The 94,784-nt window shown below is 66.8% G+C and carries 89 protein-coding genes and 3 pseudogenes (1 of these 92 only partly in view); 64 read left to right on the top strand and 28 right to left on the bottom strand.

Annotated features, from left to right (window positions below):
- Positions 1–327 (top strand): MmpS family transport accessory protein (locus tag EJK91_RS01890; RefSeq protein WP_241178603.1); only part of this gene is annotated, 327 nt, incomplete at its 5' end.
- Between the two features lie 11 nt (positions 328–338).
- Complete coding sequence (locus EJK91_RS01885; protein WP_046301631.1) at positions 339–965, top strand: DUF2561 family protein; 627 nt, start codon at positions 339–341, stop codon at positions 963–965.
- Positions 966–1,000: 35 nt separating this feature from the next.
- Here the strand turns inward: EJK91_RS01885 and EJK91_RS01880 are convergent, their stop codons facing one another.
- From EJK91_RS01880 to ctaE, 5 genes are all read right to left on the bottom strand, one after another.
- Positions 1,001–1,633: a pyridoxal 5'-phosphate synthase gene (locus EJK91_RS01880; RefSeq protein ID WP_082105767.1), complete on the bottom strand. Its 633-nt coding sequence runs from the start codon at positions 1,631–1,633 to the stop codon at positions 1,001–1,003.
- Positions 1,634–1,748: 115 nt separating this feature from the next.
- Positions 1,749–3,374: a cytochrome bc1 complex cytochrome b subunit gene (gene qcrB, locus EJK91_RS01875; RefSeq protein ID WP_024440516.1), complete on the bottom strand. Its 1,626-nt coding sequence runs from the start codon at positions 3,372–3,374 to the stop codon at positions 1,749–1,751.
- A complete protein-coding gene (gene qcrA / locus EJK91_RS01870; RefSeq protein ID WP_024440515.1) occupies positions 3,371–4,540 on the bottom strand; it encodes a cytochrome bc1 complex Rieske iron-sulfur subunit in 1,170 nt (389 codons plus the stop codon). Before qcrA ends, qcrB begins: the two co-directional genes overlap by 4 nt.
- Positions 4,537–5,412: a cytochrome bc1 complex diheme cytochrome c subunit gene (gene qcrC, locus EJK91_RS01865; RefSeq protein WP_231383962.1), complete on the bottom strand. Its 876-nt coding sequence runs from the start codon at positions 5,410–5,412 to the stop codon at positions 4,537–4,539. The genes qcrA and qcrC overlap by 4 nt, the downstream gene beginning before the upstream one ends.
- Complete coding sequence (ctaE, locus tag EJK91_RS01860; protein WP_024440513.1) at positions 5,409–6,020, bottom strand: aa3-type cytochrome oxidase subunit III; 612 nt, start codon at positions 6,018–6,020, stop codon at positions 5,409–5,411. The genes qcrC and ctaE overlap by 4 nt, the downstream gene beginning before the upstream one ends.
- Positions 6,021–6,191: 171 nt before the next feature.
- Between ctaE and trpD the strand changes: the two genes are divergently transcribed.
- On the top strand, positions 6,192–7,274 hold the full coding sequence (gene trpD / locus EJK91_RS22245) for an anthranilate phosphoribosyltransferase (RefSeq protein ID WP_125078104.1): 1,083 nt from the start codon (positions 6,192–6,194) through the stop codon (positions 7,272–7,274).
- On the opposite strand, the pseudogene EJK91_RS01850 reads toward trpD, so the two are convergent.
- Positions 7,212–9,068, bottom strand: a pseudogene (locus EJK91_RS01850) (DEDD exonuclease domain-containing protein); the annotation flags it as partial. The gene trpD and the pseudogene EJK91_RS01850 overlap by 63 nt on opposite strands.
- A 97-nt stretch (positions 9,069–9,165) precedes the next feature.
- Between EJK91_RS01850 and EJK91_RS01845 the strand changes: the two are divergent.
- The 4 genes from EJK91_RS01845 (at position 9,166) to EJK91_RS01830 (ending at position 12,863) form a co-directional block, all read left to right on the top strand.
- Positions 9,166–9,432: a hypothetical protein gene (locus tag EJK91_RS01845; protein WP_231383961.1), complete on the top strand. Its 267-nt coding sequence runs from the start codon at positions 9,166–9,168 to the stop codon at positions 9,430–9,432.
- Positions 9,433–9,615: 183 nt separating this feature from the next.
- On the top strand, positions 9,616–10,752 hold the full coding sequence (gene ripC, locus EJK91_RS01840) for a peptidoglycan hydrolase RipC (RefSeq protein ID WP_081654441.1): 1,137 nt from the start codon (positions 9,616–9,618) through the stop codon (positions 10,750–10,752).
- Positions 10,753–10,798: 46 nt separating this feature from the next.
- Positions 10,799–11,572 carry an eCIS core domain-containing protein gene (locus EJK91_RS01835; protein WP_369797561.1) on the top strand — a complete coding sequence of 258 codons (774 nt, stop codon included), beginning with the start codon at positions 10,799–10,801 and terminating at the stop codon, positions 11,570–11,572.
- Positions 11,573–11,720: 148 nt separating this feature from the next.
- Positions 11,721–12,863: a glycosyltransferase family 4 protein gene (locus EJK91_RS01830; RefSeq protein ID WP_125078101.1), complete on the top strand. Its 1,143-nt coding sequence runs from the start codon at positions 11,721–11,723 to the stop codon at positions 12,861–12,863.
- Positions 12,864–12,929: 66 nt separating this feature from the next.
- Here EJK91_RS01830 and EJK91_RS01825 read toward each other — a convergent pair whose 3' ends face one another.
- Positions 12,930–14,732 (bottom strand): AMP-dependent synthetase/ligase, encoded by a 1,803-nt coding sequence (locus EJK91_RS01825; protein WP_024440506.1) that lies wholly within the window; start codon positions 14,730–14,732, stop codon positions 12,930–12,932.
- Positions 14,733–14,925: 193 nt separating this feature from the next.
- Between EJK91_RS01825 and EJK91_RS01820 the strand changes: the two genes are divergently transcribed.
- The 5 genes from EJK91_RS01820 to EJK91_RS01800 all read left to right on the top strand — a co-directional run bounded on the left by EJK91_RS01820 (position 14,926) and on the right by EJK91_RS01800 (position 18,404).
- Positions 14,926–15,321, top strand: a complete 396-nt coding sequence (locus EJK91_RS01820) for a hypothetical protein (protein ID WP_024440505.1) — start codon at positions 14,926–14,928, stop codon at positions 15,319–15,321.
- Positions 15,322–15,415: 94 nt separating this feature from the next.
- Positions 15,416–15,853, top strand: coding sequence for an SRPBCC family protein (locus tag EJK91_RS01815; RefSeq protein WP_024440504.1), 438 nt, complete (start codon positions 15,416–15,418; stop codon positions 15,851–15,853).
- Positions 15,854–15,888: 35 nt separating this feature from the next.
- Entirely contained in the window at positions 15,889–17,148 is a 1,260-nt protein-coding gene (locus EJK91_RS01810) for an ArsA family ATPase (RefSeq protein ID WP_036457032.1), read from the top strand.
- Positions 17,145–17,558, top strand: a complete 414-nt coding sequence (locus EJK91_RS01805) for a hypothetical protein (RefSeq protein WP_024440502.1) — start codon at positions 17,145–17,147, stop codon at positions 17,556–17,558. Before EJK91_RS01810 ends, EJK91_RS01805 begins: the two co-directional genes overlap by 4 nt.
- Positions 17,559–17,669: 111 nt before the next feature.
- Positions 17,670–18,404: a lysophospholipid acyltransferase family protein gene (locus tag EJK91_RS01800; RefSeq protein WP_024440501.1), complete on the top strand. Its 735-nt coding sequence runs from the start codon at positions 17,670–17,672 to the stop codon at positions 18,402–18,404.
- Here the strand turns inward: EJK91_RS01800 and EJK91_RS01795 are convergent.
- Positions 18,365–19,660 (bottom strand): glycosyltransferase 87 family protein, encoded by a 1,296-nt coding sequence (locus EJK91_RS01795; protein WP_046302075.1) that lies wholly within the window; start codon positions 19,658–19,660, stop codon positions 18,365–18,367. The genes EJK91_RS01800 and EJK91_RS01795 overlap by 40 nt on opposite strands.
- 93 nt (positions 19,661–19,753) lie before the next feature.
- On the opposite strand from EJK91_RS01795, the pseudogene EJK91_RS01790 reads away from it, so the two are divergent.
- The 3 genes and pseudogenes from EJK91_RS01790 to EJK91_RS01780 form a co-directional block, all read left to right on the top strand.
- A pseudogene (locus tag EJK91_RS01790) lies at positions 19,754–20,587 on the top strand (hypothetical protein); the annotation flags it as partial.
- A gap of 188 nt (positions 20,588–20,775) precedes the next feature.
- Positions 20,776–21,264 carry a polyadenylate-specific 3'-exoribonuclease AS gene (locus EJK91_RS01785; RefSeq protein ID WP_024440498.1) on the top strand — a complete coding sequence of 163 codons (489 nt, stop codon included), beginning with the start codon at positions 20,776–20,778 and terminating at the stop codon, positions 21,262–21,264.
- 34 nt (positions 21,265–21,298) lie between these two features.
- Positions 21,299–22,684 (top strand): class II 3-deoxy-7-phosphoheptulonate synthase, encoded by a 1,386-nt coding sequence (locus EJK91_RS01780; RefSeq protein ID WP_024440497.1) that lies wholly within the window; start codon positions 21,299–21,301, stop codon positions 22,682–22,684.
- 28 nt (positions 22,685–22,712) lie between these two features.
- On the opposite strand, the gene EJK91_RS01775 is transcribed toward EJK91_RS01780, so the two are convergent.
- Positions 22,713–23,930, bottom strand: coding sequence for a protein kinase domain-containing protein (locus tag EJK91_RS01775; protein ID WP_241178602.1), 1,218 nt, complete (start codon positions 23,928–23,930; stop codon positions 22,713–22,715).
- A 52-nt stretch (positions 23,931–23,982) separates the two neighbouring features.
- On the opposite strand from EJK91_RS01775, the gene EJK91_RS01770 reads away from it, so the two are divergent.
- Positions 23,983–24,387 (top strand): Rv2175c family DNA-binding protein, encoded by a 405-nt coding sequence (locus EJK91_RS01770; RefSeq protein WP_024440495.1) that lies wholly within the window; start codon positions 23,983–23,985, stop codon positions 24,385–24,387.
- A gap of 4 nt (positions 24,388–24,391) precedes the next feature.
- Here the strand turns inward: EJK91_RS01770 and EJK91_RS01765 are convergent, their stop codons facing one another.
- Both EJK91_RS01765 and idsA2 read right to left on the bottom strand, forming a co-directional pair.
- Positions 24,392–25,972, bottom strand: coding sequence for an alpha-(1->6)-mannopyranosyltransferase A (locus EJK91_RS01765; protein ID WP_125078100.1), 1,581 nt, complete (start codon positions 25,970–25,972; stop codon positions 24,392–24,394).
- A 15-nt stretch (positions 25,973–25,987) separates the two neighbouring features.
- Complete coding sequence (idsA2, locus tag EJK91_RS01760) at positions 25,988–27,037, bottom strand: bifunctional (2E,6E)-farnesyl/geranyl diphosphate synthase (RefSeq protein WP_036457098.1); 1,050 nt, start codon at positions 27,035–27,037, stop codon at positions 25,988–25,990.
- Positions 27,038–27,260: 223 nt separating this feature from the next.
- On the opposite strand from idsA2, the gene EJK91_RS01755 reads away from it, so the two are divergent.
- Positions 27,261–28,154 (top strand): mycobacterial-type methylenetetrahydrofolate reductase, encoded by an 894-nt coding sequence (locus EJK91_RS01755; protein ID WP_024440492.1) that lies wholly within the window; start codon positions 27,261–27,263, stop codon positions 28,152–28,154.
- A gap of 3 nt (positions 28,155–28,157) precedes the next feature.
- Here EJK91_RS01755 and EJK91_RS01750 read toward each other — a convergent pair whose 3' ends face one another.
- A complete protein-coding gene (locus tag EJK91_RS01750) occupies positions 28,158–28,811 on the bottom strand; it encodes an LppM family (lipo)protein (RefSeq protein WP_036457030.1) in 654 nt (217 codons plus the stop codon).
- Between the two features lie 145 nt (positions 28,812–28,956).
- The gene (locus tag EJK91_RS01745) at positions 28,957–29,574 is read right to left on the bottom strand and encodes a GNAT family N-acetyltransferase (protein WP_164517853.1); all 618 of its coding nucleotides are present in this window, start codon (positions 29,572–29,574) and stop codon (positions 28,957–28,959) included.
- A gap of 239 nt (positions 29,575–29,813) precedes the next feature.
- Here EJK91_RS01745 and EJK91_RS01740 point away from each other — a divergent pair, with 239 nt between their 5' ends.
- From EJK91_RS01740 to EJK91_RS01655, 18 genes are all read left to right on the top strand, one after another.
- Positions 29,814–30,218 (top strand): DUF3040 domain-containing protein, encoded by a 405-nt coding sequence (locus tag EJK91_RS01740; RefSeq protein WP_024440489.1) that lies wholly within the window; start codon positions 29,814–29,816, stop codon positions 30,216–30,218.
- Between the two features lie 325 nt (positions 30,219–30,543).
- The gene (gene mraZ / locus EJK91_RS01735) at positions 30,544–30,975 is read left to right on the top strand and encodes a division/cell wall cluster transcriptional repressor MraZ (protein ID WP_024440488.1); all 432 of its coding nucleotides are present in this window, start codon (positions 30,544–30,546) and stop codon (positions 30,973–30,975) included.
- Positions 30,950–32,176, top strand: a complete 1,227-nt coding sequence (gene rsmH / locus EJK91_RS01730) for a 16S rRNA (cytosine(1402)-N(4))-methyltransferase RsmH (RefSeq protein ID WP_125078098.1) — start codon at positions 30,950–30,952, stop codon at positions 32,174–32,176. Before mraZ ends, rsmH begins: the two co-directional genes overlap by 26 nt.
- Positions 32,173–33,225, top strand: coding sequence for a hypothetical protein (locus EJK91_RS01725; protein ID WP_444850786.1), 1,053 nt, complete (start codon positions 32,173–32,175; stop codon positions 33,223–33,225). Before rsmH ends, EJK91_RS01725 begins: the two co-directional genes overlap by 4 nt.
- Entirely contained in the window at positions 33,222–35,228 is a 2,007-nt protein-coding gene (locus EJK91_RS01720) for a peptidoglycan D,D-transpeptidase FtsI family protein (RefSeq protein ID WP_125078097.1), read from the top strand. The genes EJK91_RS01725 and EJK91_RS01720 overlap by 4 nt, the downstream gene beginning before the upstream one ends.
- Positions 35,229–35,370: 142 nt before the next feature.
- On the top strand, positions 35,371–35,619 hold the full coding sequence (locus EJK91_RS01715) for a hypothetical protein (protein ID WP_125078096.1): 249 nt from the start codon (positions 35,371–35,373) through the stop codon (positions 35,617–35,619).
- A gap of 93 nt (positions 35,620–35,712) precedes the next feature.
- Positions 35,713–37,251: a UDP-N-acetylmuramoyl-L-alanyl-D-glutamate--2,6-diaminopimelate ligase gene (locus EJK91_RS01710; RefSeq protein ID WP_125078095.1), complete on the top strand. Its 1,539-nt coding sequence runs from the start codon at positions 35,713–35,715 to the stop codon at positions 37,249–37,251.
- Entirely contained in the window at positions 37,248–38,747 is a 1,500-nt protein-coding gene (locus EJK91_RS01705) for a UDP-N-acetylmuramoyl-tripeptide--D-alanyl-D-alanine ligase (RefSeq protein ID WP_046300782.1), read from the top strand. Before EJK91_RS01710 ends, EJK91_RS01705 begins: the two co-directional genes overlap by 4 nt.
- Positions 38,744–39,823 carry a phospho-N-acetylmuramoyl-pentapeptide-transferase gene (gene mraY / locus EJK91_RS01700; RefSeq protein WP_024440481.1) on the top strand — a complete coding sequence of 360 codons (1,080 nt, stop codon included), beginning with the start codon at positions 38,744–38,746 and terminating at the stop codon, positions 39,821–39,823. Before EJK91_RS01705 ends, mraY begins: the two co-directional genes overlap by 4 nt.
- A 1-nt stretch (position 39,824) precedes the next feature.
- A complete protein-coding gene (murD, locus tag EJK91_RS01695; RefSeq protein WP_231383972.1) occupies positions 39,825–41,342 on the top strand; it encodes a UDP-N-acetylmuramoyl-L-alanine--D-glutamate ligase in 1,518 nt (505 codons plus the stop codon).
- Positions 41,339–42,871 (top strand): putative lipid II flippase FtsW, encoded by a 1,533-nt coding sequence (gene ftsW, locus EJK91_RS01690; protein ID WP_024440479.1) that lies wholly within the window; start codon positions 41,339–41,341, stop codon positions 42,869–42,871. The genes murD and ftsW overlap by 4 nt, the downstream gene beginning before the upstream one ends.
- A gap of 4 nt (positions 42,872–42,875) precedes the next feature.
- Positions 42,876–44,021 (top strand): undecaprenyldiphospho-muramoylpentapeptide beta-N-acetylglucosaminyltransferase, encoded by a 1,146-nt coding sequence (gene murG, locus EJK91_RS01685; protein WP_241178600.1) that lies wholly within the window; start codon positions 42,876–42,878, stop codon positions 44,019–44,021.
- Positions 44,022–44,079: 58 nt separating this feature from the next.
- Positions 44,080–45,564 (top strand): UDP-N-acetylmuramate--L-alanine ligase, encoded by a 1,485-nt coding sequence (gene murC / locus EJK91_RS01680; RefSeq protein ID WP_024440477.1) that lies wholly within the window; start codon positions 44,080–44,082, stop codon positions 45,562–45,564.
- On the top strand, positions 45,561–46,559 hold the full coding sequence (locus EJK91_RS01675) for a cell division protein FtsQ/DivIB (RefSeq protein WP_024440476.1): 999 nt from the start codon (positions 45,561–45,563) through the stop codon (positions 46,557–46,559). Before murC ends, EJK91_RS01675 begins: the two co-directional genes overlap by 4 nt.
- 319 nt (positions 46,560–46,878) lie before the next feature.
- Positions 46,879–48,042, top strand: coding sequence for a cell division protein FtsZ (ftsZ, locus tag EJK91_RS01670; protein WP_024440475.1), 1,164 nt, complete (start codon positions 46,879–46,881; stop codon positions 48,040–48,042).
- An 18-nt stretch (positions 48,043–48,060) separates the two neighbouring features.
- Positions 48,061–48,768: a peptidoglycan editing factor PgeF gene (gene pgeF / locus EJK91_RS01665; RefSeq protein WP_125078094.1), complete on the top strand. Its 708-nt coding sequence runs from the start codon at positions 48,061–48,063 to the stop codon at positions 48,766–48,768.
- A 154-nt stretch (positions 48,769–48,922) separates the two neighbouring features.
- Positions 48,923–49,579 (top strand): cell division protein SepF, encoded by a 657-nt coding sequence (locus tag EJK91_RS01660; RefSeq protein WP_024440473.1) that lies wholly within the window; start codon positions 48,923–48,925, stop codon positions 49,577–49,579.
- 70 nt (positions 49,580–49,649) lie between these two features.
- On the top strand, positions 49,650–49,940 hold the full coding sequence (locus tag EJK91_RS01655) for a YggT family protein (protein WP_024440472.1): 291 nt from the start codon (positions 49,650–49,652) through the stop codon (positions 49,938–49,940).
- 15 nt (positions 49,941–49,955) lie between these two features.
- On the opposite strand, the gene EJK91_RS01650 is transcribed toward EJK91_RS01655, so the two are convergent.
- Complete coding sequence (locus EJK91_RS01650; RefSeq protein ID WP_046300778.1) at positions 49,956–50,753, bottom strand: DUF2249 domain-containing protein; 798 nt, start codon at positions 50,751–50,753, stop codon at positions 49,956–49,958.
- Positions 50,754–51,271: 518 nt separating this feature from the next.
- On the opposite strand from EJK91_RS01650, the gene wag31 reads away from it, so the two are divergent.
- Positions 51,272–52,075 carry a DivIVA-like cell division protein Wag31 gene (gene wag31, locus EJK91_RS01645; protein ID WP_024440470.1) on the top strand — a complete coding sequence of 268 codons (804 nt, stop codon included), beginning with the start codon at positions 51,272–51,274 and terminating at the stop codon, positions 52,073–52,075.
- 44 nt (positions 52,076–52,119) lie between these two features.
- Positions 52,120–52,488, top strand: coding sequence for a hypothetical protein (locus EJK91_RS01640; RefSeq protein WP_024440469.1), 369 nt, complete (start codon positions 52,120–52,122; stop codon positions 52,486–52,488).
- On the opposite strand, the gene EJK91_RS01635 is transcribed toward EJK91_RS01640, so the two are convergent.
- The 4 genes from EJK91_RS01635 to EJK91_RS01620 form a co-directional block, all read right to left on the bottom strand.
- A complete protein-coding gene (locus tag EJK91_RS01635) occupies positions 52,469–53,197 on the bottom strand; it encodes a phosphoribosyltransferase (protein WP_125078093.1) in 729 nt (242 codons plus the stop codon). The two genes, EJK91_RS01640 and EJK91_RS01635, sit on opposite strands and share 20 nt — an antisense overlap.
- A gap of 331 nt (positions 53,198–53,528) precedes the next feature.
- Positions 53,529–54,107: a carboxymuconolactone decarboxylase family protein gene (locus EJK91_RS01630; protein ID WP_085149371.1), complete on the bottom strand. Its 579-nt coding sequence runs from the start codon at positions 54,105–54,107 to the stop codon at positions 53,529–53,531.
- Positions 54,108–54,140: 33 nt separating this feature from the next.
- On the bottom strand, positions 54,141–55,241 hold the full coding sequence (locus tag EJK91_RS01625) for a zinc-dependent alcohol dehydrogenase (protein ID WP_113964106.1): 1,101 nt from the start codon (positions 55,239–55,241) through the stop codon (positions 54,141–54,143).
- Complete coding sequence (locus EJK91_RS01620) at positions 55,238–56,731, bottom strand: acetyl-CoA acetyltransferase (protein WP_164517852.1); 1,494 nt, start codon at positions 56,729–56,731, stop codon at positions 55,238–55,240. Before EJK91_RS01620 ends, EJK91_RS01625 begins: the two co-directional genes overlap by 4 nt.
- A 45-nt stretch (positions 56,732–56,776) precedes the next feature.
- Between EJK91_RS01620 and EJK91_RS01615 the strand changes: the two genes are divergently transcribed.
- The 4 genes from EJK91_RS01615 (at position 56,777) to EJK91_RS01600 (ending at position 59,537) form a co-directional block, all read left to right on the top strand.
- Positions 56,777–57,463, top strand: coding sequence for a TetR/AcrR family transcriptional regulator (locus tag EJK91_RS01615; protein WP_113964108.1), 687 nt, complete (start codon positions 56,777–56,779; stop codon positions 57,461–57,463).
- A gap of 53 nt (positions 57,464–57,516) precedes the next feature.
- Positions 57,517–57,954: a PaaI family thioesterase gene (locus tag EJK91_RS01610; protein WP_085149944.1), complete on the top strand. Its 438-nt coding sequence runs from the start codon at positions 57,517–57,519 to the stop codon at positions 57,952–57,954.
- Positions 57,954–58,865, top strand: coding sequence for an alpha/beta fold hydrolase (locus EJK91_RS01605; RefSeq protein WP_113964109.1), 912 nt, complete (start codon positions 57,954–57,956; stop codon positions 58,863–58,865). Before EJK91_RS01610 ends, EJK91_RS01605 begins: the two co-directional genes overlap by 1 nt.
- A gap of 90 nt (positions 58,866–58,955) precedes the next feature.
- The gene (locus EJK91_RS01600; RefSeq protein WP_181786994.1) at positions 58,956–59,537 is read left to right on the top strand and encodes a TetR/AcrR family transcriptional regulator; all 582 of its coding nucleotides are present in this window, start codon (positions 58,956–58,958) and stop codon (positions 59,535–59,537) included.
- A gap of 84 nt (positions 59,538–59,621) precedes the next feature.
- On the opposite strand, the gene EJK91_RS01595 is transcribed toward EJK91_RS01600, so the two are convergent.
- Genes EJK91_RS01595 through EJK91_RS01585 form a run of 3 tightly spaced genes read right to left on the bottom strand, consistent with a single transcriptional unit; the run spans position 59,622 to position 62,557 of the window.
- Complete coding sequence (locus EJK91_RS01595; protein WP_113964111.1) at positions 59,622–60,821, bottom strand: NAD(P)/FAD-dependent oxidoreductase; 1,200 nt, start codon at positions 60,819–60,821, stop codon at positions 59,622–59,624.
- Complete coding sequence (locus EJK91_RS01590) at positions 60,818–62,206, bottom strand: cytochrome P450 (protein WP_125078092.1); 1,389 nt, start codon at positions 62,204–62,206, stop codon at positions 60,818–60,820. The genes EJK91_RS01595 and EJK91_RS01590 overlap by 4 nt, the downstream gene beginning before the upstream one ends.
- Positions 62,207–62,236: 30 nt before the next feature.
- Complete coding sequence (locus EJK91_RS01585; protein WP_085149393.1) at positions 62,237–62,557, bottom strand: 2Fe-2S iron-sulfur cluster-binding protein; 321 nt, start codon at positions 62,555–62,557, stop codon at positions 62,237–62,239.
- A 115-nt stretch (positions 62,558–62,672) separates the two neighbouring features.
- Here EJK91_RS01585 and EJK91_RS01580 point away from each other — a divergent pair, with 115 nt between their 5' ends.
- The 11 genes and pseudogenes from EJK91_RS01580 to EJK91_RS01525 all read left to right on the top strand — a co-directional run bounded on the left by EJK91_RS01580 (position 62,673) and on the right by EJK91_RS01525 (position 71,811).
- Positions 62,673–63,677 (top strand): helix-turn-helix domain-containing protein, encoded by a 1,005-nt coding sequence (locus EJK91_RS01580; RefSeq protein WP_125078091.1) that lies wholly within the window; start codon positions 62,673–62,675, stop codon positions 63,675–63,677.
- A 281-nt stretch (positions 63,678–63,958) separates the two neighbouring features.
- A complete protein-coding gene (locus EJK91_RS01570; RefSeq protein WP_125078090.1) occupies positions 63,959–65,125 on the top strand; it encodes a thiolase family protein in 1,167 nt (388 codons plus the stop codon).
- On the top strand, positions 65,122–65,559 hold the full coding sequence (locus EJK91_RS01565) for a Zn-ribbon domain-containing OB-fold protein (protein ID WP_125078089.1): 438 nt from the start codon (positions 65,122–65,124) through the stop codon (positions 65,557–65,559). The genes EJK91_RS01570 and EJK91_RS01565 overlap by 4 nt, the downstream gene beginning before the upstream one ends.
- Positions 65,556–66,599 carry an LLM class flavin-dependent oxidoreductase gene (locus EJK91_RS01560; protein ID WP_125078088.1) on the top strand — a complete coding sequence of 348 codons (1,044 nt, stop codon included), beginning with the start codon at positions 65,556–65,558 and terminating at the stop codon, positions 66,597–66,599. Before EJK91_RS01565 ends, EJK91_RS01560 begins: the two co-directional genes overlap by 4 nt.
- Positions 66,592–67,050 (top strand): FAS1-like dehydratase domain-containing protein, encoded by a 459-nt coding sequence (locus EJK91_RS01555; RefSeq protein WP_164517851.1) that lies wholly within the window; start codon positions 66,592–66,594, stop codon positions 67,048–67,050. Before EJK91_RS01560 ends, EJK91_RS01555 begins: the two co-directional genes overlap by 8 nt.
- The gene (locus EJK91_RS01550; RefSeq protein WP_085149410.1) at positions 67,047–67,472 is read left to right on the top strand and encodes a MaoC/PaaZ C-terminal domain-containing protein; all 426 of its coding nucleotides are present in this window, start codon (positions 67,047–67,049) and stop codon (positions 67,470–67,472) included. Before EJK91_RS01555 ends, EJK91_RS01550 begins: the two co-directional genes overlap by 4 nt.
- Positions 67,473–67,504: 32 nt before the next feature.
- On the top strand, positions 67,505–67,996 hold the full coding sequence (locus EJK91_RS01545; RefSeq protein WP_206430379.1) for an FAS1-like dehydratase domain-containing protein: 492 nt from the start codon (positions 67,505–67,507) through the stop codon (positions 67,994–67,996).
- The gene (locus tag EJK91_RS01540; protein ID WP_125078086.1) at positions 67,993–68,463 is read left to right on the top strand and encodes a MaoC/PaaZ C-terminal domain-containing protein; all 471 of its coding nucleotides are present in this window, start codon (positions 67,993–67,995) and stop codon (positions 68,461–68,463) included. The genes EJK91_RS01545 and EJK91_RS01540 overlap by 4 nt, the downstream gene beginning before the upstream one ends.
- Before the next feature lie 43 nt (positions 68,464–68,506).
- Entirely contained in the window at positions 68,507–69,274 is a 768-nt protein-coding gene (locus EJK91_RS01535; RefSeq protein WP_085149416.1) for an enoyl-CoA hydratase/isomerase family protein, read from the top strand.
- Position 69,275: 1 nt separating this feature from the next.
- Positions 69,276–70,085, top strand: a complete 810-nt coding sequence (locus EJK91_RS01530; protein ID WP_125078085.1) for a TIGR03084 family metal-binding protein — start codon at positions 69,276–69,278, stop codon at positions 70,083–70,085.
- Positions 70,082–71,811 (top strand): annotated as a pseudogene (locus EJK91_RS01525) (acyclic terpene utilization AtuA family protein). The gene EJK91_RS01530 and the pseudogene EJK91_RS01525 overlap by 4 nt, the downstream one beginning before the upstream one ends.
- 130 nt (positions 71,812–71,941) lie before the next feature.
- Here the strand turns inward: EJK91_RS01525 and EJK91_RS01520 are convergent.
- From EJK91_RS01520 to EJK91_RS01490, 6 genes are all read right to left on the bottom strand, one after another.
- Positions 71,942–72,502, bottom strand: coding sequence for a TetR/AcrR family transcriptional regulator (locus tag EJK91_RS01520; RefSeq protein ID WP_125078084.1), 561 nt, complete (start codon positions 72,500–72,502; stop codon positions 71,942–71,944).
- Between the two features lie 212 nt (positions 72,503–72,714).
- Positions 72,715–74,268 (bottom strand): acyl-CoA synthetase, encoded by a 1,554-nt coding sequence (locus tag EJK91_RS01515; protein WP_125078083.1) that lies wholly within the window; start codon positions 74,266–74,268, stop codon positions 72,715–72,717.
- A 26-nt stretch (positions 74,269–74,294) separates the two neighbouring features.
- The gene (locus tag EJK91_RS01510; protein ID WP_125078082.1) at positions 74,295–75,449 is read right to left on the bottom strand and encodes an acyl-CoA dehydrogenase family protein; all 1,155 of its coding nucleotides are present in this window, start codon (positions 75,447–75,449) and stop codon (positions 74,295–74,297) included.
- 54 nt (positions 75,450–75,503) lie between these two features.
- Positions 75,504–77,537 (bottom strand): ATP-binding protein, encoded by a 2,034-nt coding sequence (locus EJK91_RS01505; RefSeq protein ID WP_206430378.1) that lies wholly within the window; start codon positions 77,535–77,537, stop codon positions 75,504–75,506.
- A 5-nt stretch (positions 77,538–77,542) separates the two neighbouring features.
- Entirely contained in the window at positions 77,543–79,144 is a 1,602-nt protein-coding gene (locus EJK91_RS01500) for an acyl-CoA carboxylase subunit beta (protein ID WP_125078080.1), read from the bottom strand.
- Positions 79,145–79,702: 558 nt separating this feature from the next.
- Complete coding sequence (locus tag EJK91_RS01490; protein WP_125078079.1) at positions 79,703–80,365, bottom strand: TetR/AcrR family transcriptional regulator; 663 nt, start codon at positions 80,363–80,365, stop codon at positions 79,703–79,705.
- 68 nt (positions 80,366–80,433) lie between these two features.
- On the opposite strand from EJK91_RS01490, the gene EJK91_RS01485 reads away from it, so the two are divergent.
- Positions 80,434–81,303, top strand: coding sequence for a metal-dependent hydrolase (locus tag EJK91_RS01485; protein WP_125078078.1), 870 nt, complete (start codon positions 80,434–80,436; stop codon positions 81,301–81,303).
- Between the two features lie 178 nt (positions 81,304–81,481).
- Here the strand turns inward: EJK91_RS01485 and EJK91_RS01480 are convergent, their stop codons facing one another.
- Complete coding sequence (locus EJK91_RS01480) at positions 81,482–82,114, bottom strand: TetR/AcrR family transcriptional regulator (protein WP_125078108.1); 633 nt, start codon at positions 82,112–82,114, stop codon at positions 81,482–81,484.
- 128 nt (positions 82,115–82,242) lie between these two features.
- On the opposite strand from EJK91_RS01480, the gene EJK91_RS01475 reads away from it, so the two are divergent.
- From EJK91_RS01475 to EJK91_RS01425, 11 genes are all read left to right on the top strand, one after another.
- Entirely contained in the window at positions 82,243–83,097 is an 855-nt protein-coding gene (locus EJK91_RS01475; RefSeq protein ID WP_125078077.1) for an SDR family NAD(P)-dependent oxidoreductase, read from the top strand.
- 12 nt (positions 83,098–83,109) lie between these two features.
- Entirely contained in the window at positions 83,110–84,033 is a 924-nt protein-coding gene (locus tag EJK91_RS01470; protein WP_125078076.1) for a ferritin-like domain-containing protein, read from the top strand.
- A complete protein-coding gene (locus EJK91_RS01465) occupies positions 84,030–85,520 on the top strand; it encodes a flavin-containing monooxygenase (protein ID WP_125078075.1) in 1,491 nt (496 codons plus the stop codon). The genes EJK91_RS01470 and EJK91_RS01465 overlap by 4 nt, the downstream gene beginning before the upstream one ends.
- A 46-nt stretch (positions 85,521–85,566) precedes the next feature.
- A complete protein-coding gene (locus EJK91_RS01460) occupies positions 85,567–87,084 on the top strand; it encodes a flavin-containing monooxygenase (RefSeq protein ID WP_125078074.1) in 1,518 nt (505 codons plus the stop codon).
- A complete protein-coding gene (locus tag EJK91_RS01455) occupies positions 87,081–88,046 on the top strand; it encodes an alpha/beta hydrolase (protein WP_125078073.1) in 966 nt (321 codons plus the stop codon). The genes EJK91_RS01460 and EJK91_RS01455 overlap by 4 nt, the downstream gene beginning before the upstream one ends.
- 61 nt (positions 88,047–88,107) lie before the next feature.
- Positions 88,108–89,670: a flavin-containing monooxygenase gene (locus EJK91_RS01450; RefSeq protein WP_125078072.1), complete on the top strand. Its 1,563-nt coding sequence runs from the start codon at positions 88,108–88,110 to the stop codon at positions 89,668–89,670.
- Between the two features lie 100 nt (positions 89,671–89,770).
- Positions 89,771–91,228: a cytochrome P450 gene (locus EJK91_RS01445; protein WP_083080103.1), complete on the top strand. Its 1,458-nt coding sequence runs from the start codon at positions 89,771–89,773 to the stop codon at positions 91,226–91,228.
- Positions 91,225–91,878, top strand: coding sequence for a transglutaminase-like domain-containing protein (locus tag EJK91_RS01440; protein WP_083080104.1), 654 nt, complete (start codon positions 91,225–91,227; stop codon positions 91,876–91,878). The genes EJK91_RS01445 and EJK91_RS01440 overlap by 4 nt, the downstream gene beginning before the upstream one ends.
- A gap of 26 nt (positions 91,879–91,904) precedes the next feature.
- A complete protein-coding gene (locus EJK91_RS01435; protein ID WP_109560643.1) occupies positions 91,905–93,524 on the top strand; it encodes a fatty acid--CoA ligase in 1,620 nt (539 codons plus the stop codon).
- A 38-nt stretch (positions 93,525–93,562) separates the two neighbouring features.
- A complete protein-coding gene (locus tag EJK91_RS01430) occupies positions 93,563–94,708 on the top strand; it encodes an acyl-CoA dehydrogenase family protein (RefSeq protein ID WP_083080107.1) in 1,146 nt (381 codons plus the stop codon).
- A gap of 46 nt (positions 94,709–94,754) precedes the next feature.
- Positions 94,755–94,784 carry the start of a BtrH N-terminal domain-containing protein gene (locus tag EJK91_RS01425; protein ID WP_083080109.1) on the top strand. The gene runs 1,029 nt beyond the window's last position, so only the first 30 of its 1,059 coding nucleotides appear in the window; it begins with the start codon at positions 94,755–94,757; the stop codon falls past the right edge of the window.

Below are 94,784 nucleotides of genomic sequence, written 5' to 3'. Positions count from 1 at the left end.
GCACCGGAGCCATCGACCACGACGCAGGAGACCACCACGACCACGCCGCCGAAGCCGCTGCAGGTGACGTACTCGGTGACCGGCACCAAAGCGCCGTTCGACCAGATCACGATCACCTACGTGGATGCCTCCGGGCAACGTCGCACCCAGCGCAACGCCTACATCCCCTGGTCGCTGACCCTGACCCCGATCTCCCAGTCGGAGATCGGCTCGGTGGAGGCGACCAGCATGCTGCGGCTGAGCAAACTCAACTGCTCGATCACCAGCAGTGACGGTAGGGTGTTGTTCTCCAACAGCAATGACGCACCGGCGACGAGCTGCGGATGACCGGCGGGAACATGGTAGATCGATTCATTCGACCGGGGCAGTCCCCGGAGGTTACTGACCGCATATTGCTGGGCGCGTGCGCCGCGACCTGGCTGACGCTGCTCGGCATGAGCGTGGCGGCCACGGTGGCGCTGGTAGATCTCGGGCGGGGTTTTCACGAGCCGACCGAGAGCTCGCACAGCGGCCTGCTCTACATCGTGATCGGCGCCTCGGCGTTGGTCATCCTGGCGGCCATCCCGGTGTTGCTGCGGGCGCGCCAGCCCGTCCCGTCGCGGCCTCCAGGATTTCCGCCCCAGGCGCCGGCCAAGCCGCCGCGCCCGACCGCCCAGGACGCTCCGCTTCAGCAGCCCGGGTTCGACGCTCCGGGCCGGCGGGCGGCCGGCACCCGCCAGGTGCTGCCTAATCAGGCTCAAGTGGACCGGGTGTTGCTGCGTGGCATCACACTGCTGGCCATCGCGGTGGGTGGTGCGTTGACCTTGGTCGCCTTGGCCACCTATCTGATGGCCGTCGGCAAGGACACCGGCTCGTGGGTCTGCTACGGGTTGGCGGGGGTCGGCGCTGCCGCCATGCCGGTCATTCCCTGGCTGTACCTACGCAGGCTGGGTGAAGTACTGGAACTGCCGTCTCGGTTCGGCTGAGCGCCCCAACGGCGCCATTGTCGCGGCGTGCTCGGCTACGGCCAGAGCAGCGTCGTTGACCAGCTCGCGTCGCCGTCCCGTTCGTACCGCAGCCTGCGGTGCCGGCGCGTGGCGTCGGCCTGCCAGAATTCGACGGCCTCGGCCCGTACCGCATACGACGTCCACTCGGCGGGCACCAGGGCGGGGGAGCGCTCAAGCTCCAGATGCGCCTTGGCGAGTGCCTCGCTGATCTCTGCCGGATCTGCGTAGGGCTCGCTCTGCCGGCCGGTGAGCACCATCGCCCGAGCGTCTTGCGAGCGGGCCAGGAAGTCATCGGCGGTCACCGCGGGCGGGTCGGGCAGCGCCATGCCGTCGACCCTGACCTGACGGCCCAGCGAGGGCCAGTAAAACGTCAGTGACACAGCGGGATTGCGGGCAAGATCGGCGCCCTTGCGACTGGCCGAGCTGACCCCGAAATGCCACCCGGCGGCATCGACGTCTTTGAGGATCAACACCCGCGCCGACGGCCGCGCCAGGCCCGTCGCGTCCACCGCACCGACCGTCGACAACGTCATCGCATGAGGTTCCGCGACGCCACTGTCGACAGCGTGCAGCAGCCATCGGACGAACAGCGCGACCGGCTCGGCCGGTGCCTGCGCCGGATCGAATTCCGGTGCGGCACCAACCAAAACGGGCAGCCCGCGCAGGAGATCGCGCAGGCTGCCCGATGGTTCGGACCCGTTGTCAGACCTAGGCGATCGCAAGCGCGGCGGAGCCGGGCGAAGCGGGTCGCCGTTGTCAGACCTAGTGGTGACCGTTGGTGTCCCCGCCCTGGTGCTCGGCCAGCGCGGTCAGCGCACGCCGCTCGCTGGCGTGTGCGGCCTCGGTGAGCGCGGCGTCTTCCTCGACCGGGTCGGCCGTCAGGAAGCTGCCACTACCGGGAGCGCCGCCCGAGCCGAGCTTGTTCATCTTCTTGGGCAGCGGCGCGCCGGCGTACTCCAGCGGAATCGGGTGGCCGTGGTCGTCGACCGGGCCCAGCGGCTGGTGCAGCTCGATGTAGGCACCGTGCGGCAGCCGCTTGATGATGCCGGTCTCGATACCGTGCTCGAGCACGTCACGGTCACTGCGCTGCAGGCCGATGCACCACCGGTAGGTGATGAAGAAGATAAACGGCGGCAGCACCACCATCCCGATACGGCCGATCCAGGTCGTCGCATTCAGCGAGATGTGGAACTTCCACGCGATGATGTCGTTCATCGCGGCCAGGGTCAGCACCATGTAGAAGCTGATCGCCATGGCGCCGATCGCGGTACGGACCGGAGCGTCCCGGGGGCGCTGCAGCAGGTTGTGGTGTGCGTAGTCGCCGGTGAACTTCTTCTCCAGGAACGGGTAGACCATCAGCAAGCCGAAGACGCCACCCATGATCAGCGCGACGCCGACCGGACCGGGAATGGTGTGACCGAAGGGGTAGAACTCCCAGGCCGGCCAGAGACGGGCCAGACCCTCGGTCCACATCATGTAGAAGTCCGGCTGGCTACCCGCCGACACCTGCGAGGGGCGGTAGGGTCCCAGGTTCCAGATCGCGTTGATCTGCAGCAACCCGCCCATCAGGCCCAGGATGCCGGTGATCATCGCGAAGAACGCGCCCGACTTGATCGCGAAGACCGGCAGCACGCGCACGCCGACGACGTTGGTCTCGGTGCGGCCCGGGCCGGGGAACTGGGTGTGCTTCTGGAACCACACCAGCGCCATGTGCACGCCGATCAGGGCCAGGATGATGCCCGGGATCAGCAGGATGTGCAGCGCGTAGAGCCGGGGGATCAGGATGGTGCCCGGGAAGTCGCCGCCGAACAGCGCCCAGTGCAGCCAGGTGCCGATCACCGGCATGCCCAGCGTGATCGAGGACAGCGCGGCGCGCAGACCGATACCGGAGAGCAGGTCGTCGGGCAGCGAGTAACCGAAGTAGCCCTCGAACATGGCCAGGATCAGCAGCAGCGACCCAATCACCCAGTTCGCCTCACGCGGCCGACGGAACGCGCCGGTGAAGAAGATGCGCGCCAGGTGCACCATGATCGACGCCGCGAACATCAGCGCGGCCCAGTGATGCAGCTGGCGGACGAATAGGCCGCCGCGGACCTCGAAGGAGATGTCCAGCGCCGATTCGTAGGCCCGCGACATCTGCACGCCGTTGAGCGGCTGGTAGACGCCGTGGTAGATGACCTCGGCCATTGACGGGTCGAAGAACAGCGTCAGGTAGACGCCGGACAGCAGCAAGATGATGAAGCTGTACAGAGCGATCTCACCGAGCAGGAACGACCAGTGCGTCGGGAAGACCTTGTTGAACTGGCGGCGCAGGGCGGCGGCCGGGTGGTACCGGGTATCGATGTCGTCTGCTTGGCGTGCGAGCAGGTCGCCGATTGCAGGGCTCATGAGGTGCGCTCCCAGAAGGCCGGTCCGACAGGTTCGATGAAGTCGCCGTTGGCGACCAGATGCCCATTGGCGTCAATGGTGATCGGCAGCTGTGCCAGGGCGCGAGCCGCCGGGCCGAAGACCGGCTTGGCGAAGTGCAGCGCGTCGAACTGCGACTGGTGGCACGGGCACAGGATCCGATAGGTCTGCTGCTCGAACAGGGAAGAGGGGCAACCCAGGTGCGAGCAGATCTTGGTGTAGGCGAAGAAGTCGCCGTAGTTGAAGCTCTCCTGGCCTTTGCGCTTGACCACCTTGGCCATGTCGTCGGGCCGGATGCGGATCAGCATCACCGGGTTCCGGACGCCCATCATGATCTCGGTGAGCTTCTCGTTCGATTCTTCGGTGGTGCCGTCACCGTCGGACTCGCGCCACGGGAACACCGTCTCCATGCCGCCGGCGTCGAGGTCCTCGGGCCGCATCTTGACGAACGGTGAGTTGGTGCTCTGACCGGTCGCGCGGGCCAGGTAGATGGTCTCGCCGGGGTACCGCGGGGTCCATCCGGAGGTCCACAGCGCGGCCTTCTTGCCTTCGGCGGTTTCGACGACCGGCTTCCAGGGGTTCTTGATCAGGCCACCGGCGCCGGCCACCAGGGTGCCCAGACCGAATGCGCCGAATCCGACGCCCAGCGACGCGCCCAGCAGCTTGCGCCTCCCGATGGTCGAACCCTCGAACGCGTCGGTCAGCTGGGCCGCCACGGTCTTCCGGTCGATCTCGGGGGAGCTGCCGTCGTGACGGTCCTGGATGGTGATCTCTTCGGGGATGAACTTCTTGACGAACAGCACCGCGCCGATCGCGATACACAGCACCGAGAGACCGAAGGTCAAGCCGTACAGCGGAGTGGCCAGCGAGTAGGCGAAGCCGTTCGGGGACTCCAGCGGTGCGTACTCCCAGGGCCAGAACAGGAAGACCAGCAGCAGGGCCAGTCCGAAGCCGCCACCCGCCAGGAACCAGGCCGCGATCCGGCGCTCGGCGCGCTTCTCGGCCCGAGTGCCCTCGACCGGCCAGCGAGTCTCCTTGAAGACGGTGTTGACGCCGTCGATCTTGCCGCCGAGAGCCAGCAGCTCGTCGTTGGTCATCGTCGCCAGTGCGGCGTCGTCAGGGAGTTCGATCTTGTCGTTGCTGCTCATGAGCGTGCCCCGATCCACATTGCCGCGGCGATGGCTGCGACCATGCCGATAATCCACATCACCATTCCCTCGGGCGCCGGGCCGAACCCGCCAAGCCCGTAGCCGCCCGGATCACGTTCCTCGGTAACGGATTTCACGTAGGCGATGATGTCCTTCTTCTCCTCCATGGAGATCTGCCGGTCGGAGAAGCGCGGCATGTTCTGCGGGCCGGACAGCATCGCGGTCAGGATCTGCTGCTCGCTGGCCGGCTCCAGGTCGGGCGCGTACTTACCCGAGGACAGGGCGCCGCCCCGGCCGGTGAAGTTGTGGCAGGAGGCGCAGTTGAGCCGGAACAGGTCGCCACCGCGGCCCAGGTCGTCGCCGCGCAGCGAAGCCTGCGCGATGCTGCCGTCGGCGTTGCGCACCACGGTGGGGCCGCCGCCGTTGGCCTGAACGTAGGCGCCCAGGGCGTCGATCTGCTTGTCGTCGAAGAACGGGTACGTGCGGGGGGCCTGCGCCTCACCGCGGACCGCGGGCATCCGGCCGCTGGAGACCTGGAAGTAGACGGCGGCTTCACCGACGCCGATCAGGCTCGGACCGCGGCCCACCTCGCCCTGCAGGTTGGCGCCGTGGCAGCTGACACACGAGGTGTCGAACAGCTGCTTCCCGGTGCGCAGCAGGGCCGAGGCCGACTCGTCGGCCACCGCAACCTGCGGGGTCGGGGTCAGCAGCGCGGCCATTCCACCGGCTAGGGCCAGGGCGATCAGCAGCAGCAGTCCGCCCGAGGCCCGACGGCGCAGGCGCCGACGGGCGACGGTGTTGTTGTTGCCAGGTCGGGCCCACTTCTTCAGTGTCTTCAACCGGACACTCCTGTTCATCGGGCGGTTGCTCATCGGATGAAGTAGATAGTGGCGAACAGTGCGATCCACACGATGTCGACGAAGTGCCAGTAGTAGGACACGACGATCGAGGCGGTGGCCTGAGCCGGGGTGAACTTGCTCATCGTGGTTCGCAGCATCAGGAAGATGAAGGCGACCAACCCACCGATGACGTGCAGGCCGTGGAAGCCGGTGGTCAGGTAGAAGACCGTGCCGTAGGCGCTCGACGGGATGGTGGTGCCGTGCGCGACCAGGTGGGAGTACTCGTAGGCCTGACCGCAGACGAAGAACAGTCCCATGAGGAAGGTCAGCAGGTACCACCGGCGCAGCCCGAACACGTCGCCACGCTCGGCGGCGAACACGCCCATCTGGCAGGTGAACGATGAGGCGATCAGCACCAGTGTCACCGGTACCGCCAGCGCAAGATTCAGCTCGGTTGGCGGCGGCGGCCAGGCGCCACCGGACTGCGCGCGAGCCGTGAAGTACATCGCGAACAGACCGGCAAAGAACATCAATTCACTGGACAGCCACACGATGGTGCCGACGCTGACCATGTTGGGCCGGTTCAGCGAATGCACACGAGAAGTAATGGCAGTACCCGAGGACCCCACAGCGCTCGTCACCCCGCAAGTATGACGCTATGTAGTTGTAGAACTCCACCCGGGGCTGGCAATTCGTGTGAACTGGTCTTGTCGCTGCTGTTACCGGGCTGTTAGCGCTCTGTCCTCCGCTTGTTTCGGGCCCGGTTTCCGGTTGGCTTTGGTGTCACGGAGGCCGCGTGCGACGATCGGCGCGTGGTCGAGCCAGGTAGTGCGGTGCAGCCGAAAGCGCAGATAGGGCAGTGGCGACAGGTCCTGGGCGGACTGACGTCCGGTAGCGACCTGCCTCGGGGCCAGGCGGCCTGGGCGATGGAGCAGGTCATGTCCGGCGCCGCGACCTCGGCACAGATTGCGGCGTTCGGGGTGGCGATGCAGATGAAGGGCCCCACCGCCGCCGAGGTGGGCGAGTTGGCCGACGTGATGTTGGCCTACGGACGCAAGGTGCCCACCGACAAGATCGGCACCGACACCGTCGACGTGGTGGGCACCGGCGGGGACGGTGCCAACACAGTGAATCTGTCCACCATGGCGGCGATCGTGGTGGCTGCCACCGGAGTGCCGGTGGTCAAACACGGCAACCGGTCGGCCAGCTCGCTGTCCGGGGGTGCGGACACCCTGGAGGCGTTGGGGGTGCGCATCGACCTGGGGCCCGACGAGGTGGCGCGCAGTGTCGCCGAGGTCGGCATCGGCTTCTGCTTCGCCCCGCAGTTTCAGCCGTCGTATCGCAACGCCTCGGTGGCGCGGCGCGAGATCGGCGTCCCGACGGTGTTCAACCTGCTGGGCCCGCTGACCAACCCGGCCCGCCCGCGGGCCGGGCTGATCGGGTGCGCATTCCGGGAGTTGGCCGAGGTGATGGCCGGTGTGTTCGCGGCGCGGCGGTCCAGCGTGCTGGTGGTGCACGGCGATGACGGCCTCGACGAACTGACCACCACCACGACCAGCACCATCTGGCGAGTGCAGGCCGGCACCATCGAACGGCTGACGTTCGACCCGGCCGGTTTCGGGTTCGCCCGGGCGGAGGTGGGCGAGCTGCTCGGCGGGGACGCGCAGGCCAATGCCGAGGAAGCCCGTTCGGTGCTCGGCGGAACCAAGGGTGCGGTGCGTGACGCCGTGGTGCTCAACGCGGCCGGCGCGATCGTGGCGCACGCAGGGCTATCCAGCAGCGCTGAGTGGTTGCCGGCCTGGGAGGACGGGTTGGCGCGCGCGGTCGAGGCGATCGACAGCGGCGCGGCGGAACAGTTGCTGGCTCGCTGGGTCCGCTTYGGCGCTCAGCTCTGAGGCCAGCTGCGCCGATCGGGCCAGCGCCGCCCACGCCATCCACGGCCCGGCCGAGCCGATCGGCGAGCTCCACCCCTCGGGTTCACCCGCCGGTTCGTCGAGCCTCGCTGAACCGCCGGCCCCGTCGACCCGCACGATGCGCACCCCGGGCGCTGCCAGCCAGCGGGCGATGAGCATGGTCTCCTCGACCAGCGCCCCGGCCAGCGGCGCCGGCTCGGGCAGCACCGTCTCGGCTCCCAATGTGATCGCGTCGACCACGGGCATCGGCGGGACACCGCGCGCAGCGCACCCCGCGGCAGCCAGCCGGCCGTGGCGGATCACCGCGAGCTGCCACCCGCCGGTGCCATCCGGCGCCGCGGCCACCAGCTCGGGAAGTGCCGCCAGGGCACGGGCGCGTTGACTGCGCCACAGCGCATCGATGGCTGCCGCGGTGCGGTCGCGTAGCCGTGCCGCACTTTCGTAGTGCCCGCGATCAGCCAGCGCGTTCACCTGCTGCACCGCGGCGCGCAGGGCGGAGTTGTCGGCGCCGTCGAGCAACGCGACCGCACGCCTGACCGCTTCGGCGTACTCGTCTGCGGTGGTGTTCGGCGTCGCCGGGCAAGGGCTGACTTCTGCCGGTGGGCAGCGGTGCCGACCGGTTCGGCTCAATCGCGTTGTGCAGGTTCGCAGTCCGGTGAACCGCGAGAACAGGGCGGCGGTCTCGGCGGCGTCAGCTCGCGAACGGAACGGACCGACGGCCCGGTCGTGGCGTGGCGAGCGCACCACGGTCAGCCGGGGGAAAGCCTCGCCGGACAGGGTGATCCACCACCACCGGCGGGGAAACTTCGATCGCCGGTTGTAGGGCGGAGCCGCCGCGGCCAGCAGTCGCAGTTCGCGCACCCCGGCCTCCAACGGATGCGCGCATTCGACATGATCGATCCGGGTGGCCAGCGCCACCATCTCGGCGATGCGGCTACGGCGTTCGGAACCGTTGAAGTACTGCGCGACCCGGCGGCGCAGGTTGGTGGAGGTGCCGATGTAGAGCACTTCGTCGGACGGGCCGCGGAACAGGTAGACCCCGGGCCGGTGCGGCAGCCCGGCGGCCAGGCTGCGCTTGCGGCGCTGAGCCGGTGTCGTGTGCGACAGGTAGGCGCGCAGGTCGACGTAGGTGTTGACCTGCTGATTCCCCAGCCGCTCGATCAGCGCGTGCAGGACGTCGACGGTGGCGCGGGCGTCGTCGAGCGCCCGGTGGGTGGGGGTGGTGCTCACCGCGAACAGTCGGGACAACTCGGCAAGCCGGACACTGGGTGCCTCGTCGCGGCTGAGCACCCGGCGTGCCAACCGCACCGTGCACAGCACCGGGGGCCGCGGCCAGGCCAGATCGCAGCGCTGCGCGGCGGCGGTCAAAAACCCCACGTCGAACCCGGCGTTGTGGGCGACCAGCACCGAGCCGCGGTCGAACCCGGCGAACTCGAGGAAGGACGGCAACACGGCGTCGATCGTGGGCGCCTCGTAGACCATGGCGGTGGTGATCCCGGTCAGCCGGACGATCTGCGGCGGAATGCCGCGCTGCGGGTTGATCAGGGTGGCGAACTCGCCCTCGACCACTCCGCCCCGTACCTTGACCGCGCCGATCTCGGTGATGGCGTCCGCTTCGTCGGCCCCTCTTGGCGAGGCCCGGCCGCCGGTGGTCTCCAGGTCCACCACCACGAACGTGGTGTCGCGCAGGGTGGCCGGGGCGGCGTCGAATTCGGCTGCGAACTGGGCTTCGAAAGGCGGGAAGCTCAGCTGCCCGGTGTCAGAGCCGGTGGTCATGGCCGAACCGTAGGCGCACGCACTGACAACAGGACGATCACCAACAGGTTGTCGGTGCCCGGAGTTAGCGTGCGGGCAACTGATGAGAGGAATCGTCATGGGACAGATCTCGGGACACTCGGATGACCGCGGCGCGCGCGGGTCGGATTCGGATCCGATGGTGATCGACTGCGATGACTGTGCGGTGCGCGGACCGGCCTGCCGGGACTGTGTGGTCAGCGTGTTGCTGGGTGTGCCCAACGAGCTCCTCGAGGACGAGCGCGCGGCGCTCGACGTGCTTGCCGAGGCGGGGATGGCGCCGCGATTGCGGTTAGTCCCGATCCGGGGCGAGCGCGGGCGGTCGCGTCGCTCGGGTGTGGCCTGACCAGGGGCGGACCCGGATAAGTGGCCTTAGAAATTTCACAATCCTGACTGTTACAGTCGGCAATTCGTGATGGACAACGACGTTGCCATTCCGTAACCTATTCGAGACCTTACGTTTCGGCGGCGGTACACCCCCTGTACCGCCCTGGGCAGTGTTAAGGATGCAATCTTGGAGCTCGAACGTATGCAGTGGCGTCTGCGTGCTTTGAGGCGCCCTGCCCTCGGCGCCGCAGCCGGTTTGGTAGTCGGTGTCACGACTCTGAGCAGCGTATTGGTCGGAAACGTCCACGCAGACCCCGCCGACGACGCCCTGGCGAAGCTCAGCGAACTGTCCCGGCAGGCCGAGCAGACCACTGAGGCCATGCACACCGCGCAGCTCAATCTCGATGAGAAGCTCGCCGCGCAGCAGGCCGCGGACAACGCACACCATGCCGACCAAGCCGCCCTGGATGCGGCCCGGGACCAGCTGTCCACCTACCGGGCGGCCGTCAACCGCTTCGCCGCCGCCACCTACATGGGTGGCCGGGTCGGCGGCGCCGACGCCATCTTGACCGCCGAGTCGCCGCAACAACTGATCGACAAGCTCGGTGTGCAGCGGGTGGTTGCCGGCGACCTGTCGGTGCAACTGGACCGTTTCCGTGTTGCCAGCGAGCAGGCCGATCAGGCTGAGCAGGCGTCCGCCCAATCGGCTGAGGACGCCCGGACGGCAGCCGAGCAGGCCGCCGCGGTGCGCGCGGAGCTGCAGGCCCGCCAAAGCCGTCTGCAGCTGCAGATCTCGGTGGTGAAGTCCCAGTACTACGCACTGACGCCCGAGCAGCGCACGGCGATGGCCGCGCCCGGCGCGGGACCCGAAGCCGTTCCGGGCGAGCCCGGCCCCGAGGGTGTGCCGCCGGCACCCGGATTCCCGGGATTCCCGATGCCCGGGTCCGACGCGCCGCCCCCGATGGATGTGGCGATGGGCGCCTCCGGTGGCGGAGCCGCCGCGACCGCCGTGCAGGCGGCGTTGACCCAGGTCGGCACGCCGTATGTCTGGGGCGGGGCCGCACCGGGCGGATTCGACTGCTCCGGATTGGTGATGTGGGCGTTCCACCAGGCCGGCATCAACCTGCCGCACTCCAGCCAGGCGCAGGCCAACGGCGGGCAGGCGGTGTCGCTGTCAGAACTGCAGCCCGGCGACGTACTGACCTTCTACTCGGACGCGTCGCACTCGGGGATCTACGTCGGCGACGGCATGATGATCCACTCGTCCACCTACGGTCAGCCGGTCCGGGTGGTCCCGATGACCTCTTCCGGCCCGATCCACAACGCCCGCCGTTACTGAGCGCCGGGGAATCCGCCGCCTGCTCGCGGCGCTGCTGATTGTCGAGTTGATCGTTGGTGTCGCGCTGCTGCGGGTAGCTGCTCGCCCGCCGGCAACCGAGCAGCTGGTCGTCGGCGATGACCGCAGCGTCGTTCTGGAGAACCTGGGCGGACAGCGCGGCGAAGAACTGCTGTCGCGAGTGGCTGCCAACATCGGAGCTGCCGTCGACGCGGTCGAAGCGTTCTGGGGCACCGACTGGTCGCATCGCATCCAGGTGACGGCCACCGGGTCGGATCGGCAGTTCGTCGAGCTGGCCGGCCACGACAGCGCGGATGTCGCGCAGTGGTCGGATGTCGCCGCTGTCGCGGTCGCCGACCGGGTGGACCCGGAGCGTCGGACAGCAGTTGGTCAGCGCATCGTCTTCGCGCCCGGCGCGGACGCGATGAGTACCCCGGCACTGCGAATTGTGTTGACCCATGAGCTGTTCCACTACGCAGCCCGCACCGACACCGCGTTCGACGCGCCGCGCTGGCTCACCGAGGGGGTAGCCGATTTCGTCGCACGACCCACCGGGGATCGGGCGATCGGGGTGGCAGGACCGGTGCTGGCATTGCCCTCGGATGCCGACCTGGATGCTCCCGGACCGCGCCGGGCGAACGCCTACGACCGGGCCTGGGAGTTCGCTCGATTCGTGGCAGAGCGCTTCGGAACGGCCAAGTTGCGCGAGCTCTATCTGACCGCGTGCGGTCCTGGCCACGTGCCGCCGCCGGTGGCGGTGCAGTTGGTGCTCGGGGTGGATCTGCCCGAGCTGCTCGCCGGGTGGCAGCAGTGGCGGGGTTGACGGCCCGCATCGTCAGCCCGCTGGGCCTGATTGCGCGCTTCCTCCCCGGGCCGCGGGCGGCCCGCATCGTCAGCCCGCTGGGCCTGATTGCGCGCTTCCTCCCCGGGCCGCGGGCGGCCCGCATCGTCAGCCCGCTAGCATCCCTGCAGTGAGCCGGGTCCTGCTGGTAACCAACGATTTTCCGCCGCGCCCCGGCGGCATCCAGTGCTACCTGGAGGAGCTGGTGCGCCGCATCTCCGCCAGCGGGCGCCATGACGTTACGGTGTACGCGCCGCAGTGGAAGGGCGCCGAGGCCTTCGACGACGCCGCGAGATCCGCCGGCTATCAGGTAGTGCGTCATCCCGGCACGCTGATGTTGCCGGGCCTGGCGGTCGACTCCCGGATGCGCCGGCTCATCGCCGACGTGGGCGCACAGACCGTCTGGTTCGGTGCGGCCGCGCCGCTGGCGCTACTGGCCAACCGGGCGCGCTCCGCCGGTGCCTCTCGGGTGGTGGCCAGCACCCACGGGCACGAGGTGGGCTGGTCGATGCTGCCGGGGGCCCGATCGGTGCTGCGCCGCATCGGCGACTCCTGCGACACCGTCACCTTCGTCAGCCACTACACCCGCAGCCGGTTCGCCTCGGCGTTCGGCCCCGATGCCGCGCTGGAGCACCTGCCGCCCGGAGTGGACACCGACCGGTTCTGGCCCGACCCCGGCGCCCGCGCCGAACTTCGTGCCCGGCATGGGCTGGGGGAGCGTCCCACCGTCGTGTGCGTCTCGCGACTGGTTCCCCGCAAGGGCCAGGACATGTTGATCAGGGCGCTACCGGCGATCCGGAAACGCGTGGGCGAGGCCACACTGGTGATCGTCGGCGGCGGCCCCTACGCCGAGACGCTGCACAAGCTCGCTGACGAGTGCGGGGTCGCTGATGCGGTCATCTTCACCGGCGGCGTGCCGGCCGACGAGCTGCCGGCCTATTACTCGCTCGGCGACGTGTTCGCGATGCCGTGCCGCACCCGGGGCGCCGGGCTTGACGTGGAAGGCCTGGGCATCGTGTTCCTGGAGGCGTCGGCGGCCGGGGTACCGGTGGTCGCGGGTAATTCCGGCGGTGCCCCCGAAACCGTCCTGCACAACCGGACTGGGCTGGTGGTCGACGGTCGGGCTGTGGAACAGATCGGTGACGCCGTCGCCGGACTGCTCGCCGACCCCGACCGGGCCACAGCGATGGGTGCCGCCGGACGCGAATGGGCGACGGGACATTGGCGCTGGAACACGCTGGCCGGACGAATGGCCGACCTGCTGCAGGCCTGAACCGCTCGGTTCATGCGGCGGTCCCAGCTTCGGCTCTCCTTCGTCGAGCCTCGCTGAACCGCTCGGTCAGCCCTTGGCGTAGATAGCCTCGATCGCGTCGGCGAACTTCTCCGCGACCACGTTGCGCTTGACCTTCATGGTGGGGGTCAGCTCGCCGGTGGCCTCGGTGAAGTCGACCGGCAGGATCTGGAACTTGCGGATCGACTCGGCGTGCGAGACAGACAGATTGGCCTGCTTGACGGCCGCGTCCACCTCGGCGATCAGGTCCGGGTCGGTGGCCAGGTCCGCCGGGGTCGCGTTGCTGGCCTTGCTGTTGCGCTGCTTCCAGCCCTCGATGGCCTCGGGGTCGATGGTGATCAGCGCGCCGATGAACGGCTTGGCGTCGCCGACAACCATCGCCTGGCTGATCAGCGGGTGCGACCGCAGCTGGTCCTCGAGCACCGCGGGGGCGACGTTCTTGCCGCCGGCGGTGACGATGATCTCCTTCTTGCGACCGGTGATCTTGAGGTAGCCCTCGTCATCGATGGCGGCCAGGTCGCCGGTGCGGAACCAGCCGTCGGTGAACGCGTCGGCCGTGGCCTGCTCGTTCTGCCAGTAGCCGCTGAATACCACGCCACCGCGCACCAGCAGCTCACCGTCCTCGGCGATGCGCATACTGTTGCCGGGCACCAGCTTTCCGACGGTCCCGACTTTCATGCCGCCGACCGGGTTGACGGTGATGGCGGCAGTGGTCTCGGTCAGCCCGTAGCCCTCATAGATGGACAGTCCGACGCCGCGGTAGAAGTGGCCCAGCCGCTCGCCCAGCGGCGCGCCACCGGAGACCGAGGCCCGGCAGTTACCGCCCAGCGCGGTACGCAGTTTGTGGTACACCAGCTTGTCGAACAGGGCGTGCTTGACGCGTAGCAACAGGCCGGGGCCGCCGCGGTCGGTGGCCTCGCTCCAGTCCACCGCGGTCTGGGCCGCCATCTCGAAGATGCGGCCCTTACCGTCGTTGGCGGCGTTCTGGGCGGCGGTGTTGTACACCTTCTCGAACACCCGCGGCACCGACACCACCACGGTCGGCTTGAACACTGAGAACATCGGCACCAGGTTCTTGATGTCGCTGGTGAATCCGACCGTGACCTTGTTGGCGAAGCCGGCGATGCTCAGGGCGCGCGCCAACACGTGCGCCAGCGGCAGGAAGACCAGCAGACGCTGACCGGAAGTCATCAGGGTCGGCAGTGCGGCCTGGGTGCCGCGGACCTCGTGGATGAGGTTGGAGTGGGTGAGCTCGCAGCCCTTGGGCCGCCCGGTGGTGCCCGAGGTGTAGATCAGCGTCGCCGGGTCGGTGGCCCGCAGTGCGTCGAGGCGCGCGGTGACCTGCGCCGGGTCCTGGCCGGCGGCGGCCTCGGCGAGTTCGTCGAGGGCCGGGGCGCCTGACCCGTCGATGGTGAACACCCGCCGCAGCGACGGCAGGTCGCCGGCGAGTTCGTTGACGATCTGGGCGTGGGCGTCGGTTTCGGCAAACGCCACCACTGCGCTGGAGTCCTGCATCACCCAGCGGACCTGCTCGGCCGACGACGTCTCATAGATCGGAACGGTCACCGCACCGATGGACAGGATCGCGTAGTCCAGGATGGCCCACTCGTAACGGGTCGCCGAGAAGATGACCACCCGGTCGCCGGCCGCCACACCCTGGCTGATCAGGCCCAGCGCGGCCGAGCGGATCTGCGCGGCGGCTTCTGCACAGGTGACGTCGGTCCAGGCCCCGTCGACCAACCGCTGGTAGATGGCGAAGTCGGGGCTGTTGCGCTCGTGCTCGAAGACGACCGCGGCGACGTTGTCGTGCTCCTCGACGGTGAACGGCGCGGGAACACTGAACTCACGCATTGCGATGACCTCTCTTGCCAACCGGGGTGTCGATCCAATCAGCCTAGTCGGCGACTGATGATGACCGTGACGGTGTTCACGTTGCGGTACGCCCACCGGGAAAGATAGTGGCCGGCGCGGCGAACCGGTTGTCGGCCCGCGGGAGAGATAGCGGGGGAAGGTTGCGCAAGCGTGTTCGATACGCTTGCGGGCCATGAACAGTATCCAGGTCGCCGACGAGACATTCGTTGCTGCGTCCGGCGAGCAGGTCGGGGCGGCTGTCGCCGATCGTTCGAGTTGGCAGCGATGGTGGCCCGACCTGCAGCTGCAGGTGGTCGAGGATCGTGCCGACAAGGGCATGCGGTGGACGGTGGGCGGGCCGCTGACCGGCACCATGGAGGTCTGGCTGGAGCCGATGCTCGACGGTGTGCTGCTGCACTACTTCCTGCACGCCGAACCCACCGGTGTGACCGGCCGGCAGCTGGCCCGGCTGAACCTGGCGAAGCTCAACCACCGTCGCCGGGTGGCCGGCAAACGGATGGCCTTCGAGATCAAGGACCGCCTCGAGCGTTCCCGGCCGGTCGGGGTCTCTCCGCTCGCTGTCAGTTGACCCGGCGCTACAGCACAGCGGCTCCGAAAAAGGACAGGTACCGTCTCTGCCGAGAGCGGTGTGGCAGGCGCTAGCGAGTTAGGGAAGTAAGTACGTGGCTGATAAAACGGCTCAGACGATCTACATCGCGGCGGATCCGGACACGGTGATGAAGGTGATCGCCGACATCGGCGCCTACCCCGACTGGGTCTCGGAGTACACCGAGGCCGAAGTGCTCGAGACCGATGCCGACGGCTACCCGAAGGTGGCGCGGTTGGTACTCGACGCGGCTGTGCTCAAGGACACCATGGTGCTGGACTACGACTGGTCGCCAGACCGTCGCTCGGTGCGTTGGTCGTTGCAGTCGAGTTCGCTACTGAAGGCGCTCAACGGCGAATATCGATTGACGCCCAAGGGATCTGGAACCGAGGTTCTTTACGAGTTGTCGGTGGATCTGATGATTCCGATGATCGGCCTGCTCAAGCGCAAGGCGGAGCGGCGGCTGACCGACACCGCGCTGAAGGACCTGAAGAAGCGAGCAGAGGCTGAGTGAAGCCGCCTGAGGCAGGAACGCCGACAGCGCTTCCCGTGCCTGCGATCAGTCTGTTCGTCGGCAAGGGCGGCGTAGGCAAGTCCACGTGTGCGGCGGCGACCGCGGTCTCGTTGGCATGCGCTGGTGACCGGGTGTTGCTGATCTCCACCGACCAGGCCCATTCGGTGGGCGACGTGCTCGGACTGCCGGTGCCCCCCGGTGACGGCCGGGACCCCATCACGGTGGACGTCGATGACGCCGGAATGGGGGGTGGCTGCCTGGACGTGTTGGCGTTGGACACGCTGGCCCTGCTCGAGCGGCAGTGGGCCGGCGTGGTCGAGGTCCTGGCCGCGCGGTTCCCCGAGTCTGACCTGGGTAGCGTTGCGCCCGAAGAGCTTTCGGCGCTTCCCGGTGTGCAGGAAGTGCTGGGTCTGCACGAGGTGGGCGAACTGGCAGACACCGGGCATTGGGACCGGGTCATCGTCGACTGTGCGTCCACCGCCGATGCGATGCGGATGCTGACGCTGCCGGCGACGGTGGCGCTCTACGCCGAGCGGTCCTGGCCGCGGCACCGTCGGCTCAGTGGAACCGAGGATCCCCGGTCGACCGCATTGGTCGATCTGATCGAGCGAATCAGCAGCGCCGCCGAGCAGCTTGCCGAGCGGCTGACCGATGAGACGACGGTCGCTGCGCACCTGGTGCTGACCGCCGAGCGCGTGGTGGCCGCCGAAGCCGTCCGGACTTTGGGGGCGCTGTCGCTGACCGGCGTCCGGGTGGCAGAGCTGATCGTCAATCAGATTTTGTTGCAGGATGATTCGTACGTCTACACCAATCTGCCGGCGCACCCGGCGTTCGACTGGTACGCCGAACGGATCAGGGAACAGAGCGGTGTCCTCGACGAGGTCGACCGCGCCATCGGTGATGTGGCGATGGTGTTGGTCCCGCATCTGGCGGGGGAGCCGATCGGTCCTAAAGCGCTGGGCGATCTACTCGCGAACAGCCGCCGCCGCGACGGATCGGCGCCACCCGGTCCGGTGCGGCCAGTGGTCGACCGGGAGTCCGGTTCCGGCTTGGGGGCGGTGTATCGACTGCGGCTAGAGTTACCCCAGGTCGATTCCGGTGCGCTGAGCCTGGGGCGATCCGGAGATGATCTGATCATCGGTGCAGGTGGCACCCGACGTCGGGTTCGGTTGGCGTCGGTGCTGCGGCGGTGCACGGTCGTGGACGCAACGCTGCGTGGCAGCGAACTGACGGTGCGCTTCCGGCCGGATCCGGCCGTGTGGCCGGTGACTGGCGATGAGGAGGTGCGACGTTGAACGCTGGCGCGCACCCCGATCTGGGCGAGCTCGGACCCGAACTGCGCAAGCTGGCCCAGGCGATCCTGGATCGACTTGACCCGGCGGTGCGCGCCGCGGCGCTGTTGGCGGCCTCCTCGGGTGACGGCCCGGGCAAATGCCAACAGGTGTGGTGCCCGGTGTGTGCGCTGGCTGCGCTGGTCACCGGGGAAGAACATCCGCTGCTCACCATCGTCGCCGAGCACAGCGTCGCGCTGTATGAGGTGATCCGCGCGGTGGTGGGCGAGCCCGACGGAGCTGGTGGGGCGCCACGTCCGCCGGACCCCGGCTCGCCCGGCGGAGGCGGTGGCGGCGACCAGCCGCCGGCCCGGCCCAACTATGAGCCGATTCCGGTCACCATTGAAACCGACACCAGAAACGCCGAAAGCTGAGGAATTCCGCGGAATTCGCGATGTGACGAATCACCGTGTGGTCCTAGCCACCCGCGGTCGGTAAAGTTGGCGCGAACACGGCCGCCTTAGTCGGGGCAGGAGGGAGGGGCCATGTGGTACTGGCTGGCCAAGTACGTCTTCTTGGGGCCTCTGCTTGCTCTGATCGGGCGGCCGAAAGTCGAGGGTCTGGAGAACATCCCCGACGACGGTGCGGCCATCCTGGCCAGCAATCACCTCGCCGTCATGGACAGCTTCTACCTGCCCTTGGTGGTGCGCCGGCGGATCACCTTTTTGGCCAAATCGGAGTACTTCACCGGCACGGGACTCAAGGGCTGGCTCACCCGCTCCTTCTACACCGCCGTCGGTCAGGTTCCCATCGACCGCAACGACTCTGACGCCGCGCAGGCCGCGCTGAACACCGCTCAGCGGATCCTGTCGCAGGGCAAGTTGCTCGGTATCTACCCCGAGGGCACCCGCTCACCCGACGGCCGGCTGTACAAGGGCAAGACCGGACTGGCGCGGCTCGCGCTGCACACCGGCGTCCCGGTGATCCCGGTCGTCATGGTCGGCACCAACGTGGTCAACCCGCCGGGCACCAAGATGCTGCGCTTCGGCAGGGTTACCGTCCGCTTCGGTGAGCCGATGGATTTCTCCCGCTTCGACGGGATGGCCGACAACCGTTTCATCGAACGCGCCGTCACCGACGAGGTGATCTACGAATTGATGCGGCTGTCCGGCCAGGAATACGTCGACATCTACGCGGCAAGCGTCAAAAACGGTGCCGCACAACAGGACGGGGCAACGGGTCAGCCGGTCGCCCGGTTTCCGGAGACCGCGGCGGGCTGATCCGGACTCGTCCGGGGGACGGGCCGCAGCGTGGCGCCGGCCGTGATGATCACGGCCAATGCCCACCACACGTAGGACGTCCCGGCCAGTTGGCGCCACCACGCCGCGCCGGCTTCGTGGTGTTCGGGCAGTAACTCGATCGGACTGCGCATCATCAGCGCCACCCCCGCTACACCGAGCATGCCGAGCACGACCGCCCGATGCCGGTAGGCCACCACCGCCGTGACCACCACGGCGGGCAGCATCCACACCCAGTGGTGTGACCACGACACCGGCGACACCACCAACCCGAACAGTGCCACGCACACCAGCGCCAGGATCGGCTCACCGGCCCGGAGCACCCGGCGGCCCGCCCACCACATCGCCGCCAGCACCGCCAGGCACCCCGCCAGCCACAGCACCGAGCGCAGCTGGTCGTTCAGCGGCAGCCGGGCCAGCGCGCCGGCCAGGTTCTGGTTGGTGTTCAGGCTCGCCCCGCCGATGCGGTCGGTATCGCTGACGGTGTGCGTCCAGTACTGCCAGGAGTCACTCCAGGCCATCACGAAGCCCACCAGTGTCGCCGCCAGGAACGACGCCACGGTGGTCACCGCGGCACGCCTGTCCCGACGTAACAGGAAGTAGAGCAGGAACACCGCCGGGGTCAGCTTCAGCGCCACCGCCACACCCAGCAGTGCGCCGCGCGGCCAATAGGTGCGCCGCGGTACACAGTCGGCGATCACCAACGTCATCAGCACCGCATTGACCTGACCGAAGTCGAAGTTCGCCCAGATCGGTTCGGCATCCAGCCAGATCGACGCCGCCACGATCGCCGTCGCCACCACGCCGCGGTGCCACCAGGCCGGCCCGCAGTCGGGGTGCGCGTCGAAGCGGACCCCCAGACCGGTGAGCACGATGGTGATCGACACCACCAGCAGCAGCGTCGAGAGGACGATCAGCGCGGCGGTCGCGGTGCCCAGCGACACCCAGGTGAGCGGAGCGAACAGCACCGCGGCGATCGGGGGATAGGTGAACGGCAGAACCGTCCCGTCGATCTGGGTTTGGAACCAGTCCTGGCCGTAGAGCGGCCGGCCTTCACGCCAGGCCTGTGCCGCCATCCGGTAGACGTCGACGTCGATGTGGTACGGCGTGCTGCCCAGCGCCCGCCACGTCGTGTAGCCCAAGGCTGCAACCGCCAGCAGCGTGAAGATCCACCAAACGGCCCAACCGCTGATGCCCCCGTGCCGACGGCCCGGGTCGGGCGGCCGCGATGTAGTCATGTCGCAGCACAGCCTATCGGGTAGCGACGTTAAACCGAGCCATCCCTGTGGCGATCCCGGCGTGGTGTGCCGCGAGGGCGTACGTTGCATTAGGTGCTGGAATGGTTGCGCGAGGACATCGTCGGCCGTGGCAGGCTGCCGTTGCTCGGCTGTTTGCTGGCCTTCCTGGTGACCTTTCTGGTAACCCGCACCGTGGTGCGCTACATCCGCAGCCAGGCCGCAAATCCTGACCCGCCGCGGTGGTGGCAGCCCCGCAATCTGCACTTCGGCTCCAAGCACATTCACCACGTCGTCTTCGGAGTCTTGTTGGTGATGGTCGCCGGAGTGACTCTGGTGGCCGCCGGGCCGAACGCGCACGAGCCGGCGTTCAGCCTGGCGGCGATAGCGTTCGGGATCGGGGCGGCGCTGGTGCTCGACGAGTACGCGCTGATCCTGCACCTGTCCGACGTGTACTGGGAGGAGGACGGGCGCGCTTCGGTCGATGCCGTGTTCGCCGCCGCCGCGGTCGCGGGGTTGTTGGTGCTGGGGTTCCACCCGCTGACGTTTTTGGTGGGGACGTGGCACGATACGTCGTCGCCGTGGATTCGCGCCGGGGTGTTCATCGGCCTGGTGACGGCGTTGCCGTTGGGCGTGATGGTGTTGTTGAAAGGCAAGGTGTGGACCGGGTTGATCGGGATGTTCTTTGTTCCGCTGCTGGTGGTGGGTGCGGTGCGGCTGTCCCGGCCGCACGCGCCCTGGGCGCGGTGGCGCTACCTGCCTGATCGGGCGCGGATGCACCGGGCGCTGGAGCGGGAGCGCCGGCTGCGCCGGCCGGTGATCGCGGCCAAGCTCTGGTTGCAGGATGCGGTCGCGGGCCGGCCGCAGGTGCCCGATGAGCGGGCCGTCGACGCCGAGCTCGATCGTGAGGTGCGGGAGGCCTCCGCCCCGACGGTGCGGTTCATGGCCCCCCGGCAGCAGGTGCCCATCGGCAGGCCGCCGGTCCGGCCGGCGCCCGCCGCGGGTGTTGCCGGTCGCTCGGGGCCCAACCGGGCGGTTTCGGAGGCTTCGGCGCCGACCCGGCCCTTCTCGGCGCCGCTGTCGTCTCCCCGGATACACCGGCCGGGCAGGCCGTGGCAGTGAGGTACTTCTACGACACCGAATTCATCGAGGACGGCCGCACCATCGAGCTGATCTCGATCGGCGTGGTCGCCGAGGACGGGCGCGAATACTATGCGGTCTCGACCGAATTCGACCCGGATCGGGCCGGGTCGTGGGTCCGTACCCATGTCCTGCCCAAGCTGCCGTCGCCGGCTTCCCAGGTGTGGCGCTCGCGTAGCCGTATCCGCGCGGATCTGGAGGAGTTCTTCGGAGTCGAGCGCGGGGATCCGATCGAGTTGTGGGCGTGGGTGGGCGCCTATGACCACGTGGTGCTGTGCCAGTTGTGGGGCACCATGCCCGATCTGCCGGCGCCGATTCCGCGCTTCACCCACGAGCTTCGGCAACTGTGGGAAGACCGGGACCGGCCGCGGCTGCCACCGCGGTCGACGGGCAGTCACGATGCGCTGGTGGACGCCCGCGACCAGTTGCGCCGTTTCCAGGTGATCACCCGGACTGAACTGGCCTGATCAGGCAGGGTCGGCGCCCGGCTACCATGGTCGGGTGAACTGGACCGTTGACGTACCCATCGACCAGCTGCCGGCGCTGCCGCCGCTGCCCGCGGATCTGCGCGAGCGCCTCGACGCCGCGCTGGCCCGGCCGGCCGTCCAGCAGCCGAGCTGGCCCGCTGACCAGGCCAAGGCCATGCGGACCGTGTTGGAGAGCGTTCCGCCGATCACGGTGGCCTCCGAAATCGAGCGGCTCAAGGTACAGCTGGCCCAGGTCGCCCGCGGGGAGGCTTTCCTCCTGCAGGGCGGCGACTGCGCGGAGACTTTCACCGACAACACCGAGCCGCACATCAAGGGCAACATCCGCACTCTGCTGCAGATGGCGGTGGTGCTGACCTACGGCGCCAGCATGCCCGTGGTGAAGATGGCTCGCATCGCCGGTCAGTACGCCAAGCCGCGCTCTGCTGACATCGACTCGCTGGGGCTGAAGTCCTACCGCGGCGACATGGTCAACGGCCTGGCCCCGGATGCCGAATCGCGTGAACACGACCCGTCGCGTTTGGTGCGGGCCTACGCCAACGCCAGTGCGGCGATGAACCTGGTGCGGGCGCTGACGTCGTCGGGGCTGGCGTCGCTGGAGCTGGTGCACGACTGGAACAGGGAATTCGTCCGCACCTCGCCGGCGGGTGCCCGCTACGAGGCGCTGGCCGGTGAGATCGACCGCGGCCTGAAGTTCATGAGCGCGTGTGGGGTCGCCGACCGGGAGTTGCAGACCGCCGAGATCTACGCCAGCCACGAGGCGCTGGTACTCGACTACGAGCGGGCCATGCTGCGGATGGCCGACATCTCGGGCTCCCCGCAGCTCTACGACCTGTCGGCGCACTACGTGTGGATCGGGGAGCGGACCCGCCAGCTCGATCACGCACACATCGCGCTCGCCGAGGTGATCGCCAACCCGATCGGGGTCAAGCTCGGTCCCACCACGACGCCGGACCAGGCAGTTGAATACGTGGAACGCCTTGACCCGCACAATGTTCCGGGGCGTCTGACGCTGATCAGCCGGATGGGCAACAGTAAGGTGCGTGACCTGCTTCCGGGCATCATCGAGAAGGTGCAGGCCACCGGTCATCAGGTGATCTGGCAGTGCGACCCGATGCACGGCAACACCCACGAAGCCTCCACCGGTCACAAGACCCGGCACTTCGACCGGATCGTCGACGAGGTCCAGGGCTTCTTCGAGGTGCATCACGCACTGGGCACCCACCCCGGCGGCATCCACCTGGAGTTCACCGGGGAGGACGTCACCGAGTGTCTCGGTGGCGCCCAAGACATTTCGGATGCGGACCTGGGCGGCCGCTACGAGACCGCGTGCGACCCGCGGCTCAACACCCAGCAGTCGCTGGAGCTGTCCTTCCTGGTCGCGGAGATGCTGCGCGGCTAGCTGGTTCCCGTGCTCGGCGTGGGCGCGGTTACAGCAGCGCGCCGACGTTGTTGCCCAGCGCCCACGCCAACGCGGCGACCAGTGTCGTGGTTGCGAACAACACGGCGAGCCAGATGACCACCATCCGGCGCGCGTGCTGGCGCTCCAACACAAAGCGGCTCAGTTCGACGCCGCCGAACTGCCCTGTCACCAACTCGTATTGGGTGTCGGTGTCCTCCACCCAGTCCGCCGGTCCGCGGGTCATGTGCAGTGTCTGATGTTGCGGTACCTGGTGTTGCGATGTCGGGTGTTGGGGCGGCGCTGGGTGCTCCGCGGCGCGCCGTGCCGGGGCGGCGGCGTTGTGCTGGGCGGAGTTTCGGGGGGCCGGCACCCGGAACGCCGGCAGCGCCAGCCGCTCGGTGATCGCGTCGACCGCCCGCGCCATCTCGAGCGCGTCGGCGTAACGCTCCGCCGGTTCGCGGGCGGTGGCCCGGGCCACCAGGTCGTCGAATTCGCCGGGGACTCCGTCGATAGCCGAACTCGGCGCGGGTACATCGTGGTCCAGACGTTGGTAGGCCACCGTCAACGACGAATCACCGGAGAACGGCGTGTGGCCGGTCAACAGCTCGTAGGTGAGCACGCCGGCCCCGTACACGTCGCTGGCGGGGCCGGCATTACCGTCCCGGACCTGTTCGGGGGACAGGTAGGCCGCGGTGCCCAAAATCACGTTGGTGGAAGTGATTCCGGCCGCGGCGATAGCGCGCACCAACCCGAAGTCGACCACTTTCACGTCGCCGTCATCGGAGATCAGGATGTTCTCCGGTTTGATGTCGCGGTGCACCAGCCCGGCCTGATGCGCGATCCCCAGGGCTCCCAGCACCGGCCGCAACACCGCGGCGACCGCGTGCGGCGGCATCGGGCCACGTTCGTTGAGCAACTCCCGCAGGGTTCCGCCCTCGACGAGTTCCATGACCAGAAACGGCTGCCCGGGATCGTGCGGGGTGCCGAAGCCCTGGTCGTACACCGCCACCAAACCCGGGTCCTTGAGCCGGGCGACCGCGCGGGCCTCGAGCTGGAAGCGGGTCAGGAACTGCTGGTCGCCGGCGTAGCGCAGATCCATCACCTTGACCGCGACCGGGCGGTCCAGGCGCTCGTCCAGACCGCGGTACACCGTGGAGGTACCGCCGGTGGCGATCCGGGCGCCCACCCGGTACCGGCCGTCGAGCAGCGCGCCCTCCAGCGGGTCGCCGCCCCACGCTCCAGTCACCTGGTCATGGTATGTGTGCGGGTGGCCGGTCCGGCGGCTTTAAACTTGTGTCGTGAGCAGCATTCCGGCCTCCGAAGACGTACTTGAGCCCGACGAACCGACCTTTGACCTGCCGACAGTCGCCGAAATGCTCGGGGTACCGGTCACCAAAGTGCACCAGTTCCTGCGTGATAACCACCTGGTCGCGGTGCGGCGGTCCGGCGTGCTGGTGGTCCCGCAGGTGTTTTTCACCGCCGAGGGGGACGTCGTCAAGAGTCTGCCCGGACTACTGGCCGTGCTGCACGACGGTGGCTATCAGCAGACCGACATCGTGCGGTGGCTGTTCACCCCGGATTCGTCGCTGTCGTTGACCCGCGACGGGGCGCGGGAGTCGGTAAACAACGCTCGCCCGATCGATGCGCTGCACGCCCACGAGGCTCGTGAGGTGATGCGCCGGGCGCAGGCCATGGCGTACTGAGGTTTCAGGCAGCGTCGAGGGCGGGCGCCTGTTCGGCCCGCGACAGCCGGTACCAGGCATACACGGCGCATCCGGTCGCGCCGATCACCTGCAGCCAGGTGTACATACCGTGCGAGCCGTCGGGTTTGAAGATCACCATGATCCAGGTCGACGCCGCGGCGATCGCGGCGATCGCGGTCGGTGAGCGGACCACGGTGGCCGCCACCGCCAGTGGCCAGGTGTAGTACCAGGGCAAGGCGGCGGGCACGAACAGCACCACCACCAGCATGGCCCAGGCGATCCCGGCCACCGCAGCGCGATCGTCGCGCCGCGCCCGCCACCACAGCACCGGCAGCACTAGCCCGATCACCACGACCCCGCTGATCCGGGTGACGTGCAGGACGGCATAGAAGTTGACCGGGGCGAACAATCCGCCGACGGCGTGGATCAGATTGGCGGCCGCGGTCGGCACGGTGAGCCAGTTGATGATCTTGACGTTGCCGGCCAGCAGCGCGGTCAACCAGCCCATGCCCACTCCGGCCAGGGCGGACAACACCGCGAACACCGCGACGATGATCGCCGTGGACACCGCTGATGCGGCGAAGAAGGCGACCGCCGTCGGATAACCGCGGGATTTCTGCCGCGGTTCCAGCTTCGGCTCTGCTTCGTCGAGCCTCGCTGAACCGCGGGATTCCTGCAGGCGGCGCATCCAGATCCACACCAGGAACGGCAATGCGATTGCGGCGGTTGCCTTTACCGCCGCCGCCAGCGCCACCAGCGTTATCCCGGCCAGGTGGCGGCGTTCGAGGGTCAGCGCGATCCCGGCGATCACCAGGCCGACCATCAGCATCTCGTTGTGGACCCCGCCCATCAGGTGGATGATCACCAGCGGGTTGAGCACGGCCAGATACAGCGCCGCGGGCGCGCTGCCACCGACGCGGGTGGCCACCCGGGGGGCGGCCCAGATCAGCAGCGCCAGCCCGGGCAGCATGCACAAGCGCAGCAGCATGGTGCCGGCCACCACGTTGTTGCCGACCAGCATCGTGACGAGCTTGGCGACCAGGATGAACGCCGGGCCGTACGGTGCCGTCGTCGCCGCCCAGATCGGGCTGACATCGTCGAGCAGGGGGTTGGGGTTGTCGACCGGCCCCACCAAGTAGGGGTCGAATCCATCCCGCAGCAGGGCGCCCTGGGCCAGATAGGAATAGGTGTCGCGGCTGAACACCGGGACCGACAGCAACAACGGCGCCAGCCAGAAGCCGGTGGTGGCGATCAACGTGTAGGTGCTCACGGTGCCCTCGATCACCCGCCGCCCCAGGCCGAGCCAGGCCACCAGCATCACCGCGACCCCGGCCCACAGCAGCACCGACGACAGCACCAGGCCGTGGCCGAAGCGCAGCCAGGACAGATGCAGCCCGTCCAGCACCGGGTCCTGGATGCGGGTGCTGCCGGCGCCCAAGCCGCCCAGCGTGATCAGCAGGGCGCCCAGGCAGCCGAGCCACGCCGCTCCGGCCTGCTCGCCGGCGGCGAACTGCCGCAGTCGGGATAGGCCGCTGACGGCGTCGCGGGACGCACCGGGGACCGGTGGGGTGGTGGGATTCGACATCGGCGCTCCGGGCGATCAGGCGGACCGGTCGGCGACCCGGCGAGCCAGGTCGGTCAGTCCGGCTTTGGCAACCTCGTCAATGGGTGCGGCCGCCAGCGCGGCCAGGGCGCGGCGGGTCAGCAGATCGATACGGTCCTCCACGGCTGCCAGCGCCCCGACCGCCTCGATCATCTCGCACAGTTCGCGGACCTGCGCCTCGGTCAGCGCGGTGCCGATCGCGCTGCGTAACCGATTGGCCGCCACCGGATCCGACTTGTCGGCCAGCTCAACGGCCTCAGCCAGCAGCACGGTGCGTTTGCCCGAACGCAGGTCGTCGCCGGAAGGCTTGCCGGTCACCGCCGGATCGCCGAACACCCCCAGCACGTCGTCGCGCAGCTGGAACGCCACGCCCAGGTCGGTGCCGAGTTCGTGGAACAGCGCGTGGATGTCGGGCCGGTCGGCCGCGGCGGCCACGCCCAGCTGCAACGGCCGCACCACCGTGTAGGAGGCGGTTTTATAGGTGTTGACGCGCATCGCCGAGGCGATCGAGTCCACCCCGCTGGATTCGGCGACGATGTCGAGGTACTGGCCGCCCAGCACCTCGGTCCGGATGTCCGACCAGACGCCCCGCACGCGCCGCCGGGCGTCGGCCGGCAGATCGGCCCCGGCGACGATGTCGTCAGCCCACACCAGCGCCAGGTCGCCGAGCAGGATGGCGGCCGACATCCCGAACTGGTCGGCCGATCCGCGCCATCCGCGGGCGCGGTGCAGCTCGGCGAACTTGCGGTGGGTGGTGGGGCTGCCGCGTCGGGTGGCTGAGGCGTCGATCACGTCGTCGTGCACCAGCGCGCAGGCGTGCAGCAACTCCAGCGCGGAGAACAGCAGCAGTTCGCCGTCGTCGGCATCACGTCCGGTGATGGCACGCCAGCCCCAGTAGGCGAACGCCGGGCGCAGTCGTTTGCCGCCGATGAGCACGAATTCTTCGAGGCCGGTGATCAACGCCTCGTAGTCGTCGCCGATGTAGGCGGTCTCGGTGCGGCGGGTGCGCAGGTGGGAGCGCAGCGTTTCGGTGACGGCCGCGGCCAGCTCGGCGGCCGACGGTGTAGTCGCTGCGGATGCCTTGAAACTCAGCTCGGCGCCCCTTTCTGTGCTGCCCGGCCGGGGACCCCCAGCGTGGGTCCAGCGTAGAGTGTGCCACCACAGCCGGGGGGACTCAGGCCGGTAGCGGCCGGAGGCGGCCAACGCTGCCCGTTCCTGCCCTGTGGCACTGTTGACTGTCTGTTGACTGTCTTTCATGAGGAGCTGGTACGTGACCTTGAACACCGTCGCACTCGAGCTTGTCCCACCGAACGTGGAAAAGGGCCCCGAGCAGACGATCGAAGAGGCGCACAAGGTTGTGCGGTTTGCGGCCGAGGCCGGCCTCGAGGGGCGGATCCGCCACATCCTGATGCCGGGGATGATCGACGAGGACGATGACCGCCCGATCGAGATGAAGCCCAAGCTCGACGTGCTGGACTTCTGGAACGCGATTCGGCCCGAGCTGCCGGGCATGGCCGGGTTGTGCACTCAGGTCACCTCGTTCTCCGACGAGGCGGCGCTGCGGAGCCGGCTGGGTGACCTGACCGGCGCGGGGATCGAGGGCGTGGTCTTCGTCGGCGTGCCCCGCACCATGGCCGACGGCGAGGGGGCGGGGGTGCCGCCGACCGACGCGCTTGCGACCTTCCGCGCCGACGTGGCCAACCGCGGCGTCATCTTGATTCCCACCCGGGCCGACGAGATCGGCCGGTTCAACTTCAAATGCGAGCGCGGGGCGACGTTCGGGCTGACCCAGCTGCTGTATTCCGACGCGATCGTGCCGTTCCTGACCGAGTTCGCCAAACACAGCGAAGCGCGCCCGGAACTGTTGCTGTCGTTCGGCTTCGTGCCGTCGTTCGAAAACCGGATCGGGCTGATCAACTGGCTGATTCAGGATCCGGGCAACGCGGCGGTGGCCGCCGAACAGGACTTCGTCAAGACGCTCGCCGACAGTGACCCCGACCAGCGGTGCAAGCTGATGCTCGACCTGTACAAGCGGGTGATCGACGGCGTCGCCGACCTGGGCTTCCCGCTGAGCATCCATTTCGAGGCCACCTACGGGGTGTCCGCGGCGGCATTCCGCACCTTTGCGCAGATGCTGGAGTACTGGTCGCCCGAGACCCGCTGATCCTCAGCCGGCGCTGTCGTCGGGGGAGCGCAAGCGCGGCGAGCGGTCCCGCCCGTACCAGGCGATTGCCGCGACCGCGCCCGCCGCGGCAAGCGTGGACAGGGTCAGCCACAGCGCCGCGTGGGCGAAGGAGCGGGTGCTGGGATCGGTGTAGCGGGCTTGGGCGCTCATGGTGCTCACCACGCCTGGCTTGAGCCGCCACTGCACGGTGTCACTGCCGATGCGTTCGCCGTTGGTGGAGGTCACCTCGCCGGGGAACGCGACGCTCAACGCGACGTCGGCCTCCGGGTCGCCCAGCGAGGTGAGATCCACCCGGCCTTCCAGGATCACCAGGTTGCCGGCGCGGCGCAGCGAGAGGTCCACCCCGGCTGCGTCGCGGTGCATTTGGGCCAGCTGCGGCAGTTCGGCGAAGGTCAGGTCGGAGAACACCGCCTGCGAGCCGACGTAGCCGTCCCTGCTGTAGTTGGAGATCGCGACCTTCTGCGGGAACGGCAGGTCGGCGGTGAGCTTGGGGCCGGTGTCGTTGTCGTTGCGCGGCTTGGCCGCAACGACGATCTGGCCGGAGACCTGATCGTTGGGGGAGACGGTGATGTTGGCCCGGATACGCACGCACCCGGCCAACGGCGCCGCGATCAGCAGGAGCGCGACCAGGGCCACCAGGCGACGGTAGGTGCCCCACTGTCGAAACCGGCGCTGAGCGGGCGCGGGAACGGGTTGCCGAGCGGGCTGTAGCGAACGCCGAACATGCACGACGTCATCGTGCCAGACCAGTCGGCGGGTCCGGTGACGACGCGGCGCTTGGCTACAACGGCAGCGCCCGGCCCAAGATGGCGAATGGCCGGGGATCGCCGGCGAAGTGATGACCGCGGATGACGTCGGTGAAGCCCAGCCGCCGGTACAACCGCCAGGCGCGGTTGTTTTCGCCATTGGTCTCCGGTGTGGACAGCAGCACGTTGGCTTCGGGCCGCCCGGCCAGCAGACGGCGCGCCAGGGCCTCACCCAGGCCGCTGCCCTGCGCGCGCGGCGCGACATGCAATTCGGTCAGCTCGAAGTAACTGGCCATCAGCCGCGCGATGTCGGGGTGGGGCAGGCCGCGGCGCTGCAGGCCCAGCACCACCTGCTGCTGCCACCACTGGTCGGGCGCGCCGCAGTAGCCGTAGGCCACACCCAGCAGCTGGGCGCCTTTCGGTCCGCCCGGCGCGGCGTCCAGCTGACGAATCTCACCGACGTCGCCGGCTTGGTTGTCGGCGAAGGCGGCCACCGCCCGCCAGCCACTGCGGCGGGTGTGATCGAGCCACATCGCGGCGCGTTGGCTCTCGGTGCCCGGCGGGTAGCCCATCGCAGTGACGTAGACGCGCAGCGCCGCACCGAGGTGATCGGCCATTTCGCGCGGCGACATGTCGAGGAGGAAGGTCACCAACGTGCAGGTTCCTTTCCCGCAGAAGTGGGAGCGTGCGCGATGCCGGAGTCCCATTATCGGCGATTGCGTCCGGCGGCGTCGGCCGTTGTGGATCGGCATCGCCACGCCGCCGCTACAATCAGCTGGTGAAGCCTGTGGTACGGCGCAGGCCTACCTCGTATTATCAGTGTTAGCTGCCCGCACCAGTCCGTATCGCGCCGTGGGCAGTGACATGAGCGGCCGTCGGCAAGGAGGGACGAATGCCACTCTCCGATCATGAACAGCGCATGCTCGACGAGATCGAGAGCGCGCTGTACGCCGAGGACCCCAAGTTCGCTTCCAGCGTTCGCGGCGGTGCCCTGCGTACCCCGACCACCCGCCGGCGGGTGCAGGGTATGACCTTGTTGGTGGTCGGTCTGGTGATGCTGGTCTCGGGTATCCCGTTCTATGCGACCACCGTCAATTCGGCGTTTCTGATTCTGAGTGTGCTGGGCTTCGTGGTCATGTTCGGTGGGGTGGTGTTCGCCATCACCGGCAACCACGCGGCCGCCGGCCGCGACGGTGCGGCGAAGCCGGGCGGTGGCGCGCAGCGGCGCGTCAAGGGTGGCGGCGGCACGTTCGCCAGCCGCATGGAAGACCGTTTCCGTCGCCGGTTCGAGCCGTAGGCCGATCCAGCGGCACGTGATGTAGAAGGGGCAGCCGATCGGCTGCCCCTTTTTTTCTGCGCGGTCGTGGCGCGGTCATGGCGCGGTGGCCGCGGGGCCGGGTCTCCGGGGAGCACTTCGGGCGCGCGCCCCACCCCGCCCCACTTTCCTTCCATCCGCTCTGACCTGGGTTTTTGACGCCCGATCGGGCTCCATTTGGCATGCCTGGGCGGCAAGATGGCCGATCCGGTGGGGCGTTGCGGTGGATTAGGCCTAGGAAATGGTGCGTAGTGGGGGATTGTGGGGTATCGTGGGCTGACGATGTCGACATGGCGGGAGGTGGCCGATGTTCCTCGGCACCTATACGCCCAAGCTCGACGACAAGGGGCGGCTGACACTGCCCGCCAAGTTTCGTGATGCGCTGGCAGGAGGGCTGATGGTCACCAAGAGTCAGGACCACAGCCTGGCCGTGTATCCCCGCGCGGAGTTCGAGCAGTTGGCCCGCCGGGCGGCCAAGGCTTCGCGCAGCAACCCGGACGCGCGAGCATTTCTGCGCAACCTGGCCGCCGCCACCGACGAACAGCACCCCGACGCCCAAGGCCGGATCACCCTGTCGCCCGACCACCGTCGCTACGCCAACCTGTCCAAGGAATGCGTGGTCATCGGGTCGGTCGACTACCTGGAGATCTGGGACGCACAGGCCTGGAGCGACTACCAGCAGACGCACGAAGAGAACTTCTCCGCGGCCAGCGATGAAGCACTCAGCGACATCATCTGAGGCGCACGCCCGTGCCTCGTGGCCTCTGTCCGAACCGACCCTGACGTACTTCCCCAACGTCAGGTTCGTGCCGTCGGGCAGGGACCTCGAGGTAAGGGCCTGCGGGCGAGTCGCGCGCAGTGTGGCCGGGCGACCGGGCCGGGCGCCGGCCGCACTTCGTGCCCATCACTGGCCGCATCAGGGAGGTGTTGCTGTGGCCGCACAGGGCGAATTCGGGCATGTACCGGTGCTGTTGGAGCGTTGCGTAGAACTGCTGGCTCCGGCATTGACCCGCCGATCGCCTGACGGCCGGGGCGCGACCCTGGTGGACGCCACCCTCGGCGCCGGCGGACATACGGAGCGGTTTCTGAGCCAGTTCCCCGGCCTGCGCGTCATCGGTCTGGACCGCGACACCACCGCACTTGACATCGCCAGTGCCCGGTTGGCCCGCTTCGCCGATCGATTCCAGACAGTGCGCACCCGATACGACGGCATTGCTGAAGCGCTGACCGAATCAGGCTTGGCCGCAACCGGATCGGTAGATGCGGTGTTGTTCGACCTCGGGGTGTCCTCGATGCAGCTCGACCGGGTGGAGCGCGGCTTCTCCTACGCGCAGGACGCGCCGCTGGATATGCGGATGGACCCGCAGGCCGACCTCACCGCCGCCGACATCGTGAACACTTACGACGCGGCGGCGCTGACCGACATTCTGCGGCGCTTCGGGGAGGAGCGTTTCGCCTCGCGGATCGCCTCCTACATCGTGCGCCGGCGGGCCCACACCCCGTTCACCTCGACCGGGGAACTGACAGAGCTGCTCTACGAGGCGATTCCAGCGCCGGCGCGACGCACCGGGGGACACCCGGCCAAACGCACCTTTCAGGCGCTGCGCATCGCGGTCAACGGCGAACTGGACTCACTGCGGGATGCGTTGCCGGCGGCGCTGGATGTGCTGGCGGTGGGTGGACGGGTGGCGGTGATGTCCTACCAGTCGTTGGAGGACCGCATCGTCAAGCAGCAGTTCGCTGCGGCCACCGCGTCGCGCACACCGGTGGGGCTCCCGGTCGAATTACCCGGTGACGAACCGAGATTCATCACGCTGACGCGGGGCGCCGAGAAGGCCGAGGCGGATGAGGTTGAACGTAACCCACGAGCGGGCTCGGTCAGGCTACGTGCGGTTGAGCGGGTCCAGGCCGGCCCGGTCGTGGCATCGAGGGGGAAGTGATGGCGACTAAGCGCAAGCCCGCGGTACGGCAGGGCGACCGTCGCCGTAACCCCGAGAGCGCAACCCGGACCGGCCCGCGGCGGGTCGCTGAGCAGACGCAGGCCCGAGGCCCACGGCGGCAGCGTGGGACCACGCCTACGGCGGGTCGCGAATCACGGCCGGGCACCGGCCCGCAGAAAGCGGCGTCGCTTCGTCCCGACCCCAGGCCGGTGCCGCCGAAGAGCACCAAGCAGGCCAAAGCGCGGGCGAAGGCACGCAAGGCCAAGGCACCCAAGGTTGTACGCGTCCCACTGCGCGAACGTCTGATCGCTCGGCTGGCCTCGATCGACCTGCGACCGCGCACGCTGGCGGCCAAGGTTCCGTTCGTCGTGCTGATCATCGGCGCGCTCGGCATCGGGCTGGGAATCACCCTGTGGCTGTCGACGGACGCCGCCGAGCGGTCCTACCAGCTGGGCAACATCCGGGAGCACAACCGGGTCCTCATGCAGCAGAAGGAAGCGCTCGAGCGCGACGTGCTCACCGCCGAATCCGCACCGGCGCTTGCCGAGGCGGCCCGCGAACTGGGCATGATTCCCAGCCGCGACACCGCGCATCTGGTCCAGGATCCGATCGGCAACTGGGTGGTGGTCGGGACCCCGAAACCCGCCGACGGTGCGCCCCCGCCGCCACTGAACACCAAGCTGCCCGACGATGTCGCACCGCCGGCCGAGGTGCCGGTTCGGGTGCCCCCGGCCGGGCCGAAGCTCGACAGCCGGCACCTGCCGGCCGCAGTCCCGCCGGCTCCGGCGGTGCCCGGCGCGCCGCTGATCATTCCGGGCCTGCCGGGAGTTCCCGGCCTGCCTGCGGCCGGGCCATTGCCAGGGCCTGGCGCACAAGAGATCCCGCACCTGACCACGCCTTCGGTCATCCCGTCTGACGTCCTGCCGCCCGTCGCTGTGCCGCCCGGGCCGGTGCTGGCGCCCGAGTCCGTCCTGCCTCCGCAACCCCCGCAACCCCCGCTGCCGCCGGAAGTACCGGCGACGCCGGTGGCTCCGGGAGCCGCGCGATGAGACGGCCCGCGCGGGGAACCGGACCGGCACGTCGCGCCGWCGGCKCGACCACAGCCGCCTCCCGAAAGACCCGCCGCTCCGTCACCACGCCCGCCAAGCCGGCCAAAGCCGCCAAGCCCGCTAAGGCGGCGAAAGCGTCCACCACAACCGGACATTCGGCCCGCGAGCGTCGCACCCGCCAAGCCACCGAGATGGGCCTGCGCAGCGCTTCGTTCGTCTTCCGGCACCGCACCGGCAACGCGGTCATCTTCCTGGTACTGGCACTGTCGGCGGCTCAGCTGTTCTACCTGCAGGTGCCGCGGGCCTCCGGGCTGCGTGCCGAGGCCGCCGGACAACTCAAGGTCACCGACGTCCAACAGGCGATGCGCGGCGACATCATCGACCGCACCGGGGACAAGCTCGCGTTCACCATCGAAGCCCGGGCGCTGTCCTTCCAGCCGGTCAAGATCGGCAAGCAGCTTGCCGACGCCAAGAAGAAGGATCCGTCCGCCCCCGATCCGCAGCTGCGGCTGCAGCAGATAGCTAAGGAGATCTCTACCCGCCTCGGTAACAAGCCGGACTCCGCAGCCCTGCTGAAGAAGCTGCGCAGCAACGAGACGTTCGTCTATCTCGCCCGTGCCGTCGACCCCGCGGTGGCCGAGATCATCACCGAGAAGTGCCCTGAGGTCGGAAGCGAGCGGCAGGATCTGCGCCAGTACCCGGGCGGCTCGCTGGCGGCCAACATCATCGGCGGCATCGACTGGGACGGCCACGGGCTGTTGGGTCTGGAGGACTCGATGGACGCGGTGCTGGCCGGAACGGACGGGTCGGTCACCTACGACCGCGGTTCGGACGGCGTGGTGATCCCGGGCAGCTACCGCAATCGGCACAAGGCCGTCAACGGGTCGACGATCCAGCTCACCCTCGACGACGACATTCAGTTCTATGTCCAGCAACAGGTGCAGCAGGCCAAGAACGTCACCGGCGCACACGATGTCACGGCCGTGGTGCTGGACGCCAAGAGCGGCGAGGTGCTGGCGATGGCCGGCGACAACACGTTCGACCCGTCCCAGGACATTGGGCGCCAGGAGGACCGCCAGCTCGGCAACCTGGCGGTGTCCTCGCCGTTCGAGCCGGGCTCGGTGAACAAGATCATCACCGCGGCCTCGGTCATCGAATACGGCCTCGGTCATCCCGACGACGTCCTGCAGGTGCCCGGATCGATCAACGTCGCCGACGTCACCGTCAGCGACGCCTGGGAGCACGGCGTCGCGCCCTACACCCTGACCGGAATCTTCGGGAAGTCCTCCAACGTCGGGACCCTGATGCTGGCTCAGCGGGTGGGGCCCGAGCGCTGGTTCGACATGGCGGAGAAGTTCGGGCTCGGACAGCGCACCGGTGTCGCGCTACCCGGTGAGAGCGCCGGTCTGCTGCCGCCGGTGGACCAATGGTCGGGCAGTTCCTTCGCCAACCTGCCTATCGGCCAGGGTCTTTCGATGACACTGCTGCAGATGGCCGGGATGTATCAGGCCATCGCCAACGACGGCGTGCGGATCCCGCCGCGCATCATCAAGGCGACCATTTCCCCCGACGGCGGCCGCGCCGAGGAACCGCGACCGGAGGGGGTCCGGGTGGTCTCGGAGCAGACCGCGGCGACCGTGCGCAACATGCTGCGCTCGGTGGTGCAACGTGATCCGACCGGTGTTCAGCAGGGCACCGGATGGCAGGCCGCTGTGGACGGCTATCAGATCGCCGGAAAGACCGGCACCGCACAGCAGATCAACCCGGCGTGCGGTTGCTACTACGACGACGTCTACTGGATCACCTTCGCCGGGATAGCGCCGGCGGACAATCCGCGTTACGTCATCGGCCTGATGATGAACAACCCGCATCGCGCCGCGGACGGCTCGCCGGGCACCTCGGCGGCACCGCTGTTCCACAACATCGCCGGGTGGTTGTTGCAGCGCCACAACGTGCCACTGTCGCCGGACCCAGGACCGCCGCTGGTCCTGCAGGCGATGTAGGCGCCACCCCCTGCCGCCGAACCGACCACTGGCGTCCGCAAAAAAAGACGTGATTCCGCCGCGTTGGTGGTGATCGTGCGCTTATTGTGCGGACAACGCGGAGACGAAAAGGGGGTTCCTCGCCGCAGAGAAAGGGTCGATCATGGCCCGAAAAACTATCGCTATTCCGGGTGTTCTCGCCGCGGCGGCAGGCGTCGTCGCGCTGGGGCTGCTCGGCACGCCCATCGGCACACCCATCGCAAGTGACCACCACGCCAGCGGCTGTTTCATGACGAAGCAGGGAACCTGCGAGGAAGTGCCGGACCCGACTCAGTACGGATGTCCGCCCGGGGACTTCCAGTGCATGTTCGACAAGAAGCTCAAGCAGCCACCGCCGCCTTCTGACGGCTGAGGCCGTCGAGCCCACGCGCCTGCGCTGTGGACACGGCCCGCCTGGGTAGTCTCAGGGCCGATCCGGACGACCCGGCCGCAGCGGATGGAGGTGATGTTGGTGCCTGCTGCTCTGCGCCCCGACGTCGGTGCAGGCACGTCGCTGCGGGTGCTCGCAGCGCAGATCGGGGCGGTTGCGGTAGCCGGTGAGGCGGTTCCCGAGCTGCCCATTACCGGGTTGACGCTGCGCGCCCAGGACGTGCGGCCGGGTGACCTGTTCGCGGCGCTGCCTGGCGCGACCACCCACGGGGCACGATTCGCGGCCGACGCGGTCGCCCGGGGCGCGGTCGCGGTGCTTTCCGACGGGGCCGGGGCCGCCCAGATCGCCGACGCTGCAGCGCTACCCGGCATAGCTGTCCTGGTTCATCCGGCGCCCCGATCCGTGCTCGGCGAACTCGCGGCGCAGGTCTACGGACATCCGTGTGAGCAGGTCACCGTCATCGGCATCACCGGGACGTCGGGCAAGACCACCACCACCTATCTGGTCGAGGCCGGGCTGCGGGCTGCGGGTCGCACCGCCGGGCTGATCGGCACGGTCGGCGTCCGCATCGACGGCGTCGATCTTCCCAGCGCTTTGACCACCCCAGAGGCGCCCGCACTGCAGGCGCTGCTGGCCGCGATGGCACAGCGCGGGGTGGACACCGCGGTCATGGAGGTGTCCAGTCACGCCCTGACATTGGGCCGGGTCGACGGCACCCGGTTCGCGGTGGGCGCCTTCACCAACCTGTCTCGCGACCACCTCGACTTCCACCCGACCATGGCCGACTACTTCGAGGCCAAGGCTCGGCTGTTCGATCCGGCGTCGCCACTGCACGCGGCGCGGTCGGTGATCTGTATCGACGACGACGCCGGCGCGGCAATGGCGGCGCGGGCGACCGCGCCGGTCACTGTCAGCGCGACGGGCCGCCCCGCGGACTGGGGGGTGGAGCGGGTGAGCGGGGGCGAGTTCGTCGCCGTCGACCCCGCGGGTGTGCGCCACCCGGTCGGCATCGGCCTGCCCGGCGCCTACAACGTGTCCAATTGCCTTGTGGCGCTGGCTATTCTCGACGCAGTCGGGGTGTCGCCGGAGCAGGCGGCCCCCGGCCTGCGAGAGGCGCGGGTGCCAGGACGGATGGAGTCGATCGATCGGGGGCAGGGCTTCCTGGCGCTGGTCGACTACGCGCACAAGCCCGGGGCGCTGGCGGCGGTGCTGGCAACACTGCGCCAGGAACTGCGCGGCACCACCGGACGCCTGGCCGTGGTGTTCGGCGCCGGTGGCGACCGTGACCAGGGCAAGCGTGAGCCGATGGGGCGGATCGCCGCGGAGTCGGCCGACCTGGTCGTGATCACCGACGACAACCCGCGGGGCGAAGACCCTGCCGACATCCGGCGCGCCGTGTTGGCCGGTGCCGCCGCCGGCAGCGCTCAGGTGGTCGAGATCGGCGACCGGCGGGCCGCGATCGGGCACGCGGTGGCCTGGGCTCAGCCCGGCGACGTGGTGCTGATCGCGGGCAAGGGACACGAGACCGGGCAGACCGCCGCCGGGCACACCCAGCCGTTCGATGACCGGGTGGAGCTGGCCCGGGCGCTGGAAACGCGCGGGGAGCACGGATGATCGCGCTGACCGTCGCGCAGATCGCCGAGATCGTCGGCGGCCGGCTGGCCGACATCACCCCGGAGCAGGCCGAGCGCACCGTGGTCACCGGCCCCGTGGAATTCGACTCCCGCCGGATCGCCCCGGGCGCACTGTTTCTGGCGCTGCCCGGCGCGCAGGCCGACGGCCACGACCATGCGGCGTCGGCGGTCGATGCCGGCGCGGTGGCGGTGCTGGCCGCCCGTCCGGTCGGGGTGCCGGCCATTGTGGTGGAGCCGGTCGCCTCCGACAGTCGATCCGGTGCGCTCGAGCATGACGACGAGGCCGGCTCCGGCGCTGCGGTGCTGGCCGCACTGGCCAAACTGGCCGCCGCGGTGGCCGCCACCCTGGTGGCCGAGGGGCTGACGATCGTCGGCGTGACCGGGTCGTCGGGCAAGACCTCCACCAAGGACCTGATCGCCGCGGTGCTGGCGCCGTTGGGGGAGGTGATCGCCCCGCCCGGGTCGTTCAACAACGAGCTGGGCCACCCGTGGACGGTGCTGCGGGCCGACGAGAACACCGACTATCTGGTCCTCGAGCTGTCGGCGCGGCATCGCGGCAACATTGCCGCGCTGGCGGCGATCGCCCCGCCGCAGATCGCGGTGGTGCTCAACGTCGGGACCGCACACCTGGGCGAGTTCGGCTCCCGCGAGGCGATCGCCGAGACCAAAGCCGAGCTGGCCCAAGCTGTTCCGGAATCCGGCGTGGTGATCCTCAACGTCGACGACTCGGCGGTCGCCGCGATGGCCGACAAGACCGTCGCGCGGGTGGTACGGGTCAGCCGCTCCGCTCCCGCCGACGTGTGGGCCGGGCCGGTGGTGCTCGACGAGCTGGCCCGCCCGCGGTTCACCTTGCACTCGGGCGCAGGCGAATCGGAGGTACGGCTGGGCGTGTCCGGTGATCACCAGGTGGGCAACGCCCTGTGCGCCGCCGCCGTGGCCTTGGAATGCGGTGCCACGCCGCACCAGGTGGCCGACGCCCTGGCCGGTGCCGGACCGGCCTCGGCGCACCGGATGCAGGTCAGCACCCGCGCAGACGGCGTGACCGTGATCGACGACTCCTACAACGCCAACCCCGACTCGATGCGGGCGGCGCTGCAGGCGCTGGCCTGGATCGCCCGCGGTGAGAATCCGGGGGCGAAGCGCCGCAGCTGGGCGGTGCTGGGGGAGATGGCCGAGCTCGGCGAGGACGCAATATCTGAGCATGACCGCATCGGGCGGCTCGCGGTGCGCTTAGATGTGTCTCGTCTCGTTGTCGTCGGAGTAGGGAGATCGATGGGCGCGATGCTGCACGGCGCAGTGATGGAGGGATCCTGGGGCGCCGAAGCCACCGCGGTACCCGACGTCGATGCCGCCCTGGCCCTGTTGCGCGCCGAGTTGCAGGCGGGGGACGTGGTATTGGTCAAGGCGTCGAACTCCGCGGGCCTGACCGCGTTGGCGCAGGCGCTGACCAGCGAAGACCCAGGAGATCGCCGATGATAATGGTCCTCATCGCGGCCGGAGTCGCGCTGCTGGTCGCGATCCTGCTGACCCCCGTGCTGATCCGGGTGTTCACCAAGCAGGGATTCGGCCAGGAGATCCGCGAAGACGGACCGGCCAGCCACCAGCGCAAACGCGGTACCCCGTCGATGGGCGGCGTGGCCATCGTGGCCGGGATCTGGGCGGGCTACCTGGCCGCTGAACTGGCCGGCCTGGTCTTCTACGGCACCGGGCCGACGGCCTCGGGCCTGCTGGTCCTGGGGCTGGCTACCGCGCTGGGCGGCGTCGGGTTCCTCGATGACCTGATCAAGATCCGGCGGTCGCGCAACCTCGGCCTGAACAAGACCGCCAAGACCATCGGGCAGGTCACCGCGGCCACCTTGTTCGGTCTGCTGGTGCTGTGCTTCCGCAACAGCTCCGGTCTGACCCCGGGCAGCCTGCAACTGTCCTATGTGCGCGACATCGCCACCGTCACGCTGCCCGCGGCGGCGTTCGTGCTGTTCGTGATCCTCATCGTCAGCGCCTGGTCGAACGCGGTGAACTTCACCGACGGCCTGGACGGGCTGGCCGCCGGATCCATGGCGATGGTCAGCGGCGCCTACGTGCTGATCACCGTGATGCAGCATCGCAACGCCTGCGCGAGCGCCCCTGGACTGGGCTGTTACAACGTGCGCGACCCGCTGGACCTGGCGCTGATCGCCGCCGCGACCGCGGGCGCCTGCATCGGATTCCTGTGGTGGAATGCCGCGCCGGCGAAGATCTTCATGGGCGACACCGGCTCGCTGGCGCTGGGCGGCGTGATCGCCGGAATGTCGATCACCACCCGCACCGAGATCCTCGCGGTGGTGCTCGGCGGGCTCTTCGTCGCCGAGATCACCTCGGTGGTGGTCCAGATCCTGGCGTTCCGCAGCACCGGCCGGCGGGTGTTCCGGATGGCCCCGTTCCACCACCACTTCGAGTTGGCCGGCTGGGCCGAGACCACGGTGATCATCCGGTTCTGGCTGCTCACCGCCATCGCCTGCGGATTGGGCGTCTCCATGTTCTACGGCGAGTGGTTCACCGCCGTTGGTGGCTGAGGTGGCCGGGTTGGCCCCGCTGTCTCCGGGAGCGCGGGTGCTGGTCGCCGGGGCCGGCATCACCGGCCGGGCCATCCTCACCGCGTTGGCGCCGTTCGAGCTGGACCTGACGCTGTGCGACGACAATGTTGCCGCGTTGCACGCCCACCCCGACGTCACGACCTGCAGCCCCGCCGAAGCCGCCGCGCAGATCGGCGGCTACGCGCTGGTGGTCACCAGCCCCGGATTCGGCCCGGACACACCGGTATTGGCCGCCGCCGCAGCGGCCGGCGTGCCGATCTGGGGTGACGTGGAGCTGGCCTGGCGGCTCGACGTCGCGGGCCACTACGGGCCGCCGCGGCGCTGGCTGGTGGTGACCGGCACCAACGGCAAGACCACGACCACCTCGATGTTGTACGCCATGTTGTCGGCCGCGGGCCGGCGTGCCCAGTTGTGCGGCAACATCGGCAGCCCCGTGCTGGATGTGCTGGGGGAGCCCGCCGGCGGTTCAGCGAGGCTCGACGGAGGAGAGCGGAAGCTGGGACCGCCGCATGAATCCGACGAGCTGGCCGTGGAGCTGTCCAGCTTCCAGCTGCACTGGGCCCCGTCGTTGCGCCCCGAGGCCGGCGCGGTGCTCAACATCGCCGAGGACCACCTGGACTGGCACGGCAGCATGGCCGCCTACACCGCCGACAAGGCCCGCGCGCTGGCCGGCCGGGTGGCGGTGGTCGGCATGGACGACGCCCGTGCCGCGGCGCTGCGCGACACCGCGCCTGCCCCGGTCAAGGTGGGTTTCCGGCTCGGCGAACCGGCGCCCGGTGAGCTCGGCGTGGTCGACGGCATGCTGGTCGATCGCGCCTTCGCCGATGAGGTGGCGCTGGCCCCGGTGGCGTCGATACCGGTGCCCGGCCCGGTCGGGATCCTGGATGCGCTGGCGGCCGCCGCGCTGGCCCGCAGCGTCGACGTGCCCCCCGAGGCGATCGCCGCGGCGCTGGCGTCGTTCCAGGTCGGCCGGCATCGCGCCGAACTGATCGTGGTCGACGGTGGGATCAGCTACGTCGATGATTCCAAGGCCACCAATCCGCACGCGGCCGAGGCATCGGTGCTGGCCCACCCGCGGGTGATCTGGGTGGCCGGGGGGCTGCTCAAGGGGGCCTCGGTCGAGCCGACCGTCGCCAGAATCGCTGCTCACCTGGCCGGGGCCGTATTGATCGGCCGAGATCGCGGCGAGGTTGCCAAGGCGTTATCACGACACGCACCGGATGTCCCCGTCGTCCACGTTGTGACGGGCGAGGATATTGATATGGGTGATACTGCTGTGTCTCCAGTTACTCATGTGAAGCGAGTAGCTGATGGGTCCAAAGAGACGCTGGGCTCCCGGGTGATGACCGCGGTGGTGGCCGCCGCCCGCGACCTGGCCCGGCCCGGGGACACGGTGCTGCTGGCGCCGGCGGGGGCATCCTTCGACCAGTTCGCCGGCTACGGTGCCCGGGGCGACGCGTTCGCCGCCGCGGCACGTTCCGCGGCAGGATCGGTGTGATCGGCATCCTGGCCCGGCTGCGGCGCGACGCCGGGGCCGCAGACGCCTCCTCCGACGAAACCGCTGTCACGGCCGCCAAGCCCGAGCCGCGCACCCGGTTCGGCGCCTGGCTGGGCCGGCCGATGACGTCGTTCCATCTGATCGTGGCGGTGGCCGCGCTGCTGACCACGCTCGGCCTGATCATGGTGCTGTCGGCCTCCGGGGTGGAGTCCTACGGCACCGATGGATCGGCGTGGCGGATCTTCGGCAAGCAGGTGCTGTGGACCGTGATCGGGTTGGTCGGCTGCTACGTGGCGTTGCGGATGCCGGTCCGGTTCATGCGGCGCATGGCTTTTGCCGGTTACGCCTTCACCATCGTGCTGCTGGTGCTGGTGCTGATCCCGGGCATCGGCACCTTGTCCAACGGTTCTCGCGGCTGGTTCGTCATCGCCGGCTTCTCCATGCAGCCCTCCGAGCTGGCCAAGATCGCCTTCGTCATCTGGGGTGCACACCTGTTGGCCAGTCGGCGCATGGAGCGGGCGACGCTGGGCGAGATGCTCGTCCCGCTGGTGCCGGCCGCCGTGGTCGCGCTGGTGCTGATCGTCGCCCAGCCCGACTTGGGGCAGACGGTCTCGCTGGGCATCATCCTGCTGGCGCTGCTGTGGTACGCCGGTCTGCCGTTGCGGGTGTTCCTCACGTCCCTGACGGCCATTGTCGCCGCCGCCGCGATCATGGCGGTGACCGAGGGCTACCGTTCCGACCGGGTGCGGTCCTGGCTGGACCCCGACGCCGACCTGCAGGGCGCCGGTTATCAGGCGCGTCAGGCGAAGTTCGCACTGGCCAACGGCGGCATCTTCGGCGACGGTCTGGGCCAGGGCACCGCGAAATGGAACTACCTGCCCAATGCGCACAACGACTTCATCTTCGCCATCATCGGCGAGGAGCTCGGCTTCATCGGCGGCTTCGGGCTGCTGGCGCTGTTCGGGTTGTTCGCCTACACCGGCATGCGGATCGCCAAGCGCTCCGCGGACCCATTCCTGCGGCTGCTGACCGCCGCCACCACGATGTGGGTGATCGGTCAGTCGTTCATCAACGTCGGCTATGTGATCGGGCTGTTGCCCGTCACCGGAATTCAGCTGCCGCTCATCTCTGCCGGCGGAACCTCCACGGCGACAACGCTGTTCATGGTCGGCATCATGGCCAACGCGGCCCGGCACGAACCGGAGGCCGTGGCGGCGCTGCGGGCCGGCCAGGACGACCGGATGAACCGGATACTGCGGCTGCCGCTACCCGAGCCCTACTCGCCGACCCGTCTTGAGGCTTTGCGTGACCGGCTGCGGACACGCTCACGGCCGGCCGCACGGCCACGAACGGCCCAGACGAGCGGACAGGCGCCGGCGCGGTCGGGCCGGCAGCGCGCCGCAGCGCAGGCGCCGGCCCGGGCAGCCGGTCGAGGCGCCGGGCGTGCAGGGCAAAATGGAGGCGGCCGGCGTCACGCCGGGGCGCGTCCGACTGGCGGACGCGTACGCGCATTGGAAGGTCAGCGATAGGGGAGTGAACGACTCGGTCATCTCATCGGACCGCGGTGCGTCGTTATCGGTAGTCCTCGCCGGCGGGGGCACTGCCGGCCATGTCGAACCTGCGATGGCGGTCGCGGACGCGCTGCGCGCACTGGACCCCGACGTCCGGATCACCGCGTTGGGCACCGCCCGCGGCCTGGAGACCCGGCTGGTGCCGGCCCGTGGCTACGACCTGGAGTTGATCACCCCGGTGCCATTGCCCCGCAAGATCAATGCCGACCTGGCCCGGCTGCCGCTGCGGGTGCTGCGTGCGGTCCGGGAGACCCGGGCGGTGCTGCGCGACGTGCAGGCCGACGTGGTGATCGGCTTCGGCGGCTACGTGGCGCTGCCGGCATATCTAGCCGCGCGGGGTCTCGGTGCCAAGCGGGTGCCGGTGGTGATCCACGAGGCCAATGCCCGCGCCGGCCTGGCCAACCGCGTCGGCGCCCGGGGCGCGCAACGGGTGCTGTCCGCAGTTCCTGATTGCGGTCTGGCCCACCCCGAGGTGGTCGGGGTGCCGGTCCGGGCGGCCATCACCACCTTGGACCGGGCCGCGCTGCGGTCGGCGGCCCGCGCCGAGTTCGGCTTCGCCGACGACGCCCGGGTACTGCTGGTATTCGGCGGCTCGCAGGGCGCCCGCTCGATCAACCAGGCGGTGGCCGGGGCGGCCGAACAACTCGCTGCCGCCGGTGTTTCGGTGCTGCACGCGCACGGCCCGAAGAACACCCTGGACCTGCCGGAAGCCGGCGCGGGCGATCCGCCGTACGTCGCGGTGCCCTATCTGGACCGGATGGACCTGGCCTATGCGGCCGCCGACCTGGCGATCTGCCGCTCTGGGGCGATGACGGTTGCCGAAGTGTCGGCGATCGGGCTGCCCGCGGTGTACGTCCCGCTGCCGATCGGCAACGGGGAACAGCGCCTCAACGCGCTTCCGGTGGTCAATGCCGGGGGCGGAATCCTGGTCGACGACGCCGCGCTGACGCCGGATTTCGTGGCCGAGACGGTCGCGGGGCTGCTCACCGACACCGCGCGGCTGGCCGCGATGACCAGCGCCGCGGTCCTGGCCGGGCACCCCGCGGCTGCCCGCCGGGTCGCTTCCGTCGCACTGGATGTCGCGAGCGCAGCGAGGGACGGCCAGTGAGCGGCATGAGCGGGGTCGCACTGGATGTCGCGAGCGCCCGGCGGTCTGGGAGCCGGGCATGAGCTCCGACCGGCTGCCACCGGAGCTGAGCCGGGTACACATGGTCGGTATCGGCGGCGCGGGCATGTCCGGAATCGCCCGCATCTTGCTGGACCGCGGGGGGCTGGTCTCGGGCTCGGATGCCAAGGAGTCCCGCGGGATTCACGCACTGCGGGCCCGCGGCGCGCAGGTGCGGATCGGTCACGACGCGTCGGCCCTGGATCTGCTGCCCGGTGGGGTCACCGCCGTCGTCACCACCCACGCGGCGATTCCCAAGACCAACCCCGAGCTTGTCGAGGCGCGGCGTCGCGGCATCCCGGTGGTGTTGCGACCGGCGGTGCTGGCGAAGTTGATGGCCGGGCGCACCACGCTGATGGTCACCGGCACCCACGGCAAGACCACGACGACGTCGATGTTGGTGGTCGCGTTGCAGCACTGCGGCTTGGATCCGTCTTTCGCGGTCGGCGGCGAATTGGGCTCTGCCGGTGCAGAAGCCGGCACCAACGCCCATCATGGCAGCGGGCCGCTGTTCGTCGCCGAGGCCGATGAGAGCGACGGCTCGCTGTTGGAGTACACCCCCAACGTGGCGGTGGTGACCAACATCGAGGCGGACCATCTCGACTTCTTCGGCAGTGCCGAGGCCTACACCCAGGTGTTCGACGCGTTCGTCGAGCGCATCGCGCCGGGCGGGGCGGTGGTGGTGTGCGTCGATGACCCCGGTGGGGCCGAGCTGGCCGAGCGCACTGCGGCCCAGGGCATCCGGGTGCTGCGCTACGGCACCGAAGGCGCCGGGACGGCGCCGCTTGACGGCGAGCTGGTCCGTTGGGAGCAGCAGGGGACCGGAGCGGTCGCCGAGATCATGCTGGCCGGAACGGGCGAGCGCAGGGCGATGCGACTGTCGGTGCCGGGACGTCATATGGCACTCAATGCGCTCGGCGCGCTGCTGGCGGCGGTCGAGGTCGGTGCGCCGCTCGATGCGGTGCTCGACGGGCTGGCCGGGTTCGACGGGGTGCGCCGACGTTTCGAGCTGGTCGGATCGGCAGGCGTCACGGGTTCGGTGCGGGTCTTCGACGACTACGCGCACCATCCCACCGAGATCTCCGCGACCTTGACCGCGGTCCGGGCGCTGCTGAATGAGCGCGGAACCGGGCGCAGCCTGGTGGTGTTCCAGCCGCATCTGTATTCGCGGACAAAGGAGTTCGCTGCCGAGTTCGGCCGGTCGCTGGACGGCGCCGACGAGGTTTTCGTCCTCGACGTCTACGGTGCGCGTGAGCAGCCGTTGCCCGGGGTGAGCGGCGCCAGCGTCGCCGAACATGTCAGTGTGCCGGTGCATTACCTGCCGGACTTCTCGGCGGTGCCCGACGCGGTGGCAGCGGCCGCCGGTCCCGGTGACGTGATCATCACCATGGGCGCCGGCGACGTCACCATGTTGGGGCCGGAGATCGTCAGCGCGTTGCGGGCACGCGCCGATCGGACCCCTCCCGGCAGTCCGGGGGCGCTGTGACCGTCCCGCCTGAGACCCCGGCCGGTCCACCGGAGGATCCGGATGATGCCGCCGACGTTCCAGTAACGGACGCGACGGAGGCCGCCGCCGACACCCCGGAAACGGACGCGGAGGTCGCGGAGGGCGACGTCGCCGCGGATGACGGCCAGGAGGCGGAGGCCGCCGACGAGCCCGCCGAGGTGGAGGGTCCACGACGCCGGGCCCGTCGCGAACGCGCGGAGCGGCGCGCCGCGCAGGCGCGCGCCGAGGCCATCGAACAGGCCCGTAGAGAGGCCAAGCGGCGACTGCGCGCCGGTTCTGCCGACGCGCCCAAAGGCGTTCCCCGCGGCACCATTCGTGGGCTGAAGATGGTGCTGGCGGTCTTTCTGGCGGCGGTGCTGGTCGTCGGGCTCGGGCTCATCTTGTACTTCACCCCGCTGATGTCGGTGCGCGATATCGAGGTCACCGGGATCGCGACGGTGACCCGGGAGGAAGTGCTGGAGGTGGCGCGGGTGCGGCACGGAACGCCGTTGCTGCAGATCGACACCGGCAGCGTGGCCGATCGGGTCGCGACCATTCGACGGGTGGCCAGCACCCGGGTGCAGCGGCAGTACCCCTCGGTGCTGGGGATCGCGGTGGTCGAACGGGTCCCGGTGGTCTACAAGGATTTTCCGGACGGCCCGCACCTGTTCGACCGGGATGGCGTCGACTTTGCGACCGGGGCGCCGCCGAGAATGCTGCCGTTCTTCGATGTGGACAACCCTGGCCCGGCGGACCCGTCCACGCTGGCCGCTCTGCAGGTGATGACCTCGCTGGCGCCCGAGGTGGCCGGCCAGATCAGCCGGGTGGCCGCCCCGTCGGTGGCGTCGATCACCCTGACGCTGGCCGATGGCCGGGTGGTGGTGTGGGGCAACACCGACCGCACCGCGGAGAAGGCACAGAAGCTGGCGGCGTTGCTGACCCAGCCCGGCCACACCTATGACGTGTCGAGTCCGGACCTGCCCACCGTCCGGTAGCGCCGTCGAACGACCCGTCGGTGGCCTGCGAGTGTGAATCCGGCTGCACGGCACGCGGAAATCCCGTCGCCGGGTTCGCACTCGGTGAAGGTTCGCGGGCGGGAAGCCCCCGCCCGACAGGAAAATTCACCGGGCGTGTCTCGGCGCGTCGGCGCCGATGAGGGCGCAGGCGGTCCTACTGTGGCGGTTGCGCGGAACAACTTGACATAACTCTAAGCCTATGGTTGAGGTTGAGGGTTTTGTCGAAGACAGAATCGGGAGTTCCGCGCCAAGCCCGGCCCGAAGAGGACTCCAATCCCACCAGGGAGGAAGACGAACGATGACCCCACCGCACAACTATCTGGCCGTCATCAAAGTCGTGGGTATCGGTGGTGGCGGCGTCAACGCCGTCAACCGGATGATCGAGCAGGGCCTCAAGGGCGTTGAGTTCATCGCGATCAACACCGACGCGCAGGCATTGCTGATGAGCGACGCCGACGTCAAACTCGACGTCGGCCGTGACTCCACCCGCGGGCTCGGCGCCGGCGCCGACCCGGAAGTGGGCCGTCGCGCCGCCGAAGACGCCAAGGATGAGATCGAGGAGCTGCTGCGCGGCGCCGACATGGTGTTCGTCACCGCCGGGGAGGGCGGCGGCACCGGCACCGGCGGCGCCCCGGTGGTCGCGACCATCGCGCGCAAGCTCGGCGCACTGACCGTCGGTGTGGTCACCCGGCCGTTCTCCTTTGAGGGCAAGCGGCGCAGCAACCAGGCCGAGAACGGCATCACCGCGCTGCGGGAGAGCTGCGACACCCTGATCGTGATCCCCAATGACCGGCTGCTGCAGATGGGCGACGCCCAGGTCTCGCTGATGGACGCGTTCCGCAGCGCCGACGAGGTGTTGCTCAACGGTGTCCAGGGCATCACCGACCTGATCACCACGCCCGGCCTGATCAACGTCGACTTCGCCGACGTCAAGGGCATCATGAGCGGCGCCGGCACCGCGCTGATGGGCATCGGATCGGCCCGCGGTGACGGCCGGGCGCTCAAGGCCGCCGAGATCGCGATCAACTCGCCGCTGCTGGAAGCCTCGATGGAAGGCGCCCAGGGCGTGCTGATGTCGGTCGCCGGCGGCAGCGACCTGGGGCTGTTCGAGATCAACGAGGCGGCATCGCTGGTGCAGGACGCCGCGCACCCCGAGGCCAACATCATCTTCGGCACCGTGATCGACGACTCCCTCGGCGACGAGGTGCGGGTCACGGTGATCGCGGCCGGCTTCGACTCGGCGGGCTCCGGACGCAAGCCGGTGACCGGTACGCCCGGCGCGGCTCGGCACGCGATGGCGCCCGGACAGGCCGGCAAGGTCACCACGTCGCTGTTCGACCCGGTGGATGCGGTCAGTGTGCCGGCGCCCACCAACGGTGCGACGGTCAGTGTGGGCGGGCGCAATGGTGACGACGGCTGCGACGACGACGACGTCGACGTGCCGCCCTTCATGCGCCACTGACCTTCGGGCTTCGGCGCGGTGACGTTTCGCATCCGGCGGGTGACGACCACCCGCTCCGGTGGTGTGTCGAAGGCTCCGTTCGACAGCTTCAACCTCGGCGACCACGTCGGCGATGACCCGGCCGCGGTGGCGGCTAATCGCGCACGGCTGGCCAAGGCCACCGGCCTCGGTCCCGATCGGCTGGTGTGGATGAACCAGGTGCACGGTGATCATGTGGTGCTCGTCGACGGGCCGCGCGACACCCCGCTCGACGCCACCGATGCGCTGGTCACCACGGAGCCCCGGCTGGCGATGGTGGTGGTGACCGCCGACTGTGTTCCGGTGCTGATGGCCGACGCGCGGGCCGGGGTGGTCGCGGCAGTCCATGCCGGCCGGGTCGGCGCGCAGCATGGCGTGGTCGCTCGCACGCTGGAGTCCATGCTGGCGGCCGGGGCACACGCTGGCGACATTTCGGTTTTGCTGGGCCCAGCGGTCAGTGGACTGCACTACGAGGTGCCCGCTGAGATGGCCGACGAGGTCGAGGCGGCGCTGCCGGGCAGTCGCACCGTCACGTCGGCGGGCACTGTAGGGCTGGACCTGCGGGCCGGAATCGCGCGTCAACTAAGGGGATTGGGCGTGCAGGCCATCGACGCCGACCCGCGTTGTACGGCGGCGGACCCGAAATTGTTCAGTCACCGTCGCGACGGACTCACCGGCCGGCTGGCGTCCCTGGTCTGGCTGGAATGAGTCCGCGGTAGAGGTCGCTGGAAGGGTGGGTGAAACCGGTGGGAGCTGTCCGCGTGTCGGTGCCGCGTCAACGCGCTCGCTGCCGTTACCGTCACCGTTATTAGTCACTTCAGTCACACCTTCATCACAGTCATCAGCCTAGAAGGGTCCAAGGATGAGCACACTCCACAAGGTCAAGGCCTACTTCGGGATGGCTCCTATGGAGGACTACGACGACGACTACTACGACGACGGCGATGACCGCGCCGGGTCGCGTGACTACGCGCCCCGGGCGGAGCGATTCGGCGAGGATGTTTTCGACCGGGTAGGCGGCCGCTCGGAGGGCCGCTACGACGATCGCGACTACGACGACGTGCCCGGCGGCTACCGGGGCGGCTACGACGACGACGCCCGCGACCCCCGCTACCGCGCGCGTGAGTTCGACCGGCCCCGTGACTTCGAGCGCCGGTTCTCCTCGCTGCGCGGCTCGACCCGCGGCGCCCTGGCGATGGAGCCGCGCCGGATGGCCCAGATGTTCGACGAGAGCAGCCCGCTGTCGAAGATCACCACGCTGCGGCCCAAGGACTACAGCGAAGCCCGCACCATCGGCGAGCGGTTCCGCGACGGCACCCCGGTCATCATGGACCTGGTGTCGATGGACAACGCCGACGCCAAGCGGCTGGTCGACTTCGCGGCGGGGCTTGCCTTCGCCCTGCGCGGCTCTTTCGACAAGGTCGCGACCAAGGTGTTTCTGCTGTCTCCGGCCGATGTCGACGTCTCCCCGGAGGAGCGTCGCCGCATCGCCGAGACCGGCTTCTACGCCTATCGGTAGGCTGGAACGGCAGTCGAGCCGGTCAGCACTGCTGATGCGGGCACACCCTCGTCAGTAAGGTCGCATTCCGTTGGCGCTGTTCTTCACGATTCTTGGTATCGCGCTATTTGTCTTCTGGCTGTTGCTGATCGCCCGGATCGTCATCGAGTTCATCCGCTCGTTCAGCCGTGACTGGCACCCGACGGGTGCCACCGTGGTGATCCTGGAACTGATCATGAGCATCACCGATCCGCCGGTGAAACTGCTGCGACGGCTCATTCCGCAGCTGACCATCGGGGCGGTGCGGATCGACCTGTCGATCATGGTGCTGCTGCTGATCGCGTTCGTCGGCATGGAGCTGGCCCTGCAGCACGCCGCTTAGCGGCGTCAGCGGGACTCAGACCCGGGTCAGTCGCAACCGCCACGCCTCCGGTCCACGCTCCTCGTAGCCGACCGCCAGCCGGCCACCGCTGCGCTCAGCGAGCTGACGCAGCAGCGGGATCGGGTCGTGCGGGGCCACCAGCAGCAGCGATCCGCCCACCGGAACCGCGTCGAAGGCGCCGAACACCGTGGCATGTCTGATGGCGTGCGGAATCTCGCGCACATCGAGTTCGGGCATCTCGTCGTCTTCCTCGCCGCAGCCGCAACCGGTGTGGCCGTCGTGCCCGTGGGCGGCGGGCCCGGGCTGGGCCGTGGGAGCGGACCCGGATGCGACGTCATCGAGGCCGGGAAGTTGGGCGGCCAGTGCGGCCAGTGAGACGCCGCTGGCCTGGGCGAGTGCGGGCAGCAGCAGGTCGGCGATCTTGCCCAGCACTGCATCCAGCAGGACGCGCAGCGCCTCGACATGCGCGACCCGCTGAACCCGGTCGGTGCCGTGGGCGATTCGCGCCGCCAGCTGCTCGATCAGGTGGATGTCACCGAGCAGGCCTTCGACCAGCAGCCGCGAGCGCTCGACGCCGGCCAACGCCGGGAATATCAGGCCCACCGCGGCCTGTAACTGCGGTCGTACCGCTCGGTCGAGGGACACCTGCACGGCCCCGAGTGCCTCATCGAAGGTCGGCCCGGCGACCGCGGCGAACAACGCTGCGCCCAAGGCGGCCTGGCGGCCGAGGAGTTCGGCGTAGCGAGATCGGATGTCATCGACGGCTGCCGAGTCCGCTTCGCTGGTCGCCATGACCACGTCATTGGTTGTCATTCCCGAGTGTCCCTCCGGTCGGTTCCGCGCGGTTCGACCTCGTCAGGAATATTTACGGGTCGCGATTGTGAATAATACGGCGCCGGCGGCCGGACCGGTACCCCCGTCGGCCGAGCGCGGCCGTGGGGGGTGGGCGGCCGACACGGTTGGTGCGTAGCGAAATAGCTCACATTTCCCAGGTTGGGCGCCTAAGCACTTTGCTGCCGGCGGCCGGAAGGGTGGAGTCGCAGCCGATTGTCGGCGGTGCCCAGAGGCCCAGTTCCCGGCGGTTTGGCCTCACCGCCATGGCCTCCGGGCACCGCTCACCGGCCGGGATCGCCGATCGTCGGCGGAGCTTGCGTTTGCCAATGCGTGATTTCTGTGGCAGCAATTTGAAATTCACTCTTAATATCGTTCACATTGCCGAGCGCAGCGGCTGATGTGACAGGATGGACGGCAGTTACACACCGCGAGCGTTTTCCCGGTCGACTAACGTGCCCGATCGGCGCTACCAACTACCTGACTCGAGGGGGCAGACGATGCCACTAACACCGGCCGACGTACATAACGTCGCGTTCAGCAAACCGCCGATTGGGAAGCGCGGCTACAACGAGGACGAGGTCGACGCCTTCCTCGACTTGGTCGAGACCGAGCTGACGCGCCTTATCGAGGAGAACGCCGACCTGCGTCAGCGGGTGAGCGAGCTCGACCAGGACTTGGCCGCGGCCCGCGCCGGTGGCGCCGCCCAGCCGATTCCCTCGATCCCGGCCTACGAGCCCGCCCCGGAGCCGGTGGCGCCGCCGCAGCCGGTGGCCGCCGCGCCGGCCGCCGAAGTGCCTGCCGAGGAGCAGCACCTCAAGGCGGCCCGCGTGCTGAGCCTGGCCCAGGACACCGCCGACCGGTTGACCGGCACCGCCCGGGCCGAGTCGGAGAAGCTGATGGCCGACGCCCGCGCCAACGCCGACCAGATCCTCACCGAGGCACGCCAGACCGCGGAGACGACGGTCGCCGAAGCCCGCCAGCGCGCCGACGCCATGCTCTCCGACGCCCAGACCCGTTCGGAGACCCAGTTGCGCCAGGCCCAGGAGAAGGCCGACGCACTGCAGGCCGACGCCGAGCGCAAGCACTCCGAGATCATGGGCACGATCAACCAGCAGCGCACTGTGCTGGAAGGCCGCCTCGAACAACTGCGCACCTTCGAGCGCGAGTACCGCACCCGGCTCAAGACCTATCTGGAATCCCAGCTCGAGGAGCTGGGCCAGCGCGGTTCGGCAGCGCCCGTCGACAGCAGTGCCAGCGGCGACGGCGGCGGCTTCAACCACTTCAACCGCGGCACCAACTGACCGTCGGAGTCGAGTAGTTCGCCCGTCGGACTGGAGGTGAGTCGATGCTGGTCATCGCATTGGTATTGGCGGTAATCGGCCTGGCCGCATTGGTGTTCGCCGTCGTCACCAGCAATGCGCTGGTGGCGTGGGTCTGCATCGGCGCCAGCGTGCTGGGCGTACTGCTGCTGATCGTGGACGCCCTGCGGGAGCGGCGCGCGAACGCCCCGGCGGTCGAGGCCCCCTCGGATGCCGGGGACGCCGTTGAGGAGTCCGAGGTTCCCGCCGACGAGGTCTACGACGCGGCCGATTACGAGGCCGACGATGCCGGCGTCGAGAACTCCGAGGCCGCTGAGGTGGCCGACTTCGACGCTGAGGCCGCCGAGCCAACCGAAGTGGCCGCTGAGGAGCCCGCTACGCACCCGGCCGATTAGCCGCTGTTCGGCCGGTCGTCGGCGCGGCCAGCAGGTCGCGGACTTCGTCGTCGGTGGTCTGGTCAAAGTTGCGATAGACCTGTCCCACCGCGTCGAAGGCCTCGGGGCTGGTGACGCAGACGACGTCGTCGGCTTCCTGGGCGATCTTGCGACATGCGGAGCGTGCCGCCACCGGCACGGCGACGATGATCGACGCCGGTTCGGCCGCCTGGACCACCCGGACCGCCGCCAGCACGCTCGCACCGGTGGCGATACCGTCGTCGACCAAGATCACCACCCGGCCGCGCAGATCGGTCGCCGGGCGGTCGCCACGGTAGGCACGTTCGCGGCGGCGTAATTCGGTGGTCTCGCGCTCGATCACCGACTGCACCACGTCGCGGCCGATAGCCAGGCTGCGGACCACCTCGTCGTTCATCACCACCTGGCCGCCGGCCAGCGCGCCCATCGCCAACTCGGGCTGCTGCGGCACCCCGATCTTGCGGACCAGAAACACGTCCAGCGGCGCTCGCAGGGCAGCGGCGACCTCCCAGGCGACCGGGACCCCGCCGCGGGCCAATCCCAGCACCACCACGCCCTGGGCGCCCGCAGCGGCGGGCAGGGAGTCGGCCAGATAGCCCGTCACCAGCTCGGCCAGGACCCGGCCGGCGTCACGGCGGTCGGAAAAGGTGCGTGGCGCCGGCTGGCGAAGGTACGCGCCTCGACGAGTCATCTCCCCACCGAGCCTACGACGGTTGGGACTTCGGTGATTCAGCTCGGCCATTCCGCAGCCGGTCAAAGCGGAGCCTGATCCGGCCTGCGCGCCCCGAGACGGCAGGGCGGTTGCCCGCCTCTGAGCGACACGTCCGGTCAATCCCGGCTCACCACAGCAGTTGTCGCTCAAAGCCGGGCACCAGCCCACATGGTCGGAGCGGGCCGCCACCGAGGACCCGACTCCGCACAGAAAATGTGTCCGAGGGGGGACTTGTCCGTCTACGACACGGATCGTGGTCCTGCGATTGGGGCGCTGACCGCTTCGGTCAAGCATCGCTCCACGTTTTCGCTCAATCGCCACGCCGAGGAGCTCGCCCATCGGGCGGCCAGCCGTCGGTTCCGGACTCAAGCGGAATATTCAGGGATCGAAGCAGGATCGAAAAGAGCCGCCAATTGGCGATTGCTCCGACAAGTTCGACCAAAACCGCGTGATCGCTATTGAATGCCTTCTGGCACCCAGCCCAGTTTTCCTCGGAGATGACCCCGTCGCGCACCACATCATCGGTCGCTGCGAGGACCGCACGCTCGACTGGCCCGAGGCTTTCGGAATTCTGCCAGTCGCGCACCGCGAGGAGATCTTGCTCAGGCACGCCGAGCAGTGTGGCGATTCGCCAATGTTGAGTCCATTCGTATTCGGAGCCAGTGATCCAGCCGAGTCGCATGATGATCAGCTCGCGTAGCCGCGCGTCAAGGGAACCGCGGAAGAGTAACGCGTCCAGCAGCCCATACAGCGCAACCGCCACACGCGGCTGATGAAGTGCCACGCGGAATACCGACAGCTCTGCCAACTCTTCGGGCAACCCACATTCGGCAGCTCGCAGCTGGGCCTGCTCACGGTCTAGCATCGGTACGCGTTCCGCCATGGTCACGGGTGGCCCTCTCTGTTGAACCTCTGCACGCCGTTAGGGCGTGGGCAAAAAGACGTTGTGCAGCGCCCCACTTGATCGGGCACTTTCATCTGCAAGCGAAGTGAGCAGCTGCGCGAGCCCAGCGAATCCGGTTGATTCTCTGGTGATCCGGTCGAACGGCCAGCGGCCCATGGCTAGAATCTCGAGGGCTGCCCGGTAGGCGGGATACTCCACGCCGAGTGCGCCTACGACGTGTAATTCTTTATAGACCAACAAGTCTGGTTCAAACCGGGGCGCGCCGCCTCCTCCGCGGGTGCCGGCCACCACAACTGTGCCGCCGGGCCTGGCAAGGCCGACGGCATCGGCGAATGCGGAGGGTGCTTTCGCGGTGACGTCGACGACCACGTCGGCAAGCCGTCCGCCTGTCTCACGCTGGAGCGCGGTCGCTGCATCGTCCTTCGATACATCGATGGGCAGGTCGACACCGAATGATCTGGCTATCGCCAGTCGTTGTTCGTCGCGTGGGCCGACGCCGGTCATCGCGACGAACGCGGCTCCCGCCTCTTTGGCCGCCACGGCCGCACAGATTCCACGGATGCCGGGTCCCAGGATCGCTACGACGTCCCCCGCCTTGGTGTCGGGAAGACTCGCCCCCCATTGGATACCGGCCCCGAGAGGGTTGAACAACGTGGCGAGAACGGGGTCCATGTCTTCGGCAATCGGCAGTAGCATCGCGTCCCAGGGAAGCTCCACATGGGTGGCGTATCCGCCCCATAACCCCGCACCGATCTCCACGTCGACGAAGCCGAACATGGTGGCGATGCCGTTGACCGCACACCGCCGGTATTCGCCGCGGCGGCACTCGGGGCAGTCTCGGCAGGACCGGAACACCTCGACGGCCACGCGCTGGCCCGCCTGCACCCCCCAGCGTTCGCCGGCCGCGGCGCCGACCCGCTCGACGATGCCGACGATTTCATGCCCTGGAACGAATGAAAAGCCGGCAGGCAGGTGTCCGGTGAATTGTTCGTGATCCGTACCGCACAGACCACACGCTTCAACTCGCAGTATCGCACCCCGGTCACCGACGTCGGGAATGGTCATCCGGCGTCGCTCCAGATTCCGCGGTCCGGTCAGCACCATCGCCTCGGCGATCATGGAAGCTCAAACCCGCTGAACGATCCTCTTGTTCGGAGGCTGACCGTTCTGCCGACGTACATCTCACTCGCCATCGCCTCGGCGATCTGCGGATCGTCGCTGCGTGCGACAACTCTTCGCCCGTCAGACAGGTGCGCGATGATCGGAGTCCATCGAGGTTGCCCGTCTCGGTCGTAGACGACGGTGTATCCGTCCACTGTCGCGCAACCGGTCGACTCGTCGACGCCTGCGACACCCAACCTCAATGAATCGATCTGAGCTTGTTCGACCGCCGTGTCGAGCAGTCGCCACCCGGTTGGTGGCGGGGTGGCCGACCACAGACCGACCGAATGCTTCGTGGAATACCACCCGAGGCCGGTGACGAGTCCGACATCGGTTGGGTCGCGTCTACACCGTCGGACCATCTCAACGATCGAGTGGCTGACGTAATTGTTTCCGGGACCGCCGTGATAAGGCAGGCCGCCGGTTACTGTGAGGCCTCTGTCGTCGAGCGGGTCCACGTCGAGAGCCTCGGCGGCCATCTCAACTGCCGACGGGAAGCAGGAGTAGAGGTCGAACCACCGAATGTCGTCGGTGGTCAACCGGCCCGCATCGAGAGCCTTCCGTGCCGCTACCTCGATACCCGATGAGCGACTGAGGTCCGGCCGTTCCACGGGGAAGTACACGTCGTTGCAAGTCGCTGCTGACCAGGGAAAGACCCAACGATCGCGCGCGACGCCCAATTCGTCGGCCACCTCGGCCGCCATGAGAATGAAGGCGGCAGCCATGTCGACGGACATGATGCTGTTGAGCAGCTTGGGATAGGGCAAGCAGACCATGCGGTTTTCCGCGGTGACTTCGCTGAGTTCGGTGGCACTTCGTGCGCGCGGGAACCAGGCCTGCTCGGGATGGCGTGCCGCCTCGGCTGTCAACGGTGCCATCAGCGTTCCCAGCCACTCCCGCTGGGCAGCGAAGTCACGGCCGTGGCGCGCGGCGATCGCGGACTCGAAGATGGGATACACCTCGTGCGGCCAACTCAGACCCACCGACAGTTCGGCTTGACTCAACCCTGGGCGGGCGTCCCCCAGGGATTCGTCGCCGGAGCGGGGCGGGGGCGGCGAGTTGAGAAGTGCCCCGCCCTGGAATTTGCGCGCGGAATGCCCGCTCTCCGCACCGACGACCAGGACGACATCTGCTCGGGCCTTGGCTATTTCGCCACTCAACACCTCGACGAGATACTGCGGGGTGTTTCCGCCGACTGGACAGCTGATGCGGCGGGCGGGACCGATGCGCAACGCTTCGCCGATCCTGCTGGCGGGATTGTCCCGCGGGATGACCAGGATGCCGGGAGTCGCGACGGTGTCGATGCGCCGCTCGACCGCGCGACCTGCGTCTTTGACCGCACGGCGTGCGGCCTCCACCGCCAAGTTGATCGGGTCCACGAAGTCGTCCCCGCGATGGGTGACTTCGCCCACGCCGACGGCAACCGGGGTACGCGTTTCTACCGGCATCGGCACCCGCTCAGGGCCACGGGGCTGACTTGAGACATAACTGCGATGGTGTCATGTGCGTGGGCGAGTCACAATGGTGCGCGATCGCGGCATACTGGCTGTGTGTCGACGAAGTTGTTGCGATGGGGCGCCGCCGCGCCGACAGATCCTGGGTCCGCTCGCGACCGGTTGCTCGATGCTGCCGAGCGGTGCCTCGAGGGTGGGGGTGTGGTGGGCACGACCATGGAGGACATCGGCAGGACAGCGGGTGTGTCCAGGGCAACGGTGTATCGCTACTTCCCCAGTCGGGAGGCGGTGATGTCGGGCGTCATCATTCGCGCCGCCGAGCGTTATCTTGACCGCATCAGCCCGCGGATCGCGGCGCACGCCGACCTGGGATCCGCGCTCGTCGATTTCGTGGAATACACAGTTGACGCCGCGCGCCGCGAAGAGATCATCGGATTGTTGTTCGGCAGCGACGAGGAACTCGCCGGCGTGGGTCTCGCAGCGGGGACCTCGACGTCCCTCTTCGAAATCGTCACCGAATTTCTGCGTCCCATCTTCACCAGACACTGGAGTTGCGTGCAACCGGGCGTCTCCGTCGACGACGCCGCCGAGTGGGTTGTACGCACGATACTGAGCCTGCTGACTGTTCGAGGGCCGCGGGATCGCAGTCGTGACGGACTCCGGGCGTTTCTGTCGAGGTTCCTCCTTCCCGCGATCTTGGCGGGTGACCACCGTCGACCGGTGTGACAAGTATAGCGTAATGTCTCAACCGCAGCTGAGGTAGGAGGCCGGAAGTGTCTGTGCAATTCACCATGTTCAACGGACAGGTCGCTGAGCAACTGAAGAGTGCAGCAGAAACCACGGGCGGGTTGGCCGGTTACCTCGGCTTCCGGCACACGGAATTCACTGCGGGACGGCTCGTTGCGGAGATGGACGCACGCGACGACCTGAAGACGCCTTTCGGCAACTTGCATGGGGGCTGCTTATCGGCCATGGTCGACCACTGTCTCGGAGTGGTGTTTTATCCCGTGATTCCGATGGGATCCTGGGTCGCGACGACGGAGTTCAAACTGAATTTACTTCGTCCTGTCTCCAGTGGCACCTGTGTAGCCACGGCGGAGATCATCTCGCTGGGCAGAACTAGCGGTGTGGCGCGGATCGACATCTGCAACGGCGGCAGAGCCGTGTGTGCGGCCCAGGGCACCGTCACCGTCGTCGCACCGAAGACGAACTCCTGATGTCTGCACACAGAGCAGGTGATTCGTCGGCCCCTGTCGTCGAGCGCGTGCCCACGGCGGATGGACTGTCGCTAGCGGTCGACCTCTACCGGTGTGACGCGCCGCGGGCGGTCGTGTTGCTCCTTCACGGCGGTGGTCAGAGCCGACAGGCCTGGGATGTCACCGCCCAACGCCTGCACCAGCGGGGCTACACGGTTGCCGCGTACGACACCAGGGGACATGGGGACAGCGACTGGGATCCGGAGGGATGCTATGACATGGACCGACTCGGGTCCGACCTGCTGGCCGTGCGCTCATACGCCGATTCTGGCCGCCCAGTCGCCGCGATCGGGGCTTCGTTGGGTGGTTTGACCATTCTCGGCACACACTTGCTCGCCTCGCCGGAGCTATGGCGGGCCGTCGTGCTGGTTGACGTCACTCCGCGAATGGAGATGCAGGGCGCCCGACGAGTCGTGGCCTTCATGGCGGCACATCCCGAAGGCTTCGACAGCCTGGAGTCGGCCGCTGACGTGATCGCCGCGTACAACCCGCACCGTCCTCGCCCCGAGAACCTCGACGGCCTCCAAAAAGTTCTCCGGCTACGGACAGACGGTCGCTGGGTCTGGCGATGGGACCCTGCGTTTGTGACGTCGAATTTCCAGTTCCTCCAGGGTGATCCAGACGAAGGCGCTAGAGACTTCGAAATGATGAGCGCGTTCCTTCTCGATGGTGCGCGGCAGGTGTCCGCGCCGACGCTGCTGGTCCGCGGCCTGCTATCCGACATCGTCTCCGAAGAGACAGTGAAGGACTTCCTCACCTTGGTTCCCCACGCGCAAACCGTCGACGTTTCGGGCGCAGGCCACATGGTTGCTGGCGACAACAACGACGCGTTCTCGACGGCGGTCGTCGAATTCCTCGACAGGACCATATGAACCCTGCAGTCGGTTTACTGCCCTTTCAGGGCTGGCGCCTATCCTGCTTCTATGCCAACTGAACCAGTGCGGATGTCTTTCCGCCGGCATGTGCGCGAACAGGTTCTGAGGGCGACACGAGAACTCACCATTGAGAAGGGCTGGGATCAGGTCCGGATGAGCGAGGTTGCCGAATCGGTCGGCGTCTCCCGCCCGACGTTGTACAAAGAGTTCGGCGACAAAAAGGGGCTCGGTGACGCGCTTGTGGTGTCAGAGGGCCAGCGCTTTTTGGAGGGCATTCGTGCCGTGCTTGCCGAACATGTGGGCGATGTGCAGGGCGGCATCACCGCAGCGGTGCAGTTCACCCTCTGTGAAGCAGAAGACAGCCCGCTCCTCAAGGCAGTTCTGACGTCCAACCCCTCGGGGAATGATGACGGTGGCTCGTCGTCTACGGGGGTCCTTCCACTTCTGCCGACCTCGGCTTCCCTGCTTGCGCTCTGCTCGGGGGCTCTGACCACGTGGTTTAACGACCACTTCGCCGATCTCGACCCCGAAGACGTCGAGGACGTCGCAGATGTTCTGGTGCGACTGACAGTGAGTCATGTTGTACTCCCAGGCGCGGACATCGCCACCACTGGTGAGCGGATCTCCCGCGTAGCACTCCGGTACCTGGGAGTTGTCCACAGTTTGTGACCAGCAAGCTTTCGCGACCTATGCATCTGACCAGACGGCAGAGTCTGCGGAGCTTCGAGCGCATGGTTTTGCCGTCGCAGGATGTCAGATCGAGCCGGCGAGGAGGTCTGAGCGGTCAACCCGAAGTTGCTGGGTGATGGCCCGCTTACTGGACATGAAATCGCGAGGACGATTGACGCAGTCGGCGGCGATGAGTTCGCCCTCGCGGAAGTAGAAGCAGCTGAAGTCACGGTCGCGCGACGGGTCACCACTGAGCAACACTTCGTCGTATCCGGCGTTGAGACCGGCAATTTGGAGTTTGAGATCGTACTGGTCGGACCAGAACCACGGAAGGGCAGCGATCGCGCTGTGTTTTCCGCAGATTGTCGCCGCAGCGATCTTGGCCTGCTCGCCGGCGCTCGGAACGCACTCCAAGCGAATACGCGAGCCGTATCGAGCCATGATGTGGCTGGTGCAGTCGCCGGCGGCCACGATGTCGGGGTCGCAGGTGCGGGCCTGGTCGTCGATAACAATGCCGTTGTCGATGGATAGTCCTGCGTCTGCGGCGAGTTCGGTGTTCGGCACCACACCGACGCCGACGATCACCAAGTCGGCGGGGATCGATTCGCCGCCAGCCAGCACGACCTCCTGCACCCCACGGTTACCGGAAAAAGCTTCGACGAGAGCGTGTGTTCGGATCTCCACTCCCTCGCCGCGGTGGATTCGCGTGTAAAACGCGGAAACCTCCGGCGCGGTGACCCTTTCGAGTACACGCTCGGTTGCTTCGAGGACAGTGACGTTCAAGCCGAGCGAACACAGCGAGGCCGCCGTTTCCAATCCGATGTAACCGCCGCCCACGATCACAACCCTCCGACCCGGTGTAGCGGCGGCACGGATCAACTCGACGTCTGCAGCGGTACGCAGGTAGCGAATTCCGGGAAGATCCAACCCTGGTGTGGGGAGTTGTCTGGGCCTTGCGCCGGTGCACAACGCGAGCTTGGTGTAGGCCAGCGTGTCGCCGGTGCTCAGAGACACACGCTTGGCACTCCGGTGGATCGCCTCCACGGTCGCATTCAAGAGTCGAATGTTCTGCTTTTCGTAGAAATCAGCGCCGCGAATCCTAAGGTCGTCGAGGCCGTTCTTGCCGGCCAGGTATCCCTTCGACAACGGAGGCCGGTGGTAGGGCAGTCCCCCCTCGTCGCCGATGAGCACGACCTCCCCAGCCCACCCCTCCCTCCGAAGATTGGCTGCCAACTGCGCGCCGGCGTGGCTCGCGCCGACGATCACCGCTCGTTCGGGAGTCATGCACCGGGCCTGGGAGTGAGGCGAACCATCAGCTTGCTGATACCCCTGACGAAATTCGATTGCACATACTCGGGTTCGCCGACCACCTCGATGTTCTCAAAGCGAGGGAGCAATTCCTCCCACAGGATTCGAAGCTGCAACTCAGCAAGTCGGTTTCCCATGCACCTGTGCACGCCGAACCCGAACGAGATGTGATTGCGGGCGTTGCTCCTATCGATGATCAACTCATCGGCCCGCTCGAAGACACGCTCATCGCGGTTACCGGAGGCGTACCACATCACGACCTTGTCGCCCTTGCGGATGAATTGCCCGTTCAACATGATGTCTTTTTTCGCGACTCGGCGCATGTACGCCAACGGGGTCTGCCAGCGAATGATCTCGGATACCATGTTGGGAATCAGGTCAGGGTTCGCCTTCAACTTCTCGAACTGATCGGGGAACTGGTTCAAGGCGAGAACCCCTCCGCTCATCGAGTTGCGAGTCGTGTCGTTTCCCCCGACGATCAGCAATACCAAATTGCCAAGGAATTCCATCGGGCGGTTGATGAGATCCTTAGTGTCCTCGTTGGCCTGCAGCATCGTGATCAGATCGAAGCCCGGTCGCTCCCCGTTGGCGGTACGGGCCGCCTTGTCATGCCAGAGAGCGCTGAGCCCCTTCGCCATGTCGACCATGCCACGAAACACTCTGTCGTTGTCGGAGGGACCACCATTGGCTTGCTCCATGGAGGTGGCGAGGTCCGACCATTCCACGAGCTTGTGCCGCTGCTCGTACGGGAAGTCCAGCAGGGTCGCGAGCATGCGCGCTGTCAGTTCGATGGAGACGTGGTGCACCCAATTGAACGGCTGATCCACCGGTAGATCGTCCAGCACTTCCTGGACACGCGAGCGGATCAGCCCCTCCATCTCGCGCAGGTTCTTCGGCGCGACAACCCCTTGGACGGAAGCGCGCTGCAAGTCGTGTTGTGGCGGATCCATCGCGATGAACATGGCGATGTCCATAAAGCGAGGCGGTCTCCCGATGATGATGAACGGCTCTGCGGAGAAAGCCTCGTGGTTCTTGTCGACGGCGATGATGTCCGCGTGGCGGGTCACCGACCAGAACGGGCCGAACGGACTGTGAGCCTGGTAATGCACCGGCGCCTCGTTGCGCACGCGTTCGAAGTAGGACTTCCAGCGGCCTTGGCGGTAGAGGAACGGGTTGCTGAGATCGATGTCGGCGATATCGACGTCCTCGACCGGAGGAATGGGCGTCTCGGTGAAGATCTTCTTACCATTGGTTCCGGTTACCCACCGGCGTGTCTTGTCGTACACGTGCGCGCCGCGGATTTGCAGCTCCAGAGGCACGGCAGACTGGGCTTTGGCGGCCACTGCCGCGGGAATACTCATTATTGTTTTCTCCAATTCGACGACGTTGTTTCAGAGCTGGAACTCAGGTAGCTCGACCGTCAAGCCATCCCATGCCTCGGAGGCGGCCATCTGGCAGGACAGCCTCGACGTCCGCTGACGCTCGGGATTCATCGCGAGCATTTCCTCTTCGTTGGCGCCGCAGAGTCCCACCGTGTCCGACCACTCGGGAGCGACGATCACGTGGCACGTTCCGCATGCGGCTTCCCCTCCGCAATCGCCGTCGATGCCGGGCACCGCGTTATTTACCGCGATCTGCATCAAGGACTGCCCTTCGGTCAAGGGGGCTTCGTACTTCTCGCCGTCGTGAGAGACGAAGGTGACGACTGCCATGGTTAACTCTCCTCAATTTGGAACTTCGCTTCACTAGTGTTGTCGCGTGTGACCAGCGTCGCTAGGCTCGCAGGAGTCAAAGAGTTGTGTTATTAGCTCACGCGCAGGGAGGCACGTGAAACTCGACGACTCAGGTATGCCAGCGTTGGCTTTCCTGCAAATGCTGGACAGTGAGGCGCTGGGGCATGACGCCAGCACTGCGCTCCGCAGCATCATGGTTCGCGAGCACGTCACCGAGTCGATGTTGGTGGGCCGCGACGCGCAGGTCCCCTTACGGTGGTTCAGGGAGATATATTCCGATTTCGATTGTGACCAGGGAACCCGTCTGGGTTTCGCGTTCGCTGAACACGCCAAACTGACGTCCTTTGGGGCACTCAGTGTTCCCTTGGTCAGCGCGGGCTCGGTAGCCGAGGTTGTCGAGTTGCTTGCTTATCTGCCGGTGATCACCACCGCCCTCAGCCCGTCGTTCCATTCGACGGAACGCGGCCTCACGATCGGGCTCACCGGTCGCACCGGTGACGCGGGCCTGAACTGCCTGGCCGTCACCTACGGTGGGCTGGCGCTGCTGCGTCTGCTCGACATGCTCGCGGGTGCCGTACCCAATATTGAACTGCATCTGAGTCATTCAGCGCCGGAGTCGTGGGGTGTTCATGACGAAGTGTTGGCGGGTCGGATCTTCTTCGACGCCCCTAGCTCGTTCGTCCACGTTCCCGCGGCTACGCTCGAGGAGGTTTGTCGATTCTCCGATCCTGTTGCGTATCGGATTGCCGTCACCGATTTGCAGCGAACTCTCGATCAACGACGTGACACGTCGTTCTCCGAAAAAGTGACAGACCTGCTGGAGAAAGATCCCGGAGAAACGAACATTAGCCGGACAGCGGGCGAGCTCTCGATATCCCCGAGCACGTTGAAGCGACGCCTCAGCGAAGAGGGGACCACCTTTCGCGAATTACGTCAGTCGTTCTTGCAGGAGCGAGCGATTCTGCGACTTCTCGACAGCTCGGTGTCTATAAGCGAGATCGCGGCAGAACTCGGGTACACAGACCTCACGAACTTCACACATGCCTTCAAACGGTGGACCGGCCGTTCACCGCGCCACTTCAGAAAAACGCGCGACTGAGCGCGCATCGATCCACTCCGGCGCGCCGGGCGCCCGCCGGAACCAGCGGGCTTCACGATCCGGCCGCATCTGCCACCTGGACAGCGTCGAGAAACGACAATTGCGGCGCGGGATTCGGTCATCCCGGCGCCCTCTTGGGAAGAGGCGCAACGGAATTCCAGATTATTCATCCCGCGCCAGCGGCGAGTGCGGCCGGGGGGTGACCCGGGCCGCTGGGCACGCTATGCTAACCGTCGTTCACATCGGGACCGGCGCTGAACGCGCGGTCGAGAGGAGCGTGGATGCCACACGACCAGCCGGCCATCATCGGTGCCGCCGAACTCACTCCCGGAAAAAACGTTCCGTACACCTCCACTGAATTGCATGTGCGCGCCGCGGTCGCGGCTCTCGCCGACGCAGGGGTGGCCCCAGACGAGGTCGACGGTCTCGTGTGTGCCGGGCCGATGACGAACGAGGGCTCGGTCTTCCTGTCCGAGGACCTCATGGACTACCTCGGGCTGCACAACCTGAAACTTCAGATGACCTGTCAGCTTGGCGGCGGGACCCATCTGGCCATGACGCGCATGGCGAGTAACGTCATCGCCCGAGGCGAGGCCGATACGGTGCTGGTGGTGTCGGCGGGCAAGTTTCCACCGATCCGCGATGGCGGGCGCGAACTGATGGCGCTGGTATGCGACCATGCGTTCGAGATGCCCTACGGACCGTCCGTGCCGGCGCTGTACGGCTTGATCGCGCAGGCCTGGATGCACGAGACAGGACAGGGCAAGGCGGACATCGCCGAGGTCACCGCGTCGCAGGACCGGTGGGCCGCGCTGAATCCCGCGGCGATCGCGCACCGCTCACAACGCCTGAGTGTGGAGGACGTGCTGGCGTCCCGCCCGATCGCCGGGCCGTTCCACTTCTACCACTGCTCGATTCCCTGCGAGGGCGGTGGCGCGCTCGTGCTGGGCTCTTCCCGCCGGGCTCGCGCGGGCAAGCACCGACCGGTCCACCTGCTCGGCTTCGGAGAGGGTCACACCCACGGCTTCCTGACCTCGCTGGCCCGGCCGGGTCGTACCGGAGCCGCCCGTTCGGGTCCGATGGCCTTCGAGCGCTCCGGACGGGCGCCGGCCGACATCGACATCGCCTTGCTCTACGACGCCTTCGCCTCCAACCCCGCGATGATCCTTGAGGAGGCGGGTTTCGTGAAGCCCGGCGGGGCAGGCGATTTCTACCGTGACGGCCGCGCCGATCCGGGCGGCGACCTTCCGGTGAACACCGACGGCGGCCTGATCCGGTTCGGGCACACCGGGACCTCCTCTGGCATTTCGCAGATCCTTGAGGGTTACTGGCAGCTGTCCGGTCGCGCCGAGGGCCGTCAGGTCTTAGGGGCGGACACCGCGTTCGTGCACAGCTACGGCTCGATGCTGTGCAGTCACGTCAGCATGGTGATGGAGGGAGCGTCATGACCGCAGCTTCGAGTTCCCTCGACGGTCTGCACGATCCTGAGGCGCTGCCGCCGCTGACCGATGTCAACGGTCCCTACTTCGCAGCAGCGGCCCGCGGCGTACTCGTCTTCCAGCGGTGCGCGAACGGCCACCCGTTCCTCTACCCGCGGCTGGTGTGTCCCGTCTGCCATGACGGTGAGTTGGCCTGGGAGACCGCGGCGGGTACTGGTGAGATCGTCAGTTTCGCGCAGGTGTACCGCGCCCCGTGGGACTCGTTCCCGCGCAGCGCGCCGTACGTCGTCGTGCTCGTTCGTCTGGACGAGGGGCCGCAGTTGTTGGCCAGTCTCGAGGGCGTAGCCCCCGATGACGTCGTCATCGGCGCGCGAGTGCGCGCAGTGTTCGAGCGGGTGAACGAGGACCTTGGGCTGGTCCGATTCGGGCCGGCGGCGTCGTGAGCACGTACGGCGTCTCGGTGCTCGGCCGGGACTTGGCCACCCTTGTCGATACGGCCGAGGCTGCCGACCTCGCCGGCTTCGACGCCGCCTGGGCCTCGGAGTTCTACTCACGCTCCGGCTCGATCTCGATGGCCGCGATGGCCGCGCGCACAAAGCGCTGCCGCATCGGGTCGTCGATCCTGTATGGCGTCGGGCGCAGCCCGCTCGTGCTCGCCACAGAGGCGCTTGACCTCGACGAGCTTTCCGGCGGGCGCGTCGTGCTCGGGCTCGGCAACGGCACACGCCGCATGATGAGCGACTGGCACGGCGTGGAGGACACCTCCGCTCCCGCTCTGCGCATGGAGGAGCTGGTCCCGCTCGTGCGTCGGATCTGGAACCTGCACGAGGGCCCCGTGCACCACGAGGGGCGCTTCTACCGGATGAATCTCGTCCCGACCGGCGACGTCGCGCCGCCGAAGCGAGCGATCCCGATCATCACCGCGGGCGTGCGTCCGCGGATGTGCGAGGTGGCCGGGCGCGTGGCCGACGGGTTGGCTGGTCATCCGCTTTTCACCACGGCTTACGTCGAGGAGGTCGCCCGCCCAGCCGTCGTGCGCGGTGCGGAGCGAGCCGGACGCGATCCCGCCGACGTTGAGATCGTCTCGATGGTCATCTGCGCGGTGCACGACGACCCGCAGATCGCGCGTCGTGAGGCCGCGCAGCAGATCGCGTTCTACTCCTCGGTGAAGACCTACGAGCACGTTCTCGATGTGAGCGGCTTCGCCAGGCAGGGGGCGGCGATTCGCGAGGCGTTCGCACGGCGCGACCTGCCGGCCATGTTCGCAGCCGTCACCGACGACATGATCGACGCGATGGCCGTGGCCGGTACCGCCGCCGAGGTCCGCGACGGGCTGCGCCGCTACGAGGGCGTGCTGGATCACATCATTCTCTACTCGCCCTCGATAGGGGTCGCACCCGAACGCATCGCCGAGAACCTCGGCGACCTCATCCGCGATTGTGCGCCGGCTCTCGCCAGCGGGAAAGGTGACCAGAGTGGCTGACGCCTCGCTTATCGGGACGCAACTCGGGAGCACCAAATTTCCCGTCGACCGGTCCAAAGTGCGCGAGTTCGCGATTTCCCTCGACGACCACGACCCGATCTACCAGGACGCCGCAGCCGCCCGGGCCGCCGGCTTCAGCGCGATCCCCGCTCCGCCGACCTTCGTCGTCTCCTCGGCTCACTGGCGCGCAGACGACGACATGTTCGGCGGCCTCGGCCTCGACCTGCGCCGCGTACTGCATGGCGAGTGCGGCTGGGAGTATTTCGCGCCGGTGTTCGTCGGTGACGAGCTCACCGAGACGCGCCGGGTGTCGAACGTGACCAGCCGTGAGGGCAAGCGCGGCGGCACCATGACAATGGTCACGATCGAGACCGACTTCACCAATCAGCGCGACGAGCTCGTCGTGCGCCAGACCGACGTCTTGATCGAAACCGGAGGCTCCACCCAATGACGACATCCTCCGCACCGGTGGCGTTGGCCGCTGGCGACGAGATGCCGACCTCACAGTTCGGCCCGCTGACGCGCTCGCACATCGTCCGCTACGCCGGCGCCGGCGGCGACTTCAACCCGATCCACCACGACGAAGAGTTCGCCCGCGCGGCCGGCATGCCCGGTGTGTTCGGCATGGGACTCCTGCACGGCGGCTTGCTCGCCCAGCGGCTGACCGCCTGGGTAGGCCTGGCCTACATCCGCTCGTTCCGCATCCGTTTCACCGGTCAGGTATGGCCTGGTGACCTGCTCAGCTTCGCCGGCACGGTCACCGGCGTGCGCGAGGCCGGAGGGCAGCAGGTGGCCGACCTCGAACTTGTGGTCACGCGCCAGACCGGCGAACCCGCGATAAAGGGGAGCGCCGTCGTGCAGGTGGCCCGGTGAGCGCGCCAACGAGCGACGTCACCGGCCTGGGCATGACGTTCGGGACCTTCGACGAAGGCCAAGCGTGGGTCGGTCATCGCTCCGAACCGCGGCGTGCGTGGTTCCCGATCGACCGCTCGATGGTGTTGTACTACTGCTCGCTCGTCGAGGACGCGAACCCCCGCTACTGGGAGGGTGAGGACTGCCCGCCCGGACTGCTGATGACCCTCGGCTTCGCGCCGCAGTGGGTGCCCGAGTACCTAGCGCGTGCCGACATGATGTTCGCGCTCAGCGTCCCGTTGCCCGGCCACCACATCATCAACGCCTCAACGACGACCGAGTTCGAACGCCGGCCCCGGGTAGGCGATCACGTGTCGATCGTGGAGGAGATCGCCTCGATCTCCGAGCCGAAGACGACGCGGGTGGGCACCGGCGTGTTCATCACCACGGTGAGCACCTTCTCCGACCAGCACGGTGAGGTCATCGGCCGCAACACCAACGTGCTCTTCCGATACGACACCGCCGATAGTGAAGGCGCATCATGAACGAATCCACCGAGCACAGCATGGTCCGCTTCCCCGTGCGGTTCGAGGACATCGCCGTCGGCGACACCATGACGCCCCTCTCGATCGAGATCAGCTACAAGCGCATCTGCATGAACGCGGCTTCGACATGGGACTGGTTCCCCGGTCACCACGACCCCGACTATGCGCGCAGCCAGGGCCAGCGCACGATCTACCTGTCAACCCTCTTCTTCCATGGCTTCATCGACCGCGGCCTCAACGAATGGGCCGGACCCGACGCGCTCATCCGACGCCGCAAAATCTCAATGATCCGGTCGATCTACCCGGGCCAGACCGCGACCCTGAGCGGCAATGTCGTGGCCAAACGCGACGATGGCGGACGGCGCCTCGTCGACCTTGAACTGCTCGTCTCGAGCGAGGACGGTCCCTGCGTACCGAGTGAAGCCACCGTTGAGCTGGCCGACCCGTTCGTCGAGGTGCCCGGGTGAACTGCCACTCACATGCGAGGCGACGGTGAGGGACGGAGGCTCGGTGGCCGAGCAACCGATTCGCTACGAGGTCGTCGACAGCGTCGCGTGGCTCACGATCAACCGGCCCGAGGCGCGCAACGCGCTCAACAACGCTGTGCGCACGGGACTTTTCGACGCGGTACGCCGCTTCAACGACGACGACGCGGCGAAGGTGCTCGTCCTCACCGGCGCGGGCGATAAGGCGTTCTGCGCCGGCGGGGACTTGAAGGAGATGGCGCAGAACGCGCTCAAGGTGCCCCCGAAGGACTTCGCTCCGCAGTTCGGCCGCAACATCGACGTCGCGAAGCCGACGATCGCGGCCGTCAACGGTGTCGCGTTCGCCGGGGGCTTCCTGCTCGCGCAGCAGTGCGACCTGGTCGTGGCTGCCGAACACGCGACCTTCGCCGTCAGCGAGGTCAAGGTCGGCCGCGGTTCGCCGTGGGCAACACCGCTGTCGTGGCTGGTGCCCCCACGCGTTGCCATGCAGATCCTGCTTACCGGCGACCCGATCACCGCCGAGCGCGCCCACCAGGTCGGCTTGGTCAACGAGGTGGTGCCGGCCGATCAGTTGCGCGAGCGTACCCAGCGGTTGGCGCTCAGCATCGCCGCGAACGCTCCGCTATCGGTGCTCGCGTCCAAGCGCACCGTGCACCTCTCGGCACAGCACCACCTCGCCGCCGCGTACGACCTGGCCGACGAGATCTGGGAGCCGGTCTATCTGAGCGACGACGCGCAGGAAGGCCCGAGGGCGTTCCGCGAGAAGCGCGCGCCGCAGTGGAAGGGATGTTGACGTGGCGGTGAGCATGCAGCCGGTCATCGCCGACATCGAAGCGGAGACGGCAGCCCTACGCGGATTGGTCGCGCCGCTGCCCGAAGGTCCGCGCGGCTGGGGCGCGCCGACTCCGGCCGTGGGCTGGACGATCCGCGACCAGATCAGCCATCTGGCGTTCTTCGACGACGTGGCGGTGCGCTCGGCCACCGACCCCGACGGGTTCAGCAGCGACTACCTGCCGATGGCCGACGGAAGCATCTCACCCGACGTCATCGCCGAGCGCTACCGTCAGATGCCGGCTGCCGACCTGCTCGCGTGGTTCGACACGTCGCGTGCAGCCCTCGTTGCGGCGTTCGCGGACATTGACCCGGCGACCCGCCTGCCGTGGTTCGGGCCGCCGATGAGCGCGGTCTCGTCGCTGACAGCGCGACTCATGGAGACCTGGGCGCACGGCCAGGACGTCGTCGACGCGCTCGGCGCGACCCGCGCGGCCACGGCACGGCTGCGTCACGTAGCCCACATCGGGGTGGGTGCGCGCGCGTTCAGCTACCTGGCCAACGGTCTGGACCTGCCCGCGGACCCGGTACGCGTTGAGCTGACCGCTCCGGACGGCAGCGTCTGGACGTGGGGGCCAGCCGACGCCACCAACCACGTGAGCGGGCCGGCGCTCGACTTTTGCCTGTTGGTCACCCAACGCCGCCACCGCGACGACACCGCTTTGGTCGCCGACGGCCCGCTGGCCGACCAGTGGCTCGCGATCGCCCAGGCCTTCGCGGGGCCCCCTGGCGGCGGACGCGTGGCGGGCCAGTTCGCAGGGGGTCAGCGGTGAGCGTCCCGGTCCGCATCGGCAACTGTTCCGGCTTTTACGGCGACCGCATCGCCGCAGCCCGCGAGATGGTCGAGGGCGGACCGATCGACGTCCTGTGCGGTGACTATCTGGCCGAGCTGACCATGCTCATCCTGGCCAAGGCCCAGGCTAAAGACCCGTCCGGCGGGTACGCGCGGACTTTCCTCACCCAAATGGAACAGGTGCTGGGCACCTGTCTCGATCGTGGCATCAAGGTCGTCGCGAACGCGGGCGGGCTGAATCCCGCCGGCTTGGCCGCCGCGTTGCGCGAGCTGTCCGCACGTCTCGGCCTCACCGCGCGCGTCGCGCACGTCGAGGGCGACGACCTACGTGGCGACCTCCACGCAATCACGCCGCCCGTCGGCGACATCAAACCGGTATCGGCCAACGCCTACCTCGGCGCCTGGGGCATCACCGAGGCGCTGCGCTCGGGCGCCGACGTCGTCGTGACCGGCCGGGTCACCGACGCATCCCTGGTCGTCGGTCCAGCCGCCTGGTGGCACGCCTGGGCACCCGCCGACTGGGATCGGCTCGCGGGCGCGGTCGTCGCCGGGCACGTGATCGAGTGCGGCCCTCAGGCGACGGGCGGCAACTACGCGTTCCTCGACGAGATCACCGACCGCCGCTACCCGGGGTTTCCGATCGCCGAGGTCGCCGAGGACGGCTCTTCGGTGATCACGAAGCATCCCGGCACCGGGGGACTGGTCTCAGTCGGCACGGTCACCGCCCAGCTGCTCTACGAGATCGCTGAACCTGCCTACCTCGGCCCCGACGTCGTCGCCCACTTCGACACCATCCGGCTGGCTCAACAGGGTGAGCACCGCGTCGCGATCAGCGGTACGAAAGGCAGTCCGCCGCCGGACACGTTGAAGGTGGCGCTGAATGAGGTGGGCGGCTTCCGTAACACGATGACCATGGTGCTCACCGGCCTCGACATCGAGGCCAAGGCGGCTTTCGCCGAACAGCAGCTCTTCGACGTTCTCGGCGGACGCGACGCCTTCGACGAAGTCGACGTGAGGCTGTTGCGTTTCGACGTCTCCGACGCACCGACGAACGAGCAAGCCTGCGCGCACCTGCGTGTGACGGTGAAGGACGCCGACCCGCGCAAGGTGGGCCGAGCCTTCTCCGGGGGGGGGGGGGCATGGAGATCGCCCTGGCTGGTTTCGCCGGCTTCCACGCCACCACGCCACCGTCCTCGGAGACCGCCTTCGGCGTCTACCGACCGGCCTACGTAGCGCGCTCGGCTCTCACGCACGTACTCGTCGACGCCGACGGCACACGGCGCGAGATCCCCGACCCGCCGACCGGTGCCGTCCCGCCGGCTGGGATCGCCCCGCCCGCGAAGCTGCCGGTGCCGTCCGGGCCGACACGTCGCGCGCCGCTCGGGTCGGTACTCGGCGCGCGGTCCGGAGACAAGGGCGGCAACGCTAACCTCGGCCTGTGGGCACGGGATGACCCTGGGTACGCGTGGGCGCGCGACTACCTCAGCGTCGAGCGGCTGCGCACACTGCTCGGGCCGGAGACGGCGCACCTGCGCATCGAACGCTTCGAACTGCCGAACCTGCGCGCCCTCAACGTGGTGGTGCACGGCTTGCTCGGTGACGGGGTGGCCTCCTCGACCCGGCTGGACGCGCAGGCCAAGGGGCTCGGGGAATACGCCCGGTCCCGCATGGTGGATATTCCCCAGTCGCTGCTCGACACACACTGAATCCGGTGCGGGGCGCCGTCTACCTTGCTGTGTAACCCGAATCGACTACGTCAGCGGATAGGTCGTGCAATGCTGGGGCGGCTTCAACTCCTGAAGGGACTCGACTCAGCCGACCGCCACGCGAATCCGGTCACGGCGCGCCGCTGAACAGTGCCGCAACGGCCGCGGCGGCCAGCATCGCCTCAATCGTCGCGTCGTCCAGCGACGCCGGCATGTGCGCGGACGCGTTGAGCAATGACAGCACGGCGGCGACCAGGCCCTGTGCGCGCTCACGGTCCAGATCGCCCCGTGCTCGTACGAGCGCGTCGACCCAGAAAGACTCGTAGCTGTGCTGTCGGCGTCGCAGGGCACGGGTCGCCAGCGGCGACAGCGAGCGGTGCTCGCGGGCGTAGACGGCCAACAGGCCGCGTCGTCGCGCGCCGAAGGCCGCATGTAGGTCGACAAGGGCGTGCAGGACCTCCGTCGGTGTGCCGGCGGTGGTGGCACGCCGGGCGCCGGCCAGCAGCTCAGTCATCGCGGCGTCGCATAACTCGCGCAGGATCGCGTCCTTGTTCTGAAAGTGCCGGTAGACGGCCGGCCCGCTCACCCCTGCTGCGGCACCGATGTCGTCGATGCCCACGGCGTGAAAGCCTTGCCGCGCGAACAGGTCGGCGGCGGCCTCGAGGAGCAGTTTGCGGCGCAAACCGGCCACTTTCTGTCCTCCTGTCAATTTGTGGTTGACGTTGTTCGCCGTCCGACCCGCTGGGCTGGGATCCTACCGACGCTGGCGTTGCCTGCGTCGGCGCCCGCGCACCACATCGAGGGAGGTGAACGAAACCGCTAGCCCCCCCGATGCTGTCGCATCCTCTTCTCAGTTCATGATTTAGGGGCTCTGCTTCGAACCCGCGATTGCAGCGGCACGACTCAGCGCAAAACGACTCCGCCCTCGATGCCCGTGAACTGCGCGCGCAGCTCGGTCTTGAGCAGCTTGCCAGTGGCGTTGCGCGGCAGTTCGGCGACGAAGTGCACGTCCCGCGGACACTTGAAGTGCGCCAGCCGCTCCCGGCACCACGCCACGATCTCCTCGGCGCTCGGTGCCTGTGTTGCCGGGTCGGCGACGACGATCGCGACGACGCGTTCGCCCCACTTTGAGTCCTTGCCGCCGATCACGGCGGCGTCGAGTACCGCCGGGTGGCGGAAGAGAACTTGCTCGACCTCGATCGGGTAGACGTTCTCGCCGCCGGAGATGATCATGTCCTTCTTGCGGTCGACGAGGGTGATGAAGCCCTCGGCGTCCATGCGCCCGAGGTCGCCCGTGTGGAACCAGCCCCCGCGTAACGCCTCGGCGCTCGCCTCGGCCTTCAGCCAGTAGCCGGTGAACACATTCGGGCCGCGCACGATCAGTTCGCCCACGGTGTCGGTCGCGACGTCGCGGTCGTCGTCGTCGACGATGCGGGCGTCGACATGCATTGCGACGCGGCCGATCGACCCGGCCCGCGTGCTGATGTTCTCGGCGTCGAGGACGGTCACCAGGGGAGCGGTCTCGGTCATGCCGAAGCCCTCGGTGAAGGGCACGCCTCGCTCGCGCATGAAGTCGATGACCGTGAGGGGGACGGGCGACCCGCCGCCCATGGCGAAACGCAGCGCAGACAGGTTGAAGGAGTCGAAGTCGGACACCTGTGTGAGAGCGGTCCACATGGCCGGCACCATGAACTGAACCGTGACGTGGTGGTCGGCCATCGCCTGCAGCGTAGCTCGCGGCTCGAAGGACGGCATGATGACGCTGGTGCCGCCCACGTAGAGCAGCGGCAGGGTGTGTACTCCCAGCCCGCCGATGTGGAACATCGGCGCCACCGCGACGGTGACGTCCTCGCCCCGCAGGCCGATGTCGGTGCCGAGGACGTTGATCGCGTTCCATAGCAGGTTGTCGTGGGTGAGGATCGCGCCCTTGGGTCGTCCCGTCGTCCCCGACGTGTACATGATGAACGCGGGGTCGCGGCCGTCGACGTCACCGTTGAGCGGTTCGGGCGCGGCGCCCGAGACGACGTCTTCGTAGCCGAGCTCGCCCGGCGCCGGCACCCCACCGGCGCGCACGACATGGCGCACGCGGACTCCGGACTCGGTGACGGCGCTCCTGGCCTGCGCGGCCAACGGCTCATAAAAGACCAGAACATCGGCGCCTGAGTCGGCCAGGATGTAGCCGATCTCGGGTCCGGCAAGGCGCACGTTGAGCGGAACTGCAAGTGCGCCGATTTTGGCGCAGCCCAGCAGCACCTCGATGAACTCGGTCGAATTGACCAGCAGCATCGCGACCCGATCGCCCCTGCGCACGCCGAGGGCGATGAGTGCGGCGGCGACCTGGTTGGTGCGCCGATCGAGGTCGGCGTAGGTGATGTGCGCGCCGTTGCTGATCAACGCGGTGCGCCCGCCGTTGAGGAAGGCGCGCCGGGTCACCCACTGACCGATGCCGAGTTGCATGCGATTCCCTTTCATTCCGCGGCGACTCAGTAGGACGCGGGCAGTTTCAGGCTGTGCTGCGCCACGAAGTTGAGGATCATTTCGCGGCTGATCGGCGCGGTGCGCATGAGCCGGGCCGGACCCCACAACGTGGCGAGGCCGTACTCGGTGGCCATGCCGTTGCCGCCGTGGGTCTGAATCGCCTGGTCGAGCGCCAGGATGCCCGCCTCGGCTGCGGCGTATTTCGCCATGTTCGACGCCTCACCCGACCCCGGATCGCCGGCGTCGTGCAGGGAGGCGGCACGCTGAGTCATCAACCGGGCCAGCTCAACCTGGATCTTGGCGTGGGCGAGCGGGTGCGATACGCCCTGGTGCGAGCCGATCGGCGCTCCCCACACGTGGCGCTTGCGGGCGTAATCGGCGGCTTTATCCAGCGCGTAGCGACCGATGCCGTTGCCGAGCGCCGCCCCCATGATTCGCTCCGGGTTCAGGCCCATGAAGACCTGGCGCAGGCCCTCGTTCTCCGTGCCGATAAGGTTGGCGGCCGGCACGCGGACGTCATCGAAGAATAGAGTGAACTGCTTCTCTGGAGTGACCGCCTGCACCGGGATGAGTGACTTGGTTAGCCCGGGGACATCGGTGGGCACGACGAGCAGGCTGAGTAGTCCGCGACCACTGTCGTTGGTAGACGTTCGGGTGACCACCAGGATCGCTTCGGCTTCATCGACGCCAGAAATGTAGTACTTGGTGCCGTTGATGACCCAGTCGTCACCGTCGCGTTTCGCGGTCGTGGAGATGTTGTGCGAGTTCGAGCCCGCGTCCGGCTCGGTGATCGCGAAGGCCATGATCGTCTCGCCGCTGGCGATGCCCGGCAGCCACTGCTGCTTGAGTTCCTCACTGCCGAATGCCTGGATGATCGTGCCGCAGATGGTCGGCGAGACGACGGTCATCAGCAGCGGGCAGCCCGCCGCGGCGAGCTCCTCACCGACGATCTGCATGTCGTAGATGCCGCCGCCGCCGCCGCCGTACTGCTCGGAAAGGTTCACCCCGAGGAAGCCCTGTTTGCCCACGGCCTGCCACAGCTCGGTGCTCTTCCCGCCGGCCAGCGACTTTTCCAGGTAGTACTCGTGTCCGAAGTCCTTGGCGATCTCGGCGACCGCCTTGCGCAGGTCCTGACGTTCCTCTGTCTCGTGCAATTCCATGACACTCCTCACATCGGTATCGACGCGCCACCGATCGGGAGCGCGCCGGCTTCATTAGAGCTCCGTGGCGTCCGACGCCACTTCACCGCCGTCCACCGCCTCGACCACGGCGAGGACGTCACCGCTCGAGACCTGATGGCCGACCTGGACCGGCAGGGCGCTCAGCACCCCGTCAATCGGGCTCGCGACGGTGTGCTCCATCTTCATCGCCTCCAGGACGACTAGGGTTTGGCCCGCCGAGACCGTCTCGCCCTCGGCGACCGGCAGTCGGACCACTGAACCCGGCATCGGCGCGGTGAGCGACCCGGGCGGGTGCAGAGCGCTCGGGTCGACGAAGCGTGGCGCCAGCCGCAGGGCGGAGTAGCCGGCGACCGAGTCGACGTGGGCGATATCGCGGTCGAGGACTATGTCGTAGGCGCGGCGCATGCCGTTCACGCGCAGCACAACACGCTCGCTGCTGCCGGCGACAAGCTCGACGTCGGCCAACGCCTCGTCATCGACGCGCAGGCAGGTGTCCGTCAGACGCAACGTGTACCCGACGCGCACTTCGCGCCCGTCCTGGGTCTGCCATGTCGTGATCTGCGATTGCGATGGGTTGTTGCGCCAGCCAGCGGGCAACGTGGCCTGGACCGTCGCCGCGGCACGCCGCGCGGCCACGCTGGCCACGGTCGCCGCGACGGCGTGCAGGCGCTCTGCCTGCGTGTCACGGAGGGCAGCGCCGAGTTCGGCGACGTCGTGTCGGTCAAGGAAACCAGTGTCGGTGCCCCGCCCGGCGAACTCGTCATGGCGCAGGACGCGCACAAGCAGGTTGCGATTGGTGGTCACGCCGTGAATACGGGCGCCGGCCAGCGCCGCCGAGAGGCTGGCAAGTGCCTCGTCGCGCGTTGGTGCCCACGCGATGACCTTGGCCAGCAGCGAATCGTAGTAATGACTGATGACCGAACCGGCACGAAAACCCGAGTCAACCCGCACGCCGGCGAGCGCCGGGACATCCATGGTGCGCAGGGTGCCGGTGTGGGGCCGGTAGTCGTCGGCCGGATCCTCGGCGCACAGACGGGCCTCGACCGCGTGACCGCGAATTCGCGGGTTGTGCATCTCCTCGGGCAGCGGGCGGCCCATGGCTACGAGCAGCTGGGCACGCACCAGGTCGAGGCCGGTGATCAGCTCGGTAACCGGGTGCTCGACCTGCAGCCGGGTGTTCATCTCGAGGAAGGCAAAGGAGCCGCCCTTGCCGTCCTGGCCGGCGTCGTAGACGAACTCGACCGTCCCGGCGCCCACGTAACCGACGGCGCGTGCGGCGGCGATGGCGGCCTCGCTCATCCGAGCACGCAACGCGTCGTCGACGACCGGTGACGGCGCCTCCTCGATCACCTTCTGGTGTCGACGCTGCACGGAGCACTCGCGCTCGAACAGAGACACGACGTTTCCGTGCGTGTCGGCCATGACCTGGATCTCGACGTGGCGCGGGCGGTGGACGTGACGCTCGAGGAAGACGGTGCCGTCGGCGAACGCGGCCGCGGCCTCACGCGAAGCGGAGGCGACCGCCTCGTCGAGCTCGTCCGGCGACGCGGCAACGCGCATGCCTCGGCCACCGCCGCCGGCGCTGGCCTTGACCAGCACCGGGTAGCCGACGTCGGCGGCCAGCTTCGCCAGCTGCTCGGCCGACAGCCCCGTCGTGTCGCCACCGGGCAGCACAGGCACCCCCGCGTCGGACATCATCTTCTTGGCCTGCAGCTTCGAGCCCATCGCGTCGATCGCCCCGGGCGGCGGACCGATGAAGACGAGGTCGGCGGCGACACAGGCACGCGCGAACCCGGCGTCTTCCGAAAGGAAGCCGTAGCCGGGGTGTACTGCGTCCGCGCCGGTGAGCGAGGCAGCGGCGATGATCCGGTGGATGTCGAGGTACGTCTCGGCGGCAGACGAGCCGGGAAGGTGCACGGCCTCGTCGGCGTCGGCGACGTGCCACGCGTCGGCGTCGGCGTCGGAATAGACCGCCACGGTGGCGATCCCGAGGTCGCGGCAAGTGCGGAACACCCGCCGCGCGATCTCGCCACGGTTGGCGACCAGGACCTTGCGGATCTTGGGCATCGCCATCACATCCGGAACACGCCGTAGCCACGCTGGCCACGGACCTCGCCGTTGTGGATCACAGACAGGCAGAACCCGAGAACGGTCCGCGTGTCGCGGGGATCAATGATCCCGTCGTCGTAAAGGCGGCCGCTGTTGGCCAGTGCGACGGATTCGCGCTCGATCTGTTCCTCGACAGCGGCGCGCATCTGGACGTCGGCCTCCTCGTCGAAGGGCAGCCCGCGGTCGGCGGCGGACTCGCGCGCCACGATGGACAACACTCCGGCCAGTTGCGCCGGACCCATCACGGCCGACTTCGAGTTAGGCCAAGCGAATAGGAAACGCGGTGAGTACGACCGCCCGCACATGCCGTAGTTCCCGGCACCGTAGGACGCACCCATGGTGATGGTCACGTGCGGGACTGTGCTGTTTGATACGGCGTTGATCATCTTGGCGCCGTCCTTGATGATGCCGCCCTGCTCGTACTCGGCACCGACCATGAAACCGGTGGTGTTCTGAAGGAAGATGAGGGGGGTGTCGATCTGATTTGCCAGTTGGATGAACTGCGAACCCTTCTCGGCCTCCTCACTGAACAGGATGCCGCGTGCGTTTGCGAGGATGCCGACCGGGAAGCCGTGGATCGAGGCCCAGCCAGTGACGAGTGAGGTGCCGTAGAGAGGTTTGAACTCGTCGAAGGCCGACCCGTCGACCACTCGGGCGATCACGTCGCGGGGGTCGAAGGGCACCTTCGGATCGACGGAGGCGATGCCGAGTAGCTGATCGGGGTCGTGCACCGGCGGGTGCGGCGGCGTGGTGGGTCCGGGGCCGTTCTTCCGCCAGTTGAGCCGCGCCATGATGCGACGGCCGATGCGGATCGCGTCCTGCTCGTCCTCGGCCATGTAATCGGCCAGCCCCGAGGTGCGGGCGTGCATGTCGGCGCCGCCGAGCGATTCGTCATCGGAGACCTCCCCCGTGGCCATCTTGACCAGTGGCGGACCGCCGAGGAACACCTTGGAACGGTTGCGCACCATCACGACGTAGTCGCACATGCCCGGGACGTACGCACCTCCCGCGGTCGAGTTGCCGAAGACCAAGGCCAGTGTCGGCAGCCCCGCTGCGCTGTGCTGTGTCAAGTCGTGGAACAGCTGTCCGCCGGGCACGAAGATCTCTGCCTGTGTGGGCAGGTCGGCGCCGCCAGACTCGACGATGTTGATGATGGGCAGTCGGTTCTCCCGCGCGATGGCCATGCCGCGGAACACCTTGCGGAAGGTATAGGGGTTCGATGCGCCGCCGCGGACGGTGGGGTCGTGGGCGATGATCATCGACTCGATGCCCTCGACCACGCCGATGCCTACCACCACGCTACCGCCGACGGGGAACTTACTACCCCAGGCGGCGAAGGGGCATAGTTCGAGGAACGCTGTGTCGGAGTCGAGCATCAGCTCGATGCGCTCGCGGACGAGTAGCTTGCCCCGCTTGCGGTGGCGCGCAACGTATTTTGCGCCGCCGCCACCGTTGACCAGCGCCAGTTGCTCCGCGATGGTGTCGAGTTGTGCGCTCAGTCCTTCGCGGTTCTTGAGATAGCTGGGCGCGGTGTCGTCGACCCGATCGGGCAGGACCTGTGCCAAAATTTTCCCTTCGGGCGAGCATCGACGTCGATCTCCTAGGCGCTGTGTTAGCCGCAATTAACATCAGGTGACAACGGCGCGGGGCGGGCGTCGGATTTGTTTCCCGCGCCGTGGTTCCGTCGAATGGCGATGGATCGAAGCTGGTGCGCTTCGCTGCGGATCGAGCGATCGAAGGAATTGGCTGCGGGCGCGATGGCACACATGCCGCTGGCCGGATGTGTTACCCCGTGATGTCGCGAACCGTCTTGCGCCCACTGGGAACCGGGAACCGGCGGGAGCGAGCCGCAGTGACTCCGTGAGAACGAGGTCGATGACCTTCATCTGAAGGGATAGCTCTCGACCCTAACAACGGGAATCGAACTGACGGTCCTCCGCTGTGAGCCTCCAGCCTGGCAGGGTGGGCCCTTGCGAGGTCGTATCGAGTCCCTCGCCCGACGCACGTGGAGTTTACGGTCGCGATCTCGGGTGAACGCCGGCAGTGATTGTCAAGCATCGCGCCATGCGCCTCAGCCAACCGAGTCGTGTAAATCCGGGTCGGTCAGAATCTATCGGGTCTCGTCAGCTGCGGCCAAGCCGCGGGGCGGCCTGATCAGGCGCCTGCCCGAGGGTGTATTGGCCGAGACTGCCGAGAAAACCCGCACCGTGCTCGATAAGCATTTCAGTCGAGAGGTTCAGTTGTCCGTCTATCCAGCGACGGAGTATCTCGAACAGGCCCCCGACACCGTAGGTGGCGGCGAGATCTGCGACTTGAAGCACCTCGCTGGGTATATCGAGGTGCAAGCGGGCCTCTCTGAGCACGAGCTCCGCAAAATCGGTCATCAGCTCGCTTCGCAGCTGCCGAAGGAGGGGTTCTGCGCCCGATTCGACAAACAGTATGCGGGCCATGCTGGGATCGTTCTCGATCACCTGAACCAGGGCCTTGATCGGAGCGAAGGCGAGTTCTTGAGGAGCAACCGTGTCGTCCGGAATGGCGCTGGTTATCACCGCCTGGAAGGTGGCGGAGATCTTGGCGAATACCGCGCGCAAGAGCGCGTCTCGGTCGCGAAACTGCTGGTAGAAGTACCGGCTCGTCACTCCTGACTTCGCACACACGGCGGTCACGGTGCACGCGGCAGCTCCGTGGGTGCCCATGATTGAGACCGCCGCATCAATCAACATCACGCGGCGCTGCGTATCGCGTTGAGCTGCGGACAGCCCGCCATAAACACGTGCTGGACTCATGTCCTACAGTCTGGCAGTCTTATCTGACAAGGCATAAAGTCAGATGCAACTTCGAGGAAGGACCTCACATGTCGGAAGATCAAGCCCGGACCAGGACCCGCGTGCTGCCAAAACCCAGGCGTGTTCGTTTTCCGATGCCGACCTCCAAGAAGCGGCAACACTTCGTGGATGGCGACCTGGTGATGAGCCATTTCATCTCGGTGCTTTCTGCGACGTTCCCGGAAGGCGAGGATTTCTTCATTCGCTCGGTCAGGAACTTCCAGCGCTCCATCGACGATCCCCAATTAGATACAGCGGTCAAGGGTTTCATCGGACAAGAGGCCACACATCGACACCAGCATCGTCTCCTCAACGAGCGACTCCAGGTCATGGGGTATCCGACGGCGCGAATCGACCGTCATGTCGCACGCCTGATCAAGCGATTGGAACGGCGCTTTTCGCCGGAAATGCGGCTGTCCATGACCTCCGCGTTGGAGCACTACACCGCTACGCTGGCAGAGATCATTCTTACCAGCGAAGACGCCCAGAAGCTCATCGGACAGACAGAGGTTCGACCGATTCTGCTGTGGCATGCCTTCGAGGAGTCGGAGCACAAGGCGGTTGCGTTCGACGTCTATCGGCTCGTGGGAGGGACCGAGCGCACCCGTGTACGGGGCATGCGGATCGCTTCAGTAATTCTGTTCGGCGAACTCATTCTGCAGACTGCCCTGTCCATGGCCGCTGACAAAGCCTCATATAACCCGGTCACGTTGGCGCGCAGTCTGTACCGCTTCAGTCGCACCCCGATGTTCACCGCCGATGCGCTGCGGCGATTCCGTTCCTACAACCGCCCGGGTTTCCACCCTGATGATTGGGACAGCGCCGCGGTCCTGGAGCGTTGGAGCAAGGAACTGTTCGACCAAGACGGTTCACAGAGAATTATCGCTCAGCCGGGATAGCAACGGTGCGGAAGTTCGGCGACGCAGGAGCACCGTTCCTGCGTCGCTCCTGCCGAACAGCGTGCGACGCCGGCAGCCTCACGCGCGCGCCGTCGGTCACGTGGGCGCCGGGACGGTCGAACCACGAATGCGGTTCGGCAGCGACGGCCACGGAGATGGTTGGCTCTGTGGGCCTGGATCAGTCGCTGACGACATAGCGTTGAGCGAGGGTCTCAGCCAGTCTGCTCGTGTGCGCGACCACTTCCTTCTCGGTCACCTCAAGCAGACCCGAGTTCCAGGCTGTCATGACTTCGACGAACCCGCCTACGGCGATCAGAGTGTCCATGCGAAGGGCCATCTCGTCGGCATCTTGTCGGAGGTGTGGCCGGCTTGCCTCAACGACCAGCTGCGTTGCTTCCTGTAGCGCCACGGCGCGGCGGTCTTGCAGCGGTGAGCTGCCTACATGTTGAGCAAGCAGGATGTGGGCCCGGCCGGGTTCGCGTGCGATCCGGTCGATGACGACGGCGATCGCCGAGGTGATGGTTTCGATCGGCGGCCGATTCGCACGCTCGGTGAAGAGCGCAGCGACCTCGCCGAGCATGTCGTCGCGGACGCCGTCCCACGCAGCAACGAGCAGTTCATCGCGTGTCTTGAATTCCTCGTAGAAGTATCGATCGTTCAGCGCTGCGCGGCCGCATACACCGCGCATAGTCACCGAGGCCCAACCGCTCTCACTCCAGATCTCGGTTGCGGCCTCGATGAATTTCTGCCGTCGCTCTGCTCGACGCTCAGCACCGGTCCGACCACCCCAGCGCTTGTTTATCGACCGCACGTCTACATCTTGACAAATCGCCTGAGCCACGACCAAAGTGGTGGCATGCGACACCAGTGGTGGCCTATGCCCCCAATTAAGAGTTCCCGCACAGCCGTGAACGCTGTCGCGATCCGAAAGGCAGACGGATGAGATTGCTGCCGTTCGGTTTTTCACCAGGTAGAACGCACCGCGCCGATGCAGTCGTCACAGGCGCAGGAAGCGGCATCGGTCGCGCGTTCGCTGTGGAGCTTGCCCGCCGAGGCGGACGCGTGGTGTGCGCCGACAGAGATCCCGTCACTGCGAAAGAGTCGGCCGAGTTGGTGAGGCAGGCTGGCGGCGAGGGCTTCGACATCGCATGCGATGTCACCGATCTTGAGCAGGTCCGCAACCTCGCTGATGTGAGCGAAGACTGGTTCGGGAAGGCTGCGAGCCTCGTCATCAACAACGCCGGAATCGGTGCGGGCGGCAACCGCATCGGCGCGACGTCGATCGAGGACTGGAACGCGGCGATTGCTGTCAACCTCTGGGGCGTTATCTACGGCTGCGAGACTTTTGTGCCTCGGCTCCGCAGCAATGGGCACGGCGGAGTCATCAATGTGGCGTCCGCAGCGAGCTTTGGCTCGGCCCCTCGGATGGCGGCTTACAACGTGAGCAAGGCCGGAGTGCTCGCTCTGTCGGAGACATTGGCGGCCGAACTGAGCGGTACTGACGTCAAGGTCACAGTGCTTTGCCCCACCTTCGTGAAGACGAACATCGTCAACAATCCTCAAATCGACGAGGCGGCTGCAAGGCTCGCGACCAACCTGATGAAATGGACCGGCATTTCGCCGCAGCGCGTAGCTCGCATGACTTTGGACGCACATGATCGCGGACGGATTTACGTAGTGCCGCAACTTGACGCCAAAGTCTTGTGGCAACTCAAGAGGGGCCTTCCTGGTCCTTTCACACGCACGCTGGGCCTCGTGGAGCGCATGGCCTCGTGGAACGATTCAGCCGAGTAAAGGAGCAGGAAAGTGGCTTTCGCATACAGTGACATGCTCGAGACGATCAAAAACAGGCAGTGGGCTCTGGCCGATATCGATTGGGACGCTCCTGGGGCGGAACTGATCACCGACGAACAGCGTCCCAGACTCAAGCAGTTCATGGCCGACGTGGTGTGGATTGAGCATGTTGGAGCGCGCGCCTTCGCCGCGATGGCTCCGAAGGCACCATTCGAAGCGCTTGGCGACATTTATCGCTATTTTCATGCCGAGGAACAGCGTCACGCCAACGCCGAACTTGCTCTGATGCGTCGCTGGGGCATGCTCGAGGACGGCGAGAAGCCGATCCCGAACAAGAATATTCGGTTGGTCATCGAATGGTTGGACCGCTACGCCGAAGCCCTTCCTCTGACCGTCATCGGGGCCGCGATCCCGGCACTGGAGACTGCGCTCGATGGAGCGCTGCTGAAGTTTCTCCTCGATGAGGTTGACGACCCCGTCTGCGGGGAGGTGTTCAACAAGGTCAACAGCGACGAATCAAGGCATCTCGCGGTTGGCTTCCAGGTCTTGAACGACCTGGGCGCCAGTCCGATGCGAATCCACGCCATTCAAACTGCGGGCGCTCTGGTCGACCCGCGTATTCTCACCGGCGCGTTGCTGTATATCCCGCTGTTGACGCGCATGTTGATGAATCTCAACGCTATGGGTCTGTCCGAGGAGAAGTTATACAACGCAGTGACGCGGTACGCCAATGTCGGCGATCGCAGTGAACACACGCGTAGGGTGCCCGGCTATCACATCTTGAAGGCGCACATGTCGTCTTCCATCAAGCGGTCCCAGCCTCTGCACTTCGTGTCTCAGCGCCTTGGCAGTGCGATCGATGTTTTCCCTGTTCAGATCTTCGGCCGGCCGCCATCGTGGACGGACGAACTGACCTACGAACCGGTTGCCAAATGACAGGCACCACGACGACGTTGATTGTCGGCGCCGGGTTCGCAGGTATCGGTACGGCGATCAGACTGCTTCAGGAGGGCACGGATGACTTCGTCATTCTGGAACGGTCAGACCGCGTCGGAGGCACCTGGCGAGACAACACCTATCCCGGAGCGGCCTGCGATATTCCCTCGCTTCTCTACTCCTACTCGTTCGAGCCGAATCCGGGCTGGACTCAAACCTACTCGGGAAGCGCTGAGATCCTCGGGTACATCGACGATATGGTCGCCAAGTACGACCTTGCCCGGTTCATCCGGTTCGATACCGACGTGACTTGCTTGGAATTCGACGAGGATGCCGGCATCTGGGTGGCCGACACAGCAGAGGGAAAGCGGTATCAAGCCCGGTCAGTTGTAATGTCCGGTGGACCACTTGCCAACGCCAGCTTTCCCGATGTTCGAGGAATTGATTCGTATGAGGGAAAGAAAATTCACAGTGCTCGATGGGATCACGGCTATGACCTCAGCGATAAGAGGGTTGCGGTCATCGGAACCGGCGCGAGCGCGGTGCAGATCGTTCCTGAGCTCGTGAAGTCGGCTGCGTCGGTCAAAGTTTTCCAAAGAACGCCCGGCTGGGTGCTACCGCGGGTGAACTTCAAGCATCCGGCCTGGGCGCGTTCGACCTTCAAACGACTGCCGATGAGCGAACAAGCGCTCCGCGACGCCTGGTTCTGGACCCACGAAGTGATGGCCGTGGGTATGGTCTGGAACACCGCCGCGACATCGGCGATACAGCTGGCGGCGAAGGCTCATCTGCGTCGGCAGGTGAAAGACCCCTGGTTGAGACGTCAGTTGACGCCCCATTTCAGACCCGGCTGCAAACGTATGCTCATGACCAGCGATTATTACCCGGCGTTACAGGCGGATAACTGCAAGCTGATCAGCTGGCCGATCGCCACATTGTCACCCAACGGGATCCGAACCGCCGACGGTGTCGAGCACGAGGTGGACTGCATCGTGTTTGCCACCGGCTTCGATGTGTGCAAACGCGGCACCCCGTTCCCGATCAGCGGCCTCGGCGGTCGGAAGCTCGGCGATGAATGGTCTCAGGGGACATTCGCGTTCAAGAGCGTGAGCGTGGCCGGCTATCCGAACTTGTTCTTCACTTTCGGACCGAATTCCGGGCCAGGCCACAACTCGGCGCTCGTATATATGGAGGCCGCAATCGACTACATCGTCAAGGCGATCAAGCTCCTTCAGCAAAATGACATCAGCACTTTGGATGTGAGAGAGGATCGCCAGGACCGCTATCACTCCAGTATTCAGCGACGCCTTCGACGAACGACCTGGAATTCGGGGTGCAGCAGTTGGTATTTGACCGAAGACGGCTACAACGGCACGATGTACCCAGGTTTCGCGACCCAGTTTACGAGAGAACTTTCCCGCTTGAATCCTCATGATTACGTGATAACTCGGCGCGACGATACACACCAGCTGACGCAATCACTCTGAATTCTAATTTGCACGGCTGACCGTCAGAACGGTGACATACAAAGCAATGGATCGCAAGTCCGACCGTAATTACGAGATAATCATCATAGGAGCTGGATTTTCCGGCATCGGGTCTGGCATCAGCTTGATGAAGGCGGGATTTACCGACTTCTCGATGATTGATGACGCCGATGGCGTAGGTGGTACGTGGCACTGGAACACCTACCCGGGTATCGCTGTCGACATACCGTCGTACAGTTATCAATTCTCATACGAAATGCGGCCCTCTTGGTCGCGCACGTACGCCCACGGCAATGAGCTCAAAGCCTATGCCGAGCGGTGTGTTGAAAAGTATGGGCTCCGGGACCATATTCGTTTCAACACAACCATTACCGAGGCTTGTTTCGACGAGAACGCAACACGGTGGCGTTTGACCAGCGCCAATGGTGAGGAGTTCACGGCACGCTTCGTGATAAATTGCTCCGGCGTTCTCAGTCGGCCAAAGTGGCCTGAAATCAAGGGGGTACGAGATTTCGCCGGCGTTACACTCCACACGGCGAGATGGGACGATACCAAAGATCTCAGCGGGAAGAGGGTCGCAGTAATCGGTACCGGTGCGTCGGCGGTGCAACTGATACCCGAAGTCGCAAAGAAAGCAGAGAGTCTGACGGTCTTTCAGCGAACTCCAATTTATTGTCTGCCGAAGCCAGACTTCCCCATACCGACGTGGGGTGGAAGGCTTCTACGTTTCCTGCCGGGGGCGCAATTGGCGACCCGGGCCGCGAGCCAGGCGTTCGTGGAAATCACTTTCCCAATCGCCGCTCACTTTCATACGGTGATGCCGTTCGCCGATGTCATGGAGAGCGCCGCAAAGCGGTACATGCGGCGTGAGGTCCATGACCCGACGACGAGAGAACAACTCATTCCGCGCTACTCGTTGGGCTGTAAACGACCCAGCTTCCACAATTCCTATCTCGCAACGTACAACCGGTCCAACGTATCGCTCGAGACGAGCGGCATAACCCATATCGACCATGCATCCGTCCATACTCGAGACGGCAAAGCTCATCCCATTGACGTCTTGATCCTGGCCACCGGCTTCAAAGTGATGGAGTCGGGCAACATGCCCACTTACGTGCTGAAAGGACGCGGCGGGCTGGAGCAGGCTACATGGTGGGACGAGCACCGACTGCAGGCCTTCGAAGGGGTGAGCGTCCCGGGATTCCCGAATCATTTCAACATCTTCGGCCCGTACGGCTACAACGGTTCCTCGTACTTCACGCTCATCGAGGCGCAGAGTCGGCACATCGTCCGGTGTCTCCGCCGCGCGCGGGCGCTGGGTGCTAACTGCGTGGAGGTCAAGAAGGAGGCGAACGACCGTTATTTCGCCGAAGTGCTACGGCGGCGTCACAGGCAGGTTTTCTGGCAGCCGAGCTGTTCCAATGCCAACAGCTACTACTTCGACAAGCACGGTGACGTTCCACTCCGTCCATCAACGACTCTGGAGACCTATTGGCGGAGCCGCACCTTTCGCCTCTCGGACTACCGATTCGAGAATCGGCCCGGGGAGGTGTGTCCCCAATGACCAGAATGGATGCCCCTGACTGGCAGCCGAGTCTTGCCAGTCATCTCGTCGCGATGTCCTCGCGAACTACGCTGCGGCCACTGGCGCAGCTGATGCCATCAAACGCCTACGGACTTGCGGTGATGGATCGCGCGCTACGAACAGCGCTCGTCGCATCGCGGCCCCGGCGCGGCGTCACAGTGCGCAAGGTTGACACGGTATTCGCCGGAGGCCCGGTTCGTGGGGACTGGATCACCACACCTGTCATTAATCCGCATGCCAACCCATTGCTCTATATACACGGTGGCGCATATTCAATGTGCTCTCCGGATACGCACCGCGGTCTTCTCGGCGAACTCGCCTCTGCAAGCGGACGCCCAATCTTCGCCGTCAAGTACCGACTTGCGCCACGATATCCCTATCCCGCGGCCGCGGACGATGCACTGAACGCGTATCGCTGGCTTACCAGCGGAGGGTCCCCGGGTTCTTGCCAGCGCACCGTCGCGGTTGCCGGAGATTCGGCGGGCGGTCAGCTCACGATGGCCACGGCCTTGGGCGCACGTGCGGCTGGATTGCCGCTCCCTGATGCGATGCTGCTGATGTCTCCCGTCCTGGATCTCAGGTGCGAACTCGCCAGGGCGCGTGAACTTCGCCGCCGGGATCCTTTTGCCTCCGCTCAATCAGCGGCGCGCGCTCTTGGCCTCTACGTAGGGGGTGCAGATCGCGACGATCCGCGCCTCAGTGTCCTTGACGCGGACCTGACCGCGATGCCGCCGATCCTCATTCAGGTGGGCGGGAGGGAAATGTTGATCGATGACTCGCGGCGTCTCGCCGAGCGACTTCAATCGGCTGGATGCCACGTCGAGATCCAGATATATCGGGGACAGATCCATGTATTCCAGGCTATGTTCCGGATCCTTCCCGAAGCCCGCGACGCGATTCATCGAGCGGGACGCTTCCTTGAAGCCTCGGGAGTCAGGTGAAAGTGTTCGAACAGGCGATGCCCCTGCAGTCCCGCAGCGTCAAGTCAGCCTTCTCTGTCTCATGAGCAGCGACTTCGCGACAGCCCGTCGCGCGTACGATCCGTCGATCGTGATCATCGGGGCCGGCTTTGCTGGGGTTGCGATGGCTCACCGGCTGATGAAGGACGGTTTCACGAACTTCGTCATACTGGAGAAGGATGCAGACATCGGGGGTGTTTGGCGTGACAACACCTACCCGGGAGCGGCCTGTGACGTGCCGTCTGCGTTGTACTCGCTCTCCTACCAGCCCAATGCCCGCTGGTCACGGCGATATGCCGAGCAACCCGAGATACTCGATTACCTCCAACGACTCGTGAAGAGTGGCGGACTGGACGCACATCTACGCACAGAGACCGAAGTTGTCGACCTGAGCTTCGATGAGCAGTTCGGGCGTTGGACCCTGGCTACGAACTCGAACGAGACAATAACCTGCGATGTCGTCGTGTCGGCTGTGGGTCAGCTCTCCTTGCCCTACATACCCGATATTGCCGACGCAGACTCCTTCCAGGGGCCGCGCTTTCATTCGGCACGTTGGGACCGATCGGTGTCGCTTCGCGGCAAGCGAGTCGCCGTCATCGGCACAGGAGCAAGTGCCATCCAATTCGTGCCACACATCGCCCGGGAGGCGGAGCATGTCACGCTGTACCAGCGTACGGCTCCGTGGATTCTCCCGAAATGGGACAGCACATATCGAGGCCGTCACCACAGGGTGAGCGAATTATTGCCGATGGCGCTGCGCCTCGAGCGTTTCGCGGTATGGCTCATTTTCGAGTTGCTCGCTGTGACGCTAGTCGACGCGAAGCCCCTCTCACGGGTCCTCGGTGTGATCGCGCGCCACCACCTACATCGGCAGGTCGCCAGCCGCTCTCTGCGCGAGCAATTAACGCCTTCCGACGCGCCAGGGTGCAAGCGAGTGCTGTTCTCGAATGACTACTATCCAGCAGTCGCGAGTGATCGCGTGTCGTTGGTGCCGAACGCGATTGCAAAACTCTGCGACAAGGGTGTCACGACCGAGGACGGCGAATTTCGTCCTACAGATGTCGTGATCTACGGAACCGGGTTTCGCGCCACCGATTTCCTCGCCCCAATGTCCGTGCGCGGCTCCCACGGAGTCTCCTTGGCCGAGGTGTGGAAGGCCCAGGCACACGCATATCTGGGCATCGCTGTCCCCATGTTCCCGAACCTGTTCCTGCTTTATGGTCCTAACACGAATGTGGGCTCGGGGTCGATCCTCTACATGATCGAGTCACAAGTTCGTCACATCGCAACGCTCATCAAGGTCGTGGCTGCCCATCCAGGTCATGCGATCGATGTGAAGTCAGAGATTGCGCAGCGTTACAACACGCGCTTGAAACGGCGACTAGGGAGGTCGGTGTGGGCGCTCTGTGCGAGCTGGTATCGGACCTCGAGTGGGGAAATCCCGACGAACTGGCCGGGCCCTACCTTCATCTACCGACTCCTCACCCGTAATCCGCGAAGCAGCGATTACGTCTTGAGAAAGGTTGGGCCCCTAGCGGTAAAAAGCAGCTCCGAATGGAAGCTGTTGCGTCGCCGGGACGATCAGGGGTCCGAGGCGCTCACTTAACCACTTAGACCAATATTGTCCAGATATTGACATCAATCGCACATTTGTAAAGACTAGTGGCGACGCCGTCAGAGCGGCCAAGCGTCCAGGAGGAGGAACCATGACGAATCATCTTCTCGCGCCTGCACGCCACGTGAAGGAGCGGTTGTCCTCTGTGATCATGGTCCCCGCGCCTGACGCCGTCGACGACAGATGGCGTCGATGGAGTCGTGGTTGGCCGGTTCGTGAACTGTCACCAGTACCCGCGGGAAGTGGGTTGAAAGCTATCCGGGGGGATGCGGGACTGCCCTTGGTGGGTCACACGCTCGACTACATCCGATTCGGCTCGGATTTCAGTCGGGAGCGTTACGACCGTCTGGGTTCGGTGTCGTGGATGGGCGCGTTCGGCCACAAGATGGTGGTCATCGCCGGCCCGGACGCTACTCGCGAGGCATTCACGAGCGAAGCGAAGGCATTCTCTCAGGACGGCTGGTCCTTCCTGATCGACGCCTTCTTCCATCGCGGTTTGATGCTCATGAGCTTCGACGAGCACCTGATGCACCGGCGCATCATGCAAGAGGCGTTTACGCGTCCCCGCCTGACCGGATATGTCGAACAGGTGACCCCACGCGTTCGCACGGCAGTGCCCGCGTGGCCGGTGGGTCCGTCGGTTCGCATCTACCCACTGCTGAAGGAACTCACCCTCGACATAGCCACTGACGTCTTCATGGGCGGCCGCGGCAAGGACGAGAGCGATGCTGTCAACAAGGCGTTCGTCGCCACGGTCCGGGCGGCGAGTTCCCTTGTGCGTGCTCCCCTTCCGGGAACCAGATTCCGCGCTGGTGTGCGAGGCCGGCGCGTCTTGGAGGACTACTTCTTCCGGCATCTGCCGGCCGCGCGAGCCGGCGAGACGAACGATCTGTTCGCTGCTTTATGTCAAGCCACCACCGAGGACGGGGAGCGGTTTTCCGACGAGGACGTGGTGAATCACATGATCTTCCTGATGATGGCGGCCCACGACACATCGACGATCACCACCACTGCGGTCGCCTATTTCCTCGCCAAGTATCCGGAGTGGCAGGAGGCAGCGGCTGCGGAAGCCGAGGCCGTCGGTGACGGGTTGCCAGACATCGAAGCCCTGGAGAAGATGACGGTTATCGACCTTGTGCTCAAGGAAGCGCTCAGACTGCTTGCACCTGTTCCGCTGGTGATGCGCAAGACGGTTCGAGATGTCGCCCTCGACGGATATCACATCCCCGCGAACACGTTGTGCGCCATAACGCCCGCCGTGAATCACTTCGATCGGAAGATCTGGAGTGATCCGGACCGGTTCGATCCCTCACGTTTTGGCGAGCCTCGGCGTGAGGACCAACACCACCGATTCGCCTGGGTACCGTTCGGTGGTGGAGCGCACAAGTGCATTGGCATGCAGTTCGGGACCCTCGAGGTCAAAGCAATCCTGCACAGGATGCTGCGTTCGTTCACCTGGACGGTTCCGCAGAACTATCACATCCGATGGGACAACACCTCGCTGCCCATTCCGGTGGACGGACTTCCGTTGGAGATGAAGCGCCGATGACCGTTGGCCACAGGCCCTACCTCGATCCCACGGAGTTCCTTGACTGGCAACACGATTCGGTGCGTGACTTCACATCATCGGCCATCCGTGGCGCCTGCGGCGACACCGAGAAGGCGATCGCCATCTTCACCGCGGTCCGTGACTCCATTTGGTACGACCCGTACACGGTGACCGACAACCCGCACGCCTATCGCGCCAGCACCGTCGCAACCGCAGAACGAGCCTACTGCATCCCGAAGGCCGTGCTCCTGACTGCGGCGTGCCGAGCGGCGGGAATCCAAGCGCGGCTGGGGTTCGCCGATGTCCGAAACCACTTCCAGACCAAGACATTGCGCGAGCGTATGGGTGGTACCGACATTTTCGTCTATCACGGTTACAGTCTCATGCTTCTCAACGGTGCGTGGGTCAAGGCGACCCCGGCGTTCAATCGGGAGTTGTGCGCACGGTTCGGTGTCTCGCCCATCGACTTCGACGGGCGTAGCGACGCGCTGCTGCACGGGTTCACCGGGGACGGCACCCAGCACATGGAATATCTCCGTGACCGGGGAGCCTACGACGATCTACCCCTAGCGGACATCGTGCAGGCTTTGAGAACGCACTACGGAACATTCATCGACCAGCCGAACAGCCGTCCCGACCTCTTCGCCTGAAAGGGCCCTGCACCATGCAAAGCACCATGCAAAATGTTCCCCTCACGGTGTCGGCGATTGTTCAGCATGCGGCAGCCATACACGGTGACAGCGAGGTCATCACTCCGACCGGAGATGGGTATCGGAGAACGCCCTACCGTAGTCTGCTGGCGCGAGTGGCTCGCCTTGCTAATGCGCTGCGCAGCCTTGGCATCACGGCAGACCAACGCGTGGCCACCTTCCAGTGGAGCAACCAAGAGCATCTGGAGGCCTACTGTGCGATTCCCTCCATGGGAGCGGTCCTGCACACGCTCAACATTCGTTTGGCTCGGGAGCAACTCGCGTACATCGCCAACCACGCGTGCGATCAGATCGTCCTCGTCGACGCTTCGGTCGCCCCGTTGTTGGCGCCCGCGCTCCCAGCGATGGCGTCGGTGCACACCGTCATCGTTACCGGAGACGGCGACCTCGCCCCGTTACAGGGATGCGGGAAGACCGTTCTGCGTTACGAGGAAGTGCTTGCCGGTCAGGAAGAGTCATTTGACTGGCCTGAGCTCGACGAGCGGTCGGCCGCGGCCATGTGTTACACGAGCGGCACCACTGGAGATCCCAAGGGCGTCGTCTACAGCCACCGTTCGACGTACCTTCACTCCCTGGCCGCCTGCACAGCTAACGCGTTGTCAGTCAGCGAGGCCGACAGTGTGCTGGCCATCGTCCCGATGTTTCACGCCAATGCCTGGGGGCTTATCTACGCCGCGTTGATGTCCGGCGCGGATTTGGTGCTTCCCGACCGGTTTCTCCAGGCCGAGCCGTTGGTGTCGATCATCGAAGACACCAGGCCGACCGTCGCCGGTGCAGTGCCGACGATCTGGAACGATGTCGACCGATATCTGGATTCGCACCCTGGGCGGGACATTTCTTCGCTACGGCTGGTGGCGTGCGGGGGATCTGCTGTTCCGCTTTCCTTGATGCGGGCGTTCGAAGAGAAGTACAACGTGCCCATTGTGCAGGCATGGGGGATGACCGAAACCTCTCCGCTGGCGACCGTTGCACGTCCGGCTCGCGGAGCCGACACGACGCGACGATGGGAGATGCGCGCATCCCAGGGCCGGCCGATCTGCGGTGTCGAAATCCGGTTGCGGGACGACGACGGGAAACCCGTGCCGTGGGACGGTCGGTCAGTTGGGGAAATTCAGGCGCGCGGCCCTTGGATTACCGGTTCTTATTTCGGAGACAACGATACGGAGAAGTTCGACGACGGATGGTTGCGTACCGGTGATGTGGGCAGGATCGACGCCGAGGGCTATCTGACCCTGACCGACCGCTCGAAAGACGTCATCAAGTCAGGTGGCGAATGGATCTCCTCGGTGGAGCTGGAGAACGCGCTGATCGGGCACCCTGCCGTGTACGAAGCGGCGGTGGTCGGCGTCGCGGACGATAGGTGGCAGGAACGGCCGTTGGCGCTTGTCGTCGTCCACCCAGGAACCGACGTTGACATTGACCAACTCCGATCGTTCCTTTCGGGCAAAGTCGCCAAATGGTGGGTTCCTGAGCGATGGAGCTTCGTGTCCGATATTCCGCGGACGAGCGTCGGAAAGTACGACAAAAAGGCCATCCGTGCGCGCCACTCTGCCGGCGAATACCTCATCAAAATCGAAACGTCATAACGTCGAATCCCTGGAATTGCAACAGTCGGAAGGTAATCATGTCGTCCCCAATCTCTCCCTGGATGAATGCAGAATTACTCGAGCTTCGTGATCTCGCTTCGAAGTTCTTCTCGGCCGAATTGGCGCCGCATGCGCAACGCTTTGCCGACCAGCACCACGTCGACCGAGAACTGTGGAACCGAGCGGGCGAGCTGGGATTGCTCTGCATGTCCGTACCCGAGGAATACGGCGGAGGGGGCGGAACTTTCGCGCACGAAGCGGTCGTGCTCGAAGAGCAGGCCCGCATCGGTGACAGCTCATGGGGTGCGGGACTGCACAGCGGAATCGTCGCCCACTATATCCTGCATTACGCGACTGAAGAGCTGCGCGCGCAGTGGCTTCCCAAGATGGCGTCCGGTGAAATGATCGGGGCGATAGCCATGACGGAACCGGGGACTGGGTCCGATCTGCAGAGCGTCAAGACAAAAGCCATCCTGGACGGTGACGAGTACGTAGTCACCGGCTCCAAGACTTTCATCACCAACGGCCAACAGGCCGACCTCATCATCGTTGTTGCCAAGACAGATCCGAGCCAGGGCGCTGCGGGCATCTCTTTGATCGCTGTCGAGGCTGACCGGCCCGGATTCCGGCGGGGCAAGGTTCTCGACAAGATCGGCCAACGCGGCCAGGACACCTCCGAATTGTTCTTCGATGACGTGAGAGTTCCGCGCTCGCATCTACTGGGCCAGGCTGAGGGACAGGGCTTCATTCAGCTGATGACGCAGCTGCCACAAGAGCGACTCATCGTCGCGGTGGGAGCTGTCGCATCGATGGAACTCGCCCTGGATCAAACGCTCAAATACACCCGCGAACGGGAGGCGTTTGGTCGGCCCGTCTTCGGCTTCCAGAACACCAAATTCACCTTGGCGGAAGCTGCGACTGAAACGCGCATCGCGCGAGTATTCCTCGACTACTGCATCGACCTGCACCTTGCGGGTCAACTCGACGTGCAGACCGTCGCCATGGCGAAGTGGTGGACCACGGAGCGAGCGATGAAGGTACTCGATGACTGTATGCAGCTTCACGGCGGATATGGCTACATGACCGAGTACCCCATCTCCAGATTGTGGGTGGATCAACGCGTGCAGAAAATTTATGCCGGCACGAACGAGGTGATGAAGGAAATCATCTCGCGTTCCCTATGACTCAGATAAGTTGCCGCCTGCACGTTAGTCACTTGGAGGAGGATTGATGGCATCGATAGTGGTGCCGTATCGCCAC

Origin of the sequence: Mycobacterium sp. P7213 (genome assembly GCF_900604305.1) — a bacterium.
GTDB lineage: Bacteria > Actinomycetota > Actinomycetes > Mycobacteriales > Mycobacteriaceae > Mycobacterium.
This window is presented reverse-complemented; position numbering and strand designations above follow the sequence as displayed.

What these genes read in the sequence shown, in the direction of transcription:
- EJK91_RS01605 (WP_113964109.1), top strand. Translation starts at nt 57,954, where the DNA reads ATGTCTGCACACAGAGCAGGTGATTCGTCGGCCCCTGTCGTCGAGCGC.
- EJK91_RS01765 (WP_125078100.1), bottom strand. Translation starts at nt 25,972, where the DNA reads ATGTCGAATCCCACCACCCCACCGGTCCCCGGTGCGTCCCGCGACGCC.
- EJK91_RS01540 (WP_125078086.1), top strand. Translation starts at nt 67,993, where the DNA reads ATGAACGAATCCACCGAGCACAGCATGGTCCGCTTCCCCGTGCGGTTC.
- EJK91_RS01430 (WP_083080107.1), top strand. Translation starts at nt 93,563, where the DNA reads ATGTCGTCCCCAATCTCTCCCTGGATGAATGCAGAATTACTCGAGCTT.
- EJK91_RS01565 (WP_125078089.1), top strand. Translation starts at nt 65,122, where the DNA reads ATGACCGCAGCTTCGAGTTCCCTCGACGGTCTGCACGATCCTGAGGCG.
- EJK91_RS01510 (WP_125078082.1), bottom strand. Translation starts at nt 75,449, where the DNA reads ATGGAATTGCACGAGACAGAGGAACGTCAGGACCTGCGCAAGGCGGTC.
- EJK91_RS01590 (WP_125078092.1), bottom strand. Translation starts at nt 62,206, where the DNA reads ATGAGTATTCCCGCGGCAGTGGCCGCCAAAGCCCAGTCTGCCGTGCCT.
- EJK91_RS01490 (WP_125078079.1), bottom strand. Translation starts at nt 80,365, where the DNA reads ATGAGTCCAGCACGTGTTTATGGCGGGCTGTCCGCAGCTCAACGCGAT.
- EJK91_RS01620 (WP_164517852.1), bottom strand. Translation starts at nt 56,731, where the DNA reads ATGCCGGTAGAAACGCGTACCCCGGTTGCCGTCGGCGTGGGCGAAGTC.
- EJK91_RS01515 (WP_125078083.1), bottom strand. Translation starts at nt 74,268, where the DNA reads ATGCAACTCGGCATCGGTCAGTGGGTGACCCGGCGCGCCTTCCTCAAC.
- EJK91_RS01625 (WP_113964106.1), bottom strand. Translation starts at nt 55,241, where the DNA reads ATGATCGCCGAGGCGATGGTGCTGACCGGACCGCGGAATCTGGAGCGA.
- EJK91_RS01820 (WP_024440505.1), top strand. Translation starts at nt 14,926, where the DNA reads ATGAACAGTATCCAGGTCGCCGACGAGACATTCGTTGCTGCGTCCGGC.
- EJK91_RS01440 (WP_083080104.1), top strand. Translation starts at nt 91,225, where the DNA reads ATGACCGTTGGCCACAGGCCCTACCTCGATCCCACGGAGTTCCTTGAC.
- EJK91_RS01885 (WP_046301631.1), top strand. Translation starts at nt 339, where the DNA reads ATGGTAGATCGATTCATTCGACCGGGGCAGTCCCCGGAGGTTACTGAC.
- EJK91_RS01585 (WP_085149393.1), bottom strand. Translation starts at nt 62,557, where the DNA reads ATGGCAGTCGTCACCTTCGTCTCTCACGACGGCGAGAAGTACGAAGCC.
- EJK91_RS01635 (WP_125078093.1), bottom strand. Translation starts at nt 53,197, where the DNA reads ATGACTCGTCGAGGCGCGTACCTTCGCCAGCCGGCGCCACGCACCTTT.
- EJK91_RS01455 (WP_125078073.1), top strand. Translation starts at nt 87,081, where the DNA reads ATGACCAGAATGGATGCCCCTGACTGGCAGCCGAGTCTTGCCAGTCAT.
- EJK91_RS01705 (WP_046300782.1), top strand. Translation starts at nt 37,248, where the DNA reads ATGATCGCGCTGACCGTCGCGCAGATCGCCGAGATCGTCGGCGGCCGG.
- EJK91_RS01800 (WP_024440501.1), top strand. Translation starts at nt 17,670, where the DNA reads ATGTGGTACTGGCTGGCCAAGTACGTCTTCTTGGGGCCTCTGCTTGCT.
- EJK91_RS01475 (WP_125078077.1), top strand. Translation starts at nt 82,243, where the DNA reads ATGAGATTGCTGCCGTTCGGTTTTTCACCAGGTAGAACGCACCGCGCC.
- EJK91_RS01435 (WP_109560643.1), top strand. Translation starts at nt 91,905, where the DNA reads ATGCAAAATGTTCCCCTCACGGTGTCGGCGATTGTTCAGCATGCGGCA.
- rsmH (WP_125078098.1), top strand. Translation starts at nt 30,950, where the DNA reads ATGAAGCACTCAGCGACATCATCTGAGGCGCACGCCCGTGCCTCGTGG.
- EJK91_RS01795 (WP_046302075.1), bottom strand. Translation starts at nt 19,660, where the DNA reads ATGACTACATCGCGGCCGCCCGACCCGGGCCGTCGGCACGGGGGCATC.
- ripC (WP_081654441.1), top strand. Translation starts at nt 9,616, where the DNA reads ATGCAGTGGCGTCTGCGTGCTTTGAGGCGCCCTGCCCTCGGCGCCGCA.
- mraZ (WP_024440488.1), top strand. Translation starts at nt 30,544, where the DNA reads ATGTTCCTCGGCACCTATACGCCCAAGCTCGACGACAAGGGGCGGCTG.
- murC (WP_024440477.1), top strand. Translation starts at nt 44,080, where the DNA reads ATGAGCTCCGACCGGCTGCCACCGGAGCTGAGCCGGGTACACATGGTC.
- ftsZ (WP_024440475.1), top strand. Translation starts at nt 46,879, where the DNA reads ATGACCCCACCGCACAACTATCTGGCCGTCATCAAAGTCGTGGGTATC.
- EJK91_RS01660 (WP_024440473.1), top strand. Translation starts at nt 48,923, where the DNA reads ATGAGCACACTCCACAAGGTCAAGGCCTACTTCGGGATGGCTCCTATG.
- EJK91_RS01825 (WP_024440506.1), bottom strand. Translation starts at nt 14,732, where the DNA reads ATGCGTGAGTTCAGTGTTCCCGCGCCGTTCACCGTCGAGGAGCACGAC.
- EJK91_RS01710 (WP_125078095.1), top strand. Translation starts at nt 35,713, where the DNA reads ATGTTGGTGCCTGCTGCTCTGCGCCCCGACGTCGGTGCAGGCACGTCG.
- EJK91_RS01740 (WP_024440489.1), top strand. Translation starts at nt 29,814, where the DNA reads ATGCCACTCTCCGATCATGAACAGCGCATGCTCGACGAGATCGAGAGC.
- qcrC (WP_231383962.1), bottom strand. Translation starts at nt 5,412, where the DNA reads ATGAGCAACCGCCCGATGAACAGGAGTGTCCGGTTGAAGACACTGAAG.
- EJK91_RS01595 (WP_113964111.1), bottom strand. Translation starts at nt 60,821, where the DNA reads ATGACTCCCGAACGAGCGGTGATCGTCGGCGCGAGCCACGCCGGCGCG.
- EJK91_RS01505 (WP_206430378.1), bottom strand. Translation starts at nt 77,537, where the DNA reads ATGCCCAAGATCCGCAAGGTCCTGGTCGCCAACCGTGGCGAGATCGCG.
- EJK91_RS01445 (WP_083080103.1), top strand. Translation starts at nt 89,771, where the DNA reads ATGACGAATCATCTTCTCGCGCCTGCACGCCACGTGAAGGAGCGGTTG.
- EJK91_RS01550 (WP_085149410.1), top strand. Translation starts at nt 67,047, where the DNA reads ATGACGACATCCTCCGCACCGGTGGCGTTGGCCGCTGGCGACGAGATG.
- EJK91_RS01570 (WP_125078090.1), top strand. Translation starts at nt 63,959, where the DNA reads ATGCCACACGACCAGCCGGCCATCATCGGTGCCGCCGAACTCACTCCC.
- EJK91_RS01465 (WP_125078075.1), top strand. Translation starts at nt 84,030, where the DNA reads ATGACAGGCACCACGACGACGTTGATTGTCGGCGCCGGGTTCGCAGGT.
- EJK91_RS01485 (WP_125078078.1), top strand. Translation starts at nt 80,434, where the DNA reads ATGTCGGAAGATCAAGCCCGGACCAGGACCCGCGTGCTGCCAAAACCC.
- EJK91_RS01640 (WP_024440469.1), top strand. Translation starts at nt 52,120, where the DNA reads ATGCTGGTCATCGCATTGGTATTGGCGGTAATCGGCCTGGCCGCATTG.
- qcrB (WP_024440516.1), bottom strand. Translation starts at nt 3,374, where the DNA reads ATGAGCCCTGCAATCGGCGACCTGCTCGCACGCCAAGCAGACGACATC.
- EJK91_RS01650 (WP_046300778.1), bottom strand. Translation starts at nt 50,753, where the DNA reads ATGACAACCAATGACGTGGTCATGGCGACCAGCGAAGCGGACTCGGCA.
- EJK91_RS01450 (WP_125078072.1), top strand. Translation starts at nt 88,108, where the DNA reads ATGAGCAGCGACTTCGCGACAGCCCGTCGCGCGTACGATCCGTCGATC.
- EJK91_RS01715 (WP_125078096.1), top strand. Translation starts at nt 35,371, where the DNA reads ATGGCCCGAAAAACTATCGCTATTCCGGGTGTTCTCGCCGCGGCGGCA.
- EJK91_RS01615 (WP_113964108.1), top strand. Translation starts at nt 56,777, where the DNA reads ATGGTGTCATGTGCGTGGGCGAGTCACAATGGTGCGCGATCGCGGCAT.
- wag31 (WP_024440470.1), top strand. Translation starts at nt 51,272, where the DNA reads ATGCCACTAACACCGGCCGACGTACATAACGTCGCGTTCAGCAAACCG.
- EJK91_RS01845 (WP_231383961.1), top strand. Translation starts at nt 9,166, where the DNA reads ATGGGACAGATCTCGGGACACTCGGATGACCGCGGCGCGCGCGGGTCG.
- qcrA (WP_024440515.1), bottom strand. Translation starts at nt 4,540, where the DNA reads ATGAGCAGCAACGACAAGATCGAACTCCCTGACGACGCCGCACTGGCG.
- EJK91_RS01545 (WP_206430379.1), top strand. Translation starts at nt 67,505, where the DNA reads ATGACGTTCGGGACCTTCGACGAAGGCCAAGCGTGGGTCGGTCATCGC.
- mraY (WP_024440481.1), top strand. Translation starts at nt 38,744, where the DNA reads ATGATAATGGTCCTCATCGCGGCCGGAGTCGCGCTGCTGGTCGCGATC.
- EJK91_RS01460 (WP_125078074.1), top strand. Translation starts at nt 85,567, where the DNA reads ATGGATCGCAAGTCCGACCGTAATTACGAGATAATCATCATAGGAGCT.